Genomic DNA, 114203 nt, shown 5'->3' on the forward strand with positions numbered 1-114203 from the left:
AGGAAGGCGCCGATGCGCGGCTGGCCGAACGGATCGCCCTGTGGCGCCAGTTCTGCACCTATCACCAGCTCCCGGTGACGGTGGTGAACCTGCTCCAGCCTGCGAAGTACCTGTCCGGCACCGATGGCGGCGTGGCCGCGGCGGGCGCACGATGAGCGAGCCGGCCAAGGTCCAGTTCGCGCTGGTTTCACACACGAACAATGGCAAGACCACCCTCGCGCGCACCCTGGTGGGAATGGATGTCGGCGAAGTGCGCGATGCCGCCCACGTGACCACCTTCTCCGAAGCGCACCTGCTGCAATCCACCGAGCAGGGCGACAGCCTGCTCTTGTGGGACACGCCCGGCTTCGGCGATTCGGTGCGCCTGCTCAAGCGGCTCGCCATGTCGGGCAATCCGATCGGCTGGTTCCTGCGCGAGGTGTTCGACCGCTATCGCGACCGTCCGTTCTGGCTCAGCCAGCAGGCCTTGCGCGCCGCGCGCGACGAGGCCGACGTGGTGCTCTACCTGGTGAATTCGAGCGAACACCCGCGCGATGCCGGCTACCTGCCGGCCGAGATGCGTATCCTGGAGTGGCTCGGCAAGCCGGTCGTGGTCCTGCTCAACCAATTGGGTCCGCCGCGTCCCGCCGCCGAGGAGCAGGCTGAGCAGAGCTTGTGGAAGCAGCACCTCGACCAGTACCCCATCGTGCGCGACGTGCTCGCGCTCGACGCCTTCGCGCGCTGCTGGGTGCACGAACACGTCTTCTATGAAGCGGTCGGAAAACTGGTGCCGGAACCGAAACGCGCCGCTTATGCGCGCCTGCGCGCGGCCTGGGAAGCGAACAGCCTGGCGCGCTACCACGATTCCTTGCGCATCACCGCCGACCAGCTGGCTGCGGCGGCGCGCGACAGCGAAGCCATCCCCGAGGAAGGGGGCAGCTTCCTGCAGTCGGCGCTCAAGGCGGTCAAGCTGGGTAAATCCGATGCGCGTCGCCAGGAAGCGGCGATGGCGCGGCTGGTCGAACGGCTCGAGGGACGGATCGCGCAAGCCACCACGCGCCTGCTGACCCTGCACCGCCTGGACCCCGGCGACGCGGCCCGCATCAACGCCCGCGTGCGCGACAACTTCAAGGTCCGCGCGCCGCTCGACAAGACCCAGGCCGGCCTGCTCGGCGCGGTGGTCTCGGGCGCGGCGACGGGACTCTCCGCCGACCTGATGGCGGGTGGACTGACGCTGGGGGGCGGCGCGCTGCTGGGCGCGATCGTCGGTGCGCTGACGATGGCCGGCGCCGCCTGGGGATTCAATACGACCACCGACCGCAACCATCCGACCGTGCAGTTTGCGCCGCCTTTCCTGCGCACGCTAATGGTCAGCAGCATCCTGCGCTACCTGGCCGTCGCCCACTTCGGCCGCGGCCGTGGGAATTTCGTCGAAGGCGAGGCGCCGCCGTTCTGGCAGGCGGCGGTGGAGGCGGCGCTGCAGGCGCACTGTCCGGACCTCGAGCGCTTCTGGGAGGCGCTGCGCAGCCAGGACAACAAGGGCGCCGGACAGCTCTACGACCTGCTCACGGCAGTGGTCGACGACGTGTTCGGCCGTCTGTATCCCGATGTGCGCATCCCCGCCCGGCAGGACACCTAGAAGCGGTACTGCATGCTGGCGCCGATGACCCAGTTGCGGCCCGGCGCGGCTTCGTAATAGCGGCGGTTGCTGTCGCCAACGATCACCGAGCCGATGTAATTGCGGTCGAGCAGGTTGTTTACGCGCGCATACTCTTTCACCCGCCAGGCGCCGAGCTGCTGCTGGGCCTGCACGCGCAGGTTGGCGATCATGTAGCCCGGCGCCGGATTGGCCTGGTTGGCATCGTCCGGATACATCTTGGTGTTCGCGATCGTCTCGAGCGCCGCGCCGTAGCGGTCAGCCTCATCCTTCCAGCCAAGCTCGCCGTACAGGCTGGCGTTCGGCACGCCCGGCAGGCGGCTGCCCGCGAGGACGGCGCCGAAGCCTTCGTCGTAGACGGCGCGCAGGACGCTCAGGGCCAGCCTGCCGGTCCAGTTGCGCCGCCACGCGGCGTCGAGCGACAGTTCGCCGCCCTGACGCAGGGTCGCGCTGGCGTTGCGGTAGCTGGTGCGTCCGCCGGAAGCGCTGTCGACCACCAGCTCGTCGCTGGTCTTCACCTGGAACACGGCCGCATTGATGCGCACGCCGTCCATCGGCATGGCTTTCACGCCGGCCTCCAAATGCGTGCTCTTGGCCGGCGCCAGCGCGAAATTGAAGCCGCCGCCGACGCCCGAGTAGAACACCTCGTTCAGGGTCGGGGTCTCGAAGCCGCGCGCGGCGCTGGCGTAAACGTTCAGGCCGGGGTTCACCTTGTAGAGGACGCCGAGCAACGGCGTCGTGTGGTGGTAGCTGACGCTGCCGCTGTCGTTGCCGTTGGCGAGGTAGCGGTCCTCGACGTCGAAGTCGACCCGGCTGTGGCGCAGGCCGGCGCTCAGCACCCAGGGGCCGCGCTCCCATTCGAACTGGGCATACGGGTCGAGGTTGTTCACGTCGTCGTTCTCGTCGCGGCGCAGGCGGCCCTTGACGCCGAACTCGCTGCCCACGAAGTTTTCATACCCCTTGCGGTCGTCGTTCGAGGCCCCCGCCTCGATGCCGAAGGTCGAGCGCAGCGTGCCGTCGAGGAGGGGCCGCGACATGTTCCAGTTGGCGTCGATACCGTGGAAGTCGCGGTCGAAGTCGACCACGCCGCCCGAGTGGCTCGGCGGCGCCTGGAAGCCTTGCGAGAAAGCCTGGTACTGGATCACGCGGCGGTTGCCGACGTAGGCGGTGACGTGCAGCCGGTCGCTGCCGAAGCGCTGTTCCCAGGTCGCGCCCAGCTGCTGGTGGTCGATGCTCTTGCGGGTGTTGTAGCGCTCGGCGTAGGTGCGCTGCGGATTCTGCGGGTCGCTGGTGTCGATCTCGCCCGCGCGCGGGTCGCGCTGCCAGGTGGCCCAGGTGGCGCCGAGCGGGTCTTGCGTATCGTCCTGGCGCAGTCCGCCGGCGACGAGCACCAGGCGGCTGGTCGAACTCGGCGTGAAGCTGAGCTTGGCATAGGCCTGGTCGCGCCGGGCGGCGCTGTGGCTGCGGTAGCCGTCGGTGTCGAAACGGGACGCATCCAGCAGGTAGCCGACGCCGCCGGCGCTGCCGCTCGCGTTCAGGTCGGTCTTGTGGCTGCCGTAGCTGCCGGCGCTGACGTTCAGTTCGACCTCCTGCGCGCCCTTCGGATCGCGCGTAAACATCTGGATCACGCCGCCGGAGTGGTTGCCGTACAGGGCCGAGAAGGGGCCGCGCAGCACTTCGATGCGCTCGGCCAGGTCGAGGTCGAAGGTGGCGGCCTGGCCCTGGCCGTCGGGCATGGTGGCCGGAATGCCGTCGGCGATCAGGCGCACGCCGCGCACGCCGAAGGCCGAGCGGGCGCCGAAGCCGCGCGACGAGATCTGCAGATCCTGCGCATAGTTCTGGCGGTTCTGCACCACCAGCCCCGGCACCGCGGCCAGGGCTTCGGAGACGTTCACGCGCGGCTGGGCCGCGCCGATCTGCGCGGCGTTGACGACGTCGATCGAGGCCGGCAGGTCGAAGCTCAGGTGTTCGGCGCGGCTGCCCGTGACCACGACCACATTGGTCGGCGTGGTCGCGTCGTCGGCGGCGAAGACAAGGGATGCATTGGCGGCGGACAGCGCCGCGATGACGCTGGAAGCGAGTACGTGGTGTTTCATTTTTTCTCCGTGATCTCGGCACGCACTATACCTGCCGGGCAGGAAATCCGCTGCGCGCTTGCTCCATCGGCCTGTGTCAATCTGGAGCAGGTGTCCCGGAACAGGACGCATCGCCGGCCGGGGCGCCCGTGTCGTCCCTCGGGGCGATGCCGCGGCCGGGCTGGCACGGCGCTTGCGAGAGTGGGGCGGTGTCGCACACACCGGCCGGCAGGCCAACAACCAACGAGAAAAGAGGATGACATGAACCTGGCAGACATCAGCAAACTCGGCGTCGCAAACCCCTTCCGTCAGCGCTACGACAACTACATCGGCGGCCAGTTCGTTGCGCCGGTCAAGGGCGAGTATTTCGCCAACGTAACCCCGATCACCGGCCAGCCCTTCTGCGAAGTGGCGCGCTCGACCGCGGAAGACATCGACGCCGCGCTCGACGCTGCCCATGCCGCCAGGGAAGCCTGGGGCAAGACCTCGCCCACCGAGCGTGCCAACATCCTGAACAAGATCGCGGATCGCATGGAGCAGAACCTCAAGATGCTCGCGACCGCCGAAACCATCGACAACGGCAAGCCGATCCGCGAGACGATGGCGGCCGACCTGCCGCTGGCGATCGACCATTTCCGCTACTTCGCCGGCTGCATCCGCACCCAGGAAGGCGCGATCTCGACCATCGACCACGAGACCTACGCCTACCACTTCCATGAGCCGCTGGGCGTGGTCGGCCAGATCATCCCCTGGAATTTCCCGATCCTGATGGCGGTGTGGAAGCTGGCGCCCGCGCTCGCGGCCGGCAACTGCGTCGTGCTCAAGCCGGCCGAACAGACCCCGGCCTCGATCATGGTGCTGATCGAGCTGATCGGCGACCTGCTGCCGGCCGGCGTGATCAACATCGTCAACGGCTACGGCCTGGAAGCCGGCAAGCCGCTCGCTTCCAGCAAGCGCATCGCCAAGATCGCCTTCACCGGCGAGACCGGCACCGGCCGCCTGATCATGCAGTACGCGGCGCAGAACCTGATCCCGGTGACGCTGGAACTGGGCGGCAAGTCGCCGAATATCTTCTTCGCGGACGTGATGGATGCGGACGACGAGTTCTTCGACAAGTGCCTGGAAGGCTTCGCCATGTTCGCGCTGAACCAGGGCGAGGTCTGCACCTGCCCGTCGCGGGTGCTGGTGCAGGAATCGATCTACGAGAAGTTCATGGAGCGTGCGCTGGCGCGGGTCGCCCGGATCAAGGCCGGCAATCCGCTCGACGAGAGCACCATGATCGGCGCCCAGGCCTCGCAGGAGCAGCTCGAGAAGATCCTGTCCTACCTCGACATCGGCCGCCAGGAAGGCGCCGAGGTGCTGGCCGGCGGCGAGCGCGCCACCCACGAGGGCGACCTGTCCGGCGGCTACTACGTGCATCCGACCGTGTTCAAGGGCGATAACCGGATGCGCATCTTCCAGGAAGAGATCTTCGGCCCGGTGGTGTCGGTCACCACCTTCAAGGACGAAGCCGATGCCCTGCGCATCGCCAACGACACCCTGTACGGCCTGGGCGCCGGCCTGTGGACCCGCGACGGCAGCCGCGCCTTCCGCGTCGGCCGCGCGATCCAGGCGGGCCGGGTCTGGACCAACTGCTACCACCTGTACCCGGCGCATGCGGCCTTCGGCGGCTACAAGCAGTCGGGCATCGGGCGCGAGAACCACAAGATGATGCTCGATCACTACCAGCAGACCAAGAACCTGCTGGTGAGCTACAGCCCGAAGGCGCTCGGCTTCTTCTGACGCTTATGCCAACCGAAGCGATGGTGACGCCGATCGAGCGCGTGACCGCGACGCCTGCCGCGCTGGCCTTCCTCGGCGAGCTGCGGCAGCGTCACGGACCGCTGATGTTCTTCCAGTCCGGCGGCTGCTGCGACGGCAGCGCGCCGATGTGCTACCCGGCGGGCGAGTTCAACATCAGCGATACCGACGTCTGCCTGGGCAGCCTGGACGGGACGCCGTTCTACATGGGGCGGGAGCAGTTCGGCTATTGGGAGCACACCCAGCTGATCATCGACGTGGTGGCCGGTAACGGCGGCATGTTCTCGCTCGATAACGGCACCGGCCGGCGCTTCCTGACCCGCTCGCGGCTGTTCACGGACGAGGAGTGCGAGCGCTTGCGGGCACAGCCGGCTGGCTAGTCTTCGGCAGCTTGCGGTAGATCGTGTTGCGCGACACACCCAGGGCGCGCGCGGCGGCCGAGACATTGCCGTCGTGCGCGTCGAGGGTGCGCAGGATGGCGCTCAGCGCCAGGTCTTCGAGCCTGGCGCCGGGCTCGGCGCGTTCCGGTGGCGCTGCCGCTGACGAAGTAGCGAGCGCGGCATCGTCCAGGAAATCGTCGGGCAGGTGCCGCACGCCGATCTCGTCCTCGTCGCCGGCCATCAGGGCCGCGGTGCGCAGCAGGCTGGCGAGCTGGCGCAGGTTGCCGGGCCAGGCATGGCGCCTGAACAGGCGCAGCACGTCGTCGGCCACGCGCCGGCCTTCCCTGGACAGCATCTGCGCGACGATGGCGTCGAGGTCGCTGCGCTCGCGCAGCGGCGGCAGCTTCAGCACCAGGCCGTTCAGCCGGTAATACAGGTCTTCGCGGAACAGGCCCTCGGCGATGCGCTTGCGCAGGTCGTGGTTGGTTGCGCAGACCAGTTCGACGTCGACCGCGACCGGCCTGGCGCCGCCCAGCGGCACGACCTTGCGTTCCTCGAGCACGCGCAGCAGGCGCGCCTGCAGGGCGAGCGGCATGTCGCCGATCTCGTCGAGGAACAGGGTGCCGCCATGGGCCTGCGCGATCCTGCCGGCAGCGCCCTTCCTGCGCGCGCCGGTGAAGGCGCCTTCCTCGTAGCCGAACAGCTCGGATTCGATCAGGGCTTCCGGAATCGCGGCGCAGTTGACCGCGACGAAGGGGCCACGCGCACGCGGCGAATCCTGGTGGACGGCCTGGGCCAGCCATTCCTTGCCGGTGCCGGTCTCGCCGGTGATCAGGATCGGCACGCCGCGGCCGAGCACCTTGTCGATTTTGGCGATCGCCTGCGCGAGGCGGACGTCGCCGGTGTTCAGGGCTTGCAGCCGGGAGCGTGGCGGGACATCGGGCTCAGCCTGTGGCGGCACTGCCGGCGCGGGCAGGGCAGGTGCATCGTTCAGGGCATGTACGCCATGTGTCAGGCGCAGCTCGGCGCGGCCGCGCACGCGCACGCCGTTGTGCATGCAGAGGTCGAGCAGGCCCGGCGCCGCGTTGCGGTAGTGATCGTAGAGGCTGGACAGTGGCTGCCCGAACAGGGAGCTGAAGGTGTGCGCCTGCAGGGCCGGCGTGGACAGGCCGAGCTGGAACAGGCCATTGCGGTTCGCCGCCAGGAAGCGGCCGCCCGGCGTGAAGGAGGCGATGCCTTCCATGAGGGTGCCGATGAATTCCGGACGGGTGTGGAAGTGCAGGGTGATCGCGTTTTCGAAGGCGGCGGCGAACAGCTGGTTCTCGATCATCAGGGCCGACATCCGCACCAGGGCCATGGTGTGCTTGTGGAAGCTGCGCCGGTCGCCGCTGACGTCGAGCACACCGACCACCTTGCCGCAATGGTCGGTGATGGGCGCGGCGGAGCAGGTCAGGAAGTGGTTCGCCGTCAGGTAGTGCTGGTCCGCGTGCACCGTGGCCGGCGCCTGCTCGGCGATGGCGGTGCCGATCGCATTCGTGCCCTTGCTCTCCTCGGACCAGTCGACGCCGGGGGTGAGCGCGACGCGGCTGGCTTTTGCTAGGAAGTCGGCGTCGCCCAGCGAGTGCAGGATCACGCCGCGGGCATCGGTCAGCAAGACGGTATGGTGGGTATTGGCGATCTGCTGGTACAGGGTTTCCATCGCCGGCAGCGCGTGGCTGTAGAGCATGCGGTTCTGCTCGACCAGGGCAGAGAGGGCGGATCCGGACAGGGGATCGAAATCCGGGCGGAGGTCGGCGCGCAGACCGAAATGCTGGGAACGGCGATGCGAACTGGCGATAATCGCCGGCAATTGATAAGTCATCCCATGTCTCCTGGTTGGCCCTGGACTGCGGCTCTATCGGTGGAAGTCGACTATTGATTAATGTAGCACGCAACAGCCCCCTTGCATTCACTGGCCTCCATTTGCTATAGTTCGCGTCCTGCTTCTGCAGCGCACGAAAAGTTTAATGGAATCAACTATTTAAACTTGTTTAAACGGCCATGCCGAGTGCGCTACAGAAAAACGGAGGGGTTGACGAGTTAAGCGAAACACTGCATAATCTCATTCCTCTGCTGCTGACGAACAAAACGATTCGTCGCAATGGCAAGCAGATCAGAACACAGTTCTTTAACAATCAACAGTCGATAAGTGTGGGCGTTTGATGAAGTGCCAGCAACCGCGTAAGCGGTTGCTGAATGCTTAAATTATCAAATGTTCACACAAAAGAAATACGTTGCTCAGCAATGAGTAACGGTCAGTATTTTGAGTGAGCGACACGTTGTCTGCGAAAGCGGATGACAAAACAGAGATTAAACTGAAGAGTTTGATCCTGGCTCAGATTGAACGCTGGCGGCATGCTTTACACATGCAAGTCGAACGGCAGCGCGGGGCAACCTGGCGGCGAGTGGCGAACGGGTGAGTAATACATCGGAACGTACCCAGAAGTGGGGGATAACGTAGCGAAAGTTACGCTAATACCGCATACGTTCTACGGAAGAAAGTGGGGGATCTTCGGACCTCATGCTTTTGGAGCGGCCGATGTCTGATTAGCTAGTTGGTGAGGTAAAGGCTCACCAAGGCGACGATCAGTAGCTGGTCTGAGAGGACGACCAGCCACACTGGGACTGAGACACGGCCCAGACTCCTACGGGAGGCAGCAGTGGGGAATTTTGGACAATGGGCGCAAGCCTGATCCAGCAATGCCGCGTGAGTGAAGAAGGCCTTCGGGTTGTAAAGCTCTTTTGTCAGGGAAGAAACGGTTGGGGCTAATATCCCCGGCTAATGACGGTACCTGAAGAATAAGCACCGGCTAACTACGTGCCAGCAGCCGCGGTAATACGTAGGGTGCAAGCGTTAATCGGAATTACTGGGCGTAAAGCGTGCGCAGGCGGTTTTGTAAGTCTGACGTGAAATCCCCGGGCTCAACCTGGGAATTGCGTTGGAGACTGCAAGGCTGGAGTCTGGCAGAGGGGGGTAGAATTCCACGTGTAGCAGTGAAATGCGTAGAGATGTGGAGGAACACCGATGGCGAAGGCAGCCCCCTGGGTCAAGACTGACGCTCATGCACGAAAGCGTGGGGAGCAAACAGGATTAGATACCCTGGTAGTCCACGCCCTAAACGATGTCTACTAGTTGTCGGGTCTTAATTGACTTGGTAACGCAGCTAACGCGTGAAGTAGACCGCCTGGGGAGTACGGTCGCAAGATTAAAACTCAAAGGAATTGACGGGGACCCGCACAAGCGGTGGATGATGTGGATTAATTCGATGCAACGCGAAAAACCTTACCTACCCTTGACATGTCAGGAATCCTCGAGAGATCGGGGAGTGCCCGAAAGGGAGCCTGAACACAGGTGCTGCATGGCTGTCGTCAGCTCGTGTCGTGAGATGTTGGGTTAAGTCCCGCAACGAGCGCAACCCTTGTCATTAGTTGCTACATTCAGTTGAGCACTCTAATGAGACTGCCGGTGACAAACCGGAGGAAGGTGAGGATGACGTCAAGTCCTCATGGCCCTTATGGGTAGGGCTTCACACGTCATACAATGGTACATACAGAGGGCCGCCAACCCGCGAGGGGGAGCTAATCCCAGAAAGTGTATCGTAGTCCGGATCGCAGTCTGCAACTCGACTGCGTGAAGTTGGAATCGCTAGTAATCGCGGATCAGCATGTCGCGGTGAATACGTTCCCGGGTCTTGTACACACCGCCCGTCACACCATGGGAGCGGGTTTTACCAGAAGTAGGTAGCTTAACCGCAAGGAGGGCGCTTACCACGGTAGGATTCGTGACTGGGGTGAAGTCGTAACAAGGTAGCCGTATCGGAAGGTGCGGCTGGATCACCTCCTTTCTAGAGTGGCACTGGAGCGAAAGCTCAGCATCAAGCGCCTACGCTTATCGACTGTTCATGAAGTTAAACGAGAAGAGTTTTCGGGGCTGTAGCTCAGCTGGTTAGAGCACCGTGTTGATAACGCGGGGGTCGTTGGTTCGAGTCCAACCAGCCCTACCACGTTAGATGTATGTCGGGGGATTAGCTCAGCTGGGAGAGCACCTGCTTTGCAAGCAGGGGGTCGTCGGTTCGATCCCGTCATCCTCCACCACTCTTCATCACTGCATTTATCCAAGTTCAGAGCAAACTGAGTTTCGATAAGTGTAGTTCTCGTTCTTTAACAATCTGGAAGAAGTAAAGTTTTCTTTAAGCGTGTAATTGGTCTAACGACCGAATGCACACTTAGGGTAGTAATCTGTTGTATCAACAAACAAAGTAAGCTGTCATTTGCCTATGACGTTCTCTATTACTCATGTAGAGGCCAACGTTATAGGGACAAGTGAATAAGTGCACATGGTGGATGCCTTGGCGATTACAGGCGATGAAGGACGTAGTAGCTTGCGATAAGCTGCGGGGAGTGAGCAAACACACTTTGATCCGCAGATTTCCGAATGGGGAAACCCGGCCTTTTAGGTCATCACTCACTGAATACATAGGTGTGTGAAGCGAACGCGGCGAACTGAAACATCTAAGTAGCTGCAGGAAAAGAAATCAACCGAGATTCCCAAAGTAGTGGCGAGCGAAATGGGATGAGCCTTGTACGTGATAGTCGATCGGATAGTGGAACGCTCTGGAAATGGCGGCCATAGCGGGTGATAGCCCCGTACACGAAATCCGAACGGTGGTACTAAGCGTACGACAAGTAGGGCGGGACACGAGAAATCCTGTCTGAAGATGGGGGGACCATCCTCCAAGGCTAAATACTCGTAATCGACCGATAGTGAACCAGTACCGTGAGGGAAAGGCGAAAAGAACCCCGGGAGGGGAGTGAAATAGATCCTGAAACCGTGTGCATACAAACAGTCGGAGCCTCTTCGTGGGGTGACGGCGTACCTTTTGTATAATGGGTCAGCGACTTACATTCAGTGGCGAGGTTAACCAGATCGGGGAGCCGTAGAGAAATCGAGTCCGAACAGGGCGACAGTCGCTGGGTGTAGACCCGAAACCAGGTGATCTACCCATGGCCAGGATGAAGGTGCGGTAACACGCCCTGGAGGTCCGAACCCACTAATGTTGAAAAATTAGGGGATGAGCTGTGGGTAGGGGTGAAAGGCTAAACAAACCTGGAAATAGCTGGTTCTCTCCGAAAACTATTTAGGTAGTGCCTCAAGTATCACCACCGGGGGTAGAGCACTGTTATGGCTAGGGGGTCATTGCGACTTACCAAACCATTGCAAACTCCGAATACCGATGAGTGCGAGCTTGGGAGACAGACGTCGGGTGCTAACGTCCGGCGTCAAGAGGGAAACAACCCAGACCGCCAGCTAAGGTCCCAAAGATTGGCTAAGTGGAAAACGAAGTGGGAAGGCTAAAACAGTCAGGATGTTGGCTTAGAAGCAGCCATCATTTAAAGAAAGCGTAATAGCTCACTGATCGAGTCGTCCTGCGCGGAAGATGTAACGGGGCTAAGCCAGTCACCGAAGCTGCGGATATATTTCTCGTGATTTATCACTTGATCTATATGGTAGGAGAGCGTTCTGTAAGCCTGCGAAGGTGTCTTGTAAAGGATGCTGGAGGTATCAGAAGTGCGAATGCTGACATGAGTAGCGATAAAGGGGGTGAAAAGCCCCCTCGCCGAAAGCCCAAGGTTTCCTGTTCAACGTTCATCGGAGCAGGGTGAGTCGGCCCCTAAGGCGAGGCAGAGATGCGTAGCTGATGGGAAGCAGGTTAATATTCCTGCACCGTCGTATGATGCGATGGGGGGACGGATCGCGGAAGGTTGTCTGCCTGTTGGAATAGGCAGTTTCTGGTTCATAGAAGGCGCTTAGGCAAATCCGGGCGCGGAATTCAAGGGACTGGGACGAGCGGCTTCATGCTGCGAAGCAATCGGAAGTGGTTCCAAGAAAAGCCTCTAAGCTTCAGTCATACGAGACCGTACCGCAAACCGACACAGGTGGGCGAGATGAGTATTCTAAGGCGCTTGAGAGAACTCGGGAGAAGGAACTCGGCAAATTGGTACCGTAACTTCGGGATAAGGTACGCCCCGGTAGCTTGATTGGTTTACTCCATGAGGGTGAAAGGGTTGCAATAAACTGGTGGCTGCGACTGTTTAATAAAAACACAGCACTCTGCAAACACGAAAGTGGACGTATAGGGTGTGACGCCTGCCCGGTGCTGGAAGATTAAATGATGGGGTGCAAGCTCTTGATTGAAGTCCCAGTAAACGGCGGCCGTAACTATAACGGTCCTAAGGTAGCGAAATTCCTTGTCGGGTAAGTTCCGACCTGCACGAATGGCGTAACGATGGCCACACTGTCTCCTCCCGAGACTCAGCGAAGTTGAAATGTTTGTGATGATGCAATCTACCCGCGGCTAGACGGAAAGACCCCATGAACCTTTACTGTAGCTTTGCATTGGACTTTGAACCAATCTGTGTAGGATAGGTGGGAGGCTTTGAAGCGGGGACGCCAGTTCTCGTGGAGCCATCCTTGAAATACCACCCTGGTTTGTTTGAGGTTCTAACCTTGGTCCGTTATCCGGATCGGGGACAGTGCATGGTAGGCAGTTTGACTGGGGCGGTCTCCTCCTAAAGTGTAACGGAGGAGTTCGAAGGTACGCTAGGTACGGTCGGACATCGTGCTAATAGTGCAATGGCATAAGCGTGCTTAACTGCGAGACCGACAAGTCGAGCAGGTACGAAAGTAGGACATAGTGATCCGGTGGTTCTGTATGGAAGGGCCATCGCTCAACGGATAAAAGGTACTCTGGGGATAACAGGCTGATTCCTCCCAAGAGTTCATATCGACGGGGGAGTTTGGCACCTCGATGTCGGCTCATCACATCCTGGGGCTGTAGCCGGTCCCAAGGGTATGGCTGTTCGCCATTTAAAGTGGTACGTGAGCTGGGTTTAAAACGTCGTGAGACAGTTTGGTCCCTATCTGCCGTGGGCGTTGGAAATTTGAAGGGGGCTGCTCCTAGTACGAGAGGACCGGAGTGGACGAACCTCTGGTGTACCGGTTGTCACGCCAGTGGCATTGCCGGGTAGCTAAGTTCGGAAGAGATAACCGCTGAAAGCATCTAAGCGGGAAACTCGCCTTGAGATGAGATTTCCCGGAGCCTTGAGCTCCTTGAAGGGTCGTTCGAGACCAGGACGTTGATAGGTCGGGTGTGGAAGTGCAGTAATGCATTAAGCTAACCGATACTAATTGCCCGTACGGCTTGTCCCTATAACCTTGGCAGTCTTGCCGGGTTTTGACAGCTGCTTGTTGAGACAACAGATAAAACACTTCTTCCAGATTCAGCGTATCGCTTGCATCCCGAGCGGTCCGCGTACAAGTCATGCCTGATGACCATAGCAAGTCGGTACCACCCCTTCCCATCCCGAACAGGACCGTGAAACGACTTTGCGCCGATGATAGTGCTGCAACCAGTGTGAAAGTAGGTTATCGTCAGGCTAATTATTAAGCAAAGCCCACTGAGTAGATACTCAGTGGGCTTTTTGCTTTGGGTGGCCGCTTTTTCATCGGGGTTTGGCCAAATTTACATAGGCAAAAGCCCCACAAAATCGCATATCGAATAAATATTTGCTGGAGTCAACAGGCGGGCCTACGGTAGCATTCCGCTTTTGTTATTCCGACCTTCACCATGACCGCCACTAGCGACACCATCCCGCAAGCCAAGCGGCCCAGGCATCTCCGCCTTGCTGCATTGATGGTGTCGTTTTCCTGCCTGACCGTGGCGATCACGGTCCTGCTGCAACTGCTCCTCGCCGATTATTACGCCATCGAACACGCCTCCGAACAGGCAAGGCTGCGCCTGCAGCAACTGTCCTGGCAGATGCGCGATTCACTCGACCGCACCCTGGACCAGGCCGTGCGCGATGTCTACCTGCTGTCGACCCTGCCTCAGGTACAGCGTCCGGACGACCCGGCTGCCACGCGCCGGATCCTCGACAACGTGCAGCACCATTTCAGCGATTACGCCTGGATCGGCCTCGCCACCGCCGACGGCAAGGTCGTGGCTGCCACTGGCGGCCTGCTGGAACACCGCGACGTCAGCGCCCGGCCCTGGTTCCATACAGGCCAGCAGGGGCTCACGGCCAACGACTACCATCCGGCCGCCCTGTTAGGGCAACTGCTGCCGCGTACCCCCGATCCCTGGCGCTTCGTCGACGTCGCCGGACCGATCCGCAATGCCGACGGCAGCTTGAGCGGCGTGCTCGCCATCCACCTGAGCTGGGCTTGGGCGCGCAGCCTGGCCCGTGAGCTGCTGACGCCGGCGCAGCGCGATATCGGCGCCGAGATCATCGTCGTACGCAGCGACGGCATAGTCCTGCTCGGCCCCGCCGACATCCTTGAAAAGCGTATCTCGACCAGCAGCCTGACACTGGCCCAGCAGGGGCAGACCGGCGCCGTCACGGAGCGCTGGCCCGATGGCCGGGTGTATGTGACGGGCTACAGCAAGAGCGGACGCAGCCGTGAGGGTTCCGACCTGCACTGGGCGGTGCTGGTGCGGCAGACGGAACAGGCGGCGATGGCCTCGGCGCATCGCTTCGAACGCCGCGCATTGTGGTTCAGTCTGCTACTGGGAGTGATCCTGGCCGGCGTCGCGGCCCTGCTGGCGCGCCGCATCGTGGCGCCCCTGAAAGCGCTGAGCGGCGCCATCGAGAACATCGCCCAGGCGCCCGAGCAGGCGCATCCGGATGCGATTCCCCTGGCCGGCGGCTTTCACGAAGCCGGGGTCCTGTCGGATGCGCTGCGCGGCCTGATTCGCAGCGAACGCCGCCATCACGCCGAGCTCGAGGCAATGAACGCCCATCTGGAGGAAACCGTGGCGGCCCGGACCGCCGAGCTGCAGGGGCTGCTGATGCGCGATGTGCTGACCGGCCTGCCCAACCGGCGCGCGCTGATGCAGGCCTTGCCGGAAGCGATTGCCCGTGCGGGCCGGCTGGAACGTCCGTGCGCGGTGCTGTTCCTCGACATGGACGGCTTCAAGCAGATCAACGATACCCGCGGCCACGAAGAGGGCGACGAGCTGCTGCGCCAGTTCGGCGTCCGCATCGCGAATTGCATCCGCGAGACCGACATGGCGGCCCGGTTGGCAGGCGACGAATTCGTGGTGATCCTGGAGATGCTGAGCGATGCGGCCGACGCGGCGGCCAAGGCCGAGTACCTGCTGGGCCAGCTCTCCCGTCCGTTCATCCTGGGCAGCGGCAGCGTGCAGGTGGGGGCCAGCATCGGGGTGGCCCTGCAGATGCCGCATCAGCAGCCGGATCCGGCGCGTCTGCTGGCATGCGCCGACCAGGCAATGTACGAGGCCAAGCGCAAGGGCAAGAGCCGGGTCGCGATGGCGCCGGCGCAAGCCGAGTCTGCCGAGGCGCGTTAAGCACGCGCCGGCGCCTGAAGACGGTTCAGACGCCCCAGAGGACGTCGGTGCCCTGGTTGCGCGCGGCGCGCAGCATTTCCAGCAGCGGATAGGCGCGGGTCGAGAAGCTTACCGCTTCGGCCGGCTCGTGCTCGCCATCTTCGCCGTCGCCGGAATGGGCCTTGACGTCCTGTTCGACTTCGTCCGTCGCCTGGTGCTTGCGGCTTTCTTCGATTTCACGCTCGAGCAGTTGCACCGCCTTGTTGGCTTCTTCGGCGGTGATGACGCCGCGCTCGGGATCCTTGTGCAGCAGATCGAAGATGCGCTGGGCATGGTCCTGCACCATGAGGACGTTGGGATAGGCTTTGGATTTGAAGGTGATTAGCATAGCTGTCTCGTTCGATCATTCGTGACTAAACGATAACACGAGTAGCCGCAAGATGTCGGTGCGCAGCCACACGTTGGGTTCAGGACGGGCGCCGCCGCATCAGCCAGGCCAGCGCCAGCGCCAGCAGGGCCGCCGCCAGCAGGCCGGCCGCCATCAAGGCCGTCGAGCCCGCCGATGCGCCGCTCTCCGCCGCCAGCGATACCAGCAGCCAGCCGAGGCCGCCCCAGCAGAGCGTGTTGATACCCTCCATCACCACACACAGGAAGTTTTCCTTGCCGCGCATCTTGAAATCGCTGCGCTTGACCGGGCGGCCCAGCCAATTGACGATCAGGGCGGCGCTCAGCACGGCCCCCACCACCACGAAGCCGATCAGCAGCCCGGCCAGCGTCGCACGCACGAGTAGCCACAGCAGGGGCAGGGTGACCAGCAGCAGCGGCGGCATCACCGAAGCCGCCAGCTTGGCCAGCTTGACGATGCGGCCGGCCGCGGGCGACGATTGCAGCAGGTCCGGCGCATCCTCGGCGCCGACGATGATCCAGGTCAGCGAGCTGGTCAGCGAACTGCATAGGAGGGCGAGACCGGCGCCAATCGCCGGGCCCGGCGCATCGTTGTTTCGTAAAACCAGGAACAGCATTGGCACCAGGTAGACCAGTTGCAACAGCACCTGGGAGATCAGGTGCGGATCGCGCGCGATCAGCCGCCATTCCTTGACCACCACCGTATCGAACAGGCTGCGCCGGAACTGCAGGCGCACCGCCCCGGCCGGCCTGGCGGCCGCACGGACATTGCTGGCCGCCTGCTGCAGGCCATGCACGAAGAAGCGATGGGTGCGGCCCACCGTCAGCGCGAACGCGGCGATGCCCAGCAGGGCCATGCCCAGCGTCGGCAGCGGGTCGCCGAGCACGGCGCGGCCGGGCAGCCACAGCGGGCTGTCGGGCGCCAGCCAGGGCGATGCCGCCAGGCGGCGCAGCGTGCGTTCGGCGGCGCCGGCATCGGCGCCGTGCGAGAACATGGAGTAGGACTGCGACAGTAGGAACAGCAGGGCGCCCGCCACCGCACCCAGCACCTGGGCCAGCACGCGCGTGCGGCGCGCGCCCAGCAGGCGCACCAGCGCCAGCGTGAGCAGCATGCCGAGACAGCCCATCAGCGTGGCGGTGGTAATGATCGCCACGTACACGCCGACCCAGCGGACATGCCCCAGCGCCACGCCGACGTGGACCAGGGGCCCGAACAGGAACAGGTAGAGCGCCGCGCCGGCCAGGATCACGCCCAGCAGGCGCACCGTGAAGATGCTGCGCGACGACAAGGGCGAGGACAGCAGCAGGTCGAGGTCGCCGCGCTCGAACAAGGCCATTACACTGGCCCTGAGCGCGGACGCGAGCATCAAGGTAGCGATTGCCGCCAGCACCAGTGTCGCCAGGATCGCGAATCTGGGGTCCATGACGCCGCCGGACGGCAGCTTGCGCAGCACGACGAAGGCCAGCACGTGCAGCACCAACCAGGCGCCGATCCAGACGCCGATGCTGGCCCAGCTCATGCGTCGCCGTCCTCCCTTGTTGACGGCCGCGTTATACCAGGCCAGCCGCAGTTCGTGGCCCAGCAGCCAGCGGCTCGAGCCCGGCGCCGCCTTCACGCCTGCTCCGTCAGCTGCAGGAACACGTCTTCCAGGCTGTCGCCATGGGTGCGCTCGCGCAGCTCGGCCAGTGTGCCTTCCGCGATCAGGCGTCCCTGGCGGATGATGCCGATGCGCTGCGCCAGGCGCTCGGCCACCTCGAGGATGTGGGTGGTCAGGATCACGGTGCCGCCCTTCGCGACGTGCGACACCAGCAGGTCCTTGACCTGGCGCGCCGCGGCGGCGTCGAGGCCGGTCAGCGGCTCGTCCAGGATCAGCAGCTCGGGTTCGTGGATCAGGGCGCCCGCCAGGGCCAGCTTCTGCTTCATGCCGCGCGAAAAACCTTCGGTCAGCTCGTGCGCATGTTTCGTCAGGTCCAGCCAGTCGAGCAGGCGGCGTGCACGCGGTTCGGCGTCTTCCGCGGCAATGCCCCACAGGCCGGCGACGAATTCCAGGTACTCGGTCGGCTTGAGCTTGCCGTACAGGAGCGGGTCGTCCGGCAGATAAGCCATCTTCTGCTTGGCCGCGCCGGGATGGGCGGCGAGGTCGATGCCGAGCACCTCGACCTGGCCGGAATCCGGCGCCAGCAGGCCGGTGACCATGCGCAGCGTGGTGGTCTTGCCGGCGCCGTTCGGGCCGAGCAGCGCGTACAGCTCGCCGCGCCTGACGCTCAGGTCGATGCCGTCGACGGCCGGACGGCCGAACGCCTTGCGCAGGGCGCGCAATTGCAGTGCTGGGGTATCGTGGGTGTCGCTGTTCATGGCTTGAAGGAGGTGAGGAACTGCTCGACCTGCTCGGCCGGCATGGCATCGGCCTTGCCGAGCACAATGACCTGGTAGAAGCGCTTGCCGCGCGCTTCGAAATGGCCGACCAGGCGCACCGGCGCGCCCCTGGCGCTGCCGCTGGCCTCGACATCGCGGCTGGCCTTGCCGGGTGTGGCGGCGTCCTTCTGGCTGCTGACGGTGGCGCCGATATTGCGCACCAGCGCTTCCTGCATGGCCGCCAGCGCGGCCTGGGCGCGCGCCTCGTCCGGCGCCTCGGCCGAGCCGACCGCGAAGGTGGTGCCGTCGACGTCGGCCGCCGTCATCGTCATGCTGACCTGCATGCCGTCGAGGTCGATCGTGCGCGTAAAACTGGCAGGTTTGGCCGGGAACATGACCCGGTAGGGCGCGTCCGGACTGGCATAGTCGCGCCAGTTGTATTTGGGGCTGCAGGCGGCGAGCAGGAAGCTGGCCAGCAGGAGGGCAAACGCCGACGGGAGACGGATGTTCATGGAACGATGGTATCAGCGCCCCGCGCCGCCGGCCAGTACAACCGTTGATGTTTTGCAATTAATCTTCAGGCCTCGATGAGCCCGCGCCGGTATTGGATCGCCTCGGCCACGTGCGCCGATTGCACCCGCGTGGAATCCGCCAGGTCGGCGACCGTGCGCGCCACCTTCAGCACCCGGTGATAGGCGCGCGCCGACCAGTGCAGGTGGCGCATCGCGCCGCGCAGCAGCTGCTCGGCGTCGTCGTCGAGTTCGCAATGGCGGTCGATCTCGCGCGTCGACAGGCGCTGGTTGGCCTTGCCCTGGCGCGCCAGCTGGATCGCATGGGCCTGCGCCACGCGTCCGGCGATCGCGCTGCTGGCTTCGCCGTCGGCCTGGGCCGCCATCGATTCCGGCGCCATGCTGGACACCGGCACCTGCAGGTCGATGCGGTCGAGCAGGGGGCCGGAAATCTTGTCTTGGTAGCGCAGCACCGCGTCCTGGCTGCAGCGGCATTTGCCGGACGGGTGGCCCAGCCAGCCGCAGGGGCAGGGATTCATGGCCGCGATCAGTTGAAAACTGGCGGGGAAGTCGGCCTGGCGCGCCGCGCGCGAAATCGTGATGTGGCCGGATTCCAGCGGCTCGCGCAGCACTTCCAGCACGTGGCGGCTGAACTCGGGCAGTTCGTCGAGGAACAGGACCCCATGGTGGGCCAGCGAGATCTCGCCGGGACGCGGCACCCCGCCGCCGCCGACCAGGGCCATGCCCGAGCTGGTATGGTGCGGGCTGCGAAAAGGGCGGCGGCGCCAGCGTTCGATCGAAAAGCGCCCGGCCAGCGACTGGATCGCCGCCGACTCCAGCGCTTCTTCGTCGCTCAGCGGCGGCAGCAGGCCCGGAAAGCGCGAGGCCAGCATGCTCTTGCCGGCGCCGGGCGGGCCGACCAGCAAGACCGAATGCAGCCCGGCCGCCGCGATCTCGAGGGCGCGCTTGACGTGCTGCTGGCCCTTCACATCGGCAAAGTCGGGGTAGCTCGGCGGCGCCAGGGCAGATGGCGGACGGTGGCGCGCCAGCCGCGCCTCATTCGCCTCTTTACCGGCCTGGGCCGCGAAGTGCGCGCACACCTCCAGCAGGGTGCGCGCCGGATGGATGGCGGCATCGCTCACCAGCGCCGCCTCGTCGGCATTCGCCTGCGGCAGCACGAAGGCGCGTCTGGCGCCGTCCGGGCTGCGGTGCATGGCGAAGGTCATCGCCAGCGCGCCACGGATCGGGCGCAATTCTCCCGACAGCGAGAGTTCGCCGGCGAACTCGTAGCGGTCCAGCGCATCGCAGGGAATCTGTTCCGAGGCCGCCAGGATGCCGAGCGCGATCGGCAGGTCGAAGCGGCCCGATTCCTTCGGCAGGTCGGCTGGGGCGAGGTTGATGGTGATGCGCCGGTTCGGCAGTTCGAAGCCGGAATTCTGCAGCGCGGCGCGGACCCGGTCCTTCGATTCGCGCACCTCGGCATCCGCCAGGCCGACGATGGCCATGCCCGGCAGCCCGTTCGCAAGATGCACTTCGACGCTGACGGCGGGCGCGTCCATGCCGGCCAAGGCCCGGCTGCGCAGTACTGCAAGACTCATGGCGATCCTGTCGGAATGAAGACTTGCAGATGGTGAGGGCAGGCCGCCGCGCCATTGTTGAGAGCGGCCAAACGTGCGGCCGGCTCAGACGAGGCTGTATAGTGCCGGGATGCCGAAACTGATCCTGAGCTGCGCCGTGCTGGCGCTGTTGTTCTGCCTGCTGTGCGGGCCGGTGCTGTATGTGGCGCTGCGCTTCCGGCGGCGGGGGGATGTGGCGGCATTGCGGCCGCTGCGCTTCGTCTGGCTGGCGCAGCTGGCGCTGGCCGCGGTCCTCGTCTTCATGGCCGACGATGCCCGGCTGGGCAATCCCGTCGGCGTCATGCTGGGCATCGTCATCGGCGTGAGCCTGGGCGGTGCCGCCGTGTTTGGCCTGTGGCGCCTGGTGCGGCGCCTCGCCTTTCGCTGAGCCTATACCTTCTGTTCCGCCGCCAGCTTCGCTTCCAGTTCCGCCACGCGCCGTTCCAGTGCATCGAGCTTGGCACGGGTCTTGGCCAGCACCTGGGCCTGGATATCGAACTCTTCGCGCGTCACCAGGTCCAGTTTCGAAAAGCCCTGGGTCATCATGGCCTTGACGTTGCGCTCGATGTCCTTGGCCGGCGAATTCTCGATCGCCTGGTTGATCCTGCCCTGCAGGTCGTTGAAGAAGCTATTCATATCCATCTTTCCATAGTGAAGCCGCCGCGCACCTGCAGTGTGCACAGACAGTGCGCACCCTTTTCGTGCACCTGTCGCTGATTTAGTGCGTGCACCCGAACGGCGCACGCCTCGCGGCGTCGTTTGTCATTTTTTTGCATACCCAGAGTAAGGGCGAAGCCGCGAAATACAAGGCTGGCCGCGCCATTCCTGGGGGTGGCACGCATCCTGCTAAAGCAACCATACAACATACAAAACAGGAACGCGAAGTCTGGATTGTAAACCCATCAGGTTCAAAGTTCATTTACAAGGGAGTGTCGTATGAAGCGTCGAAACAGCAAATGGCAGCAGACCGTCATCGTGGCGGCAGGTTTGTGGAGCCTGACTACCGGACTGGCCGGCGCACAGGAGCAGGAGCAGAAACCTGAGCATGAAGTGAGCTACAACGCGGCGCTGACCAGCGACTACCGTTACCGCGGCATATCCCAGAGCCGCCTCGACCCGGCCCTGCAGGGCGGCGCCGACTACGTGCACAACCCGACCGGTTTGTACGTGGGCACCTGGCTGTCCACCATCAAGTGGACCAAGGACCTGGGCGGCAGCGGCGACGTCGAATGGGACATCTACGGCGGCAAGCGCGGCAACCTGAGCGCGGATGTCACCTACGACGTCGGCGGGCTGTACTACTTCTACCCGAATAACGGCCTGCATCCGAACGCCAATACCTTCGAGCTGTACGGCCAGCTCGGCTACGGTCCGGCCTACGTCAAGTACTCGCATTCGCTGACCAATCTGTTCGGCACCGCCGACAGCAAGGGCAGCGGCTACCTCGACGTCGGCGCCAACGTCGACGTCGGCAACGGCTTCGTGCTGAACCTGCACGCGGGGCGCCAGAACGTGCGCCACAACGGTTCGCTTTCCTACACCGACTACAAGCTCGGCGTCACCAAGGACCTGGGCGTCTGCTCGGTGTCGCTGGCGTACGTGAAGGCGAACACCAGCAGCTACCTGAGCCCGTCCGGAGAGAACCTCGGGAAGTCGGCGGCCCTGCTGTCTGTTTCAAAAACTTTCTGAAGAGGCATCGTATGAAAATGATCACCGCCATCATCAAACCTTTCAAGCTCGACGAGGTCCGCGAGGCCCTCTCCGAGATCAATGTCCAGGGTATTACGGTGACCGAAGTGAAAGGTTTCGGCCGCCAGAAAGGTCATACCGAGCTGTACCGTGGCGCCGAGTATGTGGTCGACTTCCTGCCGAAGACCAAGATCGAGGCGGCGGTCGACGACGCCATCGTCGACCAGGTCATCGACACCATCCAAAGCGCAGCCCGCACCGGCAAGATCGGTGACGGCAAAATTTTCGTCTCCAGTCTGGAGCAGGTCATCCGTATCCGTACCGGCGAGACCGGCAACGATGCGCTGTAAGGAGAACCCGATGATTCGCACAATCACAAAACTGATCGCAGGCTTCACCGTCGCCATGGCGCTGGGCAGTTCGCTGCCGGCCATGGCCCAGGATGCCGCCAAGCCCGCCGCCGCGGCCGCCGTCGCCGCCGATGCAGCCTCCGCACCGGCGGCCGCGCCTGCCGCACCGGCAGCCGCTGCAAGCGCTGCAGCCACCCCGGCCGCGGCGGCCGCCGCACCGGCCGCCGCGCCGACCCCGCAGAAGGGCGACACCGCCTGGATGTTCGTCGCCACCCTGCTGGTGATCATGATGACGATCCCGGGCCTGGCCCTGTTCTACGGTGGCCTGGTGCGCTCGAAGAACATGCTGTCGGTGCTGCTGCAGGTCTTCATGATCTTCGCCGTCATCATCGTGCTGTGGTGCATCTACGGCTACTCGCTGGCGTTCACGGAAAACAATGCCTTCATCGGCGGCTTCGACCGTCTCTTCCTGAACGGCATCTGGGATCCGGTCAAGGCCAGCTTCTCGACCGCCGCCACCTTCAGCAAGGGCGTGGTGATTCCCGAGTTCGTCTACGTCGCCTTCCAGGGCACCTTCGCCGCCATCACCTGCGGCCTGATCGTCGGCGCCTTTGCCGAGCGCGTCCGCTTCGCCGCGGTGCTGGCCTTCGTGGCGCTGTGGTTCACCTTCGGCTACCTGCCGATCGCCCACATGGTCTGGTTCTGGACCGGTCCGGACGCGATCACCAGCGCCACCCTGGCGACTGAAACCGCGAAGGGCGGCTGGCTGTGGCAGAAGGGCGCGCTCGACTTCGCGGGCGGCACCGTGGTGCACATCAATGCCGCCGTCGCCGGCCTGGTCGGCGCGATCATGATCGGCAAGCGCATCGGCTACGGCCGCGAACACATGGCGCCGCACTCGCTGACCATGACCATGATCGGCGCTTCGCTGCTGTGGGTGGGCTGGTTCGGCTTCAATGCCGGCTCGGCGCTGGAAGCGGGCGACGTCGCCGCGCTGGCCTTCATCAACACCCTGCTGGCGACCGCCGCGGCCACCGTGTCGTGGGTATTCGGCGAGTGGATCACCAAGGGCAAGCCGTCGATGCTGGGCGGCGCCTCGGGCGCGGTGGCCGGCCTGGTCGCCATCACCCCGGCCTGCGGTTTCGTCGGTCCGATGGGCGGCCTGATCATCGGCCTGCTGGCCGGCGTGGTCTGCCTGTGGGGCGTGAACGGCCTGAAGCGCCTGATCGGCGCCGACGACTCGCTGGACGTGTTCGGCGTGCACGGCGTGGGCGGCATCATGGGCGCGCTGCTGACCGGCGTGTTCGCCGCGCCGCAGCTGGGCGGGCAGGGCATCTTCGACTACACCACCAACAAGATGTCGGCCGATCCGTACTCGATCGCCAGCCAGGTGCTGATCCAGCTCGAAGCCGTCGGCACCACCATCCTGTGGTCGGCCGTGGTCTCGCTGATCGCGTATAAACTGGTCGATATCGTGATCGGGCTGCGCGTGCCGGAAGAGCAGGAACGCGAAGGCCTGGACATCACCAGCCACGGCGAATCGGCTTATCATTCCTGATCGCCGCCTGTGCCGCCAAAAGCGCCCTCCGGGGCGCTTTTTTGCTTTTCGGATAGGATGTCTCTTTAAAAACAGGACAATGCCCCTATATTGCATTTCCCACATCGCTAAGAAGCCCCAAGGACGTCACCATGGTTCCCCACCTTGCCACAGCCCTCAACGGTCCCCTGCTGGACCTGGAAAAGAAGATCCTCGAAGCCACCCCCGCCATCGAGCGCTGGTTCCGCCTCGAGTGGCAGGAGCATACGCCGCCGTTTTATTGCTCGGTGGATTTGCGTAACGCCGGCTACAAGCTGGCGCCGGTGGATACCAACCTGTTCCCTGGCGGCTTCAACAACCTCTCGACCGAGATGCTGCCGCTGACCGTGCAGGCGGCGATGGCGGCGATCGACAAGTATTGCCCGGACGCGCGCAACCTGCTGCTGATTCCGGAATCCCATACGCGCAACCCGTTCTACCTGCAGAACGTGCAGCGCCTGATGCAGATCTTCCGCCAGACCGGCCTGCACGTGCGCCTCGGTTCGCTGTCGCCGGAAGTGACCCAGCCGACCCCGTTGGCCCTGCCCGACGGCAACATGCTGGTGGTCGAGCCCCTGGTGCGCTCGCCCAACGGCCGCCGCGTCGGCCTGGCCGACTTCGACCCCTGCACGATCCTGCTGAACAACGATCTGTCGGCCGGCATCCCGAGCATTCTCGAAAACATCCACGAACAGTCGCTGCTGCCGCCGCTGCACGCCGGTTGGGCGATACGCCGCAAGAGCAACCACTTCAAGGCCTTCGACGAAGTCGCGAAGAAGTTCGGCAAGCTGATCGACATCGACCCCTGGCTGGTGAACCCGCTGCACAACAAGTGCGGCGAGGTGAACTTCCAGGAAGACGTGGGCATGGAGTGCCTGGCCGACAACGTCTCGGCCCTGCTGTCGAAGATCAAGAAGAAGTACAAGGAATACGGGATGAAGGACCAGAAGCCCTTCGTCATCGTCAAGCCGGACGCCGGCACGTACGGCATGGGCATCATGACCGTCAAGGATGCATCCGAGGTCAAGGACCTGAACCGCAAGCAGCGCAACAAGATGTCGGTCATCAAGGATGGCGTCACCGTCACCGACGTGCTGATCCAGGAAGGCGTGCCGACCTTCGAATCGATCAACGACGCGGTGGCCGAGCCGGTCGTGTACATGATCGACCGCTACGTGGTGGGCGGTTTCTACCGCGTCCACGCCGAACGCGGCATCGACCAGAACCTGAATGCGCCGGGCTCGCAGTACGTGCCGCTGGCGTTTTCTCAGCAGCATGCGGTGCCGGACCTGAAGGCCAAGCCGGGCACGGCGGCGCCGAACCGCTTCTACGTCTACGGCGTGGTGGCGCGGCTGGCGTTGCTGGCGGCTTCGCTGGAGATGGAGCGCACGGATCCGGATCCGGAGATCTACTGATCTTTCCGCGCCATGTAGATGAAATGGGAGCGCAATAGCGGCACCAGCGCTCCCAGCACTTCCGGCAGCAGCCAGGGCAGGCGCGACATTGCCCGGCCCAGCGGCGGCGCCAGTATCAGGGTGCGGTAATGCCGCTGCTCGGCCGGCCAGAAGCGCAGCAGTTCGACATCGGTGACCTTGCGCATGCCGGTGTTGCGCCCGCTGCCGTAGCGGGAATCGAAGATCATCGTCCAGCCGCCCGGCTTCAGGACCCGCCACATGTCCGCGGCCAGTGCGCGCCGCGCGTCTTCGTCGGGGAGCGTCGAGAACACGGCGTGGGCGCTGACCAGGTCCATGCTGTTGTCGGGAAAGGGCTCGAGCCGGCCCAGGTGCCAGCGAACGCCGGCCGCCGTGTGCAGGCGCGCGTACTCGAGGCGTTCCGGCTGAAGCTCGGCGCCGGCCAGGCAGGAAGGCGTGGCGCCCCAGTCGATCAGCCGGCGCAGGAAATCGCCGTGGCCGCAGCCGACGTCGAGCACGCGCACGGCCGACAGGTCGCGCCCGACGGTGCGCGCCAGCAGGCTGGACAGCACGCGCGCACGGGCCGCTTCCTGGCGCACGATGTCCGGCCGATGCCAGGCCGGGCGCGCCGATGCGGCGCCGCCTTGCCACTGGCGATACACATCGTTGATGCGTTCCTGCTCGGCCTGGTTGCTCATCGTTTACCTCCTAGGCCGACCATGATCCGCAAGCCCCCTGCGCGCACGCTTGAGAGCCCGCAAATGCAGCCCGAATAAATGCTTTTTTGCCAATAGGAATCGGCCGAGCAGGCGAGGCCGGCGCTTCTGGCCGGCTTTCCGCGAGAATCCGCGTTTCCGGCTAAAATCGATGCATTGTCCCGACTGGAACCAACATGAAAATCGCTTTTCTCGCCGACCCGCTGTCCGGATTCAAGATCTACAAGGACTCGACTTTCGCGATGATGCGGGAGGCGGCGCGCCGCGGCCACCAGATCTACGCCTTCGAACAGCGCCACATGGTGCTGGAGCAGGGCGTGGTGACTGCCGACGTGGTCGAGATCACGCTGACCGGCGATCCGGACGAGTGGTACATCGCGGGCGAGGCCAGCACCGTGCGCCTGTCCGAGTTCGACGCCGTCATCCAGCGCAAGGATCCGCCCTTCGACATGGAATACGTGTACGGCACCTACCTGCTGGAGCTGGCCGAGCGCCAGGGCGCGCGCGTGTTCAACAAGCCTTCGGCAATCCGCGACCACAACGAAAAGCTGACCATCGCCCAGTTCAGCGAGTTCACCTCGCCGACCCTGGTGTCCTCCTCGGCGACGCGCCTGCGCGCCTTCCACGCCGAGCACGACGACGTGATCTTCAAGCCGCTCGACGGCATGGGCGGCGCCGGCATCTTCCGCGTCAAGGACGACGGCCTGAACCTCGGCTCGATCATCGAGACCCTGACCGACAACGGCGCGCGCACCATCATGGCCCAGAAATACATCCCGGCCATCGTCAAGGGCGACAAGCGGGTGCTGGTCATCGACGGCAAGCCGGTGCCCTTCGTACTGGCGCGCATCCCGCAGGGCGGCGAAGTGCGCGGCAACCTGGCGGCCGGCGGCGTCGGCGTGGCCCAGCCGATTTCCGCGCGCGAGCGCGAGATCGCGGAAGCCCTCGGCCCCAAACTGGCCGAGCGTGGCCTGTTGCTGGTAGGATTGGATGTGATCGGCGATTTCCTGACCGAGGTGAATGTCACCAGCCCGACCTGCTTCCAGGAGATCACCGACCAGACCGGCTTCGACGTGCCTGCGATGTTCATCGACGCAGTCGAGCGCCGCGCTTCGAATACTTGACCCGCACATGAGCAGGCGACAGGAAAGGACATGGTAGGCATTCTTCTGATGACCCACGCACCGCTGGGCCAGGCATTCATCGCGGCGGTCGCGCACGTGTTTCGCGGCCCGACCGAGCGCTTCGAGGCGATCGACGTGACCGCGGACCAGGACACGAGCGAGGTCAACCGCCTTGCGACGGAAGCGATCCGGCGCCTGGACGACGGCGACGGCGTGCTGGTCATCACCGACATCAAGGGCGGCACGCCGTCCAACTGCTGCAATTCGCTGCACGATGCCGGCCATGTGGAAATCATCGCCGGCATCAGCCTGCCGATGCTGCTGCGCGCCATCACCTATCGGCGTGACACCCTCGACGTGGTGGTCGAGATGGCCCTGGCCGGCGCCCAGAACGGCGCGGTCCGGGTCGACAACCGGATCCGCGTCGGTACTTGAGTTGATACTTGAGTTTAATGAACGAGACTACAACGAGAACATGATTCAACAGGAACTTGAGATCATCAACAAGCTGGGCCTGCATGCCCGCGCTTCCGCCAAATTCACCCAGCTGGCGGCGAAATACAAGAGCGACGTCTGGCTGACCCGCAACGCGCGCCGCATCAACGCCAAGTCCATCATGGGCGTGATGATGCTGGCCGCCGGCAAGGGCGCCAAGGTGACGCTCGAAGCCGACGGCCCGGACGAACAGGAATGCATCGCGGCCCTCGCGGGCCTCATCAACGACAAGTTCGGCGAAGGCGAGTAATGCCGGACTCCCGAGGCGGCCGGTTCCAAGGACCATCGATGGCATCGTTCACACTGCATGGCATTCCGGTCTCGCGCGGGATCTCGATCGGGCGCGCGCACCTGCTCACGCCGGCCGCGCTCGACGTCAAGCACTACCTGGTGGCGGAAGAGCAGGTCGAGGCCGAGGTCAGGCGCCTGCAGCACGCGATCGCCGAGGTGCACCGCAGCCTGCAGGAGTTGTGGAACGAGCTGCCGAAGGATGCCCCGACCGAGCTGGGCGCCTTCATCGACGTGCACGTGCTGATCCTGTCGGACCCGATGATCTCGGAAGCGCCGCTCGACATCATCCGCAGCCGCCACTACAACGCCGAGTGGGCGCTGGTGACCCAGATCGACGAGCTGTCGGCGCAGTTCGACGAGATCGAGGACGAGTACCTCCGCGAACGCAAGCAGGACATCCAGCAGGTCGCCGAGCGCGTGCTGAAGGTCCTGATGGGCACCGCGCTGGCGGCGCCACCCGTGCGCGTCGCCGGCGAGGACGAGTTCCAGCCGCAGATGATCGTGGTCGCCCACGACATCTCGCCGGCCGACATGCTGGCCTTCCGCGACCGCTCCTTCGTCGGCTTCGTCACCGACGTCGGCGGCCAGAACTCGCACACCGCGATCGTCGCGCGCAGCCTGGACATCCCGGCGGCGGTCGGCATGAGCCAGGCTTCGCGCCTGATCGAGCAGGACGACTGGGTGATCGTCGACGGCGACGCCGGCGTCGTGATCTGCAATCCGAGCGCGCTGGTGATGGACCAGTACCGCGCCCGCCAGGCTTCGTTGATGAAAGCCCGCAAGCGCCTGCTGAAGCTGAAGAAGACCCCGGCGGTCACGAAGGACGGCACCCCGATCACGCTGCTGGCCAATATCGAGCTGCCGGACGATTGCGCGCCGGCGCTGGACGCGGGCGCGGTCGGCGTCGGCCTGTTCCGCTCCGAATTCCTGTTCATGGGCCGCGGCGCGCATGGTGTCCGGATGCCCGGCGAGGACGAGCAGTTCGAGCAGTACCGCAAGGCGGTGCTGGCGATGAAGGGCCGCCCGGTCACGATCCGCACGCTGGACGTCGGCGCCGACAAGCCGCTCGATCCCACCGAGCATACCGCGCTGAACCCGGCCCTGGGCCTGCGCGCGATCCGCTACTGCCTGGCCGAGCCGCAGCTGTTCCTGACCCAGCTGCGCGCGATCCTGCGTGCCTCCGCCTTCGGCAAGGTGCGGATCCTGATCCCGATGCTGGCGCATGCCTTCGAGATCGACCAGTCGCTCGGCATGATCGAGCAGGCCAAGCAGCAGCTGCGCGAACAGAACATCAAGTTCGATGACGGCATCGAGGTCGGCGCCATGATCGAGATCCCGGCCGCCGCGCTGGCGCTGCCGATGTTCGTCAAGCGCATGGATTTCCTGTCGATCGGCACGAACGACCTGATCCAGTACACGCTGGCGATCGACCGCGTCGACTACGAGGTGGCGCACCTGTACAATCCGCTCCACCCGGCGGTGCTGAACCTGATCGCGATGACGATCGACGCCGGCCGCAAGGCGGGCATCGACGTCGCCGTGTGCGGCGAGATGGCGGGCGACACCAAGCTGACCCGCCTGCTGCTGGGCATGGGCCTGCGCGAATTCTCGATGCATCCGGCCCAGCTGCTGGCGGTCAAGCAGGAAATCCTGAACAGCGACCTGGCCACCCTGACGCCGCGCACCCGCCGTATCCTGCGCGCGATGGAACCGGCGGCAATCGCCGAAGCCGTCGAGCAGCTGCAAACCCTGTAAAACAAGAAGCTCATGGGATCGATTGGAATAGTCTCACCGCAGGCGATGCATTTCGCCGAGCCGCTGCGCCTGCAAAGCGGCGCCACCATCGGCGACTACACGCTGATGTATGAAACCTATGGCACCCTGAACGCCGACAAGTCGAACGCGGTGCTGATCTGCCACGCGCTGAACGCCTCGCACCACGTCGCCGGCCATTACGAAGGCGAAGCCAAGAGCGCCGGCTGGTGGGACAACATGGTCGGTCCCGGCAAGCCGGTCGACACCGACCGCTTCTTCGTCATCGGCGTCAACAATCTCGGCTCCTGCTTCGGCTCGACCGGGCCGATGCACACGAATCCCGCCACCGGCAAGCCCTACGGCGCGGCCTTTCCCGTGGTGACGGTGGAAGACTGGGTTGCGGCCCAGGCGCGCCTGGCCGACCGTCTCGGCATCGAACAGTTCGCCGCCGTGATGGGCGGCTCGCTGGGCGGCATGCAGGCGCTGGCCTGGAGCATCATGTTCCCCGAGCGCCTGCGCCACTGCATCGTGATCGCCTCGACGCCGAAACTCTCGGCCCAGAACATCGCCTTCAACGACGTCGCGCGGCAGGCCATCCTGACCGACCCGGACTACCGCGGCGGCGACTTCTACGAGCACGGCGTGGTGCCGAAGAACGGCCTGAAAGTGGCGCGCATGGTCGGCCACATCACCTACCTGTCGGATGACGACATGGCGGAGAAGTTCGGCCGCAAGCTGCGCAACGCGGCCGAGAGCGACGACTACAAATTCGGCTTCGGCGTCGACTTCGAGATCGAGTCCTACCTGCGCTACCAGGGCGACAAGTTCTCGGAATACTTCGACGCCAATACCTACCTGCTCATCACCAAGGCGCTCGATTACTTCGATCCGGCGCGCGAGCATGGCGGCAGCCTGCCCAAGGCGCTGGAGAATACCCGGGCCCAGTACCTGATCGCCTCGTTCACCACCGACTGGCGCTTCGCGCCCGAGCGCAGCCGCGAGATCGTCGAGGCGCTGCTGGCCAACCGCCGCAAGGTCACCTATGCCGAGATCGACGCCCCGCACGGGCACGACGCCTTCCTGCTGGAGGACCCGAAGTACATGAATATCGTGCGCGCCTACTACGAGCGCATCTGGAAGGAGGCCGCATGAAGTTCGAAGACCTGAGCACGCTGCGCCCCGACCTGGCCTTCATCGCCCACTGGGTGCGGGAAGGCTCGCACGTGCTGGACGTGGGTTGCGGCGACGGCGCCATGCTGCGCTACCTGGAACGCAGCCGCGGCTGCACCGGCTATGGCGTCGAGATCGCCGACGACAAGGTGCTGGAAAGCACACAGCGCGGCATCAGCGTGATCCAGCACGATATGGAGCAGGGCCTGGACCTGTTCGGCGACAACGCCTTCGACGTGGTGCTGTGCCTGTCCTCGCTGCAGATGATGCAGCACGTGGAGGCGCGCCTGCGCGACATCGTGCGGGTCGGCCGCGAAGCCATCGTGTCCTTCCCCAACTTCGCCTACTGGCCGCACCGCATGTCGCTGATCCGGGGCCGCATGCCGGTCTCGCGTTCGCTGCCCTACCAATGGTTCGACACGCCCAACGTGCGCTACGCGACGATCCACGACTTCAAGGATCTGGCCGAGAAATGCGGCCTCGAAGTGCTGGATTACGTGGCGCTGGCCGAGGGCCGGGTGGTGTCCTTCCTGCCGAACCTGCGCGGCAGCCTGGCGGTGTTTCGCCTGCGCAAGAAAGATATGGTCGTCACTTAACGGTGCGCTTCTGTATGCTTGGGTATGATGCGCCGTATTGACAGCCATTGTGCAATGGAGACGACCATGAAAAAGTTGAAGCAGGCAGTGGCCGTACTGGCCTTGTGCGGCATTGTGCAGGTTGCGCCGGCGCAGGACCGTGGACAGCGCGGCCAGGTGGTGCAGGACGGGATCGCCGTCAAGCCGCTGAAAGGCGGCGCCCTGCGCGACCTGCTGGCGCCGGAAGGTGCGATGGACCAGCAGGCCGCCCAGCAATACACGGCGCTGATGAGCAAGGCGCAGGAGCAGGGGGCGCTGGTGCCGGCCGGCGATCCGCAGGTCAAGCGCCTGCGCGCCATCGCCGAGCGCATCATCCCGCATACCACCCGCTGGAACCAGGATGCCCAGCAGTGGAAATGGCAGGTCAACCTGCTGAAATCGGACCAGGTGAACGCCTTCTGCATGCCGGGCGGCCGCATCGCCTTCTTTACCGGCATCATCGACAAGCTCAAGCTCACGGACGACGAGATCGCCGCCGTGATGGGACACGAGATCGCCCACGCCCTGCGCGAGCACGGGCGCGACCGCCAGGCCAAGGCGACCACCACGGGCCTGGCCTCGTCCGCGCTCGGCGCCCTGTTTTCAGCCTGGTCGGGCTACGACGTGCGCGGCCTGGCCAACACGGCGGGCCAGCTGTACGTGCTGAAGTTCTCGCGCGACGAAGAGCGCGAAGCCGACCTGGTCGGCCTGGATATCGCGGCCCGCGCCGGCTACGATCCGCGCGCCGGCATCGCCCTGTGGAACAAGATGGCGGCCCTGAACCAGAGCGGCGCGCCGATCGACCTGCTGTCCACCCACCCGGGCGGCGCCAACCGCATCCAGCAGATCCAGGACCACATGAACGTGCTGCTGCCCCTGTACGCGCGCACCAAAGGCACCTCGGTGGACCGCCTGCCGCCGTATCGCAGTAATGTCGCGCTTCGTTAGGAAAGGCCACCAGGCCGAAGCCAATGCCCATGTGCCGCTGCCGGTGCGCGACGGCGTCGCGCCCAGCTATCTGTGGATCACGGAAACCCGGCCGGGCGGCATGCTGGCCTTTCTCGAAGAGCGTTTCCCGGACGTCGGCGGCCCGCCCTGGAGCGAGCGGCTGGCGCGCGGCGACGTGGTCGACGCCAAAGGCGAGCGCATGCAGGCCGGCAGCCCCGTGCGCCAGGGCATGCGCATCTGGTACTACCGGGAGCTGGAAGAAGAAACGCCGATTCCCTTCGAGGAGCGGATCCTGTTCCGGGACGAGCACCTGCTGGTGGTCGACAAGCCGCACTTCCTGCCGATGATCCCGACCGGGCGCTTCCTGCGCGAGACGCTGCTGGTGCGCCTGAAGCGCAGGCTCGAATTGCCGCACCTGACGCCGATCCACCGCCTCGACCGCGAGACGGCCGGCGTGGTGATCTTCTCGCACAACATCAAAACCCGCGGCACCTACCAGTCGATGTTCCAGAAGCGGGTTATAACCAAGACCTACGAGGCGCTGGCGCCGCTGCTGTCCGGCCGGGATTTTCCGTTCACCTACCGCAGCCGGATGGTCGACGGCGAAAAGTTCTTCGTCATGAAGGAAGAGCAGGGCGAGCCGAATTCGGAAACCCTGGTCGAGCTGATCGAGCGCCGCGGCGGCCTGGCGCGCTACCGCCTGCATCCGCACACCGGCCGCAAGCACCAGCTGCGCCTGCACATGGCCTCGCTGGGCGCGCCGATCCTGAACGATGCCTTTTATCCGGTGGCGCTGCCCTGCAAGGGCGACGATTTCTCGGCGCCGCTGCAGCTGCTGGCGCGCCGGATCGCCTTCGACGATCCGCTCACCGGCGAAGCGCGCAGCTTCGCCAGCGAGCGCGAGCTGGACTGGCCTTACAGTGCGTAGTCGATGATCAGGGGCGCGTGGTCCGAGAAGCGCTCGTCCTTGTAGATCGAGACGGCATGCGCCCTGGCGGCGATGCCCGGGGTGGCGACGTGGTAGTCGATGCGCCAGCCCACGTTCTTCGCATAGGCCTGGCCGCGGTTGCTCCACCAGGTGTAATCGGCGGCTTCCGGCGCCACCGCGCGGTGCACGTCCACCAGGCCCAGTTCGTCGAACAGACGGGTCATCCACGCGCGCTCCTCCGGCAGGAAGCCGGAGTTCTTCTGGTTGCTTTTCCAGTTCTTGAGGTCGATTTCCTTGTGCGCGATGTTCCAGTCGCCGCAGATGACGACTTCACGTCCCTCGGCCTTCAGTTCCTGCAGGTGCGGCAGGAACACGTCCATGAAGCGGAACTTGGCTTCCTGGCGCTCCGGCGAGGACGAGCCGGAAGGGCAGTAGACCGAGATCACGGTCAGGGCGCCGACGTCGCAGCGGGTGTAGCGGCCTTCATTGTCGAACTCGACGCAGCCGAAGCCGGTCCGGACCGCGTCCGGCTTGCTGCGGCTGTACACGCCGGTGCCGGAGTAGCCCTTCTTTTCGGCGTAGTGAAAATGGCCGTGGTAGCCGTGCGGCGCGAGGAACTCCTCGGTCATGTCGGCCTGCTGGGCTTTCAGCTCCTGCACGCAGATGAAGTCGGCGTTCTGGGTCGCCAGCCAGTTGAAGAAGCCTTTTTTGTGGGCGGAGCGGATACCGTTCAGGTTCGCGGAGATAATTCTTGGCATGGATGAAAGGAAGGGGCAGGACGAATTTCGAAGGATAAGAGTGTAACGCGTTTTGACCTATATCAACATGTTCCTCATCGACCGGCACCTGGTCAAGCCCGTCAATCCCGCCCCGGTGGTGCAGCTGGCGGCAACCGGCGGTTAGAATAGCGGCTTTACAGACCAGATCAGGGGTAGTTCCGTGGACAATCTGCGCCAGCAGTTCATTGCGTTTTCCGTCGAAGCCGAAGTGTTGAAGTTCGGCCAGTTCCTCACCAAGGCCGGCCGCCAGTCGCCGTATTTCTTCAACGCCGGCCTGTTCCACGACGGCGCCACGCTGGGCAAGCTGGCCCAGTTCTACGCCCAGACCCTGCTCGATTCGGGCATTGAATTCGACATGCTGTTCGGCCCGGCCTACAAGGGCATCACGCTGGCGTCCGCCACCGCGGTGGCGCTGGCGGCGAAGGGCCGCGACACCTCCTTCGCCTACAACCGCAAGGAAGCCAAGGACCACGGCGAGGGCGGCACCATTGTCGGCGCCCAGCTCAAGGGCAAGGTCGTGATCATCGACGACGTGATCTCGGCCGGCACCTCGGTGCGCGAATCGGTGCAGATGATCCGCGCCGCCGGCGCCGAGCCGGCCGCGGTGCTGATCGCGCTGGACCGCATGGAACGCGGCGGCAAGGACGGCGTGCTGTCGCCGCTGTCGGCGGTGCAGGAAGTCAGCCAGAACTACGGCATTCCGGTGATCTCGATCGCCAACCTGTCCGACCTGTTCGCCTACCTGTCGGCCGATCCTTCGATGGCGCAGCACAAGGATGCGGTGGCGGCGTATCGCGCGCAGTACGGGGTGGCGTGATCCGGCCGCGGCCGGCATGAAAAAACCGGGGACAAGCCCCGGTTTTTTGTTGGCGGCATTCGGCTTCAGGCCGCCAGTTTCTTCTTCAGCAGCTCCGTCACCTGGGCCGGATTGGCCTTGCCCTTCGAGGCCTTCATGCACTGGCCGATCAGGGCGTTGATCGCCGCTTCCTTGCCGGCGCGGTACTGCTCGACCGATTTCGCATTGTTGGCCAGGACCTCGTCCACGATCGCTTCGATCGCGCCGGTGTCCGAGATCTGCTTCAGGCCTTCGCGCTCGATGATGGCGTCGGCCAGGTGCTCGTCGCCCGATTTGGCTTCCCACATCAGGCTGAACACCTTCTTGCCGGCGTTGTTCGAAATCGTGCCGTCGGCGATGCGCTTGAGCAGCAGGGCCAGTTGCGAGGCCTCGACCGGCGAGTCGATGATGTCGACGCCTTCGCGGTTCAGGGCCGAGGACACGTCGCCCATCAGCCAGTTGGCGGCGGCCTTGGCGTTTTCCTTGCCGGCCTTGGCCACCACGGCTTCATAGTAGGTGGCCATGCCCTGCGAGCCGGTCAGGATCAGGGCGTCGTACTCCGGCAGGCCGTAGTCGCTGGTGAAGCGGTCGCGCATCGCGCCCGGCAGTTCCGGCATGTCGGCCTTGATGCGCTCGATCCAGTCCTGCGAGATCGTCAAGGGCGGCAGGTCCGGGTCCGGGAAGTAGCGGTAATCCTGCGCGTCTTCCTTGGTGCGCATCGAGCGGGTTTCTTTCTTGTCCGGGTCCCACAGGCGGGTCGCCTGGATCACCTTGCCGCCGTCTTCGATCAGCTCGATCTGGCGCCGCACTTCGTAGTGGATCGCCTCTTCCATGAAGCGGAAGGAGTTCAGGTTCTTGATCTCGCAGCGGGTGCCGAATTCCTTCTGGCCGACCGGGCGCACCGAGACGTTGACGTCGCAGCGGAAGGAGCCTTCCTGCATGTTGCCGTCGCAGACGCCCAGCCACATCACCAGCGAGTGCAGGGCCTTGGCGTAGGCCACCGCCTCATTCGCGCTGCGCATCTCCGGCTCGGAGACGATCTCGAGCAGCGGCGTGCCGGCGCGGTTCAGGTCGATGCCGCTCATGCCATGGTAATCCTCGTGCAGCGATTTGCCGGCATCCTCTTCCAGGTGGGCGCGGGTCAGGTTGATGGTGCTGGTGACCATCTTGCCGTCCTTCTCGTAGGCGAAGGTGAGGGTGCCGCCCTGGACCACCGGATCTTCGAACTGGCTGATCTGGTAGCCCTTCGGCAGGTCGGGGTAGAAGTAGTTCTTGCGCGCGAACACGGAGCGCGGCGCGATCTTCGCGCCGACCGCCAGGCCGAAGCGGATCGCGCGTTCGACCGCGCCGCGGTTCAGCACCGGCAGCACGCCCGGCAGCGCCAGGTCGACCGGGCTGGCCTGGGTGTTCGGCTCGGCGCCGAACTGGATCGAGCTGCCGCTGAAGATTTTCGAATTGGTCGTGAGCTGGACGTGGTTCTCAAGACCGATGACGACTTCCCATTGCATGTTCTGTTCTCCTTAGACGCCGTCGGGTGTGCGGGTGTGCCAGTCGGTGGCTTGCTGGTACTGGTGCGCGATGTTCAGCAGCCTGGCTTCGCTGAAATAGTTACCGATGATTTGCAGGCCGACCGGACGCTTGGCGTTTTTCTCGCCCTGGCCGAAACCGACCGGGATCGACATGCCGGGCAGGCCCGCCAGGCTGGTCGACAGGGTGAAGATGTCGGCCAGGTAATTGGCGACCGGGTCGTCCGATTTGGCGCCCAGGTCCCAGGCCACGGTCGGGGCCACCGGGCCCATGATGACGTCGCACTTGTCCTTGAACGCGGCCTGGAAGTCGTCGGCGATCAGGCGGCGGATCTTCTGCGCCTGCACGTAGTAGGCGTCGTAGTAGCCGTGGCACAGCACGTAGGTGCCGACCATGATGCGGCGCTGGACTTCCTTGCCGAAGCCTTCCGCACGCGTTTTCTTGTACATGTCCTGCAGGTCCTTGTACTCCTGCGTGCGGTAGCCGTAGCGGACGCCGTCGAAGCGCGACAGGTTGCTCGATGCCTCCGCGGGGGCAATGATGTAGTAGACCGGGATCGACAGCGAGGTCTTCGGCAGCGAGATCTCGACCAGGGTCGCGCCCAGCTTGACGAACTGGTCCAGCGCGGCGCGCACGGCCTGCTCGACGTCCGCGGCCAGGCCTTCGCCGAAGTACTCTTTCGGTACGCCGATCCGCAGTCCATTCAAGGGCTGGTTCAACTGGCGGGTAAAGTCCTCGCGCGCATTGCCCTGTTCGGCGGTGAGGCTGGTCGAGTCGCGCTCGTCGAAGCCCACCATCTCGTTCAACAGCAGGGCGCAGTCCTCGGCGGTGCGCGCCATCGGGCCGCCCTGGTCGAGCGAGGAGGCGAAGGCGATCATGCCGAAGCGCGACACGCGGCCGTAGGTCGGCTTGATGCCGGTGATGCCGCAGAAGGCGGCCGGCTGGCGGATCGAGCCGCCGGTGTCGGTGCCGGTCGCGGCCGGCGCCAGGCGCGCGGCGATCGCGGCGGCCGAGCCGCCCGAGGAGCCGCCCGGCACCGCCAGGGTATCCCAGGGATTCTGGACCGCGCCGAAGCTCGAGTTCTCGTTGGCCGAGCCCATCGCGAACTCGTCGCAGTTCAGCTTGCCCAGCGTGACCATGCCGGCATCCAGAAACTTCGTGACCACGGTCGCATCGAACGGGCTGACGTAGTTACCCAGCATCTTCGAAGCGGCGGTCGAGCGCCAGCCTTTGGTGACGAAGATGTCCTTGTGCGCGATCGGGATGCCGGTCAGCGGGCCGGCCGAACCTTCGGCGAAGCGCGCGTCGGCGGCCTGGGCCTGGGCCAGCGACAGCTCGGCGTCGACGTGCAGGAAGGCGTTGTGCTGGCTCGCGGCGATGCGGTCCAGGTAGTGGCGGGTCAGCTCGGTCGCCGAGATCTGTTTCGAATGCAGGAGCGTCGACAGTTCTTTGATGGTTTTGTTGTGCATAATTTTACTCCCCAAATGGGCTTGAAGAACCGTAGCGAGCATCGCAAACCGAAAATGCAACGCGCAGCAGGTTATTCGATGCCCAGTTTATTCGATGACTTTCGGGACCAGGTAAAGGCCGTCCTGGGTTTTCGGCGCCGGCGCCTGGTAGTCGGCGCGGCGGTTTTCCTCGGTCACCACGTCCTCGCGCAAGCGCAGCGGCAGGGCGAGCACGGCCGCCAGCGGCTGCGACAGCGGCTCGACGCCGGTGGTGTCGACGGCCTGCATCTGCTCCGCCAGGGCGAAGATGCCGTTCAGTTCATTCAGGGCGATCTCGGCATGGGCTTCGTCCATGTCGAGCTGGGCCAGGTTGGCAATCCGTTTTACGTCTGAGAGAGTCAGGGACATGGCTTGTAGCGCGGATCAGGCCGCGAGCAAAGATGGTTGTGCGAATAATGAAATTTGGTTAACGGCTTGCTATAGCTGATAAATGCTTGCTAATGCCGTCGATCTCGCAGGCTGATATAGGTGTGTTTCCACCCGTTTTTCAGCGTTTAAACGACAAATTATAAGGTAGAATGGCGGGCTAATGCGTTCTTCGGCGCCGAAAGCAGGCGGACCGCGCATGAAAGCCCGCGGTGCGGATTCATCAATCGCGGCGAGGATTCCCCGATTAATGTTTGGGATCCCGGTCACCGGGGTCCGCTTTAGGCGCACTACGATGCGCATCAGGACACACATGTTTGGTTTTGTTACGCAGTTATTTTCGAACGATCTGGCGATCGACCTGGGTACCGCAAATACCCTGATCTACGTCCGCGGCCAGGGCATCGTCCTGGATGAGCCGTCGGTGGTCGCGATCCGCCAGGAAGGCGGGCCGAACGGCAAGAAGACGATCCAGGCGGTCGGCAAGGAAGCGAAGCAGATGCTGGGCAAGGTGCCGGGCAACATCGAAGCGATCCGTCCGATGAAGGATGGCGTGATCGCCGACTTCACCGTCACCGAGCAGATGCTGAAGCAGTTCATCCGCATGGTGCACGACTCGAAATTCCTGCGCCCGTCGCCGCGCATCATCATCTGCGTTCCCTGCGGTTCGACCCAGGTCGAGCGCCGTGCGATCCGTGAATCCGCGCTGGGCGCCGGCGCCCGCCAGGTCTACCTGATCGAAGAGCCGATGGCGGCCGCGATCGGCGCCGGCCTGCCGGTATCGGAAGCGACCGGTTCGATGGTCGTCGACATCGGCGGCGGCACCACCGAAGTCGGCATCATCTCGCTGGGCGGCATGGTCTACAAGGGCTCGGTGCGCGTGGGCGGCGACAAGTTCGACGAGGCGATCGTCAACTACATCCGCCGCAACTACGGCATGCTGATCGGCGAGCAGACCGCCGAGTCGATCAAGAAAGCCATCGGTTCGGCCTTCCCGGGTTCCGAAGTCAAGGAAATGGAAGTCAAGGGCCGCAACCTGTCGGAAGGCATTCCGCGTTCCTTCACGATCTCGAGCAACGAGATCCTGGAAGCCCTGACCGACCCGCTGAACAACATCGTCTCGGCCGTCAAGAACGCGCTCGAGATGGCCCCGCCCGAGCTGGGCGCCGACATCGCCGAGAAGGGCATGATGCTGACCGGCGGCGGCGCGCTGCTGCGCGACCTCGACCGCCTGTTGATGGAAGAAACCGGCCTGCCGGTGCTGGTCGCGGAAGACCCGCTGACCTGCGTGGTGCGCGGTTCGGGCATGGCGCTCGAGCGCATGGACAAGCTGGGCTCGATCTTCTCCTACGAATGATCGGCTCCTGACGCGGACAGGCGACGCGCTTGCGCGTGGCCTGTCCGCGTTTTCTGCATTCGTCATGGTAGTGTGTCTTCACGTCGGCGCCCGGCCTCTCTGACGGCCGCCCTCATTATTGGAAGTCATGGAATACAGTCCTCCGCCGCTCTTCAAGCAAGGCGCTCCCGCCAGGGTCAAGGTGACGGTGTTCGCTCTCGTCTCGATCGCACTGCTTGTCGTCGACGCGCGGTTTCATGCGCTCACCGCGGTGCGCCAGGTCGCGGCCACGGTCCTTTATCCTTTCCAGATGGTCGCCCTGATGCCGCGCGATGCGATGAGCAACATGGGCAGCTATTTCTCCTCGATCTCCGCCTTGCAGAAGGAAGTCCGCGACCTGAAGAGCCAGCAGGTGGCAATGGCCCAGGCCATGCAGCAGGCCCAGCTCCAGATGGCCGAGAACGGGCACCTGCGCAAGCTGATGGATGCGCGCGAACATCTGCCGGTGCGTTCGATGATGAGCGAGATCCTGTACGATGCGCGCGACCCGTCGACCCGCCGCGTGGTGCTCGACCGCGGCATGCGCAGCGGCGTCAAGCTCGGCCTGCCCGTGATCGATAACGCCGGCGTGGTCGGCCAGGTCACGCGCGTGTTCCCGTTCACCGCCGAAGTCACGCTGCTGACCGACAAGGAGCAGGCGATTCCGGTGCAGGTGCTGAGGAACGGCCTGCGCAGCGTCGCCTATGGCCGCGGCCAGTCCGGCATGCTGGACCTGCGCTTCGTGGCGCCGAACGCCGACATCCAGGTCGGCGACGTGCTGGTCACCTCCGGCCTGGACGGCATGTACCCGGCCGGCCTGGCGGTGGCCAAGGTCGTCCAGGTGGAAAGCGTGGCCCAGGGCGCCTTCGGACGCGTGGTGTGCCAGCCGCTGGCCGGCATCGACCGCCACCGCCAGCTGCTGATCGTGATGTCCGACGAGCCGGCGCAGCCGCGCCCGCCGGCGGAAGCCCCGAAGAGCAACGGCAACAACACCTCGCGCCGCAACCTGCCGAAGATGGAACCGATCCCGCTGCCGCCGCTGGCGCCGCAACCGCTGCCGCCGGCCCAGCAGCCGGCCGCCGCCGCCAACGGCGTCCCGGCAGCCGCCGGCACGCAGCCGGCCACGACACCGGCTACGACACCGGCTGCAGCGCCGGCAACTGCCGCGCCGGCTCCGAACCGTAAGGCCGCGCCGGCGCGCGCCACGCCGCCCACGACCACGACCGGCGCCGCGCCGGCCGCCCCGCGTAACCCGGCCGCCGGGGCGCCCGCCGCCGCACGTCAGCCGGCTGCGGCCCGGACCGGGGAGGGCGCATAATGCCGAACCGTCCGCACTACATCCTGCTGCCGGTCAGCCCGCTGTTCATCGCCTTCAGCCTGATCTGCGCCTTCATGCTCAACCTGATGCCCTGGGGACGCTGGGTCGGCGCGCCGGATTTCGTGGCGCTGGTGTTGGTCTTCTGGGGTATCCACCAGCCGCGCAAGGTCGGCATCGGCATCGCCTTCTCGATGGGCCTGCTGATGGACGTGCACGACGCCACGCTGCTCGGCGAGAACGCGCTGGCCTACACGCTGCTGTCCTACCTGGCGATCATGATTCACCGCCGCGTGCTGTGGTTCCCGCTGGTGACGCAGGCGATGCACGTGTTCCCGCTGCTCTTGATGACGCAGGCGATCCAGGTGATGGTGCGCTTCGCCGTCACCGGACGCTTCCCGGGCTGGCTGCACTTCATCGAGAGCGTGATCGCGGTGGCCCTGTGGCCGGCCATCACCTGGCTGCTGCTGGCGCCGCAACGGCGTGCGGTCGACAAGGACCATACCCGTCCAATCTGATGAGGACCTCGCAAACCTGCTGTGCGTTGCAGATTCGGCCTGCGATGCTCCGCTACGGCGGACCGGCCGTACCGTAAATACGGCTGCGCTTCTCGGCCGAATCTGCGGCCGCTCGCGACGGTTTTCGAGGCCCCCGATACGTTTCGTATGAATCATTTTTGAATGACAGAGATTAAAGACAACGATCGCGAGATCCACCATTTCCGCATGCGCCTCTCGGCGCTGGTGGTGCTGGTGTTCATCTGCTTCGGCCTGCTGGTGGCCCGCTTCGTGTGGCTGCAGGTGGTCAAGCACAACCAGTACATGGCGCAGGCCGAGGACAACCGCATCGCCCTGGTGCCGATCGTGCCCAACCGCGGCCTGATCCTCGACCGCAACGGCGTGGTCCTGGCCAGCAACTACTCGGCCTACACGCTCGAGATCACGCCCTCCAAGCTGGAAGCCAACCTCGACTCCGTGATCGACGAGCTGGCCAAGCTGGTGACGATCGAGCCCAAGGATCGCAAGCGCTTCAAGCGCCTGCTGGAAGAGTCGAAGAACTTCGCCAGCGTGCCGATCCGCACCCGCCTGACCGACGACGAGGTCGCGCGCTTCACCGCGCAGCGCTTCCGCTTCCCCGGCGTCGAGGTGCAGGCGCGCCTGTTCCGCCAGTACCCGCTGGGCGAGATCGCCTCGCACGTGCTGGGCTTCATCGGCCGCATCAACCAGCGCGAAGCCAAGGCGATCGAGGACAGCGAGGATGCCGCCAACTACAATGGCACCGACCACATCGGCAAGGAAGGCCTGGAGAAGAGCTACGAACACCAGCTGCATGGCCAGACCGGCTATGAGGAAGTCGAGCGCTCGGCCGGCGGCCGCGCGATCCGCACGCTGTCGCGTACGGCGCCGGTGCCGGGCTCGAACCTGATCCTGTCGATCGACATCGAGCTGCAGAAGGTGATCGAGGAAGCCTTCGGCGACTTCCGCGGCGCACTGGTCGCGATCGAACCCGAGACCGGCGACGTGCTGGCCTACGTGTCGCGGCCGGGCTTCGACCCCAACCTGTTCGTCGACGGCATCGACAGCCAGAGCTGGAACGAACTGAATACCTCGCTCGACCGCCCGCTGATGAACCGTCCGCTGTCCGGCACCTATCCGCCCGGCTCGACCTTCAAGCCCTTCATGGCCCTGGCGGCGCTGGAGATGGGCAAGCGCCGTCCGGAGCAGGGCATCAGCGATCCGGGCTTCTTCATGCTCGGCGGCCACCGCTTCAACGACGACAAGCCCGGCGGCCACGGCTACATCGACATGTACCGTTCGATCGTGATGTCCTGCGACACCTATTACTACCAGCTCGGCAACGACATGGGCATCGATGCGATCAGCGGCTTCATGAAGCAGTTCGGTTTCGGCTCGCCGACCGGAATCGACCTCGAGCACGAAAAAGCGGGTGTGCTGCCTTCGCAGGAATGGAAGCGCGAGCGCTTCAAGCGCAACCGCGCAGCCCAGAAATGGGTCGGCGGCGACACGATCTCGATCAGCATCGGCCAGGGCTTCAACAGCTACACCATGCTGCAGCTGGCGCATGCGGTGGCGACCCTGGCGAACAACGGCGTGATCATGAAGCCGCACCTGGTCAAGATCCTGGAGGACGGCGGTACCAAGCAGCGCACCCTGACCGTGCCGAAGGAATCCGGCCGCATCCCGCTGAAGCAGGAAAACATCGAGATCATCAAGCACGCCATGGTGGGCGTGACGCAGGACCAGAGCGGCACCGGCTTCCGGGCCTTCCAGAACGCCGGCTACATCGCCGGCGGCAAGACCGGCACCGCCCAGGTGGTCGGCCTGAAGGGCGCCAAGTACAACCATAACGTCACGCCGGAACGCCTGCGCGACAACGCGCTGTTCACGGCCTTCGCGCCGGCCGACAAGCCGCGGATCGCGATCGCGATGGTGGTCGAGAACGCCGGCTTCGGCGCCAGCTATGCCGCGCCGATCGCGCGCAAGGCGCTCGACTACTACCTGCTGGGCAAGCGTCCGGGCGACAAGGCCAAGCCGGCGGTACCGAAGGAAGACCTGGCGGTTCCCGAAGAATCCTTCGGCCCTAACGCCGGCCTGCCCAAGCCGCCGGGCGGTGAAACCCCTGGCAACAAGGAGTAAGCGATGCCAGCACATATTCCCGAGCGGCGCTCGCTGAGCCGGCGCCTCAAACCCTATCTCCTGGTGTTCGACGGCCCGCTGGCCTTGATCCTGTTCCTGCTGTTCTCGGTCGGCACACTGACCATGAGCTCGGCCGGCCACGACTTCCCGGGCCGCATGGAAGGGCAGATGCGCAACATCCTGCTGTCCTTCACCGTGATGTGGATCGCCGCCAATATTCCGCCGCAGATGCTGCTGCGGCTGGCCGTGCCGATCTATACCTTCGGCGTCACGCTGCTGGTCGCGGTGGCGCTGTTCGGCACCATCAAGAAGGGCGCGCGGCGCTGGCTGCACGTGGGCGTCGACATCCAGCCGTCCGAGATCCTCAAGATCGCCACGCCGCTGATGCTGGCCTGGTATTTCCAGAGCCGCGCCGGCTTCATGCGATGGCAGAACTTCATCGTCGCCGCGGTCCTGCTGCTGGTCCCCTTCGGCCTGATCGCCAAGCAGCCCGACCTCGGCACCGCGCTGCTGGTGGGCGCTTCCGGCTTCTATGTGATCTTCCTGGCCGGCCTGTCGTGGAAGGCCCTGCTGGCCCTGTTCGCGAGCGGTTGCGCGGCCCTGCCGGTGGCATGGTCGATGATGCACGACTACCAGCGCGATCGCGTGATGACACTGATCGATCCGACCTCGGACCCGCTGGGCAAGGGCTTCCACATCATCCAGTCGACCATCGCGATCGGTTCCGGCGGCGTGAGCGGCAAGGGCTACATGCACGGCACCCAGGCCTATCTCGAATTCATCCCCGAACGCACCACCGACTTCATCTTTTCGGTGTATTCGGAAGAATTCGGCCTGATCGGTAACTTGGTGTTACTGTTCTTGTATCTTCTGCTCATCGGGCGCAGCATGATGATCGCTGCGAATGCCCCGAATCTGTTCACACGCCTGCTGGCGGGCGCGGTCTCGATGATGTTCTTTACTTATTGTTTCATTAACATGGGTATGGTCAGCGGGATCCTTCCCGTGGTCGGAGTTCCACTTCCTTTCATGAGCTATGGCGGAACTGCGTTGACTACTTTGGGGCTCTGCAGTGGTATATTGATGAGTATTCAAAGACACCGCAAACTGGTGCAGACCTGACATGAAAGAGAACGCAACGACCGTTCGCGCAGTACGAGGCCGGTGTTTGCCAGCGGTCATTGCGTTAGCATCTGCAACGCTGATCACCGGCTGCAGTACGACCGAGAATGGCGAACACAAGAGCCTGATTCCGCTGCCCTGGAAACACAAGGTGGCAACCCGGAACGGCAAGATCGATACCGACCTCCCCAGGTTGCCCGCAGCCGGTTCCGGCCGCGGGGGCTATTACCAGGACGACGGCCCCGGCGACAATCCGCCGGCCGGCTTGCGCGACATGCCCGATGCGGTCGTCAAGTACGAACCGTACGCCAAGTTCGCCAACAAGCCATACTCGGTATTCGGCCAGACCTACGTCCCGCTGATCAACGACGAACCCTTCAGCCAGCGCGGCGTGGCCAGCTGGTATGGCGTGAAGTTCCACGGCCAGCGCACCTCGTCGGGCGAGCCCTACGACATGTACAAGATGACGGCCGCGCATCCGACGCTGCCGATCCCGTCCTATGCCCGCATCACCAGCATGGAAACCGGCAAGTCGGTGGTGGTGCGCATCAACGACCGTGGTCCCTTCCATTCGGACCGCATCGTCGACGTCTCGTACACGGCGGCGCTGAAGCTCGGCTTGCTGGGCAAGGGCAGCCACCAGGTCGAGGTCGAGCGCCTGTTCCCGGACGACCCGACCCGCGTCGCGACCGTGCGCCGCGCCGCCACCTCGGCCGCGCAGGCCGCGCCGGCGCCGGCCGAGATCGCGGCCCTGATGCTGGAAGACCGGGTTGCGATGGACAGCGCCGCCGTGGCGCGTCCCGAATCGCCATCGCGGGCGGACGGGAGCACAAGCCTCAAGTCCGGCTACTACCTGCAATTGGGCGCCTACGGCCGCGAGGGCAAGGCGGAAGAGATGAGCGAGGCGCTGAAGAAGTCCGGCGTGTCGCAGGCAATCGACGTGGTGCGCTCGGGATCCGTCAACCGCCTCTACAGCGGTCCTTTCGAGACCCGCGCGATGGCGCAGGAAGCGGCGCGTTCCTTGCCGAAGTCGCTGGGGCTGAAACCGATCGTCGTGCGCCGCTGACGAAGCGTGGGCACCACGTGCCCACGCGTGACGCCGGCACATCGTTAGCCGCTTACCGGCAGTTCTTCGTCTCCGCATCCGACACCGCATCCGCCGCCGCCACGACCCGCTCGCGCGTATCCGCTTCGATATCGCGGAAGCGGTAGACGTAGCGTGTAGCTTGCGGTCCACGCGGCGTGATGCGGGCGGTGTGCACGCCCTGCTTGTTCAGCTGCGCCAGCAGGGTCTGGGCCCCGCTCTCGGTCTTGAACACGCCCAGCGAGATCGCCCACTTCAGCGGCGACTCCCCCTGCATGATGAAGAAATTGGTGAGGCCCAGGTTGCGTAGTTCGCCGGCCTTGCGGTCGGCCGCTTCCTTGCTGCCTTGCGGCGGAATATTCACCAGGTAGCTGGTCACGTCCTGGGCTTGCACGGCCTGGCGGGATTGCCGCTCGCCCAGGTCGAGCGCGGCCAGGCGCGACTCGAAGCGCTTCGCCTCGCCGGCGCTGAAGGTGCCGACATCGATGCAAAGCAGCGGCTTCGCCGGCGCGGCCGCCGGCACCGCCGCTGCGCTTGCCTGTCCGGACGCCGCGGCCGGCGCGCTGGCCGGTTCGGCCGCAGCCGCAGGCGTCGCTACCGCCTTCGCGGCTTCGGCCTGCTCGTTGGTCAGCAGGGTCAGTCTGGCGGCTTCCAGTTGCGGCTTGATGCGCGCGCGCTCTTCTTCGCTCCCCTTGCTGGCGCCGAGGAAGACCTGGGCATAGGCGAACAGGGCGGCGTTCAGGAACAGCAGCGACCAGAAGACGAATCTCAACACGGCGTTTTCCTATGGTGTGGTGGACGCGATGGCGGCCGCATGCAGGCCGACCAGCACGATATTATCCTGCATCCGGTACGGCACCGACAAAGCCGGCGCCACATGGCCGGCCGCACCGCCCGAGACGATGCACAGCTCCGCCGGCAGGCTTGCTACGGCGCGCTCGATGGCGCCCGCCTGGGCCGAGATGCAGCCGGAGCGGATCGCATCCAGCGTGTTGTCGGCGAAGGCCGGGGGCAGGACTGCTTCCGCGCTGGCGGCGGGCAACTGGGCGGTGCCGCGCGCGAGCGACTCCAGCATCAGGCCCAGGCCGGGCAGGATCATCCCGCCCAGGAATTCGCCCTCGCCCGACACGGCGTCCACGGTGGTCGCGGTGCCGCAGGTGGCGACCACCAGGGCCTTGCCGGGCGCCAGCGCGCGTGCGCCCAGTGCGGCGGCGAAGCGGTCCGCGCCCAGCTGGGTCGGGTTGCGGTAGCGGTTGCGCAGCCCGGCCAGCTCGGCCTGGGCCCTGAACCATTCGAGTTTCGCGATCCGCAACCGTAACAGCAGCCGCGCCAGGCGCTCGTGCATGGCGGCGCCGGCCACGTTCGAGACGATCGCGCGCGTGACGCCGTGGCCGGCCCAGGCGGACCGCAGGCTGTCGACTTTGTCATGCAGCACGGCGCCGTGGGCGAGCCAGTCGCCCGGCGCCGCGCCGTCCTGCGCGAGGGCCCACTTGATCCGGGTATTGCCTGCATCGACCAGCAGCATCGTCATGCGCCCACCTCAGCCCTTGATGCGCAGCGAGACGTCGCCGGCGACGATGGCGATGCGGCCGCCTTCCGTATCCAGCAGCAGGCGGCCGGCGTCGTCGACCCCGGCGGCCAGGCCTTCGTGCAGGATCTCGCCGCGGTCGAGGATGGTGACCAGCTGGCCCTGCCAGCCATGCAGCAGGTTCCAGCGCGCGCTGAAGGCGCCGAAGCCGGCCTGGTCGAACAGGCGCAGGGCGTCGGCCAGGCCGTCCAGCAGCGCGGCCAGCAGGGTGTCGCGCTCCATGCGCGCCAGCCAGGGCACGGCGGCCACCGAGCGGCCGATCTGCTGTTCCAGTTCGTCCGGCATGACCAGGTTCAGGCCGATGCCGATCACGGTCCACACGCCGCCGTCAGCGGCGGACGCCGTCTCCACGAGGATGCCGGCCAGCTTGTCGCCATCCTTCAGCACGTCGTTCGGCCACTTCAGCTGTACCGGCTGGCCGAGCCGGCCCAGGGTTTCGGCCAGCGCGGCGCCGACCGCCAGCGGCAGGCCGGTCAGCTTTTGCAGGCCGCCGCCGAATTTCCAGGCCAGCGAAAAGGTGAGGGAGTGGCCGGGGCTCGAAAGCCAGCTGCGTCCGGCGCGCCCGCGTCCCGCGGTCTGGTGCTCGGCGGCCAGCAGCACCGGCGCCGCCAGCGCGGGCGCGCGGGCCAGCAGGTCGGCATTGGTCGAGCCGGTTTCAGGCACCACTTCGACGGCAATGCCGGAAGACGACAGCGACATGATGTGCCCGGCGTTCATGCAGCCTCCTTTCTGGCCTTCTGCGGCGCACGCGCGAATAGCGCATCGAAGACGAAGTTCGGCAGTACGCGCAGCAGGCCGGCGACGAGGCCCATCTGCCAGGGGATCACGCGGAAGCTCGCGCCGGCGCCGATGGCGTCGACGGCGCGGGCCGCGAAGCGCTCGGCCGGCATCAGGAAGGGCATGGGAAATCGGTTATTGCTGGTCATGGGTGTATCGATATAGCCGGGCGCGATGGTCACGACCCGGATGCCGTAGGGGCGCATCTCCAGGCGCAGCGATTCGCAATAGCTGTGCACCGCCGCCTTCGAGGCGCAATAGGCGCCGGCGCCTTTCATGCCCCGGATACCGGCCACGCTGCCGATCGCCACCAGGCGCCGCGCCCCGGGCTGCGCTTTCATCGCGCCGATGAAGGGCGCGAAGGTGGCGATGACGGCGTTCACGTTGGTGGCGAACACGGCGTCGAACAGGGGCAGGTCTTCGGGGCGCTCGGTCAGGGTGCCGTGCGAGATGCCGGCCGAGGCGATCACGACGTCGGCGCCGCCGTTCGCATCGATGAAGTCGCGCGCCGCATCCGCCAGCGCGGCGTGGTCGGTAAGGTCCAGCGCGTAGACACGGTGGCGTTCGGAATGGGGGAGGGTTGCGACCAGGGCCTCGAGCAGGTCGCGCCGGCGCGCCAGAAGGCCGAGCACGGCGCCCCTGGCCGCATACTCGCGCGCCAGTGCGGCGCCGATGCCGCTGGACGCGCCGGTGATGAATACGCGCAGCGGCTGCGCCATGGATCAGCGCTGGTTGCGCACGATGGCGACGTCGACGCCGCTGTCGAGCAGCTTGGCGCGCGCCTTGTTCATCGATTCGACATGGTTGTACGGGCCGATGCGCACGCGGTGCAGCACGCCGCTGTCGCTGGTGCGGTCGCTGATCGCGGCCTCGAAGCCGAGCAGGGCCAGCTTGGCGCGGGTGGCCTCGGCGTCCGACATGTCGCGGAAGGCGCCGGCCTGCAGGTAATAGATGTACTCGCCCGCGGCGGCGGCCGGCGCGGCCGGGCTTGCGGCAGGCGCCGCGGCAGGCACGGCAGCGGCCGTCGCCAGCGGATGGCTGTCACGCGCCGCAGGCGGCTTGGCGGCCGGCTTGGCTTCCATGCTGGCGATCGCCTGGCCCAGCGGATCCGCCGATGCGGCCGGTGCGGCCGGCGCAGCAGGGGCGGCGGCGGGGTCGGCCGGCTTGGCGCTGCGCGCCGCCGCCTTTTCCGTCACTTCCTTGTTCGCTTCGCGCGCGGCGTCGCGGTTGGCGTACATCGGCTTGTTCGGATCCATCGCCTGGCCTGGTGCCGGATCGGCCGGGCGGCCGGACTTGGCGACCTTGTCGGTAAACGGCGAGGCGCCCTTGGTGATCGTCAGGGCCACCGCGACGGCGATGCCGAGGCCGACGATCAGCCCGATGATCAGGCCGGTGAGCGTGCTGCCGCGCTGGCGCGCGACGGCACGGATGGTACGGGAACGGAAAGCGGTCATTGCTTGCTGGGGCGCGTGGTTGAATGAAAGGGTTACATCTTCTCGGGCGCCGAGACGCCGATCAGGGCCAGGCCGTTGCGCAGCACCTGGCGGGTCGCGGTGGCCAGGGCCAGGCGCGCGCGCTTCAGCGCTTCGTCGTCGTCGAGCAGCCATTTGTGCGCGAAGTAGTAGCTGTGCAGCTCGCCGGCCAGTTCGCGCAGGTAGAACGCGACCTGGTGCGGCCCGAGCTCCTGCTGGGCGCGCTGCAGCATCTCCGGATAGGCGGCCAGCTTGGCCAGCAGGCTCGCTTCGTGCGGCTGGGTCAGCGGCGACAGGTCGGCGTCGACGAGATCGGCTTCGTTGCCGCCCCAGTTGGCCAGGGCCGAGCAGATGCGGGCGTGGGCGTACTGCACGTAGTAGACCGGGTTCTCGTCGTTGGTGGCCAGGGCGACGTCGACGTCGAACACGAACTCGGTGTCGGCCTTGCGCGAGATGAGGAAGAAGCGCACGGCGTCGCGGCCGCGCGTGACGTCGCCGTTGCCCGACCATTCGATCAGGTCGCGCACGGTCACGTAGGAGCCGGCGCGCTTGGAGATCTTGACCTCCTCGCCGTTCTTCATCACGGTGACCATCTTGTGCAGCACATAATCAGGATAACCGCGCGGGATACCGATATTTACCGCCTGCAGGCCGGCGCGCACGCGCGCGATGGTGCCGTGGTGGTCGCTGCCCTGGACGTTGATGGCCTGGTCGAAACCGCGCTTGAACTTCTGGATGTGGTAGGCGACGTCCGGCACGAAATAGGTGTAGGTGCCGTCGGACTTGCGCATCACGCGGTCCTTGTCGTCGCCGTAGTCGGTGGTCTTCAGCCACAGGGCGCCGTCCTGCTCGTAGGTGACGCCGGCGTCGACCAGGGCCTGCACCGCGGCTTCGACCTTGCCCTCGGTGTAGAGCGAGGATTCGAGGTAGTAGTTGTCGAACTTGACCCCGAAGGCCTGCAGGTCCTGGTCCTGCTCGTTGCGCAGGTAGGTGACTGCGAAGCGGCGGATCGATTCGATGTCGTTCACGTCGCCGGAGGCGGTGGCCGGCTGGCCGTCGCTGGCCGACACGGTCTTCTTCGCCAGGAAGTCGTCGGCGATGTCCTGGATGTAGTCGCCGTTGTAGGCCGACTCGGGCCACTCGGCGTCGCCCGGCTTGAAGCCGCGCGCGCGCGCCTGCACCGAGGTCGCCAGGGTGGCGATCTGCACGCCGGCGTCGTTGTAGTAGAACTCGCGGGTGACCTTGTGGCCTTGGGCTTCGAACAGCGCGGACATGGAATCGCCCAGCGCGGCCTGGCGGCCGTGGCCGACGTGCAGCGGGCCGGTCGGGTTGGCGGAGACGAATTCGATGATCACATGGTGGCCGTTGCCGGCATCGCTGCGGCCGTAGGCTGCGCCCTGCTGCAGGATGGTGCGCGCCACCGACTGCTTGGCGGCGTCGGCCAGGCGCAGGTTGATGAAGCCGGGACCCGCGATGTCGGCGGCGGCGATCAGGCCTTGCGCCTTCGGATCGGCCTGCAGGGCGGCGACCAGGCGGGTGGCCAGCTCGCGCGGATTGGTCTTCAGCGGCTTGGCCAGCTGCATGGCGATATTGCAGGCGATGTCGCCATGGGTCGGGTCGCGCGGACGCTCCAGCGCGATGTTCGGCGTCAAATCGGTGCCTTCCACGATGGGAGCCAGTGCAGCCTGGAACAGGGCAACGATTTCTTGTTTTTGTTGGGCGAGCATGAATGTGGTCGAAAATGAAATGGTTGGGGCCTGGATGCAGGCAAACATCGGTCATTATACTGGTTTGACGCAACGCGGAATACGTTCCCGGCCATTGCCCCAAAGCTTCGTTTAAGCCTGCGCAACGCTTAACCGCTACAATGTGCGTCTTTATGCATTGACCGATTCGCCATGACTGAAAAGCGCCCGACGCTCACCCTCAAACCCAAGGCCAAGGCCAAGGCCAAGGCCAAGGCCACCCCTGGGGCCGCGCGTCCGGGACAGAACAAGTCCGGCCCCGCACGGCCGCAGGCCAAGGGCGGCCAGGGCAAGGGCGCGCACGACAGCCCGCGCGCCGCGCGCGGTCCGGCGCCGCAGGAACGCCCGGCGCCGGCTTCGATCCCGCAGAGCAGGGCGCCATCGAGCGTCGACGAAGCCCCGCGCCTGCGCCAGAGCCATGAGCTCAAGGTCCCGGCCCAGCTCGATTACCGGCCGGCGCTGAAAACCGATTCGCTCGCCTTTGCGCTGCTCGGCGCGGCCAGCAGCCTGGCCCGCGTGTGGAACGGGACCGCGCTGCCGCAGGCCCTGGCCGAGGTGGTCCAGGCGTATGAGGCGACGCCGCAGGCGCGCGGCGCGATGCAGGACATCGCCTACCGCACGATGCGCCAGCTGGGCCGCAGCGAGACCCTGCTGGCCATGATGACGAGCAAACCGCCGGAACCGCCGATGCTGGCCGCCCTGTTGTGCGCCGCGCTGGCCCTGCTCGATCCGCCGGAAGGCAGCCAGCCGCCTTATGAAGCCTTTACCGTGGTCGACCAGGCGGTCGGCGCGGCCGCCGCGCATCCGGATTTCGCACACGCCAAGGCGATGGTGAACGCGGTGCTGCGCCGCTTCCTGCGCGAGAAGGACGGCCTGCTCGGCGAGGCGCTGGCGCAGCCGCTGGCGCGCTGGAATTATCCGCAGTGGTGGATCGACGCCGTGCGCACCGCCTATCCGCAGCAGTGGCAAGCCATCCTCCAGGCCGGCAACCGCCAGCCGCCGCTGACCCTGCGCGTCAACCTGCGCAAGACCAGCGTCGACGCCTACATGGACACCCTGGCCGCGGCCGGCATCGACGCCTCGCGGGTCGGGCCAAGCGCGCTGCGCCTGGCCCAGGCCATGAACGTGATGCAGATCCCCGGCTTCGAGCAGGGCCTGGCGTCGGTGCAGGACGCCGGCGCCCAGCTGGCCGCACCGCTGCTCGACCTGCGTGACGGCATGCGCGTGCTGGATGCCTGCGCCGCCCCCGGCGGCAAGAGCGGCCACATCCTCGAAACCGCCGACGTCGACCTGACCGCGCTGGACGTCGACAGCCGCCGCCTGGCGCGGGTCGACCAGAACCTGCAGCGCCTGGGCCTGCAGGCGACCGTCAAGACGGGCGCGGCCGAACACGCCGACTGGTGGGACGGCCGCCAGTACGACCGCATCCTGGCCGACGTGCCCTGCACGGCCTCCGGCATCGTGCGGCGCCATCCGGACATCCGCTGGTTGCGCCGCAAGAGCGATACCCACCAACTTGCAACACTTTCTACCAAAATACTCGACAATCTTTGGCAGATGCTGCGGCCCGATGGTAAATTGCTGTTCGTGACATGTTCGCTCTGGCCGCAGGAATCGGAAGCGCAGGCCGCCGCCTTCGCGGCGCGCCATGGTGCGGTCCGTCTCGATGCGCCGGGCCAGCTTCTTCCAACGAGCGGTGCCGGGCAGGATCATGATGGTCTGTTCTATGCCCTGTTCCAGAAGGCCGGGGCGTGAGACTTCCCGATAACACGCTTTTTTAAGGCCTGGCCCTAGTGATTGCTCGATTTTTCCGTCTGCTCGTTTGCCAGCTGCTGCTGGTCTTCGCATGCGGCGGCGCCCATGCGGCCGAGGGGATCGAGATCACCAGCGCCGGCATCGAAGCCTCCGACGACGGCTACCGCCTGCGGGCCAATTATTCCTTCGACCTGACGCCCGGCCTCGAACAGGCCGTGATGCATGGCGTGCCCCTGTATTTCACCACCGAGATCGAGCTGACCCGGCCGCGCTGGTGGTGGACCGACGACAAGGCCGTTTCCAAGCGCCGCACGGTGCGCCTGCATTACGACCTGCTGACCCGCCAGTACACGGTGATGGTGGTCGGCAGTCTCCAGCAAAGCTACCCGACGCTGGAAGAGGCGCTGTTCCTGATCCGGCGTCCGAACCGCTGGCTGATCGCCTCGCGCGGCGATCTCAAGCCCGGCGAAACCTACAACGTGACCCTGCGCATGTTCATGGACCGCGAATACCTGCAGAAGCCGCTCCAGGTCGATGCCTTCAACAATGCCGACCTGCGCCTGGCTTCGCACAAGAAGACCTTCACCTACCGGGCGGAGTAAGCGGTGACCCAGGTCCTGCGCTACGCACTCGTGATCGGCAGCGCGATCGGCTCGATCCTGCTGTTCCTGCTCGCCTCGGCGTCCGACAACTCGGGCTTCTTCGACCGTAATTACTCCTGGCTGCTGGGGCTGAACGCCGCGGTCGCCGGCGCGCTCCTGATCCTGGTGATCGTCGCCCTGACGCGCCTGTACGCGCGCCACAAGGCCGGCAAGTTCGGCTCGCGCCTGATGACCCGCCTGATGCTGCTGTTCGCCGGCATCGGCATCCTGCCCGGACTGGTGATCTTCATGGTCTCGGTGCAGTTCGTGTCGCACTCGATCGAGTCCTGGTTCGACGTCAAGATCGAGGCCGCGCTCGACTCCGGCCTGAACCTGGGCCGGGCCGCGCTCGACGAATCGCTGTCCGAGCTGGGCGCGAGCGCCAACACCACCGCCGCGACCCTGGCCGGGCAGGACCCGGTCAGCGCGCGCGTGATCCTCACGCGCCTGGTCAGCGAAGAGACCGGCATGCAGAGCGCGCTGCTGCTGTCGGCCGAGGGCCATGTGCTGGCTTCCGCGGCCGAAGACCCGCAGGTCGACCTGGCGCCTGACCTGCCGACCCCGCAGATGCTCAAGCGGGCAGGGTTGCCGGGCGGGTATGCGCAGTCCGAAGGCAGCGCCGAGCGCGAGTTCCGCGACTTCCAAGGCGCCGGCGCGTCGAGCGGCCTGGACATGGCGACCGGCCTGCGCCAGCGCGTGGTAGTGGCGGTGCCCGAGCCGCCCGGCACGGCGCCGCGCTACCTGCAGCTGATGCAGTCGGTGCCGATCAACCTGGCCTCCAACGCCCAGGTGCTGCAGGACGCCTACAGCACCTACCAGAACCGCGCCTTCGCCCGCACCGGGCTGCGCAAGATGTACATCGAGACCCTCACGCTGACCCTGCTGCTGGCGATCTTCTCCGCGATCGGCAGCGCCTTCCTCATCGCCGGCAACCTGGCGCAGCCGCTGCTGGTGCTGGCCGAGGGCACGCGCGCGGTGGCCGAAGGCGACCTGTCGCCACGTCCGATCGTCGAGACCAACGACGAACTCGGCACCCTGACCCAGTCCTTCAACGCCATGACCGGCCAGCTGTTCGAGGCCCGCTCCGCGGTCGAGCGCAACCGCGCCGCGCTGGAAAGCGCCAAGGCCCACCTCGAATCGGTGCTGGCGAACATGTCGGCGGGCGTGATCGTGATGGATGCCGACGGCGTGGTGGTCAACTCGAACGACGCCGTGCATCGCATCCTGCAGATCGACGCGAACGCGCTGGCGGGCCGTCCGCTGGACGCGATCGAGGGCCTGGAATCGTTTGCCGGCGCGGTCACGCGCGCCTTCTCGACCCAGAGCGCGGCCCAGAGCGCGCACTCGGCCGGAAAGCATGGCCGCCGGCATGGCGACCAGCGCGCCCACTGGCAGCAGCAGATCGAGGTGCCGCGCCGTCCCGGCACCAGCGACGATCACGACCTGACCCTGCTGGCGCGCGGCTCGCGCCTGCCGGTGGGGGTGGGCAGCGGCTTCATCGTGGTGTTCGACGACATCTCGGACGTGATCTCGGCCCAGCGCTCGGTAGCCTGGGGCGAGGTCGCGCGGCGCCTGGCGCACGAGATCAAGAACCCGCTGACGCCGATCCAGCTGTCGGCCGAGCGCCTGCAGATGAAGCTGTCGGACAGCCTGGATCCGCAGAGCGCTGCATTGCTGAAGAAGGGCACCGACACCATCGTCAACCAGGTCGACGCCATGAAGCGCATGGTCGACGACTTCCGCGACTATGCCAAGGCGCCGCCGGCGGTGCTCGAGCCGCTCGACCTGAATGACCTGATCACGCAGATCCTCAACCTGTACCTGGCCGAGGACGAGTCGGACGTCATCCATGCGGTCCTGGCGCCGAACCTGCCGCGCGTGATGGGCGACGCCACCCAGTTGCGCCAGGTGATCCACAACCTGCTGCAGAATGCCCAGGACGCGCTGGCCGACGCGCCGCCGGCCGACGAGCCGGCGCGGGTAGACGTCGTCACCGAGGCCATTCACTTCGAAGGCGCGGACGGCGCCGCCGGCACCGCGGTGCGCCTGGCGATCGTCGACAACGGTCCCGGCTTCGCCCCGAAAATCCTGTCGCGCGCCTTCGAACCCTATGTCACGTCGAAGGCGCGCGGTACCGGCCTCGGCCTGCCGATGGTCAAAAAGATCGTCGATGAACACGGTGGCCGCATCGATGTCGGCAACCGCGCGGATGGATCTGGCGCTTCGGTATCGATTTTGCTGTTAAAGTTAGCGCCAAAGGCGAACTTGGCCGAAGTGTAAATCGCGCTTAGAATCTGGGCTGTGAGGGTCAGACAGGAAGGCAATACAAGATGGCGAACATACTCGTAGTTGACGATGAAATGGGAATTCGCGAGCTGCTCTCGGAGATCCTCGGCGACGAGGGCCACGTGGTGCAGCTGGCCGAGAACGCCCAGCAGGCCCGGACGGCACGCCAGCAGGGCGCGCCCGACCTGGTCCTGCTCGACATCTGGATGCCGGATACCGACGGCGTTACCCTGCTCAAGGAGTGGCAGCGCGATGGCCTGCTCAGCATGCCGGTGATCATGATGTCGGGCCATGCCACCATCGATACGGCGGTCGAGGCGACCCGCATCGGCGCCCTGAATTTCCTCGAAAAGCCGATCGCCCTGCAGAAGCTGCTGAAGGCGGTGCAACAGGGCCTGACCCGGGCCCAGGAAGTGGCGCGCGCCCCGGCCATCGCGCCGCGCCCGGCCGTCGCCAGCAGCCCCATGCCCGAGCCGAACAGCATGCCGAGCGCGCCGATGTACGCGCCCCAGCCGCCGCAGAACGGCGCGATCGGCATCGCCCGCCCGGTCAGCAACGGCGAAGCCCATGCGCATGGCTACACCCTGTCCTTCGACCTGCCGCTGCGCGAGGCGCGCGACGCCTTCGAGCGCATGTATTTCGAGCACCACCTGGGCCGTGAAGGCGGTTCCATGACCCGCGTGGCCGAGAAGACCGGCCTCGAGCGCACCCACCTGTACCGCAAGCTCAAGCAGCTTGGCGTCGAGCCCGGCAAGCTGGGCAAGAAGAACGCCAGCCAATGACGGCGGCGCCCCCCGGCCGCGTGACCACGACCCTGGTCACGGGCGCCTCGGCGGGCGCACGCGAGCAGGCCATCCACGACGCATTGATGTTGCCGGGATTGCAGCAGGATGGTGCAAAATCCGCTGTGATCCTGGAAGGCCTCGCGTCTGGTACTTCCCCTCTCGATAATCTCCCTGAACACATCCTGTTCGCGCGCATTGCCCCCGGTTGCCTGTGCTGCGACGGCAACCTGGTTTTGCGTGTAACATTGAATCGCATGCTGCGCCAACGACCCGAGCGCCTCTTCATCGGCGTCGCCCGCAGTGAGCACCTTGATCAGTTGCGATCGTGGCTGCAGGCCGAGCCATACGATCAGCTGCTTTGGCTGACCCCCAACCTGATCTCGTCGTCTGGTAACTGAGTTCGCTCATAGGATAGCGCCTACAGTTTCTCAGGCATTTCCGGATACTTGAAATCGGTTGAGACAGCCCCACCTCAGCATTGAAGTGGACCGCAAGTCATCATTGGCTGCCCGCCGCCGGGCACCAAGCTTCGCCAATCTGATCGAGTGAAGGAGTCATCATGAACATGATCTATAACAGCGAGCAGTACAGCGTCGTCGAATTTGGCGTCGATCACAACCTCGAAGCCCTGCGCTTCGGCGGTTACGAGATCGTCGACAAGTCCGGTCGCCGCGAAGCATTCATCGGCGGCAAACTGGCTCAGGCATTCCGGCGTGACGTGAACAATCTGATCGCAAGCGAGCCGACGATGGAAGAGATCGACGAGTTCCTGGGGTCCTACGATACCTTGATGAGCCAGCCGGTCGTCCTGCACTGAACGCACCGTCCGGGCCCGTCGTCTTTACCAAGACCGGCCCGGCAGTCAAGCCATGGTAAGCTTGATGCATGTGTCAATTACTTGCCATGAATTGCAATGTCCCGACTGACATTGTCTTCAGCTTCACCGGTTTCGCCCACCGCGGCGGCCGCACCGATACCCACCATGACGGCTGGGGCATCGCTTTCTTCGAGGGCGCCGGCGTTCGCCATTTCGTCGATCACCAGGCCGCCATCGCTTCCCCGATCGCCGAACTGATCAAGCAGTACCCGATCAAGTCGCTGAACGTCATCGCCCACATCCGCAAGGCCACGCAAGGCCAGGTTGCGCTGGAAAACTGCCATCCTTTCGTGCGCGAGCTCTGGGGCCGCTACTGGGTCTTCGCCCACAACGGCGACCTGAAGGCCTTCAAGCCGACCCTCGACGGCGCCTTCCACCCGGTCGGCAACACCGACAGCGAACATGCCTTCTGCTTCCTGCTGCAGGAACTGCGCGCACGCTTCGGCGACCGCGCACCGGCCATGCCGGCCCTGCGCGCGGCGATCCGCGACCTGGTCCATGTGATCGCCCGCCACGGCACCTTCAACATGATGCTGTCCGACGGCACGGCCCTGTTCGCGCATTGTTCGACCAAGCTGTGCTACGTGATCCGCCAGTACCCCTTCGACAAGGCCTGCCTCGCCGATGAGGACCTGTCGGTCGATTTTTCCCAGGTCACCACGCCAAACGACCGGGTCGCCATCATCGTCACCACGCCGCTGACGACCAACGAAACCTGGACCGAATTCGCGCCGGGCGAGCTGAAGGTCTTCGTCGACGGCTTGCCGCAGCCGGAATAGCGCCAGCGTGATCGGAAGGGCACGTTTTTTTGTTGAAAATAGTGCCTAAAAGCCACTAGATGGGCGGAATGGGGTAAAGTACTTTGGTGTACAAGCCGCCGAAGAGTCTGCGATGACCGAAACCCCGAGACAGGAACAAGCCGACCACCCCTTGCGGGTGCGTGACTTTTACCTCGGCCGCCAGCCCGTGCTGGACCGTAACCAGTCCCTGTTCGGCTACGAGCTGCTGTTCCGCAGTGCGCCGCTCGGCCAGGCGAACATCGGACAGGGAACGATGGTGGCCGGCGCACCGGCCGCCACGGCGCCGTCGCCCGGCCTGAACGCCACCGCCGCCGTCATCGCCCACGCCGCCCAGCTCGGCCTGGCGCGTGCGATCGGCGATGCGCACTGCTTCCTGAACGTCGATACCGACGTGCTGGGCAGCGACATCTTCGCCTTCCTGCCCCGCGAGCGCACCGTGCTCGAACTGGCCGCCTCGGTGGCGCCGGACGAGGCCATGCTGGCGCGCCTGGCCGAGCTGGCCGGGCACGGCTTCCAGTTCGCACTGGACGGCATCGGCAGCAGTACCGCTGCGGCGGATTCGGACAATGCGGGGCGCCTGCAGAAACTGCTGCCGCTGGCGCGCTTCGTCAAGCTCGACCTGCGTACCACCGCGCAGCCGACGCTGGCCGCCCTCGTGGCGCGCCTGCACGGCATGGGCAAGACCGTGGTGGCGGACAAGGTCGAGACCCGCGAGGAATACCAGGCCTGCCTCGAGCTCGGCATCGATTACTTCCAGGGCTATTATTTCGCCCACCCTTCGGTGCTGGGCGGGCGCAAGTTGTCGCCCTCGCAGCTGGCGGTGATGAACCTGATGAACCTGATCATCTCGGACGTCGACAACGCCGACATCGAGCGCGCCGTGAAGCGCGACGTGACCGTGGCGATGAATCTGCTGCGCCTGGTGAACACGCCGGCCGTCGGCGCGCGCCAGCGCATCGACTCGGTGTCCCAGGCGCTGCTGGTGCTGGGACGGCGCCAGCTGCAGCGCTGGCTGCAGATCATGCTGTATGCCGAACCGGGCACGCGCGGCCACAACCAGACTCCGCTGCTGATGCTGGCCACGACCCGCGGCCGCCTGATGGAACTGCTGGCCCAGCGCCTGCGTCCGGGCCAGCGCTACCTGTCCGAGATCGCCTTCACGGTCGGCATCATGTCGCTGATGGATGTCCTGTTCGGCATCCCGATGGCGGACATCGTCGAGCAGATCCCGGTCAGCGACGAGATCAGGAACGCGCTGCTGCGCCGCGGCGGCTTCTTCGGCGAGCTGCTCAAGCTGGCCGAATGCATCGAGCAGCCCGACCAGCAGGACGAGGGCGCGCTGCCGGCGCTGCGCGGGCTGGCGATTTCGGGCGACGACATGGTGGAGCTGGAGATGTCCGCTTTCCAGTGGTCCGACAGTGTCGTGAGGTACGCGATCTGAATGCGCCTTGAGCAAGCTGCTGCGCGTTGCAGATTCGGCCTGCGATGCTCGCTACGCTTGCTCAAGGCGTCGACACGCTAACAATAGGACGGGAAAATATGGCCTCTGTACTGCTAAGCGTTCATAACCTGGTCAAAACCTATGGTGCACGGCGCGCGGTGGACGGCGTCTCGTTCCGCGTGCTGGCCGGCCAGACAGTTGGCCTGCTGGGCCCGAACGGCGCCGGCAAGTCGACCGTGGTCGGCATGCTGTGCGGCCTCCTGAACCCGGACGCCGGCGAGATCTTCCTGGGCGGCGAACGCGTCGGGCCGGGCGCCGCTTCGGTCAAGCGCAGGATCGGCGTGGTGCCGCAGGACCTGGCGCTGTACGAGGACCTGTCCGCGCTCGAGAACCTGCGCCTGTTCGGGGCGCTCTACGGCTTGCGCGGCAAGCTGCTGGCCGAGCGGATCGATATCGTGCTTGGCCAGGTCAACCTGCTCGACCGCGCGCGCGACAAGCCGGCCACGTTTTCCGGCGGGATGAAACGGCGCCTGAACATCGCCGCCGCCCTGATGCACGATCCGCAGCTCCTGATCCTCGACGAGCCGACCGTCGGCGTCGATCCGCAGAGCCGTAACGCCATCTTCGACACCCTGGAAGCCCTGCAGGCCCAGGGCAAGTCCCTGATCTACACCAGCCACTACATGGAAGAGGTGGAGCGCCTGGCCGACCACATCGTCATCATCGACCATGGCAAGGTCCTGGCCGACGAGAGCCCGGCCTCGCTGCACAGCCGCCTGGCGGCCCAGGCCGCGCTGCGGGTCGAACTCGCCGAGCCGGCCCATGCCGGCCTGCTGGATGGCCTGCGCGCGCATCGCGGCGTGATCTCGCTGGCGTGCTGCGAACTGGCCAGCAAGGGCGCCGCACTGGACATCGGGCTGGCGCAGGCGACCGATGCCTTGCCCGTGATGGGCTGGCTGCAGCAGGCCGGTTGCCGACCGCTGCATTTCGCCACCGCCCGCACCAGCCTCGAAGATATTTTCCTGAACCTGACCGGGCGCAGCCTGCGCGACTGAGATGAGCGCCTTTTTAGCCATGGTCCGCAAGGACCTGATCCTGTTCCTCTCGGACCGCCGCGCGCTCATCATGACGCTGGTGCTGCCGATCGTGATCGCGGCCTTCTTCGGCTCCCTGTTCGGCGGCGGCGGCAAGGGCAGCGCGATCGAGGTCGCGCTGGTGCAGCAGGACGGCAGCGAGGTCGGCGCGAAGATCGCCGCCGGCCTGAAAGGCGACCCGAACCTGCGCATCACCCCGATGACGATGGCGGATGCGGAGAAGGCCGTGCGCAAGGGCGAGCAGAAGGTGGCGATCGTGCTGCCGGCCGGCTTCGGCGAAGCGGCCGGCGCGGCGCTGTTCGGCGGCGGCGAAAAACCGGTCATCCCGCTGCTGTACGACCCCTCGCAGCCGGCCGTGCTGGGCATGGTGAAGGGCATGCTGACCCAGCAGGTGATGTCGGCCGTGAGCGCCGAGATGTTCAGCGGGAAGATGGGCCAGGAGCTGACCGAGCGCAGCCTGCGCCAGCTCGACCGGCGCGCACAGGACGACCCGGACAGCCGCGCATTGCGCGACATGCTGGCCAGCGTGCAGAAGTTCCAGGCGCTGCCGCAGAAGCCCGGCGCGCAGGGCGGACAGGGTGCGAAGGGCCTGAGCATGCCTTTCGCCACGGCGGACAGGCAGCTTTCCAGCGGCGCGGCGGAGCAGGGCTACAACCCGTATGCGCATGCCTTCGCCGGCATGGGCGTGCAGTTCATCCTGTTCATGGGCATCGACATGGGCATCGGCATCCTGCTGGCGCAGCGCAGCGGCGTGTGGAACCGCCTGCTGGCCGCCCCGGTGAGCCTGACCCAGGTGCTGCTGGCGCGCGCGGCTTCCGGCGCCGTCATCGCCTTTGTCCTGCTGTGCATCGTGTTCGCGGTGGCGGCGGGCGTGTTTGGCGTGCGCATCGCCAGCCTGCCGGGCTTCATCGGGATGGCGCTGTGTTTCGCCATGCTGACCGCCAGCCTGGGCTTGCTCATCGCGGCCTTCGGCAAGACCCCGGAAGCGGCGCGCCGCATCGCGATGTTCGCGGTCCTGATCATGGTGATGCTGGGCGGGGCCTGGATGCCGTCCTTCCTGTTCCCTGAATGGATGCAGAAGCTGACGATGGCGGTGCCGACCCGCTGGGCGGTGGATGGCCTGGACGCCATCACCTGGCGCGGCATGGATGCGCTGGCGGTGGCGCCGGCGATGGCGGTGCAGCTGGGGTTTGCGCTGGTGTTCGGGGCGCTGGCGGTGTGGAAGTTCGGGCGCGCGCAGCGATAAAAAAACGGGCCGTGCTGAACTGACCCCGTAAAGTTGGACGGTTAGTTTATTAAGCGGCCAAGGCCTGAGTCCTGTACTGAACAGGACTCAGGCCTTTTAGTTTGAGCTTGATACGGTCGTGATTGTAATAGCGGATGTAGCGGGTCAGTTCAACCTGCAGGACGTCGATGTTGGCGAATTTGTTCAGGTAGAAGCACTCGGACTTGAGCACGGCGAAGAAGCTTTCCATGGTCGCGTTGTCGAGGCAGTTCCCTTTGCGTGACATGCTCTGCACGAGCCCGCGTTCCCGAAGAATGCGTTGGTAGGCTGGCATACGATACTGCCATCCCTGGTCGGAGTGCAGCATGGGTTTATCCTGTGACGAAAGCTTGCGCAATGCCTTCTTGAGCATCGAACTCACCAGGTCGAATGCAGGGCGCCGGGATGTTTCGAAGGCCACGATTTCACCGTTGTATAGGTCCAGGATTGGCGAAAGGTACAGTTTCTCGCCAGCGACGTTGAACTCGGTAACGTCCGTCACCCACTTCTGGTTTGGACCTGCAGCTGTGAATTTGCGTTGTAACTCGTGAGGTGCAGCGTGACCTATCTCTCCTTTGAACGAGCGATATCTCTTGGGGCGCACCAATGACTTCAATCCCAGCACCGTCATCAATCGCTGTACGGTCTTATGGTTGACGAGCGTTCCTGTCTGACGAATGGCTGCGGTGACACGCCGATAACCGTAACGACCCTTGTGACGGGCGAAAACGGATCGGATCATGGTCTTGAGCTGCTGATGTTTATCGCTCGCTTGCCGCGTCTTGAGTTGGTAGTAGAACGTGCTGCGAGCCAGCCCGGCGAACGCAAGCAAACCCGCAAGCGGATACTGCTGCCTTAGTTCCTGCACTATTTGCGCTTTGTCGGCGGCGTCGCCTTCTGCTTGGCTTGAACTAAGGCTCGCAACTTTTTTAGGTACGCATTCTCCATGCGCAGCTGATTCAACTCGGCCAACAACTCGTCGCGAGTACACTTTTCATCGTCGGGCGACGGCTCTGGTTTTGTTGTTGGAGCAGACATCTGCTTGGGCCTTCCTCGTGGGCGTGCTATCAGTGCGTCGAAACCGCCTTCTCGATAACTGCGCTCCCATATGCCTACCGCTGCGTGATTGCGGATATTGAAAGCAGCTGCTGTTTGGCCGAATGACAGCTCATTGTCCCACATGTGCTGCAGCACCGACAGCTTGAACTCCGCACTATACGAGCTGTGCTTCTTCTTGAGTCCGTCCTTGCCATGCACACGATACAAGCTGACCCAGTGCTCTACAGATGAACGTTGACAACCGTACTTCCTCGCTAAGGTCTTGCTGCCCCTTCGCTTGACCAAGTATTCCTGGACAATCTTGAGCTTGAACCGCTCATCGTACTTCGTCATGAAAAAACCCCAAAAGTTGGTGTCCAACTTTTGGGGTTCAGTTCAGTGCGGCCCGTCTTTCACATCACGACAGATTCGGCGCCAGCCAGCGCTCGAGATCCTCTTTCGCCACCCCGCGGCGCGCCGCCATGTCGTTCAGCTGGTCCTGCCCGATCTTCCCGACCACGAAGTACTTCGACTCCGGGTGCGAGAAGTAGAAGCCCGACACCGCCGCGCCCGGGTACATGGCGAACGATTCGGTCAGTTCCATCCCGATCTCCTCGGCCTGCAGGGTCTTGAACAGCTCGGCCTTGACCGTGTGTTCCGGGCAGGCCGGGTAGCCCGGGGCCGGGCGGATGCCGACATAGGCTTCCTTGATCAGCTGCTCCTTGCTGAGGCTCTCCAGCGGCTCGTAGCCCCACAGGTCGGTACGCACGCGCTCGTGCATGTACTCGGCGAAGGCTTCGGCCAGGCGGTCGGCCAGGGCTTTCACCATGATCGACGAGTAGTCGTCACCCTCGGCTTCGAAACGCTTCTCGATCTTTTCGGCGCCCAGGCCGGAGGTCACCGCGAACATGCCGATGTAGTCGGCTACGCCGGAGGATTTCGGCGCGATGAAGTCGGACAGGCACTGGTTCGGACGCTGCACGCCATCGACCACCGGCTTCACGCCCTGCTGGCGCAGGCCGTACCAGGTGAAGGCGACTTCGCTGCGGCTGTCGTCGGTGTAGATCTCGATGTCGTCGTCGTTGACGCTGTTGGCCGGCAGCAGGGCGACCGCGCCGTTCGCCGTCAGCCAGCGTCCGTCGACGATCTTCTTCAGCATCGCCTGGCCTTCCTCGAATACCTTGCTGGCGGCTTCGCCGACGACCTCGTCGCTCAGGATCGCAGGGTAAGGGCCGGCCAGGTCCCAGGTCTGGAAGAAGGGACCCCAGTCGATGTAGTGGGCCAGCGTGGACAGCTCGACATTCTTGAAGACGCGGCGGCCGATGAACTTCGGCTTCACCGGCGCATAGTCGAGCTTTGCCTTGTTGGCGCGCGCCTGCTCCAGGCTCACCATCGGCAGCGCCTTCTTGTTGGCGTGCTGCTCGCGGATGCGCGCGTAGTCCTCGGCCAGTTCGGCCACGTAGGCGTCGCGGGTATCCGCCGTGACGAGGGCCTGGCCCACCGACACCGAACGGGAGGCGTCCGGCACGTACACCACCGGGCCTTCGTAGTGCGGCGCGATCTTGACGGCCGTGTGGGCGCGGCTGGTGGTGGCGCCGCCGATCAGCAGCGGCACCTGGCGCTCGCGGAAGTAGGGATCGCGCTGCATCTCGCGCGCCACATAGGCCATCTCTTCGAGCGAAGGCGTGATCAGGCCCGACAGGCCGATGATGTCCGCGTTCTCTTCCTTGGCCTTGGCCAGGATCTCGGCGGCGGGCACCATCACGCCCATGTTGACGATCTCGAAGTTATTGCATTGCAGGACCACCGAGACGATGTTCTTGCCGATGTCGTGCACGTCGCCCTTCACGGTCGCGATCACCATCTTGCCCTTCGGCTTGGCGACGATGCCGGTGCGGCGCTCTTCCGCCGCCTTTTCCTCTTCGATGAAGGGGATCAGGTGGGCCACGGCCTGCTTCATCACGCGCGCCGATTTCACGACCTGGGGCAGGAACATCTTGCCCTGGCCGAACAGGTCGCCGACGATGTTCATGCCGTCCATCAGCGGGCCTTCGATCACCTGGATCGGACGGCCGCCTTCGTTGGCGATCTGCTGGCGGGCTTCCTCGGTGTCCTCGACGATCCACTGCGTGATGCCGTGCACCAACGCGTGCGCGAGGCGCTTGCCGACAGGCGCCTCGCGCCACTCCAGGTTCGCTTCCTGCCGGTTGCCGCCGGCCTTCAGGGTGCCGGCGAATTCGATCATGCGCTCGGTGGCGTCCTTGCGGCGGTTCAGCACCACGTCCTCGACGCGCTCGCGCAGCTCCGGCGCCAGGTCGTCGTAGACGCCGATCATGCCGGCGTTGACGATACCCATGGTCATGCCGGCCTTGATCGCGTGGTACAGGAACACGGTGTGGATCGCTTCGCGCGCCGGGTCGTTGCCGCGGAAGGAGAAGGACACGTTCGAGACGCCGCCCGATACCTTCGCATGCGGCAGGTTCTCGCGGATCCAGCGGGTCGCGTTGATGAAGTCGACGGCGTAGTTGTCGTGCTCCTCGATGCCGGTGGCGATCGCGAAGATGTTCGGGTCGAAGATGATGTCTTCCGGCGGGAAGCCGACCTTCTGCGTCAGGACGTCGTAGGCGCGCTTGCAGATCTCGGTCTTGCGCTCGAAGGTGTCGGCCTGGCCCTTTTCGTCGAAGGCCATCACGATCACGGCGGCGCCGTAGCGGCGGCACAGCTTGGCCTGGCGCAGGAATTCTTCCTCGCCTTCCTTCATCGAGATCGAGTTGACGATGGCCTTGCCCTGCACGCACTTCAGGCCGGCTTCGATCACGCTCCACTTCGAGGAGTCGATCATGATCGGCACGCGCGAGATGTCCGGTTCGGACGCGATCAGGTTCAGGAAGCGCGTCATGGCCGCCTGCGAATCCAGCATCGCCTCGTCCATGTTGATGTCGATGACCTGGGCGCCGTTCTCGACCTGCTGGCGCGCCACCGACAGCGCCTCGTCGAACTGCTCGTTCAGGATCATGCGTGCGAAGGCTTTCGAGCCGGTCACGTTGGTGCGCTCGCCGACGTTCACGAACAGCGAGCTGTCGTCGACGGTGAACGGCTCCAGGCCCGACAGGCGCAGCGCGGTCGGCACCTCCGGCACGGCGCGCGGCGTGGACCTGGCCATGACGTCGGCGATGGCCTTGATGTGTTCCGGCGTGGTGCCGCAGCAGCCGCCGGCCACGTTGATGAAGCCGGCTTCGGCAAATTCCTTCAGCAGGTTCGAGGTGTCCGCCGGCAGCTCGTCGAAACCGGTGTCGCTCATCGGGTTGGGCAGGCCGGCGTTCGGGTAGATGCAGACGAAGGTATCGGCGATCTGCGACAGTTCCTGTGCATACGGGCGCATCAGGGCCGCGCCCAGCGCGCAGTTCAGGCCGATGGTCAGCGGCTTCGCATGGCGCACCGAATTCCAGAAGGCCGGCACGGTCTGGCCGGACAGGATGCGGCCCGAGGCGTCGGTGACGGTCCCGGAAATCATCAGCGGCAGGCGCGGCGTGTCGGGATGCTCATCAAAATACTGGTCGATCGCGAACAGGGCGGCCTTGCAGTTCAGGGTGTCGAAGATGGTCTCGACCAGCAGCAGGTCGACGCCGCCATCGACCAGGCCGCGCAGCTGTTCATAATAGGAAACGACCAACTGATCGAAGCTGACGTTGCGCGCCGCCGGGTCGTTCACGTCCGGCGAGATCGAGGCGGTCTTCGGGGTCGGGCCGAGGGCGCCGGCGGCGAAGCGCGGCTTGTCCGGCGTCGAGTATTTGGCGCAGGCGGCGCGCGCCAGCCTGGCGGCCTCGACGTTCATCTCGTAGACCAGGTGCGCCATGTGGTAGTCGTCCTGGGCGATGCCGGTGGCGCCGAAGGTATTCGTCTCGATGATGTCGGCGCCGGCCGCGAGGTAGCGCTCGTGGATCTCCTGGATCACCTGCGGCTGGGTCAGGTTCAGCAGTTCGTTGTTACCCTTGACGAACAGCTCGCGCGCGCCGCTGCCTTCCGGCGCACTGAAGCTGGCGAAGCGTTCGCCGCGGTAGGCTTGTTCGTCGAGTTTGTACTGCTGGATGATCGTGCCCATGGCGCCATCGAGAATCATGATGCGGCGGGCGAGAATCTCGCGCAGCTGGGCGTCGACGGGAGAGGTGGCGAGGGCGGTGGTAGTCATCGTTGGTCTTTCCAGGGCAGATCTACAGAGGCGGGTCTGAAATTATACCTTCACTAGCAGAGTTAGTCCCGATGTCAAGCGGCAGCGCACAAAACGGGGCCGAACACGGCCTCGAATCGCCCCGGTGTAAAGACGTATGTAACGTTATGTATCAAAAGCCGCATTGTTACAGTGCGATACAAAACGAGCGGTATTAGCAATTTCCCCGATACATACAGAGACGACAATTAATTCCATGGGGCCGCCGCTGGCGCGGCCCTCGTCCAAATCGAACGGAATGTGCGGACCCGTCGTCCGCCGCCTCAATGGGAAGAATTGCAATGAACAAAGAATACGTGCCTGAGTGGGACCAGCCGGCAACCCGCACTGAAGAAAGCACTGTGAACAAGAACGCCGTCAGCGGCGTGAAGCAGATCGTGACGATCCGCCTGGACGTCGACATGCTGGAGTGGTTCAAATCGGCAGGCCCGGGCTACCAGACCCGCATCAACCAGGTCCTGCGCGAGTACATGGAAGCCAATCGCGTGCGTGCTCAAGGCGAGCAGCACTAAAGCGAAAAAAAAGGGGGCAGGCGCCCCCTTCGTTGTTTACGCGGCCTGTTATTCGAAGGACACGCCGTCGAACGAAAATCCCTTCAGGAATTCTCCCGCCGCCAGGCGCTTGCCGCCCGGTTTCTGCAGTTCCGTCAGGCGCAACGCGCCTTCCCCGCACGCCACCACGATACCCTGGGCATCGGCCGACAGGACCTGGCCCGGCTGTCCCTTGCCGTCGATCGCCTGCGCATTCCAGATCTTGATGGTGACGCCGCCGGCCTGGGCATGGGCGCCCGGGAAGGGATTGAAGGCCCGCACCTTGCGCGCCAGCGCCAGGGCGGGGGCGCCCAGGTCCAGCTTCGCCTCTTCCTTGCTGATCTTGGCGGCGTAGGTCACGCCTTCTTCCGGCTGGGGCACGGCGTCCAGCCCGCCCGCCGCCATCCTGTTCAGGGCCTCGACGATCATGCGGCCGCCCAGCGCGGCCAGCTTGTCGTGCAGGGTGCCGGTGGTGTCGCTGTCCAGGATGGGCAGGCGTTCCATCGACAGCATCGGGCCGGTGTCCAGGCCTTCTTCCATTTCCATGATGGTGACGCCGGTTTCAGGATCGCCGGACTCGATCGCACGGTGGATCGGCGCCGCCCCGCGCCAGCGCGGCAGCAGCGAGCCGTGGATATTGATGCAGGGCTTGATGTCGAGGGTGGCGCGCGGCAGGATCAGGCCATACGCCGCGACCACCATCACATCGTACTCCGTCGCCAGCAGGCGCGCGTGGGCGGCCTGGGCTTCTTCCGCACGCTGCGGGTCCCTGCTATCCATGCGTAATGAGAGCGGCTGCAGCACCTCGATGCCGTGGGCAAGCGCGACCTGCTTGACCGCGGACGCCTGCAGTTGCATGCCGCGCCCGGCCGGGCGGTCCGGCTGGGTCAGCACCAGGGGAATCTCGAAGCCGGCCTCGATCAGGGCGCGCAGGGCCACGGCGGCGAACTCGGGCGTGCCCGCGAAAACGACTTTCATGCGCGCCGCCATCAACGATGGCCGGCGGCCCTGGGCCCGCTGTTCTGCTGGGCGCGCTCTTCCTTCATCAGCTTGGTCTTGATACGGTTGCGCTTGAGCGGCGACAGGTATTCGACGAAGACCTTGCCCATCAGGTGGTCCATCTCGTGCTGGATGCAGACTGCCAGCAGGCCGTCGCATTCCATCTCGAAAGGCTTGTTGTACTGGTCGACCGCCTTGACCTTGACGCGCGCCGGGCGCTCGACGCCGTCGTAGATGCCGGGCACCGACAGGCAACCTTCGTCGTACACCTGCTTTTCCGGGCTCGACCAGGTGATTTCCGGATTGACGAAGACGATCAGCTGGTCGTGGGTCTCGGTCACGTCGATCACGACCACGCGCTCGTGCACGTCGACCTGGGTCGCGGCCAGGCCCACGCCCGGGGCCTCGTACATGGTCTCGGCCATGTCCGCGACCAGTTTATGCAGGCGCTCGTCGAATTCGGTGACCGGTTTGGCCACCTTGTGCAGGCGCGGGTCGGGATAGCGGAGGATGTTCAGTAATGCCATGGCGGTCGTATCGATTCAGTCAGTGATGCGTAGATGGGGTGTCCGTCGTGCAGGTTCAAGCCGGCGAAATTGTTTCCGCACAGACATAAAAGCAACACGCCGCGCCGGTGGCTGGCTGCGCTTGTCTTGCTAGTTCATGGATTTGTGGCAGAATTTGATTCAGTTCGGCAACCCTTTTGGATCCGCGGTGCGGTCAGGGAGTCGTCTGCTGTTTTTTATGCCGCACGTTACGGACTCTTAATGAAAAATTTTAGCACAGGCGTCGGCCGACCGCTCGCCGCCCACACCGCAGCTTCAGCCCTGGCTGCCGCCCTGCTGGCGCTGGCCGCCAGCCCGGCCCAGGCCGCTCCCGCTGCCGCCGGGCCGCACTGCAGCTTCCGGCCCAATGCGCCCGACCAGCACCTCGTGGTCAAGCGCGATACCCTGTGGGACATTTCCGGCGCCTTCCTCGAGCACCCCTGGTGCTGGCCCGAGGTCTGGGGCATGAACCGCGAGGAGATCCGCAATCCGCACTGGATCTATCCGGGCCAGATCATCTATTTCGACCGCGCCCATGGCCGCCTGACGCTGCGCAAGCCGGGTTCCGGCGATGGCGACGCCGGCCTGCCGCCGGTCACGAGACTGTCGCCGCAGATCCGCACCGAGGAGCTGGAGCGCGACGCGATCTACTCGATCCCGTCGAGCGAGATCGAGCCCTTCCTGACCCAGCCGCTGGTGGTCGAGCCGCACGCGCTGGACGCCGCGCCGCGCATCGCCGCCACGCCGGAAACCCGGGTCTACCTGGCCGAAGGCGACCGCATCTACGTGCGCGGGCCGCTGAACGGCGCCGCGAATTTCCAGGTCTTCCGTCCGGGCAAGGCGCTGGTCGATCCCGACACCGGCAAGGTCGTCGCCCACGAAGCCGCCTATGTCGGCACCGCGAAACTGGTGCGCGAAGCAGGGCCGGGCGTGGACGTGCACACCTTCGCGGTCACCAGCTCGGTCCAGGAAATGGGCGTCGGCGACCGCCTGTTGCCGACTCCGCCGATGCCGGCGCGGAACTACGTGCCGCATGCGCCGGCCACGCCGGTCGCGGGCCGCATCATGGCCATGGCCACCGAATCGAATTACGCATCCCAGCATCAGGTCGTGACTGTCAACCGGGGCGCGCTTGACGGACTCGATGTCGGCTCCGTCCTGCAGCTCTATCATCTCGGGAAGACGATCCAGGACCCGGGCGGCAGCAAAGGCTTCCTCGGCTTCGGCGCGTCGACCATGCGGATGCCGGACGAGCAGTATGGCGAACTGTTCATTTTCCGGGTGTTCGGCCATGTCTCGTATGGACTGGTCATGCAAGTGACGTTGCCGGTGCAGATCGGCGACGTGGCGAAATCACCGGAGTAATCCCGCCGTGCAGGACACGGACTTTCAACAAGCTAAAGCGGCCGCTGCAGTCAATCCAGCGGCCGCTGCGTTTTTGGACGACGCCCGGCTGGCGGCCTGGCTGCGCCTGGAGCGCGCCGCCGGCATCGGGCCGCGCACCGGTCTCAAGCTGCTGGACGCCTTTGGCGGCATCGAGGGCATCTTTGCGGCGGGCGCAGAACAGCTCGCCGCCCACCTCGGTCCGGCCCAGGCGCGGGCCTTGCGCGCGCCGCCGTCGGGCGAGCTGGCGCGGCTGCTCGACGCCACGCTGCGCTGGCGCGAACGGCCCGGCCACCACGTGCTGGCGCTGGGCGAACCCGGCTATCCTGAATTGCTGGCGCATATCCCCGATCCGCCGCTGCTGCTCTATATAAAAGGGCATGTGGAATTGCTGGCCTCGCCCATGCTGGCGATGGTCGGCAGCCGCAACGCCAGCGTCCAGGGCAAGGCGAATGCGGCGGCCTTCGCGGAAAGCCTGTCCGGCGCCGGCCTGTGCATCGTGTCCGGCCTGGCCCTGGGCATCGATGCCGCCGCCCACGCGGGCGCCCTGAAAGGCATCGGTTCGACCGTCGCCGTGGTTGGCACCGGCCCGGATCTGGTCTATCCGGCCCGCAACCGCAGCCTGTGCGAGCGCATCGGCATCGAGGGCTGCATCGTCAGCGAGTACCCGCTCGGGACGCCGCCGCTGCCCGGCAATTTTCCGAAGCGCAACCGGATCATCAGCGGACTGGCGGCCGGGGTGCTGGTGGTCGAGGCGGCGGCCCAGTCCGGCTCGCTGATCACGGCGCGCCAGGCGGCCGAGCAGGGCAGGGAGGTGTTCGCGATTCCCGGTTCGATCCATGCTTCGCTGGCCAAGGGCTGCCACCTCCTGATCCGCGAGGGCGCGAAACTGGTCGACACGGCGGCCGATGTGCTCGAAGCGATGGCGATGTCGCCGCTGGCGCGCGGCGCTGCCGCGCACAGCCCGGCATCCGCGCCGGCCGCAGCCATTCCCGACGGCGCCGCCGGCCTGCTGGATGCGCTCGGCCACGACCCGGTCGAGCCTGATATCCTGCTGGCATCGCTGGGCCTGAGCCCCGCCTTGTTGAGCAGCCAATTGCTTGCGCTCGAGCTCGCCGGATTGCTCGAACGCAGGCCCGGTGGCAGGGTGCAAAGAGTGGTGAAGTGAGTAGAGAAGCGAATAAGGCCGATAAACAACGGTGATGTTTCTGGACGGCAGTGGACCTTGTGACGCACTTGTGCCGGGGCGAACTTAGCTGCTACAGTAGCGTCACCATGTTCGACATTCTAGTCTATCTCTACGAGACGTATTACCGTCCCGATGCCTGCCCGGAGCCGGCTGCTTTGGCGCGCAAGCTGTCCGCCGTCGGTTTCGACGATGTCGAAATTACCGAAGCGCTGGACTGGCTGAACGGCCTGACCGAAATGGCTGGCACTACCAATCCTGCCCTTGAATCCAGTGGCACCCGTTTTTATATTGCGCAGGAAACCGACACCCTCGGCAGCGCCGCCGTCGGCTTCATCCAGTTCCTCGAACTGGCTGGCCTGCTCACCGCCTCGCAGCGCGAGATCGTCATCGAACGCGCGCTGGCGCTGGACGAATCGCCGGTCACGCTGGGCAAACTGAAGATCATCGTCCTGATGCTGCTGTGGAGCCAGGGCAAGGAGCCGGACGCACTGATGTTCGACGACCTGTTCGGGGCCGACGACGAGGACGCCGAACCGCGACTTCTGCACTAGGATTTCACAAATGTCATGACAAAAACGGGGCTGCGGCCCCGTTTTTTCTTGCGCTGTAGCAAGATCAAGCGTAAGTTGCCTCTGCGTACTACAGGCACAGTCTACTTGCGGAGTGCGCGGCAACCCGCTTATCATTTGCCGCAATTCGCCAATTGTTACCAACTAGCTATCGACGGACAGGGATCCCGGGAAGGGATCGTGAGCCGTGCGGCCGCCGTCATGTATGATGCGCGAGCCGCGACTACCGAATACACAGAGAAACCATATGACCAAAGCCCTCATCATTGCCGAGAAGCCCTCCGTGGCGAACGACATCGCCAAGGCGCTCGGTGGCTTTACCAAGCACGATGAGTATTTCGAATCCGACGAATACGTCCTCTCGTCCGCGGTGGGCCACCTGCTCGAGATCGCAGTGCCCGAGGAGTACGACGTCAAGCGCGGCAAGTGGAGCTTCACCCACCTGCCGATGATCCCGCCGTACTTCGCACTGAACCCGATCGCCAAGACCGAATCGCGCCTCAAGGTGCTGAACAAGCTGATCAAGCGCAAGGACGTCACCACCCTGATCAACGCATGCGACGCGGGCCGCGAAGGAGAACTGATCTTCCGCCTCATCGCCCAGAACGCCAAGGCCAAGCAGTCGGTCAAGCGCCTGTGGCTGCAGTCGATGACGCCGACCGCGATCCGCGACGGCTTCGCCCACCTGCGCAGCGACGAAGAGATGCTGCCGCTGGCCGATGCCGCGCGCTGCCGTTCCGAGGCCGACTGGCTGATCGGCATCAACGGCACCCGCGCCATGACCGCCTTCAACTCGAAGGAGGGCGGCTTCTTTCTCACCACCGTGGGCCGGGTCCAGACCCCGACCCTGTCGATCGTGGTCGAGCGCGAGGAAAAGATCCGCAAGTTCGTGCCGCGCGACTACTGGGAAGTGCGCGCCGAGTTCGTCTGCGCCGCCGGCGTCTACGAAGGCCGCTGGCTGGACACGAAATTCAAGAAGGACGAGAACGATCCGGAAAAACGTCCGGAACGCCTGTGGAGCAAGGCCGCCGCCGAATCCATCGTCGTGGCCTGCCACGGCAAGCAGGGTGTGGTCACCGAGGAATCGAAGCCGACCACCTCGATGGCTCCGGCCCTGTTCGACCTGACCTCGCTGCAGCGCGAAGCCAACGGCCGCTTCGGCTTCTCGGCCAAGAACACGCTGGGCCTGGCCCAGGCGCTGTACGAAAAGCACAAGGTGCTGACCTACCCGCGTACCGATGCGCGCGCCCTGCCGGAAGACTATATCGGCACGGTCAAGTCGACCCTCGAAGTCCTGAAGGAAAACGCGAACTACCACCAGTTCGCCAAGCAGATCCTGGACAAGGGCTGGGTCAAGCCGAACAAGCGCATCTTCGACAACAGCAAGATCTCGGACCACTTCGCGATCATCCCGACCGGCGTGGTGCCGAAGAACCTGTCCGAGCCGGAACAGAAACTGTACGACCTGGTCACGCGCCGCTTCATGGCCGTGTTCTTCCCGGCCGCCGAGTTCCTGGTCACGACCCGCTTCACGGAAGTGTCGGGCCACCAGTTCAAGACCGAAGGCAAGGTCATGACCAACCCCGGTTGGCTGGCCGTGTACGGCAAGGAAGCCGCCAGCGGCGACGACAAGGACGGCGCGACCCTGGTGCCGGTCGCCAAGGGCGAGAAGGTGTTGGCCGACAAGGTCACGCCGAACGGCCTGGTGACGAAACCGCCCGCACGCTACAACGAAGCGACCCTGCTGTCGGCCATGGAAGGCGCGGGCAAGCTGGTCGATTCCGACGAACTGCGCGACGCCATGGCCGGCAAGGGCCTGGGCACGCCGGCCACGCGCGCCGCCATCATCGAGGGGCTGCTGACCGAGAAATACCTGCTGCGCGAAGGTCGCGACATGATCCCGACCGCGAAGGCGTTCCAGCTCATGACGCTGCTGCGCGGCCTGGGCGTGAACGAGCTGACGGCGCCGGAACTGACCGGCGAATGGGAATACAAGCTGTCGCAGATGGAAAAAGGCAACATCACGCGTGAGGAATTCATGCGCGAAATCGCCCAGATGACCCAGATCATCGTCAAGCGCGCCAAGGAATACGACAACGACACGATCCCGGGCGAGTACGCGACCCTGAAGACGCCGTGCCCGAACTGCGCCGGCGTGGTCAAGGAAAACTACCGCCGCTTCGCCTGCACCAAGTGCGATTTCTCGATGAGCAAGGTGCCGGGCGGCCGCCAGTTCGAGATCGAGGAAGTCGAGGAACTCCTGCAGAAGCGCACCATCGGCCCGCTGCAGGGCTTCCGCTCGAAGATGGGACGTCCGTTCGCGGCCATCCTGCGCATCGTGCGCGACGAGGACATCCACAACTACAAGCTGGAGTTCGACTTCGGCCAGGACCAGGAAGAGGGCGAAGAAGGCGAAGGCGTCGACTTCACCGGCCAGACCCCGCTCGGCCCCTGCCCGAAGTGCAATGGCGGCGTCTACGAGATGGGCCTGGCCTATGTGTGCGAACACCAGGTCGCCAAACCCAAGACCTGCGACTTCCGCAGCAGCCGCATCATCCTGCAGCAGGAGATCCTGCCGGAGCAGATGGCCAAGCTGCTGAACGAAGGCAAAACCGATCTGCTGCCGGGCTTCATCTCGCAGCGCACCCGCCGGCCATTCAAGGCCTTCCTGGTGCGCGGCAAGGACGGCAAGATCAGCTTCGAGTTCGAGGAACGCAAGGCCAAGCCGGGCGCCAAACCCAAGGCTGGCGCCGACGAGGGCGAGGGCGGCGAAGCCGTCGCCGTGGCGGCCAAGACCACGGCGCGCAAGGCGCCGGCCAAGTCTGCGGCGAAGACGGTTGCGGCCAAGAAGCCTGCCGCCAAGGCGGCTGCGAAAAAAGCGCCGGCCAAGCGCACGGCCAGTACGGCGAAGAAGGTCACGGCCGGAGAGTAAACCTCAGTCTGCCGGCAAGGCCGGCGTCGTTGCACAGAACCCAAAGCCGGATGCCGGCTTTGGGTTTTTTATTTGTGTCTCAAAAAATTAACGAAATTGCGGCATGGCATCATAATCTGACACGAATTCGTGTATATTTCCAGGTGGAAATTCTTTGAATTACTCAATTCCCAACACTGAAATGAGACTCTCCGACCTGAAAATTGCCACCCGCCTGCACCTCGGCTTTGGCGTGGTGCTGGCCCTCCTGATCTGGCTGGTGAGCCAGTCCTACTTCAATTTCGCGCGTCTGGGCGACGCCAATGGCATGAACCTCCACACCTACCAGGTGCTGGGCGAGGTCGACGCCGCCCTGGCCGCCCTGGTGGATACCGAGACCGGCGAGCGCGGCTTCGCCCTGACCGGCAAGGACGCCTCGCTCGAGCCCTATAAGGCCGGCAAGGAAGCATTCCGCCAGCATCTGGAAGCCGCGCGCAAGCTGACCGCGGACAACCCGCGCCAGCAGGAGCGCCTGCAGAAACTTGGCGCGGAACAGCAGAAGTGGCTCGACAGCGCCATCGAACCGACCATCCAGCTGCGCCGTAGCGCGCAGGACGCCGACATGGCCGCGGTCGTGGCCGCCGAGCAGGAGGGTAAAGGCAAGCAGGGCATGGATACGATGCGCAAGCTGGTGGCCGACATCAAGGCCGAGGAATCCGGCCTGATGGAAGAGCGCTCGCAGGCCGCCGCAGCGCTGTCGGCGACCATGTCGCGCACCCTGATCGGCGGCGGTTTGATCGCTGTCGTGCTGGGCGTGGCGGTCGCGATCTGGCTGGCGCGCAACATCACGGCGCCGCTCGGCTACGCGGTGCGCATTGCCAGGCAGGTCGCCGAGGGCGACCTGACCGCGCGCGTCGACGTGCGCTCGAAGGACGAGACCGGTCAACTGATGACCGCGCTCAAGGAGATGAATACCTCGCTGCTGGACATCGTGACCCGCGTGCGCGCCGGCACCGACACCATCGCCACCGCCTCCACCGAGATCAATGCCGGTAACCAGGACCTCTCTTCGCGCACCGAGCAGCAGGCCGGTTCGCTGGAAGAGACCGCGTCCTCGATGGAAGAGCTGACCTCGACCGTGAAGCAGAATGCCGACAATGCGCGCCAGGCCAACCAGCTGGCGGCGACGGCGTCCGAGAACGCCGTGCGCGGCGGCGAGGTGGTGGCCCGGGTGGTCAGCACGATGGGCTCGATCAACGAGTCGGCCCGCCGTATTGCGGACATCATCGGCGTGATCGACGGCATCGCCTTCCAGACCAACATCCTGGCGCTGAACGCGGCCGTCGAAGCGGCCCGCGCGGGCGAGCAGGGCCGCGGCTTCGCGGTGGTGGCCGGGGAGGTGCGCAACCTGGCCCAGCGTTCCGCCGCGGCCGCCAAGGAAATCAAGGACCTGATCGGCGATTCGGTCGAGAAGGTCGAGACCGGCTCGCGCCTGGTCGACCAGGCCGGCGCCACGATGGAAGAGGTGGTCGGCAGCGTCAAGCGCGTGTCCGACATCATCAGCGAGATCGCCGCCGCCAGCGACGAGCAGCGCGCCGGCATCGAGCAGGTGAACCAGGCAATCACCCAGATGGACCAGGTGACCCAGCAGAATGCGGCGCTGGTGGAGCAAGCGGCTGCGGCCGCCGAGGCGATGCAGGACCAGGCGGCCGGGCTGGCCGGGCTGGTGGGCACCTTCCGTACCGGCGTCGAAGGGCAGCAGGCTGCCGCGCCGGCCCGTTTGGCCCGTCCGGCCAGCGCCTCGCGCGCGGTGACGCCGGTGCGTGCGGCGCGGCCGGTTTCGCGTTCGAAAGCGGCGGCGATGGCGGCCGGAGATGAGTGGGAGAACTTCTAGATCAACATGGTCGAGAAGCTTTGCCGATGAATGAGCTCGGCTGCGAAATAAAAAACCGCGAAGCGATTCGCGGTTTTTTTATGCTCAAGACCTGTCATTGCTTGCGCATGCAATTTGCCGACACGATACAATCCCAGGCCTACTCATCGGCTTTTTTAAATCTAGAGCATGTTCAACCAACTTCACGCTTGGCTGGATCGGCGGCATCCGCTGCCGGCACGTTTTGAAGCCAGTCCGCCGGCTGATACGCTGGGGCAGAACTGGCTCACGTTCCTGAGTATCGAAGAAGAAATTCCTTTCCACAAAATTGCAGTGGCGGGTTGGAAAAGCATTTCCGAGACTGCCGATGCTACCAAGCGGTATCTGGCAGGCGTACGTCACACCTTGGGTGGCACGCTCGAGATAGAAGATAAGGACGACAAGGCCGCAGTCTTGTTGCACAACGGCCCGCCGCCTCTGAATGCCTTGCCGATCTACCTGGTATCTCTTCGTTTGGCGGGACACCACGAACGCGTGGTTTATGTGGGAAAAACAAAGGCAGCTTCCCGCTTCGGCGGCGGACACGCCGTGGCGATCAAACTACTCGATCCGAAATACAGGGATTACGAAAAGATCGTTTATCGTTGTTCCGTGACAATCTCTACGAATGAATGGATATTACTGGAATGGATTAATCCGGCATCGACGGGAGAAAAAATGCTCGACGATGTGGAATCCCAGTTGATCTATAATTCCAGCCCATCTTTAATACGCAGAAGAAAAAAAGAAGTTGCGCTAAAAAGCCAACTGTCATTCACATCCAGAATGCGATAGACGCTGCGGGTTTCTTACACGATCATATAATTGAGGAAAATACTCCGCCGGAGAGCCCGCTGTTCAAGTCGATCCGTGGTGTTCCGATGGCTGCCACGGGCCGTTAAACGAAGCTGATCAATCACACGGCAGGCTGTCGCCAGACGTAAAAAAACCGCGAATCCTTCGCGGTTTTCACGGCCGGTGCAATCAGTAGCGGCAACGGGTGAAATTTTTACTCCCGCCAGTCTTCCTGCAAGGCGCGGATCGCCGCCTCGCCATTGCGGATCGCCTTCACGCGGCGCACGATTTCGTTACGCCAGACTTCGTCGGCGTCCTGCTCCGCTTCGTCGCTATCGGTCAGCAGCAATTGCATGAGTTCATGCTTTTCCGATGCGGAAAGTTGCTGGATCTGTGCGGCCAGTTCGGCGACGGTGGACATCCTTTTACTCCTAGCAGGAAATTATGACCAGATAATAACTTGAAGTTTAATGCATGTCGACAGCCATCATATTATCCGTTGGTTTCCTGTCGATCAGCTTGTTGTCGGGGTCGATCCCGGCGCGCGCCGGGCGGCCGTCGACCACCAGCGTGACCGTCTGGGCGGGGCGTTCGACCAGGCGGCGCTCACGGGCCAGGGGATTGCCGTTCTCGTCGTCGGCGCCGAACTCGATCCAGTCCTTCAGCGGCACTTCGCGTTCTTCTCCCAGCTCGCCGGCGCGCACCTTGGCGGCGGTGGCCCGGATCGTCACTTCGTACTTGCCGTCCGGACGGCGGCGCGCGACGGCGCTGTCGACCCGGTTCCCGTACAGGACGATGGAGTCGAACAGGTCGTCGATCAGGTAGGCCTTGTCCGGGGGCGCGATCGCGCGCAGCTTCCCGACCAGGGCAGCGACGGTCGGGTAGGGCGGCCCGCGGAAGGCATGCTCGGCGAGGAACTGGCGCAGCACGCCGTTCACGGCATCCTCGCCGAGCAGGTCCTGCAGCAGGTACATCGCCAGGCTGCCCTTGCGGTAGTGGATATAGGGCTGGTCCTCGTTCTCCGCCAGCGGCAGCTCCTTCCTGGTCTCCAGGGCGCGGCCCATCAGGTATTCCTCGAGGTCGTAGCGCAGGAAGCGCCGCATCTTGCTGGAGCCGACCGTGCGCTTCATCGTCATCAGCGCCGTGTACTCGGCCAGGCTTTCGGACAGCACGGTGGCGCCGCGGCTGTCGGCGCCGACCAGCTGGTGCGCCCACCATTGGTGCCCGACCTCGTGCGCCGTGACGTAGAAGGGGTAGTCGATGTCCTTGCGCGACTCCGGATCGACCTTGGCGATGAAGCCGGCGCTCTCGGAAAACGCGATCACGCCCGGCGCCGCCTGCGCATAGCTGGCATAGCGCGGGAACTCGGCGATGCGCAGCTCGCGGTGCTGGTAGGGGCCGAACTGCTTCGAACCGTATTCGAGGGCGGCCTTGGCGCCGCCGATCATGCGGTCGACGTTGAAGTCGTGGCCCGGCTGGTAGTAGACGTCGATCGTCACGTCCTGCCAGCGGTCGTGCCGCACTTCATAGCGCGCCGACTGGAAGGTGGTGAAGTTCAGGATCGGCCTGTCCATCCGGTAGTGGAAGTAGTGGCGGCCCTTGGCCATCCATTCGCTGTCGAGGGTGCCGGGCGCCACCGCGATCTGGTCCAGCGAGGTGCTGACCACGGCGTCGAAGCGGATCCAGTCGGCGTCGCTGCCGAGGTAGTTGTTGGCGCGCGCGGCCTCGTCATCGCGCGCCGCCATGCGCTCCTTCGGCGCCAGGCCGTGGCGCTTGCGGTCGCGGTCGTCCTTCAGCTCGAAGCTGTGCTGGTAACCGACGTGGGGCAGGATGGCGTTGCTGAAGAAGGTGCCGTTGGCCACCACCGCCGTCTCGCGGCCCAGGCCGAGCACGCCGCCGGGGGCATCCTCGAGTTCGAATTCGAGGGCGATGCGCGCGCCCGGCGCGATCGGCGTCACCAAGGCATAGCGATAGAAGCCGCGTTGCGTGTCGGCCGCCAGCAGGCGCACCGCTTGCGAGAAGCGCGGACGCAGGGCCGGGCCGGGCTGCTGGGTCAGGAACAGCTCCGCGATCGGCGCGCCGCTGCGGTTCTCGAGCTGGTAGGCCCCCTTCACCTTCAGGGTGCGGCTGGCGGGCATGATGTCGACCCGCAGGTCGACGTTCGTGATGCGCGGCTGCGGCAGCTTCGCATAGCGGCGGTAGCGCAGTTCGTATTCGGCGTGCAGGCGGTCCCTGGTCCAGGCGGACTGGTAGGCGCCCAGGTGCTCGAGGTTGTACCAGAGCAGCAGCCCGCTGCCGGCGAACAGCAGCGCGCCCAGGCCGAAGGCGCCCAGTACGCCCGGCGTCAGGCGCTGGCGCGCGAGCTGCAGGCGGTCCCTGAAGCGGTCGGCCACGCCGCGCGGCCACAGCACCAGCGCGGCCGTCAGCAGCACCAGCGCGGCGCCGCCCCAGTACACCAGCAGCGCGCGCTGCAGCGCCAGGTAGTGGCCGAAGCCGTTCATCGCCGAATAGGTCACGTCCGGCAGCGCGCCGTACAGCAGCATCGGATGGTCCAGGCCGAGCGAGCCGAGGGTGATGCTGGCGATGTAGTAGAGCACCAGCACGAAGTAGCCGAGGTATTTGTGGTCGAGGATGGCCTGCACCGCGATCGCCAGCACCGCGATCAGCACATATTTGGGCAGCAGCACGCCGAACAGCGTGAACAGGTACAGGCCCGGCTCCAGCGCCACATAGCCGCGGAACAGCTGGATCAGCATCCCGCACACCATCGCCACCAGCAGCAGCACGGCCTGCAGGCCGACCAGGGCCAGGGTCTTGGCGGCCAGCGGCAGCCAGCTCGGCACCGGCAGCGCGTCCAGCATCAGGGCCATGCGCGCTTCGCGCTCGCGCCAGACCATCTCGCCGGCATAGAAGGTGGTGACGATCAGCAGGAACAGCGCGAACACGTCGCGGATCAGGTCCAGCACCATGTAGGTGACCGGATAGGTGGTGGTGCCGTAGATTGCGCCCAGGTCGAAGGAGCTGACCACCAGCACCAGCACGCCGGCCAGCGCGATCACGGCGAAGTAGATGTTCTTGACCGATTCTCGCAGGTCGAGCCAGGCCGACTTCAGGAGCAGCAGGCCGAGGTTGCGGGCGGCGAAGTCGGGTTCTTCGCGGGTGTCGGCGGCCGGCTGGGCGGCGGCCGCGGTTTCGCCCTCGCCGCGCGCGGCCGCGCGCCGGGTGGCGGCGGTGGACATGAAGCTGAAGCGCCAGTAGCCGAGCAGCAGCACCACCAGCGAGAAGGCCGACCAGATCAGGCGGTTCGCCAGGTAGACGCCTTCGAACGGTACCAGGCGCGCATTGCGCTCGGCGACGGACCAGTATTCGGTCAGGCGGATCAGGGCGGTGGTGCCAAAGGGATCGATCAGCGCCGCCAGCGTCTTGTAGTCGAGGTCGCGCGCCAGCGAAGGCGCCACCAGGTAGCCGATCATCATCACCACGCCGGCCACGTACACCGGCAGCATGCGCCGCGTGAGGGCGGCCAGCACGAAGAAGATGGCGCCGAAGATGAACAGGTTGGGCAGCAGGGTCAGGAAGTAGGGCGCCAGGTAGGCCAGGGCCTTGAATGGCCCGACGCGCGAGGGGTCGACCCCCGGCAGCAGCGCGCCCAGCAGGTTGCCCAGCACGATCGAGGAGTACACCACGGCCATCGTCGCCAGCGCGCCCAGGAAGCGCCCGAACACGTAGGCGTATTTCGGGATCGGCGCGCTGAAGAAGAAGTGATGGGTCTCGTATTCGAAATCCTGCTGCACCGAGCGGCCCATCATGGCGGCCGCCACCACGATGCCGAAGCAGCCCAGGAAGGCGGCGGACAGCGCCACCTGGCGCGGGCCGTTGACCAGCACCCGGCCGCCGAAGGAGATCGTGATGTCCTTGAAGGCGCCGCCGGCGGCCGCCACCCAGAACATCGCCAGCGCCAGGAAGGAGAAAAAATAAATCCAGGTCGAGAGCAGCTTCAGGCGCTGCCGGGCTTCGAACAGCGCGATGGCGTAGAGCGCGCGCATGAACTCAGCAGTTCCCCGCGGCCGCGTTGTGGCGGCCGGCGATGGTGGCGAAATAGACGTCTTCGAGGGTCGGGTGGATCGGCTCGAAGTCGTCGCCCGGATAGCGCTCGGCATACACGTGGATCATCGGGCGCCCGCTCAAGAGGCGGGTCGAGATGACCGTGTGGCGCTTCTGGAAGGCGACCAGCTCGGGCTTGCTGACGAAGCGCGCCCAGATCCGGCCTTCGATGCCTTCGATGAGCTTCGCCGGTTCGCCGCACAGCAGCACGTGGCCCTTGTTGATGATCGCCATATTGGCGCACAGGTCGGCGACGTCGGACACGATGTGGGTGGACAGGATCACGGTCTTGTCCTGGCCGATGTCGGACAGCAGGTTGTGGAAGCGCACCCGTTCCTGCGGGTCGAGGCCGGCGGTCGGCTCGTCGACGATGATCAGCTGCGGGTCGCCCAGCAGGGCCTGGGCGATGCCGAAGCGCTGCTTCATGCCGCCCGAGAAGGTGCCGAGGCGCTGGTCGCGCACCTCGAACAGATTGGTCTGTTGCAGGAGGCCGTCGACCACTTCGCGGCGCCGCGCACGGTTCGCCAGGCCCTTCAGCTGGGCGAAATGATCGAGTAATTCATAAGCGCTCACTTTCGGGTAGACCCCGAAATCCTGCGGCAGGTAGCCGAGCAGGCGGCGCACTTCATCCTTGTCGTCGAGGACATCGATATCGTCCAGGAACACGGAACCGGAATCGCATTCCTGCAGGGTCGCCAGGATCCGCATCAGGGTCGACTTGCCGGCGCCGTTCGGGCCGAGCAGGCCGAACATCCCGGGCGGAATGCTCAGCGTGACCCCGTCCAGCGCTACCACGCCATTGGCGTAGGTCTTGGACAGGTTGCGGATTTCTAGTTCCATAGTGAGAATCTGCGTATTTTGACGACTATTGCATTGTATTAAAAATGTGCGGCAGAGGCAGCGCCCTTGCGACACACGGCAGTTTCACCGTCCCAGAGTGCAAAATTGAGGGACAGGGCGCAATGGAAACAGCGCTCCAGCATACGGCAGGGGAAAATTTCTGTCCACTTTGGCAACTTCCTCTTCCGGCCCGGATGGGGGCATAATGGACTCATGGATACGATCATCGAGGACAAGATCCTGGCCGTCACGCGTCAGGGCCGCACCCGCGCCGAGGCAACCGACTGGTTCCGCGTCGCCACCGGCCTGTACTACCTTGCCGGACTGATGACCAAGGAGGCGATCGACTTCGCCGTGGTCGACCGCGACTACAACCGCTTCATCTACCGCAGCATCGGCGGCGGCCACACCATCACCAGCGTCCTGCAGTTCATGAGCGGCGAGAAAGTGCTGCCGACCCTGCAGTCGGCGCGCTTCATGGCGGTGTTCGGCGCGACCTGCACCGAGGTGCCGGCGGACTCGATCCCGTTCCTGCTGGAGCTCAATCTGGGGGTGGCGAAGGACATCTCGAAGCTGGCGGTGGCCGGCCCGGTGCACGACTGGCTGCAGCGGCGGAAGGCTACGGACGGGCAGGGCATATAATGGCGCTTTCAAGCATGTCGACTATGCAATTCAAGCCATGGATAATCTGACCCGTTCGATCAACCCTCTCGATAACCTGATCGCCGGCTTCGACCGCGCCCTGCGCGTGGTCGGCGGCGTCGCCAAGGCCTCGCGCCCGAATCCGGGCGCCACCGCCCACGACTGCGAACTGAATGCCCAGGAGGCGCGCCATAGCGCCGGCCTGATGCGCGTAAACCACGTCGGCGAAGTCTGCGCCCAGGCGCTGTACGACGCGCAGGCGCGCCATGCCGGCAGCGCGGCGATGCGCGCGCAGTTCGTGCAGGCCGGCCGCGAAGAGGAAGACCACCTGGCATGGACGGCCGAGCGCCTGTCCGAGCTGGGTTCCCAGCCCAGCCTCCTGAATCCGCTGTGGTATGCCGGCGCCTATGCGCTGGGGACGGCGGCCGCGCGCATGGGCGACGCCCAGAGCCTGGGCTTCGTGGTCGAGACCGAGCGCCAGGTCGAGGCCCACCTGAACAGCCACCTCGACCAGCTGCCGCCGCAGGACAACAAGTCGCGCGCCATCGTCGACCAGATGCGCGTCGACGAGATCGAGCACGGCAGCAAGGCGCAGGCGATGGGCGCGGCCGAGATGCCGCTGCCGCTGCGCATGGCGATGCGGGCGATGGCCAAGGTGATGACCACCACCGCGTATTACATCTGACGAGATCTCACGCTTCGATAATTTCGAACGAATGCGTGATCTCGGCGGTCTTGGCCAGCATGATCGACGCCGAGCAGTACTTGTCGTGCGACAGGTTGACGGCCCGCTCGACCGCCGCCGGCTTCAGGTTGCGGCCGCTGACGATGAAGTGGAAGTGGATCTTCGTGAAGACCTTCGGATCGGTGTCGGCGCGCTCGGCCTTCAGGGTGACGTCGCAGCCGCGCACGTCTTCGCGGCCGCGCTTCAGGATCAGCACCACGTCATAGGCGGTGCAGCCGCCGGTCCCCAGTAGCACCATTTCCATCGGACGCGGCGCCAGGTTGTGGCCGCCGCCCTCCGGCGCGCCATCCATGCTGACCATGTGGCCCGAGCCGGTTTCGGCCCGGAAGCTCATTCCGGACGGGCCGTTCCAGCTGACTTTGACTTCCATCGAGTTCTCCGTGCGTGCGTTACGTAAAGGCGTCTATTCTACGGCTTACACGGACAACACGTAGCGTTCGCTCTTCATGCGCCAGCTGGCGAAGCCGATCGCCAGCAAGGCGCCCAGCGCCGAGCAGGCGAAGGTCAGCAGGAAGGGCAGGGCGCCGACCTCGCCGCCCTTGGCCATTTCGCGCAGCAGGGTCTGGTTCGACAGCATCGGCACCATGTACATCCAGGTCGCCGTCTTGATCTCCATCATCGACACCACCACCCCGGGAATCAGCGGCACCAGCATCACGAAGCTGAGGATGCTCTGCGCTTCCTTGAAGGACCTGGCGTTCATCGCCAGCGCCACCTGCAGGCCGGCGGCGAACAGGCACAGCGGCAAGGAGGCGATGCAGATCAGCGCCAGGTCGGCCCAGTTCAGGCTCCAGGACATGCCGATCTCTTCCAGCGGCAGCCAGGACAGGATCGCGTGCGCCAGCGTCAGTTCGAGGGTGACGCCGACGATCGCCAGGGAGGCCGCGCACAGCCACTTGCCGACCACCAGCTCCCAGGCGCGGATCGGCTGCGCCATCAGCACTTCCATCGAGCGGCGTTCGCGCTCGCCGGCGGTGCTGTCGACGGCGGTCGACATGCCGCAGATGAAGACCGGCAGGAACAGCACGCCGAGGATGCTGCCGATCAGGACCGCCGAGCGCGAGGCATTGGTGCCGGTATCGAAGCGCTGCAGCTGGATCGGCGACAGCGTCGCCGGCGAGACCCCGTGCGCCAGCAGGCGCGCGCTGGCGACGTTGGCGCCGTAAGCCTCGAGCAGGTCTTCGATGTCCTTGCGCTGCTTGCCGTTTTCGTCGGCCGAGTCGTACCACAGCTCGATGCGGGCCGGGCGCATCGCCGCGTAGTTCTCGGTGAATTTGTCGGACAGGCGCAGCACCGCCGGATAGGCGCGCGTCTGCAGCAGCGCGGCGATGCCGGCCTCGTCGAGCGGCCCCGGATCCTTGACGTTGACGTTGCGCTGCTTGAGCTGGGCCATCAGCGTGGGCGCCTGGCTGGCGCCGATCACGGCGATCTCGACGCCGTCGCGCTCCGGCTTGGTGGCGCGCTTGATTTCGTGGTCCAGCAGGTAGCCGAGCATCAACGGGTACATCAGGGTGAACAGCGCCAGCAGGCCGAGGGTGCGCTTTTCGCGCAGGGTCTCGCGCAGCTCTTTGAGGTAGACGATCAGGAACTTCGGCTTCATGCGGAGATTCCTTCTTCGGTGCCGACCAGGCTGACGAAGGCGTCTTCCAGGTTGGCGATGCCGGTGCGGCGGCACAGTTCATCGGGCGCGCCCTGGGCCACGGTATGGCCTTTGGCAATGACGATCACGTCGTCGCAGAGCTGGGTCACTTCCTGCATCACGTGGGTCGCCATGATCACGCAGCAGCCGTCGGCGCGCAGCGCAGCCAGGGCCTGGCGCAGGGCCCGGGTACTCATCACGTCGAGCCCGCGGCTCGGTTCGTCCAGAAGCAGGTGGCGCGGGCGGTGCAGCAGGGTGCGCGCCAGCGCGACCTTGATGCGCTGGCCCTGCGAGAAGCCTTTCGCGCGGCGCTCCAGGATGTCGTCCATCTGCAGCAGCGCGGACACTTCCTCGATGCGTCGGCGCAGGGTCGGCCCGTCCATGCCGTTCAGCTCACCGAAATAGCTCAGGTATTCGCGTGTGCTGAGACGCTCGTACAGCCCGAACTGGTCGGTCAGGAAGCCGATGTTCCGGCGCACCGTCAGCGGATCCTTTTCCGGATCGACGCCGTCGACGGCGATCCTGCCGTGGTCGCGCCTGAGCAGCCCGACCAGGGTGCGCAGGAGGGTGGTCTTGCCGGCGCCGTTAGGGCCGAGCAGGGCGGTGATGTGGCCGTCGCGCGCGGTGAAACTGACGCCGCCGAGCGCCTGCACGGCGCCGAACTGCTTGCGTACTTCGTGGACTTCGATCATGGCAGGCTCGATTCAGGGTTGCGGCCCGGCGCTGCCGAGCTGGAAGGTCGGGGCCGGAATCTCGGCCAGGCACTTGCCGTCGAGCGGGCTGGCCGGGCGGTCGAGGAACTCGCGCAGCAGGCGCGGCGCGCAGCCCAGCTGCGAGACGCCGTGGCCGGCGTTCGCCACCACCAGCTGCTGCGCATGGGCCATGTGGCGGGCGGCGCTTTGGGCGCGGCGCGGCGGCGTCACCGGATCGAGGGCCCCGGACAGCAGCAGCGCCGGGGCCTGGATCGTCGTCGGCTCGGTGGCCGGCACGGCCGGCACGGAAAGCGTCTTGCACAGGGTCGGGATGCGGTCGGCCAGTGGCCGCGTGAGCAGCGAGCTCTCCTCCTTCATCAGCGCCGGCGTCATGCGCGGCACGTCCTCGGCGCAGACCACGGCCAGGTGCAGCAGGACCGCGCTGGAAGCGTCGCTGGAAAAGTCGTCGGCGATGTTATGGCGGGCGATGAAGGGCTCCCACCGTCCCTGGTAGGCGCTGTGGATCAGGAAAGGCAGGCGGCGGGCGTCGGCCGGCGAGTACAGGATGTTGTGCACGGTGCCGAGGAAGCGCGGGCTGGTCATCGTGAAGCTCACCGGCTGGGCGGTGCGGGGATCGGCTATCGACAGCTTCAGGCCGGCCCCGGCGCGCGCGGCCAGGGTCTCGAATTCGCTGCGCAGGTTCGGGTAGGCCTTGTGGCAGGCGGCATCGCGCTCGCACTGGGCGAACAGCTTGTCGAGCGCAGCCTGGCCGTCGCGGCCGCCGGCCGGAATCACCTGGTCCGGCGCGGCCACGCCGTCCAGCACCAGGCTGCGTACCTGGTCCGGGAAGGCGCGCGCATAGGCCTGGCCGAGGCGGGTGCCGTAGGATCCGCCCCAAACATTGATCTTGCCGTAGCCGAGCGCGCGGCGCACCTGGTCGATGTCGCGCGCGGCGGCGGCGGTGGTGTAGGCGGCAAAGGGAACGCGTTTGGCGCCGATGCAGCGGCGCAGCTCGGCTTCGAGCTCGGCGTCGCTCATGGTCTCTTCGTTGGGCGGGCTGTCGCAATCGAGCTTGCCCGACAGGCCGGTGCCGCGCTGGTCGATGAAGACGATGTCGCGGGTGGCGCGCACGCGCTTGAACGCGGCCGACAGCAGCGGCAGCACGTCGCTGCCGGCCTGGCCGGGGCCGCCGGCCAGCACGAACAGCGGATCGGGCCGGGCCGACTCGCGGAAGGCCTGCGCCACGGTCACGTGCAGCTTCAGGCTGCCGGCGCCGGCGTTGGCGTAGTCGAGCGGGACTGGAACGGACAGGCAGCGCAGCGTTTCCTCGGCGCCGGGCAGGTGGCAGTTGCGGGCCACGGGTTTGCCGGCTGGCGCGGCGTCGGGAGCAGCGCCAGCGCCGGACGCTGTTGCCGAGCACAGCAGGGCAAACAGGGCGGACAGGATCGGACGGGTTTTCACGGTGTCTCCTCTTCGATGCTGACCATAGTAGTTTGTCATTCTTTTGGCGGTCAACAAATAGTTGCAAATATGCATTAACTCTTGAATCAGGGTGGGCTTGATTGAAGCGGGTTTGCGTTGCCTCTAGCGGGAATTTGTGTGGATATGCGCCCAGGCTGACTTGACTGGAGCTGCCTGGATCAGCTATGATCGTGGGCTTTCCATTTGCTCAGGAAAAGACAATAAGGCAGAGTCCGCAGTTGGCAGCATCGGCGAGCGGAACCACCATTTGAGCATTTACACCTAGATATAGGAAGTCAACATGAAAACTTTTTCCGCTAAGGGCCATGAAGTCCAGCGCGATTGGTACGTGATTGACGCGACGGACAAAGTCCTCGGACGTGTTGCCAGCGAAGTGGCACGCCGACTGCGCGGCAAACACAAGCCAGAATTTACTCCGCACGTCGACACCGGTGACTTTATCGTCGTCGTCAACGCAGGCAAGCTGCGCGTGACCGGCACCAAGGCCACCCAGAAGACCTACTACCGTCACTCGGGCTACCCGGGCGGTATCTACGAAACCAACTTCCTGAAAATGCAACAGCGTTTCCCGGGCCGCGCCCTGGAAAAGGCCGTCAAGGGCATGCTGCCGAAGGGCCCGCTGGGCTACGCCATGATCAAGAAGCTGAAGGTCTACGCGGAAGCTACCCACCCGCACGCAGCCCAGCAACCGCAAGCACTCGAATTCTAAGGAACTGACATGATCGGTAACTACAACTACGGCACCGGCCGTCGCAAGAGTGCAGTCGCCCGCGTCTTCATCAAGGCAGGCACCGGCCAAATCATCGTGAACGGCAAACCGGCCGCCGAGTACTTCTCGCGCGAAACCGGCCTGATGGTCATCCGTCAGCCGCTGGAACTGACCGGCAACGTCGAGCGTTTCGACATCAAGGTCAACGTGCATGGCGGCGGCGAGTCCGGCCAGGCAGGTGCAGTGCGCCACGGCATCACCCGTGCACTGATCGACTACGACGCAGGCCTGAAGGGCGACCTGGCACGTGCCGGTTTCGTCACCCGTGACGCCCGTGAAGTCGAGCGTAAGAAAGTTGGTCTGCGCAAAGCACGTCGCGCAAAGCAATTCTCGAAGCGTTAATCGATACAGCAGCGCCTCTGCGCTGCTGTCGAAAAGAAGCCGCCCGCTGCAAAGCCGGCGGCTTTTTTGTTTCCTAAAACCGGGGTCAGACTCCGATTTTTGGCAAAAGCCATCGGGCTATTTCCAAAAACGGGAGTCTGACCCCGGTTTGATTTTGCGCAGGTGGGGCAGGGTCGCGGTGACGCTGCTAAAATTGCAGGCTCGTGCTCGCAGGGGCTATTTTTACTAAGGAAAGAACATGATCAAAGTTGGCATCGTTGGTGGTACCGGTTACACGGGCGTGGAACTGCTGCGTCTGTTGTCAGCCCATCCCGAGGTGCAGCTGACCGCCATCACCTCGCGCAAGGAAGACGGCCTGCCGGTGGCGGACATGTTCCCGTCGTTGCGCGGCCACGTCGACCTGGCCTTCTCGAGCCCCGACAAGGCCGACCTGAGCCAGTGCGACGTGGTGTTCTTCGCCACCCCGCACGGTGTCGCCATGGCCCAGGCCCCGGCCCTGCTGGCCGCCGGCGTCAAGGTCATCGACCTGGCCGCCGACTTCCGCCTGAAGGACCGCGCCGCCTTCGAAAAATGGTACAAGATGGAACACACCGCGCCCGAGCTGATCGAGGAAGCGGTGTATGGCCTGCCGGAACTGAACCGCGAAGACATCAAGAAGGCGCGCCTGATCGCCAATCCGGGTTGCTACCCGACCACCATGCAGCTCGGCTTCGCCCCGCTGCTGAAGGCCGGCCTGATCGATGCCGGCAACCTGATCGCCGACAGCAAATCGGGCGTCTCCGGCGCCGGCCGCAAGGCCGAGATCGGCACCCTGTTCTCGGAATCCAGCGACAACTTCAAGGCCTATGGCGTGGCCGGCCACCGCCATACCCCGGAGACCTCGGCCCAGCTGCAGCGCTACACCGACCAGAAAGTCGGCCTGATCTTCACGCCCCACCTGGTGCCGATGATCCGCGGCATGCACTCGACCCTGTACGCGCGCCTGACGAAGGAAATCGACAACGCCGCCCTGCAGGCCCTGTTCGAAGATGCCTACCGCGACGACGAGTTCGTCGACGTCATGCCTTTCGGCTCGCACCCGGAAACCCGCTCGACGCGCGGCTCGAACATGCTGCGCATCGCGCTGCACCGCCCGGACGGCGGCGACACCGTGGTGATCCTGGTGGTGCAGGACAATCTGGTCAAGGGCGCCGCCGGCCAGGCCGTGCAGTGCATGAACCTGATGTTCGGCGTGCCGGAAAACATGGGCCTGAAGCAGATCGCCCTGCTGCCCTGAGGCCGAGCGCGCCCTTCGCGCAAGGGTTGTCGACAAGATGCAGATCAAGGCAGGCAGTGTTGAGCACGGTAAATTGACTGTTGCACTACTGCACTTGGCGACATGCCACTACGCGAGGGGACTACCATGTTCGGTCGTAATGCAAAAAGCGAAATCGACAGCCTGATCGGCATTTCTGCGCGCATCGAGGGCGACCTGGTATTCACCGGCGGCCTGCGCATCGACGGCGAGATCCACGGCAACGTGATCGCCGGCGACGCCGCCGCCGACAGCGTCCTGATCGTCTCCGAGCACGCGCGCATCGAGGGCGAGGTGCGCTGCGCCAACCTGGTGGTCAACGGCTATATTGCCGGTACCGTCCGTTCGACGGAGCTGCTTGAATTACAGCCGAAAGGCCGCATACATGGGGATGTCCATTACCGTCTGCTGGAAATGCACGGCGGCGCCCTGGTGACGGGCAAGCTGACCCACGAAGCGGCCCCGGCGCCGGCTGCCGAGCCGGTGTTTCATTTAGGCGTGGCGGCGGAAGGGGCGTCAGCATGACTGCCGCCAACCGTCTATAATGGACGAAATCCGAATTCAATCAGGAGTTTATCCATGACCGCAGTCGCCGAATTGCATCGCTCGCAAGAGCAGGACACCATGCCATCGCCTATCAACTTCACCGACAGCGCGGCGCAGAAGGTCGCCCAGCTGATCGAGGAAGAGGGCAATCCCGACCTGAAACTGCGCGTGTTCGTGCAGGGCGGCGGTTGCTCGGGCTTCCAGTACGGCTTCACCTTCGACGAGATCATGAACGACGACGATACCGCGATGGAAAAGAACGGCGTCACCCTGCTGATCGACTCGATGAGCTACCAGTACCTGGTCGGCGCCGAAATCGACTACAAGGACGACCTCGAAGGCGCCCAGTTCGTGATCAAGAACCCGAACGCCACCTCGACCTGCGGCTGCGGTTCGTCGTTCTCGGCGTAATCGTCCGCTCCAGGCATGAAAAAAGCCGCCTCGGCATTGCCAGGCGGCTTTTTTGTTTTCGCAAAGAGCTCAGTTCACCTCGGTGACGAACTGCTCGAGCGGGCGGCGTACCTTCGGCAGGTTGACCAGCCAGTCCTGCTCGGCCTTGCGGTAGCCCAGCGGCAGCATCACCACGCTGCGCAGGTGGCGCTCACGCAGCTTCAGAATGCCGTCGACGGCGGCCGGGTCGAAGCCTTCCATCGGGGTCGCGTCGACGCCCTCGAACGCGGCCGCGATGACGGCCGCGCCGAAGCCGATATAGGCCTGGCGCGCCGCGTGCTCGAAGTTCACCTGCTCGCCGCGGCCCGGATAGGTCGACAGCAGCTGCTGGCGATACGCTTCCCAGCCCTCGTTGCGGAAACCACGCACTTCATTGGTCAGGTCGAACATGTGGTTGATCCGTTCCGCCGTGTAGTCGTCCCAGGCGGCGAATACCAGCAGGTGCGAGGCGTCCGTGACCTGGGCCTGGTTCCACGCCACTTCACGGATCTGCGCGCGCAGCGCCGGATTCTTGACGACCAGGATTTCGTAGGGCTGCAGGCCGGAAGAGGTCGGCGCCAGGCGGGCGGCCTCGATGATGCGGTCGATCTTGTCCTGCGCGACCGGGAGGGTCGGGTCCATCGCCTTGGTGGCGTAGCGCCATTGCAGTTTATTCAGTAATTCCATTGGTGATCTCTTTAATCATGGGGCAGGCATTGTATTTGATCTTCAGCAGGCAATAAACTAGGCGCCCAGCAAATGATTTGTTCGTGAGAGGTGAGAATGGCGCGCAGGTTTGATCACTTGTCCGATGTCGAAGTCTTGCTCAGCGTGGTCGAGCATGGCTCGTTCAGCGCTGCCGCTGTCGTGCTGTCGACGACGGCGTCGGTATTGAGCCGTGCGGTGTCGCGGCTGGAGAGCCGCCTGGGTGCCCAGTTGCTGCGCCGTACAACGCGCAGTCTGAGCCTGACCGATGCCGGTCAGCGCTATGCTGACGAAATGCGCGTTGCCTTTGCCCGCATCGAACAGGCCGAGCAGGCGATCCGCAGCACGACGGAGCAATTGAGTGGCAAGGTAAGGATGAGCGTGCCCACCAGTTATGGCAAGCAACGTCTTCCCGCGCTGCTGGCTGCCTATGCGCGCGCCTATCCGCTGGTCGCGCTCGAGGTGGACATCAGCAACCGCAACGTCGACCTGGTGGCGGAAGGCTTCGACCTGGCCATCCGTTCGGGCCCGATCCCGAGCAGCAGCATGGTGGCGCGCACGCTCGAAGTATCGCCCTTGTGCCTGGTTGCGTCGCCGGACTACCTGGAGGCGTGCGCGCCCCTGTGCGGCCTGGCGGACCTGGCGCGCCAGCGCTGCATCGCCTTCATCCGCCCCAGTACCGGCCGTGTGATTCCCTGGCACCTGCGCGACGACGGGCGCGACATCGACTGGGTGCCGCCGGCCGCCGTCACCGTGTCGACCGATGCCATGGGTATCGTGTGGCTGGCGGAGCAGGGGATGGGGATTGCGCTGTGTCCGCGCATCTTCGCCGAAGACAGTCTGGCCGCCGGCCGCCTGGTCGAGGTGCTGCCCGGCCTTGGCGGACGCATGCGCACCTTTTCCGTGATCTACCCGGCCCACCGCGGGCTGTCGGCGGCCTCGCGTGCATTGATCGAGATGCTGGTGGCGAGCCACGCGCAGGCAATCGCCGCCTGACGGACTGCGCTTGCTGGCTGTAATCAGGCCGGGTACAGCGCCCCCAGCACCCGCAGCCCGCCCGCCCCCGTCACCGCCGGCAGATTGCCCGGCTGGCGCCGCATGAAGCGGTAGCCCAGCCAGGCGAAGGCCAGGGCTTCGACCCGGTTCGGCGCCACACCCAGCTCCTCGGTCGACTTGACCGGGATCCCGCCGCCGAGCGCTTCTTCGATGTCCCGCAGCAGCACGCCGTTATAGGCGCCGCCGCCGCACACGTACACGGCCTGGGCGGGCTGGCCGGCGGTCGATTCCTGGATCGCGTGCGCGATCGAGACCGCCGTCAGCCGCGTCAGGGTCGCCTGAACATCGGCCGGCGCCAGGCCGGGGCGTTGCGCCAGCTTCGCATCCAGCCATTCCGCATGGAACAGGTCGCGGCCCGTGCTCTTGGGCGGCGGCTGGCGGAAATAGGGCTCGTCCAGCAGGGTCCCCAGCAGTTCCCGGTCGACTTTGCCGGAAGCCGCGAAGGCGCCATCTTCGTCGTAGGGCTTGCCGGTGTGGCGCGCAACCCACAGATCCATCAGCACATTGCCGGGGCCGGTATCGTAGCCGCTCACCCGGCCGTCGCCGTGCAGCACGCTGATGTTGCCGATGCCACCGATATTCACCACCACCCGCACCGTCTTCGGCTTGCCGAACCGCGCCTCATGAAAAGCCGGCACCAGCGGCGCGCCCTGGCCGCCGGCGGCGATGTCGCGCGTGCGGAAGTCGGCGATCACGTCGAGGCCCGTCAGTTCCGCCAGCAGGGCCGGATTATTGGTCTGGCGCGTGAAGCCCAGCTCCGGGCGGTGGCGGATCGTCTGGCCATGCACGGCCACCGCGCGCACCGGACCCGGCGCCTGGGCCAGCAACTGCTGCACGCAGTCCGCATAGCAGCGCGCCAGGGCATTGGCGGCCAGCGCTTCGCGCTCCAGTTCGTTGGGACTGGCGGCCTGCAGCGCCATCAGTTCGACGCGCAGATCGGCGGGGAAGGGAGTGAACGCGGCCTGCAGGGTGCGGATACCGCGGCCGCCGAAGTCGGCCAGCACGCCGTCGACGCCGTCCAGGCTGGTGCCGGACATCAGGCCGATGTAGAGGGAAGAAGCGGGCATGATCTGTGTATGATTAGATGGGGTCAGAGCCCACCCGAGAAAACCGGGATCTGACCCCCGAAGTTGCCGAAAGAAAAACGCCTTGCACTGTGCAGTGCAAGGCGTTTCATTCTATCTGCGAATCGGCTGAGGACGCTTAGCGGGCAGCCATTGCGTTGCCGGCCGGGTTCAGCAGCGAGAAGCGGTGCGACATCTCGGTGGCGGCCATGCGGAAGCGCGACAGTTCGCCGCTGTTCAGCGGCTGCGCCTGCAGGTTCTTCAGCTTCATCGGATCGGTTGCTTCGCCGCCGATACGGAATTCGTAGTGCAGGTGCGGGCCGGTGGCCCAGCCGGTCGCGCCGACGTAGCCGATCACATCGCCCTGGTGCACCTTCTCGCCGCGGCGCAGGCCGCTGGCGAAGCGGCTCATGTGGCCGTAGGCGGTGCTGTAGTTCGACCAGTGCTTGAGCACGACCATGTTGCCGTAGCCGTTCGAGACGCCGGCGAAGTCGACGGTGCCGTCGCCGGCAGCGCGGATCGGGGTGCCCATCGGGGCCGCCATGTCGATACCCTTGTGCTGCTTCCAGACATTGAACACCGGATGCACGCGCATCGAGAAGCCCGAGGAGATGCGGGTGAAGGCGACCGGCGACTTCAGGAAGGCTTTCTTCAGCGACTGGCCGTCCAGGCCGTAGTAGCCGCCCTGGTGCGACTGCGGGTCTTCGTACCAGACCGACTGGTAGGCCACGCCGCGGTTGATGAATTCGCCGGCCAGCACGCGGCCGGTGCGGACCATTTCGCCATCCTGCCAGAAGGTTTCGTAGACGACGTTGAAACGGTCGCCGCGCTTCAGGTCGGAGCGGAAGTCGATATTGGTCGAGAACATCTCGATGATCTGGTTGACCACCGTATCCGGGATCTGGCCGCCGTCGACGTTGGCGTCGGTGGCGGCATACAGCGAGGTGCTGATTTCACGCGAACGCATTTCGATGCGGCGCTCGAGTTCGGCCGGGGCCTTGGTGACGACGAACTTGTCGCCCTTGCGGCTCACGGTAACGGTATTGAACTGGTCCTTGTCGACGGCGATCGTGGCGCGCAGCGACAGCAGCAGGCCGTTCTCGTCGGTCTCGGCCTGGATGCGCTTGCCGGTCTTGAGGGAGAGGATGCTGCGCGCCAGCTTGTCGCTGCGAACGAAAGCAGCTGCCTGCTGGTCGTCGATGCCAAGGCGGGTGAAGATGGAGCCCAGGGAATCGCCCGGACGGATGCGCTCTTCGTGGATGAATTCCTGCTGGTCCTGCTGCAGCGCGGCGATCTGGTCGGCCAGGTTCGGCAGCTGCAGGTCTTGTGCGATGGACTTGACAGGGATGTCGGAGGCGTCCGGTGCGATCGGGGCAACTGCAGTCGCGCCGAAAGCACAGAGGGCCAGGGCAGCGGCGCCACCCGCGATGATGCGGGTTTTACGGCTGGTCTCTGCGAGACCGAACCAGCGCTTACCGGTGATTTTCTGTATTGGGTTCATGCAATCAGTTAAAATTTACCGCTTCACCGTCCCACGACCACGACTTTTTCTTTTTGTTTTATTACTTGTTGTCTGTGAAACTTTTCATGCGGCAAGATTGACGGGATCGCGAATTATATCAAAATACGGGGTCCTACAACCGTTTTAGCTATACTCCTACAAGAATTTATGACTTCTGCTGAGCTTTCTGGTAATGCCAAAACTGCAACTTCCGCCGGGGCCGCGGCTCTTCCCTTGAGCGATGCCGTCCAGGAAGCCCTTGCGATCACCAAGCGCGGTGTCGACGAACTGCTGATCGAGAGCGAATTCGCCCAGAAACTGGCGCGCTCCGAGCAAAGCGGCACGCCGCTGCGCATCAAGCTTGGCCTCGATCCGACCGCGCCCGACCTGCACCTGGGCCATACCGTGGTGCTGAACAAGCTGCGCCAGCTGCAGGACCTGGGCCACCAGGTGATCTTCCTGATCGGCGACTTCACCTCGATGATCGGCGACCCGTCGGGCCGCAACGTGACCCGCCCGCCGCTGACCCGCGAGCAGATCGAGACCAATGCGCAGACCTATTTCAAGCAGGCCTCGCTGGTGCTCGACCCTGCGCGCACCGAAATCCGCTACAACTCCGAGTGGTGCGACCCGCTGGGCGCGCGCGGCATGATCCAGCTGGCCTCGCGCTACACCGTGGCGCGCATGATGGAGCGCGACGACTTCACCAAGCGCTACAAGAGTGGGACTCCGATCTCGGTGCATGAGTTCCTGTATCCGCTCATGCAAGGCTATGATTCGGTCGCTTTGAAAGCAGACCTTGAGCTAGGTGGAACGGATCAGAAATTCAACCTCCTCGTCGGTCGTGAGTTGCAAAAAGACTACGGCCAGGAGCCGCAGTGCATCCTGACCATGCCGCTGCTCGAAGGCCTGGACGGCGTCGAGAAGATGTCGAAGTCCAAGAACAACTACATCGGCATCACCGAGCCGGCCAACACCATGTTCGGCAAGCTGATGAGCATCTCGGACGTCATGATGTGGAAGTACTACGAGCTGCTGTCCTTCCGCTCGATCCAGGACCTGGCGCTTCTACGCGCCGAGGTCGAGGGCGGGCGCAACCCGCGCGACGCCAAGGTCGCGCTGGCCCAGGAGATCGTGACCCGCTTCCACTCGGCCAAGGCGGCCGAGGACGCGCTGGCCGACTTCGTCAACCGCTCGAAGGGCGGGATCCCGGACGACGTCCCCGAAGTGAGCCTCGGCGGCGCCCCGCTGGGCCTGCCCCAGCTGCTGCGCCAGGCCGGCCTGTGCGCCTCCAGCTCGGAAGCGATGCGCATGATCGACCAGGGCGGCGTGCGCATCGACGGCACGGTCGTGTCCGACAAGGCGCTGCAGGTCGAGGCCGGCACCTTCGTGCTGCAGGTCGGCAAGCGCAAGTTCGCGCGCGTGACCCTGGCCGCCGCATGATGCGGCTTGCAATGATCGGCTTGCAATGATCGGCTTGCTACAGCGGGTCACCCAGGCCAGCGTCGCCGTCGACGGCGAAACCATCGGCGCCATCCGGCATGGGCTGGTGGTGCTGGTCTGCGCGGAGAAGGGCGACACCGAGCGCGAAGCCGACGCCCTGCTGGCGAAGCTGCTGGGCTACCGCGTCTTTTCCGACGCCGCCGGCAAGATGAACCGCAGCGTCACCGACGTCGAAGGCGGCCTGCTGCTGGTGCCGCAGTTCACGCTGGCGGCCGACACCCGCTCCGGCACCCGGCCCTCGTTCTCGCCGGCGGCCGCGCCGGACGTCGGGCGCCGGCTGTTCGACCATGTCGTGCGCCAGGCGCGCGAGCGTCACGGTAATGTCGGGACCGGCAGATTCGGCGCCGATATGCAGGTGTCGCTGACCAATGACGGTCCAGTGACTTTCTGGCTTCGTATTGATCCACCCAAGGTTTCTGATTGAAACCGTTGCGGGCGGCGTCGGTCAATCTTACAGGTGCGAATGGAGGGTAGGGCGATGAACATCTGGAGCGATTCCTTTACCGAGGGCGGTCCGATCCCGCCGCGCTGCGCGTTCGCCGAGATCGATCCCGGCCGCCATGTCAAGCTGTCGAGCAACCGCAGCCCGCACATCGCCTGGGACGACGTGCCGGCCGGCGCCGAGTCGCTGGTGCTGCTGTGCCACGACCTCGACGTGCCGACCGACGGCGCCGACGTCAACAAGGAAGGCAGGACGGTGCCGGATGCCTTGCCGCGCACCGACTTCTATCACTGGTCGCTGGTCGACATCCCGGTCGTCCTGGACTCCTTCGCCGAGGGCCTGTTCTCGGACATGGTGACCCCGGGCGGCAAGAGCGGGCCGCTGGTGCCGTTCACGATCAAGAACGGCACCGAGCACCAGCTCCGCCACGGCATCAACGACTACACCAGCTGGTTCGCGAACGATCCCGACATGGTCGGCGAGTACTACGGCTACGACGGCCCCTGTCCACCCTGGAACGACGAACGGGTGCATACTTACGTGTTCACGCTGTATGCGCTCGACATCCCGCGCCTGCCGCTGACCGGGCGCTTCACCGGCCGGGAAGCGCGCCTGGCCATTACCGGCCATATCCTCGACGAGGCCCGGATCTACGGCGTGTATTCGCTGAATCCGGACATCGCCGCCACCATCATCGACAAGTAATAATTGAACAAGATTATCCTGATTCGCCATGGCGAAACCGCCTGGAACGCGGAACGCCGCCTGCAGGGCCACCTCGACATCCCCCTGAACGACGAAGGCGAGCGCCAGGCCCGGCTGCTGGCCGAGGCGCTGGCGCCCGAAGCGATCGACCTGCTGGTGTCGAGCGACCTGCAACGCGCCCGCCAGACGGCCCAGGCCGTGGCCACGCTGCGCGGCATGCCGCTGCTGGTCGAACCCGGCCTGCGCGAGCGCTGCTACGGCGGTTTCGAAGGCCTGCTGTACAGCGAGATCGAACAGCGCTTCCCCAGTGAGTTCGCCGCCTGGCAGGCGCGCGACATCGATGCAGTTTTGCCAAGTGGTAAAAATTGCGGCGAATCCTTCCGCCAGTTCTACGCCCGCGCCACCGAAGCCATCCTGGGCCTGGCCAGCGCGCATCCCGGCCGCACCCTGGCGCTGGTGGCCCACGGCGGGGTGCTCGAGTGCGCGTACCGGATGGCCGGTAATCTGCCGCTGGAAACGCCGCGCGACTTCAAGGTCTACAACGCCAGCATCAACCGTTTCCGCGTCGACGGCGGCAGGCTGGTTCTGGAGAGCTGGGGCGAGGTATCCCACCTGCGTCCGGCCCTGCTGGACGAGTTGGCCTGAGCTCAACCAGAAGAAATATGCCAAATTCGCAACACACGAAAAAAAGTGTGCTGATAAATTGAGCAGCGCTTCGGGTAAAATAGCGAGTTCCCGATTTTTCTTCTGGTTTTTCTTCCGTGCAAATTGGTCCTTATACGCTGCGCAATAATGTTTTCGTCGCCCCGATGGCCGGGGTGACCGACCGTCCGTTCCGCCAGCTGTGCAAGAAGCTCGGCGCCGGCTATGCGGTGTCGGAGATGGCGGCCTCGAATCCGCGCCTGTGGGCCAGCGAAAAATCCTCGCGCCGCATCGACCATGCGGGGGAAATGGAGCCGAAGGCGGTGCAGATCGCCGGCGCGGTGCCGGAAGAACTGGCCGACTGCGCCAGGTTCAACGTCGACCGCGGCGCCCAGATCATCGACATCAATATGGGCTGCCCGGTCAAGAAGGTCTGCAACAACTGGTGCGGTTCGGCCCTGCTGCAGCACGAAGACCTGGTCCAGCGCATCCTGGAAGCGGTGGTGAAGGCGGTGGACGTCCCGGTGACGCTCAAGTTCCGCACCGGCTGGGATCGCCAGAACAAGAACGCCCTGAACATCGCGCGCATGGCCGAGCAGGCCGGCATCGCCATGCTGACCCTGCATGGCCGCACCCGCGCCGACGGCTACAAGGGCGATGCCGAATACGACACCATCGCTGCGGTGAAGGCGGCGGTGTCGATTCCGGTGGTGGCCAACGGCGATATCACGACGCCGGAAAAGGCCAGGTTCGTGCTCGACCATACGGGCGCCGATGCCGTCATGATCGGGCGCGCGGCCCAGGGCCGTCCCTGGATCTGCCGCGAGATCGATCACTACCTGCGCACCGGCGCGCACCTGCCGGCGCCGCTGGTCGAGGAAGTGCGCGAACTGATGAACGAACACCTGCCGGCCCACTACGCTTTCTACGGCGAATACCTGGGCGTGCGCACGGCCCGTAAGCACATCGGCTGGTATGTACAAGACCTGCCCGGCGGTGAGGAATTCCGCCAGCGCATGAACTTGCTGGAATCGACCGCCGAGCAGCTGGCGGCCGTCGACGAATTTTTCAAATCGCAACAGCGCTATGGCGAGCGGTTACAATACCGGCCCGCGCTTTCCGAACACATCGCGATCGCAGCATAAAAATAGTAGTAGAAAAACAAAAATAATCGGAGACAGGGCTGCCAAAAGCGGCACCATTAACCAAGGTGAAGTAGCACATGAGCAAAGAGAGTATCCAGGAAGTCGTTCAGAAAAGCCTCGAAGATTATTTCAACGACCTGGGCGAGCAAAAACCGACGAATATCTACGACATGATGCTCCTGACCGTCGAAAAACCGATCCTGCAAGTCGTGATGACGCGCGCTGAAGGCAATCAGTCGCATGCCGCGCAGATGCTGGGCATCAATCGCAACACCTTGCGCAAGAAATTGCAGGAGCACGGGCTGCTGTAAACGCCGGCGGGAAGGCCGGCGTGCGAACGTGCGCCGGCCTTGCCCGGCGTGGTTAATATGCATGCCCGCACCGATTTTTATCAACAGGCCTTCCCATGATCAAACAAGCCCTCATCTCCGTTTCCGATAAAACCGGCGTGCTCGATTTCGCACGCGCGCTGTCCGCGCTCGGCGTGAACATCCTGTCGACCGGCGGCACCGCCAAGCTGCTGCAAGACAATGGCGTGCCCGTCACCGAAGTCGCCGACTACACGGGTTTCCCGGAAATGCTCGATGGCCGCGTCAAGACCCTGCACCCGAAAGTGCACGGCGGCATCCTGGCGCGGCGCGACCTGCCGGAACACGTCGCCAAGCTCGAAGAGCACGGCATCCCGCAGATCGACATGGTGGTGGTGAACCTCTACCCCTTCCAGGCGACCGTCGCCAAGGAGCAGTGCTCGCTGGAAGACGCGATCGAGAACATCGACATCGGCGGCCCGACCATGTTGCGCTCGGCGGCCAAGAACCACCGCGACGTCGTCGTGATCGTCGACCCGGCCGACTATGGCGTCGTGCTGGCGGAAATGAAGGGCACGGGTACGCAAGCGGGCGATGTCGGCTACGACACCAAATTCCGCCTGGCGACGAAGGTGTTCGCCCACACCGCGCAGTACGACAGCGCGATCACGAATTACCTGACCAGCCTGGGCGAAGACAAGCAGCACGCCACCCGCGCGACTTACCCGCAGACCCTGAACCTGCACTTCGAAAAGGTCCAGGACATGCGCTACGGCGAAAACCCGCACCAGAGCGCCGCCTTCTACCGCGACCTGGCCCCGGCCGCCGGCAGCCTGGCCAACTACCATCAGCTGCAGGGCAAGGAACTGTCGTACAACAATATCGCCGACGCCGACGCCGCCTGGGAATGCGTCAAGTCGCTGGGTGGCTTCGACCAGCCGGCTGGCTGCGTGATCATCAAGCACGCCAACCCCTGCGGCGTGGCAATCGGCGCCGACGCCCTGGACGCCTACCAGCGTGCGCTGAAGACCGACCCGACCTCGGCCTTCGGCGGCATCATCGCCTTCAACGTGCCGGTCGACGGCCGTGCCGCGGAAGCGATCTCGAAACTGTTCGTCGAAGTCGTGATCGCCCCGGTGTTCACGCCGGAAGCGCGCCAGCTCATGGCGGCCAAGCAGAACGTCCGTCTGCTGGAAATCGCGCTCGGCGACGGCCAGAACCCCTTCGACGTCAAGCGCGTCGGCGGCGGCCTGCTGGTGCAGTCGCCGGATGCGAAGAATGTGCTGCCGGCCGACCTGCGGGTGGTGTCCAAGAAGCAGCCGACCCCACAGCAGCTGCAGGACCTGATGTTCGCCTGGCGCGTCGCCAAGTTCGTGAAATCGAACGCGATCGTGTTCTGCGCCAACGGCATGACCCTGGGCGTGGGCGCCGGCCAGATGAGCCGCATCGACTCGGCCCGCATCGCCTCGATCAAGGCCCAGAATGCCGGCCTGTCGCTGGTCGGTTCGGCGGTGGCGTCGGACGCCTTCTTCCCGTTCCGCGACGGCCTGGACGTGGTGGTCGACGCCGGCGCGAGCTGCGTGATCCATCCGGGCGGCTCGATGCGCGACCAGGAAGTGATCGACGCGGCGGACGAGCGTGGGGTGGTGATGCTCTATACTGGTACGCGTCACTTCCGTCACTGATCGGGCGTCACGCGTGGGCACATGGTGCCCACCCTACGGTCGTGGTGACAAACGCACCACGACCTGTGTTTTTGCACAGTATTTTTCCCACGAAATACGCCAGCCGGTATAACATTCGATAATGATTATTCTCGGCATCGACCCGGGCCTGCGCACGACGGGGTTCGGGGTCATCGAAAAACACGGGCACCGGCTGCGCTACATCGCTTCCGGCACCATCAAGACCGGCACGGAAGGCGCCTTGCCGCCGCGCCTGAAGATCATCCTGTCCGGCGTCACCGAAGTCGTCGCCACCTACAAGCCGGCGTGCGCGGCCATCGAACGCGTCTTCGTCAACGTGAATCCGCAGTCGACCCTGCTGCTCGGCGCGGCGCGCGGCGCCGCCATCGCGGCCCTGGTCGGCGCCGACCTCGACGTCGGGGAATACACGCCGTCCGAGGTCAAGCAGGCCGTGGTCGGTTCCGGCAAGGCCGTCAAGGCCCAGGTCCAGGAAATGGTGGCGCGCCTGTTGAAGTTGCCGGGCCTGCCCGGCTCGGATGCCGCCGACGCCCTCGGCATCGCGATCTGTCACGCCCACGGCATGGATGCGCTGGCGCTGATCGGTGCGCTGGCGCCGGAAAAGCAGGCCCTGCACATGCGGCGCGGCCGCCTTGTTTAACCACCAACCATTGAAAGTTCAGCGATGATCGGTCGTCTCTCCGGCGTACTGCTGGAAAAGAATCCCCCGCAAGTGCTCGTGGATTGCCAGGGCGTCGGCTACGAGGTCGACGTGCCGATGGGCACTTTCTACAACCTGCCGCACACGGGCGAGAAGGTGGTCCTGTTCACGCACTATGTGGTGCGGGAAGATGCGCACCTGCTGTTCGGCTTCGGCTCGGCCAACGAGCGCGCCGTGTTCCGCCAGCTGATCAAGATCACCGGCGTCGGCGCGCGCACCGCGCTGGCCATCCTGTCCGGCATGTCGGTGGCCGACCTGGCCCAGGCCGTGACCCTGCAGGAAGCCGGGCGCCTGGTCAAGGTCCCCGGCATCGGCAAGAAGACCGCCGAGCGCCTGCTGCTGGAACTGAAGGGCAAGCTGGGCGCCGATATCGGCGCGGTCGGCGGCGCCGTGCAGGACGACGCCCAGGCAGACGTGCTCAATGCGCTGCTGGCCTTGGGGTATTCTGACAAGGAAGCGCTGGCCGCCATCAAGAATATGCCGGCCGGGACCAGCGTTTCCGAGGGTATTAAACTGGCGCTGAAATCGCTGTCCAAAGCATAATCCGTCGCCCCGCCTGCGCGGGGAGTCGTTTCCGGCAATGCCGGGAACGACAATCATTTGACTGACACATATGAGCATCCAGACCGACAACTTCACCGAGCAGCGCATCATCGATGCCGCGCCGGCCTCGCCGAACGAAGAGGCGATCGAGCGCGCGTTGCGGCCCAAGCACCTCGACGAATACGTCGGCCAGTCGAAGATCCGCGACCAGCTCGAGATCTTCATCTCGGCGGCCCGCAAGCGCCGCGAAGCGCTCGACCACACCCTGCTGTTCGGCCCGCCGGGCCTGGGCAAGACCACGCTGGCCCACATCATCGCGCGCGAGATGGGCGTGAACCTGCGCCAGACCTCCGGTCCGGTGCTGGAGCGTCCCGGCGACCTGGCCGCGCTGCTGACCAATCTCGAAGCGAACGACGTGCTGTTCATCGACGAGATCCACCGTTTGTCGCCGGTGGTCGAGGAGATCCTGTATCCCGCGCTCGAGGACTACCAGATCGACATCATGATCGGCGAGGGTCCGGCCGCGCGTTCCGTGAAGCTCGACCTCCAGCCGTTCACGCTGGTCGGCGCCACCACCCGCGCCGGCATGCTGACCAATCCGCTGCGCGACCGCTTCGGCATCGTCGCCCGCCTGGAGTTCTACAACGTCGACGAGCTCACCAAGATCGTGACCCGCAGCGCCGCCCTGCTGGAGGCGCCGATCAACGAAGAGGGCGCGCGCGAAGTCGCCAAGCGCGCGCGCGGCACGCCGCGTATCGCCAACCGCCTGCTGCGCCGCGTGCGCGACTATGCGGAAGTGAAGGGCACCGGCGAGATCACCAAGGACATGGCCGACCGCGCGCTCAAGATGCTCGACGTCGACACCGTCGGCTTCGACGTGATGGACCGCAAGCTGCTGGAGGCGGTGCTGTTCAAGTTCGCCGGCGGCCCGGTCGGCATCGGCAACCTGGCGGCGGCGATCGGCGAGGCTGCCGATACCATCGAGGACGTGCTGGAACCCTACCTGATCCAGCAGGGCTACCTGCAGCGCACCCCGCGCGGCCGCATCGCCACGCCGCTGGCGTACAAGCATTTCGGTGTCGCCGCGCCGCGCATCAGCCCCACCGGCGACCTGTGGGACAACCTGCAAGGTTCAACCTGAACTGCAGCCTGAGCCGGAGCAGCATACTGTTATGGAAATCTGGGTCGATGCCGATGCCTGTCCGGGCGTGATCAAGGACATCCTGTTCCGCGTGGCCGAGCGCCTGCAACTGCAGGTGACGCTGATCGCCAACCAGCTGATCCGGGTGCCGGGCTCGCGCTTCATCCGCGCGATCCAGGTGCCGAGCGGCGCGGACGTGGCCGATACCGAGATCGTCGAGCGCCTGGCGCCGGGCGACCTGGTCGTCACCGGCGACATCCCGCTGGCGGCGCGCGTGCTGGAGAAGGGCGGCGACGCGCTGAATCCGCGCGGCGAGTTCTACACCAGGGACAATATCGCCCAGCAGCTGACGATGCGGGCCTTCATGGAAGAGTTGCGCAGCGGCGGTGTCGACACCGGCGGCCCGAGCGCCTTCAGCCAGGCCGACCGCCAGCAGTTTGCCAACGCTTTGGACCGCTATCTGGCACGGCGCCGCTAGATGGGCGACCGGGGCTATCCGGTCGACGAATGGATCAGCGCCAGCACCGGTTCACGGCGCTCGCGACGGCGCAACGGGCGGTGGCGGCGGTGGAGTCCGGCCGGGTAGACGACGCTGAGGAACAGCAGCATGGTGAGGCACAGCAGGATCCCGCTGCCCCACAGCAGCGTAGGGTCGCTCCGCGTGGCCAGCATGGCGACGCTGGCGGCGGCGGGAACCAGCAGCAGCAGACCGCCGAGGGTGCGCGCCGGGCCGGAGTGGCGCATGCGCTTGCCGAACATGCCGATATACAGGAAGCTGAACGACACCAGCGCCAGCCCGGCCAGGCCGCCGACGGCGCTCCAGGCCGGCATGCTGCCGGTCTGTTCGGATTGCGCCCCCACCAGTGGCGGTACGATGAAGACGAGTCCGCTCGCGCACAGGGCCAGCAAGCGCAGGACGATCATGACGATCCCCCTTCAGGATGGAAGTGGTGGTGTCGATTCACAAGGTTCATTCGGAAAGCGTGAAAGATGAATGTGCGGAGATTAACATTAAGATAATTCTCGCGGCGCGCGCCTGAAGGCGCGGGCGGCGAAGTCGGCGCGCAGCCAGGGCATGGTGCCGCCGGCGAGCCAGGCGCCGATCGTCGTTCCCGGCACGGCTTTCGAAAACAGGTAGCCCTGGCCGTAATCGCAGCCGGCCTGCTTGAGCAGCTCGAGCTGTTCGGGCGTTTCGATGCCCTCGGCGATGACCTTCATGCCGAGCTTGTGGGCCATGGTGACGATCGTTTCGCACAGGGCGTAGTCGGTGGTGCCGGCTTCGAGGTGCATCACGAAGGAGCGGTCGATCTTCAGGAACTGGAAGCGGAATTTCTTCAGGTAGGACAGGGACGAGTATCCGGTGCCGAAATCGTCCAGTGCCAGGTCCATGCCGTGCTCGGCGATCTGGCGCAGCTGCTGGGCCACGAGCGGATTATTGTCGAGCAGCATGCCCTCGGTGACCTCGACCACGAGCGTGTGCGCCGGCAGCCTGGCGTTGCTGGCCATCTGAAAACAGCGTTCGCAGGCTTCGCGCCCGGCCAGCAGCTGGACCGGGGAAACGTTGATGCCCACTTGCAGGATAGCGCCATGCTGTTGCTTCCAGGCGACGACGTCGCGCACTACCGTCTCGAAGATCTGCTCGCCCAACTCCACGATCAGGCCGTTTTCCTCGCACAGCGGAATGAATTCGGCCGGGCCGATCATGCCGCGCTGCGAATGCGTCCAGCGCACCAGCGACTCGGCCTTCTTCAGTGCGCCGGTGTCCAGGTCGACGATGGGCTGGTAGTGGACGTCCAGGCTGTGTTCGTCCATCGCGCTGCGCAAGTCCTTGATCAGCTGCCGGCGCGCCTGGGCGCGCTCCTGCATCACATGCGAGAAATAGGTGTAGCGGTTGCGGCCCTGCTGCTTGGCCACGTACATCGCCTGGTCGGCATGCTTGATCAGGCTTTCCATGTCGGCGGCGTCGCGCGGGTAATGCGTGATCCCGATGCTCGCCGACAGGTGCAGGGTCTCGTCGCCCATGGTGAAGGGACGGGCCATGGCCTGGATGATGGATTGCGCGGTGCGGTCGACCGCGAAGGCCTCGTCATCCCGATGGTTGCGGCGTGATGCCAGCAGCACCGTGAATTCGTCGCCGCCGAGGCGCGCCACGGTGTCGCCGTCGCGCGTGCAGTCGAGCAGGCGCTGGGCCGCTTCGCGCAGGATCTCGTCGCCGGCCGAGTGGCCCAGGGTTTCGTTGACGTCCTTGAAGCGGTCGAGGTCGATCACCAGCAGGGTGAAGCGGCCGTCTTCGCGGTCGGCGCGGTGGATGGCCTGGGCCACGCGCTCCATGAACATCTGGCGGTTCGGCAAGCCCGTCAGGGTATCGTAGTTGCCCTGGCGCCAGGCCAGCTCTTCGGCGCGCTTGGTCTCGGTGATGTCGGTGCCGATCTCGATGTAGTTGCGCACCCGCCTGTCCGGGCCGTAGGCGGCGGTGATGGTGCGGTACTCGGCGATGACGTGGCCGTCCTTGTGGCGGCTCCACAGCTCGCCCTGCCATTGGCCGGTGGCGTGCAACCGCTCCCACAGGCGCGCGTCGAAGTCGATGTCGTCCAGGCCGGCGTTGTACACGCGCGGGGCCTTGCCGGCGATGTCGTCCAGGGTAAAGCCGCGCATCGCGGTGAAGGCCGGGTTCACGGTCTCGATGCGGCCCTCGGCATCGAGCACGGCGATCGCTTCGTGGCTGTTCTGGAACAGCAGGGAACCGAGTTCCAGCCGGTGCCGGTTGCGCACGAGTTCAGTGACGTCGTGCACGACGCCCATCAGCAGGCGGCAGGCGCCGTCCGCGTCGATCACGGGCGAGACGGTGACATCGCCCGTCCTGGTGCCGATCGGGTAGGTCGAGACCTCCTGCCAGCGCACCACCTGGCGGGTGGCGATGGCCTCACGGTATTTCGACTTCACCAGCGCCAGCGAGGCGGGCGGGATGATCTCGTCGACTTCCTTGCCCACCACCGCGGAAACAGGCAGGCCGGTGGCGAGGGTGAAGCGCTCGTTGACCGCGGAAAAGCGGTAACGGTCGCCGTCCAGCACCTCGAGAAAGAAGATGACGTCGGCGACGTGCTCGAACAGGTAGGTCAGGTAATGCAGCGGCACCGGCGGCGCATCGGCAGCCAGGTAGCGCGAGACCTGGCTCGACGCAGGGGGCGAATCCGCTGGAACCGGCGGGCCGCCGGACGGGTTTGCCATCGCTGTCTGTCTCCCTCCACATGGTTGAAGGAAGTGTAGCGCAGATCACGCATGGCCCGGCGCAGGGTTCTGATGCACCGGGCCGGTGCGTTCGCCCCCGTCAGCGGCTTACTCCTGGCGCAGCCAGACCTGCGAGCGGCCGAACATCGGCACGCCGATATAGCCGCGCACCTCGACCTTCTTGCCGCCTTCGCGCACCATCAGCTTGCTCTTGTAGACCTTGCCGTTCTTCGGATCGAGGATCTCGCCGCCGGTGTACTCGTCGCCGGTCTTCTTCAGGCCGGAGACGATGGTCATGCCGACGATCGGCTGGTCCTTGCGCGCATCGGTGCACAGCACGCATTTCGGATTCTGCTCTTCATCCGCCGTGCGGAACAGCTTCTCGATCTTGCCCTGCAGCTCGCCGTGGTTATCGGTGATGCGGATCAGCGCGGTCGGCTTGCCCGAGCTGTCGTCGATGGTCTTCCACAGCCCGACCGGCGAACCGTCCTGCGCCCATGCGAGCGGGGCGGCAAGAACGGCGGCAATCAGTGAAGCCTTGATGAGGGTGCGCATGGTGTCTCCGGTGTTGTTGGAATAGTGATAGGCAGCTGGAGTGTAGCAAACAGTACGGTCGTTCGGTAAACAGCCTGACGGAAATTCTTGCAGATGACATTTGTCACCTGAAACTGATGGCAGCCGCGCCTGTCGCGGCAGGCGCCGTTTCCCGATACTGGCGGCATACCAACCAACGACAAGGGAAGAAAAATGAAAACGACCATCCTGGCTTCGCTGCTTCTGTCCGCCGGCCTGGCCAGTTCCGCCGCCGTCGCCGGCACCACCCTAGTGCAGGACGTACGCATGTTCGACGGCAAGAGCGCGCACGAGCACCGCTCGGTGCTGGTGCGCGACGGCCTCATCGTGGACGCCGACTACCGTGGCGCGCTGCCCTCCGGCGCCCGCGTGGTGGACGGCAAGGGCCGCACCCTGCTGCCGGGCCTGATCGACGCCCACGTCCACACCTGGCAGCACTTCGAGCTGCCGCTGGTATTCGGCGTGACCACGCAGGTCGACATGTTCACCGGCGTGCCGGTCATGCAGCGGATCAGGAAGGCGATGGCGGAAGGCCGCAACCAGGGGGAGGCCGACGTGTTCTCGGCAGGCACCCTGGTCACCGCGCCGGGCGGCCATGGCACCGAGTACCCGGTGCCGATCCCGACGCTGGAAAACGGCGGCGACGCCCAGGCCTTCGTCGACGCCCGCATCGCCGAGGGCTCGCACTTCATCAAGGTCGTGATGGAAGACGGCTTCGGCGACCACCACTTCAACAGCCTCGACCTTCCCACCGTGAAAGCCGTGATCGGCGCCGCCCACAAGCGCGGCAAGCTGGCCGTGGTCCATATCAGCACCCTGGACAATGCGCGCGCCGCGCTGGAGGCCGGGGCCGACGGCCTGGCCCACCTGTTCGTCGCTGCGAAGCTGTCGCAGGAACAGGCGGACAGCCTGGCGCGGCTGGCCCAGGCCAGGGGCGCCTTCGTGGTGCCGACCTTCTCGGTCCTGGAAAGCATCGCCGGCGTGAAGCCGCGCGACCTGCTCGACGATCCGCAGGTGGCGGACCTGCTCGACCGCGAAGAGCGCGGCGCCCTGCAGACCGGCTACGGCCCGGCGCCGCGTCCCGCCATCCTGGCCGCGCCGAAGATGGTGACGGCGGCGCTGCGCCGCGCCGGCGTGCCCATCCTGGCCGGTACCGATGCCGGCAATGCGGGCACCCAGTACGGCGCCAGCCTGCACCACGAGCTGGCGGCGCTGGTCGACGCCGGCCTGAGCCCGCGCGAAGCGCTGGTGGCGGCCACCAGCGCGCCGGCGCGCGCCTTCGGCCTGGGCAAGCGCGGCCGGATCGCCGCCGGCTACAAGGCCGACCTGGTGCTGGTCGAGGGCAATCCGCTGCAGGACATCGGCGCGACCCGCCGCATCGTCGAGGTGTGGAAGGACGGCGAGAGCACGGCACCGATCCGCGAAGCCCAGCGCCGCCACGTGGCGCAGGAGAACGCCGCGAAGGGCACGCAGCCGCTCGCGCTGCCGCCCGATGGCAGGATCACCCTGCTGAAGGACGGCAAGCTGGCCAGCCCCTTCGGCACCGGCTGGTTCCCGTCCACCGACAAGTTCGCCGGCGGCGTCTCGACCGTCAGCCTGGATGCGCAGGCGGCCGGCGAAGGCGGCGCGGCGGTGGCCATCGACGCCCACGTCAAGCCCGGCTTCGCCTATCCCTGGGCCGGCGCGGCCTTCATGCCCGGCGACCAGCCGATGCTGGGGGCGGACCTGAGCGCGGCGAAGGTGATCCGCTTCCGCGTGCGCGGCGACGGCCGCAAGTACATGCTGACGCTGGCCTCGACCGGCATGACGATTCCGCGCAGCGTGCCCTTCGACACCGGCGCCGAGTGGCAGGAAGTGGCGATCCCCTTCAGCGCCTTCGCCGGGGTCGATCCGGCGGCGGTGACCATGATAGGATTCAATGCTGGACCGCAGCCTGGCGACTACCGCTTCGAGATCGCCGACGTTCGCCTGGTCGACCGCTGATAACGATTACAAAGACGACGAGCGATGCAGACTCTCAAGCGCGTACTGGCCGGGCCCTGGGTGCCGCCGGACATGGGCAAGCTGCCCTACCTGTGGGCGACGTCCCTGGCCTTCCTGCTGTTTAAGTACTTCTACAGCGCGGTCAGCGCCTTCGAGCTGGCCATGCTGGGCATCAGCGTGCTGCTGTTCCTGCCGCTCTACCTGTTCAGCTTCTGGGCCGGCGGCCGCAGCGCGGTCCTGTGCATCCTGGCGGCCTGCCTGTTCGGGATCCTGTGGGCGCCGCACAACTCGGGCGCCGGCACCTTCTTCATCTTTGCCGCCGGCATGTGCGGACGCCTGGCGCCGGGGCGCAACGCGCCGCGCATGCTGGCCCTGGTGCTGGCGCTGGCCACGGCCACCGGCTACCTGTTGGCGCAGAACGGCATCGCCTTCCTGCTGGCGCCCTGGGCGGTCGGCCTGTCGGTCGGCGTGGCCTCGATCATGGAAGGCGGCCTGCGGGCTTCGCGCCGCCAGTTGCTGCGCAAGCAGGAAGAGGTCGAGCACATCGCCCGCATCGCCGAGCGCGAACGCATCTCGCGCGACCTGCACGACCTGCTTGGCCACTCGCTGTCGCTGATCGCCCTGAAGGCCGAGCTGGCAAACAAGCTGGCCGGGCGCGACCTCGATGCCTGCCGGCGCGAGATCGCCGACATCGAATCGACCGCGCGCCGCGCCCTGGCCGAAGTGAGGACGGCGGTGACCGGCTACCGCGACAGCGGCCTGCCGGGCGCCCTGGCCAGCGCCCGCGCCAGCCTGGCCGCAGCCGGCGTCGCCTTGCGCGAGGAGGTGCAGCCGCAGTTCCATCAGGGCGTGCTGGCGCCGGCCATCGAACACGTGCTGGCGCTGGCGCTGCGCGAAGCGGTGACGAATGTGGTGCGCCACGCCGGCGCGACCCGCTGCACGGTCAGGCTGGCGCTGGAAGAGGGCAGTGCGGTGCTGGGCGTATGCGATGACGGCCGCCGCCTGCGCGCCGGCGACGAGGTCCGCGTGGGGAATGGTCTCACGGGCATGCGCGAACGCGCGGCGGGCGCCGGCGGCGAACTGTCGATCGGCGTGGACGAGGGCCTGCGCCTGGAGCTGCGCCTGCCGATCAAGGAAACCGAAGGAGAGACTGCATGATTCGCATCGTTATCGCGGAAGACCAGGCCCTGGTGCTGGGCGCGCTGGCGGCCCTGCTCGGGCTCGAGGACGACCTCGAGGTGGTGGGCGCGGCCGGCAACGGCAAGGAAGCGCTGGCGCTGTGCCGCGAGCTGCGGCCCGACATCGTGCTGACCGACGTCGAGATGCCGCAGATGACCGGCCTGGAACTGGCGGCGCAGCTGGCGGGACTCGGCCTGCCCGGCAGGGTCGTGATCGTGACGACCTTCGCGCGCAGCGGCTACCTGCGGCGTGCGCTGGAGGCCGGGGTGCGCGGCTACCTGCTGAAGGATGCGCCGGCCGAGAACCTGGCGGCGGCGATCCGCGTCGTCCACGGCGGCGGGCGGGCGATCGCGCCCGAGCTGGCGCTGGAGAGCTGGAGCGCGGGCCAGGACCCGCTGTCCGACCGCGAGCGCCAGGTATTGCGCCTGGCCGGCGAGGGCAAGACCAGCGGCGAGATCGCGAAGCTGGTGCACTTGTCCGAGGGCACGGTGCGCAACTACCTGTCCGAGGCGATCAGCAAGCTGAACGCCGGGAACCGTATCGAGGCCTACCGGATGGCGCGCAACGCGGGCTGGCTCTAGCGAGCGCACATGCGGCGTGCATCAATATCGACGCCGCCGCCGTCCGTATGCTGCACATGGCAGACCGAAGCCCGGTCCGCGTCCCACACGACACGATTCCCTAGGACATGCCATGAACCGGAACAGCCCGATCAAACAATTCGCAGCCGCAATACTGTGCGCCGCCAGCCTGTCGGCCGGCGCACAGACGCTCACCTTCACCGGGATCGGCGATCTCGGCCCCTATCCCGAGTCCTGGACCGAAAGCGGCTTCATCATCACCTCGCTGGCGCCGCCGCCGGCTGGGCCGCACCTGCACGCGGGCGACGACAATCTGCTGCTGCACAGCCAGGAAGGGTCCTCGCCCTACCAGATCCGGCGCCTGGACGGCGGCGCTTTCGACTTCCTGGGCTTCGACTACAGCGGCGGCGACTCCGTGTTCGTCACCGACACCGGCGCCAGCTTCACGATCCCCGGCGACCAGCCCATGGCCCACTTCACGATGTCCGCGGCCTTCCAGAACGTCAGCTACGTGAACTGGATCATGAACACGCCGGGCGACGAGGGACCGTTCTTCGAGCAGTGGGGGACGATCGACAACGTCGTCCTCAGCGTGCCGGAACCTTCGCAAACGGCGATGCTGGGGCTGGGGCTGTGCGGCCTGCTGCTGCGCGCCCGGCGGAGCCGCCGCCTGAGCCGCAAATAAAAAGCCGCGCCGGGCTGGGCCCTGGCGCGGCTTTTTCATGCGCGGCCGACGATCAGGCGGCCGGCAGCTTAGCCAGTTGCTCCTGCATCTTGGCCAGCGTGGCGCTGAAGTTCTCCACGCGCTCGCGTTCCTGGGCCACCACGGCGGCCGGGGCGCGGGCGACGAAGCTCTCGCTGGACAGCTTGCCGTTGGCCTTGGCGATCTCGCCCTGGACGCGCGCGATCTCCTTCGACAGGCGTTCGCGCTCGGCGGCGACGTCGATCTCGACCTTCAGCATCAGCTTGGTGGTGCCGACGATAGCCACCGCCGCCGGCGAATCCGGCAGGGTGTCGGCGATCTGCACTTCCGACAGCTTGCCCAGCAGCGCCAGATAGGGCGCGAAGCCCTGCGCGGCGGCGCGGTCGGCCTCGTTCCCCGGCTCGACGATCAGCGGCACGCGCACCGACGGCGACAGCTTCATCTCGCCGCGCAGGTTGCGGGTGGCGTCGGTCAGCTTCTTGAACTGCTCCATCCAGGCTTCGGCGCCTTCGTCGATCAGCGACTCGTCGGCGATCGGGTAGGGCTGCAGCATGATGGTGTCGCCCGTCTTGCCGGCCAGCGGCGCGACCGCGTGCCACAGCTGCTCGGTCACGAAGGGAATGATCGGATGCGCCAGGCGCAGGATCACTTCCAGCACGCGCAGCAGGGTGTGGCGGGTGGCGCGCTGCTGCGCTTCGGTGCCCTGCTGGACCTGGACCTTGGCCAGTTCCAGGTACCAGTCGCAGTACTCGTCCCACACGAACTTGTAGATGCTCGACGCGATGTTGTCGAAGCGGTAGTCGGCGAAGCCCTTGGCCACGTCCAGCTCGACGCGGTTCATCAGCGAGATG

General features: G+C 65.3%; 102 protein-coding genes, 2 tRNA genes and 3 rRNA genes (2 of these 107 cut by a window edge). 70 read left to right on the plus strand and 37 right to left on the minus strand.

Annotated features, from left to right (window positions below; translation table 11 throughout):
* Both AM586_RS18790 and AM586_RS18795 read left to right on the plus strand, forming a co-directional pair.
* Positions 1 to 155, plus strand: partial view of a DUF2868 domain-containing protein gene (locus AM586_RS18790; RefSeq protein WP_047826815.1) — the end only. It extends 1330 nt beyond the left edge of the window; 155 of the gene's 1485 nt are visible here — the last part of the coding sequence; its start codon lies off the left edge, out of view; the stop codon is at positions 153 to 155.
* Positions 152 to 1618, plus strand: coding sequence for a GTPase domain-containing protein (locus AM586_RS18795; RefSeq protein WP_047826816.1), 1467 nt, complete (start codon positions 152 to 154; stop codon positions 1616 to 1618). Before AM586_RS18790 ends, AM586_RS18795 begins: the two co-directional genes overlap by 4 nt.
* Here AM586_RS18795 and AM586_RS18800 read toward each other — a convergent pair.
* Positions 1615 to 3732, minus strand: a complete 2118-nt coding sequence (locus AM586_RS18800; RefSeq protein ID WP_047826817.1) for a TonB-dependent receptor — start codon at positions 3730 to 3732, stop codon at positions 1615 to 1617. The two genes, AM586_RS18795 and AM586_RS18800, sit on opposite strands and share 4 nt — an antisense overlap.
* Positions 3733 to 3972: 240 nt before the next feature.
* Here AM586_RS18800 and adh point away from each other — a divergent pair, with 240 nt between their 5' ends.
* Together adh and AM586_RS18810 are read left to right on the plus strand one after the other, a co-directional pair.
* Entirely contained in the window at positions 3973 to 5493 is a 1521-nt protein-coding gene (gene adh, locus AM586_RS18805; protein WP_047826818.1) for an aldehyde dehydrogenase, read from the plus strand.
* A gap of 5 nt (positions 5494 to 5498) precedes the next feature.
* Positions 5499 to 5891, plus strand: coding sequence for a DUF779 domain-containing protein (locus tag AM586_RS18810; protein WP_373887959.1), 393 nt, complete (start codon positions 5499 to 5501; stop codon positions 5889 to 5891).
* Here AM586_RS18810 and AM586_RS18815 read toward each other — a convergent pair.
* Complete coding sequence (locus tag AM586_RS18815; RefSeq protein ID WP_082439401.1) at positions 5845 to 7752, minus strand: sigma-54-dependent Fis family transcriptional regulator; 1908 nt, start codon at positions 7750 to 7752, stop codon at positions 5845 to 5847. The genes AM586_RS18810 and AM586_RS18815 overlap by 47 nt on opposite strands.
* Before the next feature lie 490 nt (positions 7753 to 8242).
* Between AM586_RS18815 and AM586_RS18820 the strand changes: the two genes are divergently transcribed.
* The 6 genes from AM586_RS18820 to AM586_RS18845 all read left to right on the plus strand — a co-directional run bounded on the left by AM586_RS18820 (position 8243) and on the right by AM586_RS18845 (position 15298).
* Positions 8243 to 9775 (plus strand): 16S ribosomal RNA (locus AM586_RS18820).
* Positions 9776 to 9857: 82 nt separating this feature from the next.
* Positions 9858 to 9934: transfer RNA gene (locus AM586_RS18825), tRNA-Ile, on the plus strand.
* 15 nt (positions 9935 to 9949) lie between these two features.
* Positions 9950 to 10025, plus strand: a tRNA-Ala gene (locus AM586_RS18830).
* Positions 10026 to 10247: 222 nt separating this feature from the next.
* Positions 10248 to 13140 (plus strand): 23S ribosomal RNA (locus AM586_RS18835).
* A gap of 115 nt (positions 13141 to 13255) precedes the next feature.
* Positions 13256 to 13368, plus strand: a 5S ribosomal RNA gene (rrf, locus tag AM586_RS18840).
* The 16S, 23S and 5S rRNA genes sit together here with 2 tRNA genes alongside, the layout of an rRNA operon.
* Before the next feature lie 190 nt (positions 13369 to 13558).
* On the plus strand, positions 13559 to 15298 hold the full coding sequence (locus tag AM586_RS18845) for a sensor domain-containing diguanylate cyclase (RefSeq protein WP_047827000.1): 1740 nt from the start codon (positions 13559 to 13561) through the stop codon (positions 15296 to 15298).
* 25 nt (positions 15299 to 15323) lie between these two features.
* On the opposite strand, the gene AM586_RS18850 is transcribed toward AM586_RS18845, so the two are convergent.
* The 5 genes from AM586_RS18850 to AM586_RS18870 form a co-directional block, all read right to left on the minus strand.
* Positions 15324 to 15665, minus strand: a complete 342-nt coding sequence (locus AM586_RS18850) for a DUF1840 domain-containing protein (protein WP_047827001.1) — start codon at positions 15663 to 15665, stop codon at positions 15324 to 15326.
* A gap of 79 nt (positions 15666 to 15744) precedes the next feature.
* Entirely contained in the window at positions 15745 to 17298 is a 1554-nt protein-coding gene (locus AM586_RS18855; protein ID WP_047827002.1) for a hypothetical protein, read from the minus strand.
* Positions 17295 to 18038 (minus strand): ABC transporter ATP-binding protein, encoded by a 744-nt coding sequence (locus tag AM586_RS18860; RefSeq protein ID WP_047827003.1) that lies wholly within the window; start codon positions 18036 to 18038, stop codon positions 17295 to 17297. The genes AM586_RS18855 and AM586_RS18860 overlap by 4 nt, the downstream gene beginning before the upstream one ends.
* Positions 18035 to 18550, minus strand: a complete 516-nt coding sequence (locus tag AM586_RS18865; RefSeq protein WP_047827004.1) for a hypothetical protein — start codon at positions 18548 to 18550, stop codon at positions 18035 to 18037. The genes AM586_RS18860 and AM586_RS18865 overlap by 4 nt, the downstream gene beginning before the upstream one ends.
* Positions 18551 to 18615: 65 nt before the next feature.
* Positions 18616 to 20145, minus strand: a complete 1530-nt coding sequence (locus AM586_RS18870) for a YifB family Mg chelatase-like AAA ATPase (RefSeq protein WP_047827005.1) — start codon at positions 20143 to 20145, stop codon at positions 18616 to 18618.
* A 109-nt stretch (positions 20146 to 20254) separates the two neighbouring features.
* Here AM586_RS18870 and AM586_RS18875 point away from each other — a divergent pair, with 109 nt between their 5' ends.
* Positions 20255 to 20551 (plus strand): hypothetical protein, encoded by a 297-nt coding sequence (locus AM586_RS18875; protein ID WP_047827006.1) that lies wholly within the window; start codon positions 20255 to 20257, stop codon positions 20549 to 20551.
* 2 nt (positions 20552 to 20553) lie between these two features.
* Here the strand turns inward: AM586_RS18875 and AM586_RS18880 are convergent, their stop codons facing one another.
* Entirely contained in the window at positions 20554 to 20805 is a 252-nt protein-coding gene (locus tag AM586_RS18880) for an accessory factor UbiK family protein (RefSeq protein ID WP_047827007.1), read from the minus strand.
* Positions 20806 to 21099: 294 nt separating this feature from the next.
* Between AM586_RS18880 and AM586_RS18885 the strand changes: the two genes are divergently transcribed.
* From AM586_RS18885 to gshA, 4 genes are all read left to right on the plus strand, one after another.
* Entirely contained in the window at positions 21100 to 21852 is a 753-nt protein-coding gene (locus AM586_RS18885; protein ID WP_047827008.1) for a TorF family putative porin, read from the plus strand.
* A gap of 11 nt (positions 21853 to 21863) precedes the next feature.
* Positions 21864 to 22202 (plus strand): P-II family nitrogen regulator, encoded by a 339-nt coding sequence (locus AM586_RS18890; RefSeq protein ID WP_047827009.1) that lies wholly within the window; start codon positions 21864 to 21866, stop codon positions 22200 to 22202.
* Between the two features lie 10 nt (positions 22203 to 22212).
* A complete protein-coding gene (locus AM586_RS18895; protein ID WP_047827010.1) occupies positions 22213 to 23760 on the plus strand; it encodes an ammonium transporter in 1548 nt (515 codons plus the stop codon).
* A gap of 131 nt (positions 23761 to 23891) precedes the next feature.
* Entirely contained in the window at positions 23892 to 25193 is a 1302-nt protein-coding gene (gene gshA, locus AM586_RS18900) for a glutamate--cysteine ligase (protein WP_047827011.1), read from the plus strand.
* On the opposite strand, the gene AM586_RS18905 is transcribed toward gshA, so the two are convergent.
* Positions 25187 to 25888: a class I SAM-dependent methyltransferase gene (locus AM586_RS18905; protein ID WP_047827012.1), complete on the minus strand. Its 702-nt coding sequence runs from the start codon at positions 25886 to 25888 to the stop codon at positions 25187 to 25189. The two genes, gshA and AM586_RS18905, sit on opposite strands and share 7 nt — an antisense overlap.
* A 194-nt stretch (positions 25889 to 26082) precedes the next feature.
* On the opposite strand from AM586_RS18905, the gene gshB reads away from it, so the two are divergent.
* The 8 genes from gshB to AM586_RS18945 all read left to right on the plus strand — a co-directional run bounded on the left by gshB (position 26083) and on the right by AM586_RS18945 (position 33231).
* A complete protein-coding gene (gene gshB / locus AM586_RS18910) occupies positions 26083 to 27030 on the plus strand; it encodes a glutathione synthase (RefSeq protein ID WP_047827013.1) in 948 nt (315 codons plus the stop codon).
* 30 nt (positions 27031 to 27060) lie between these two features.
* On the plus strand, positions 27061 to 27465 hold the full coding sequence (locus tag AM586_RS18915; RefSeq protein ID WP_047827014.1) for a PTS sugar transporter subunit IIA: 405 nt from the start codon (positions 27061 to 27063) through the stop codon (positions 27463 to 27465).
* Positions 27466 to 27505: 40 nt separating this feature from the next.
* The gene (locus tag AM586_RS18920; protein ID WP_047827015.1) at positions 27506 to 27775 is read left to right on the plus strand and encodes an HPr family phosphocarrier protein; all 270 of its coding nucleotides are present in this window, start codon (positions 27506 to 27508) and stop codon (positions 27773 to 27775) included.
* A gap of 38 nt (positions 27776 to 27813) precedes the next feature.
* Positions 27814 to 29571 carry a phosphoenolpyruvate--protein phosphotransferase gene (ptsP, locus tag AM586_RS18925; RefSeq protein ID WP_047827016.1) on the plus strand — a complete coding sequence of 586 codons (1758 nt, stop codon included), beginning with the start codon at positions 27814 to 27816 and terminating at the stop codon, positions 29569 to 29571.
* Positions 29572 to 29583: 12 nt separating this feature from the next.
* Positions 29584 to 30723: a homoserine O-acetyltransferase gene (locus AM586_RS18930; RefSeq protein WP_082439402.1), complete on the plus strand. Its 1140-nt coding sequence runs from the start codon at positions 29584 to 29586 to the stop codon at positions 30721 to 30723.
* Positions 30720 to 31337: a methionine biosynthesis protein MetW gene (metW, locus tag AM586_RS18935; protein ID WP_047827018.1), complete on the plus strand. Its 618-nt coding sequence runs from the start codon at positions 30720 to 30722 to the stop codon at positions 31335 to 31337. Before AM586_RS18930 ends, metW begins: the two co-directional genes overlap by 4 nt.
* A 66-nt stretch (positions 31338 to 31403) precedes the next feature.
* Positions 31404 to 32303 (plus strand): M48 family metallopeptidase, encoded by a 900-nt coding sequence (locus AM586_RS18940; RefSeq protein WP_047827043.1) that lies wholly within the window; start codon positions 31404 to 31406, stop codon positions 32301 to 32303.
* Positions 32287 to 33231: an RluA family pseudouridine synthase gene (locus AM586_RS18945; protein ID WP_047827019.1), complete on the plus strand. Its 945-nt coding sequence runs from the start codon at positions 32287 to 32289 to the stop codon at positions 33229 to 33231. The genes AM586_RS18940 and AM586_RS18945 overlap by 17 nt, the downstream gene beginning before the upstream one ends.
* On the opposite strand, the gene AM586_RS18950 is transcribed toward AM586_RS18945, so the two are convergent.
* Entirely contained in the window at positions 33219 to 33989 is a 771-nt protein-coding gene (locus AM586_RS18950; RefSeq protein WP_047827020.1) for an exodeoxyribonuclease III, read from the minus strand. The two genes, AM586_RS18945 and AM586_RS18950, sit on opposite strands and share 13 nt — an antisense overlap.
* Positions 33990 to 34170: 181 nt before the next feature.
* On the opposite strand from AM586_RS18950, the gene pyrE reads away from it, so the two are divergent.
* Complete coding sequence (pyrE, locus tag AM586_RS18955) at positions 34171 to 34827, plus strand: orotate phosphoribosyltransferase (protein WP_047827021.1); 657 nt, start codon at positions 34171 to 34173, stop codon at positions 34825 to 34827.
* 65 nt (positions 34828 to 34892) lie between these two features.
* Here the strand turns inward: pyrE and gatB are convergent, their stop codons facing one another.
* The 3 genes from gatB to gatC all read right to left on the minus strand — a co-directional run bounded on the left by gatB (position 34893) and on the right by gatC (position 38228).
* Complete coding sequence (gene gatB, locus AM586_RS18960; RefSeq protein WP_047827022.1) at positions 34893 to 36353, minus strand: Asp-tRNA(Asn)/Glu-tRNA(Gln) amidotransferase subunit GatB; 1461 nt, start codon at positions 36351 to 36353, stop codon at positions 34893 to 34895.
* Between the two features lie 12 nt (positions 36354 to 36365).
* Positions 36366 to 37841, minus strand: a complete 1476-nt coding sequence (gene gatA / locus AM586_RS18965) for an Asp-tRNA(Asn)/Glu-tRNA(Gln) amidotransferase subunit GatA (RefSeq protein WP_047827023.1) — start codon at positions 37839 to 37841, stop codon at positions 36366 to 36368.
* A gap of 87 nt (positions 37842 to 37928) precedes the next feature.
* On the minus strand, positions 37929 to 38228 hold the full coding sequence (gene gatC, locus AM586_RS18970; RefSeq protein WP_047827024.1) for an Asp-tRNA(Asn)/Glu-tRNA(Gln) amidotransferase subunit GatC: 300 nt from the start codon (positions 38226 to 38228) through the stop codon (positions 37929 to 37931).
* A 331-nt stretch (positions 38229 to 38559) separates the two neighbouring features.
* Between gatC and AM586_RS18975 the strand changes: the two genes are divergently transcribed.
* The 6 genes from AM586_RS18975 to AM586_RS19000 all read left to right on the plus strand — a co-directional run bounded on the left by AM586_RS18975 (position 38560) and on the right by AM586_RS19000 (position 45781).
* Positions 38560 to 39603, plus strand: coding sequence for a rod shape-determining protein (locus AM586_RS18975; protein ID WP_047827025.1), 1044 nt, complete (start codon positions 38560 to 38562; stop codon positions 39601 to 39603).
* Between the two features lie 127 nt (positions 39604 to 39730).
* Positions 39731 to 40939 (plus strand): rod shape-determining protein MreC, encoded by a 1209-nt coding sequence (mreC, locus tag AM586_RS18980; protein WP_060566690.1) that lies wholly within the window; start codon positions 39731 to 39733, stop codon positions 40937 to 40939.
* Positions 40939 to 41454: a rod shape-determining protein MreD gene (mreD, locus tag AM586_RS18985; RefSeq protein WP_047827027.1), complete on the plus strand. Its 516-nt coding sequence runs from the start codon at positions 40939 to 40941 to the stop codon at positions 41452 to 41454. Before mreC ends, mreD begins: the two co-directional genes overlap by 1 nt.
* 162 nt (positions 41455 to 41616) lie before the next feature.
* Positions 41617 to 43593, plus strand: coding sequence for a penicillin-binding protein 2 (gene mrdA, locus AM586_RS18990; RefSeq protein ID WP_047827028.1), 1977 nt, complete (start codon positions 41617 to 41619; stop codon positions 43591 to 43593).
* A gap of 3 nt (positions 43594 to 43596) precedes the next feature.
* Entirely contained in the window at positions 43597 to 44715 is a 1119-nt protein-coding gene (gene rodA / locus AM586_RS18995) for a rod shape-determining protein RodA (protein ID WP_047827029.1), read from the plus strand.
* A gap of 151 nt (positions 44716 to 44866) precedes the next feature.
* Complete coding sequence (locus tag AM586_RS19000) at positions 44867 to 45781, plus strand: septal ring lytic transglycosylase RlpA family protein (RefSeq protein ID WP_229411301.1); 915 nt, start codon at positions 44867 to 44869, stop codon at positions 45779 to 45781.
* Positions 45782 to 45833: 52 nt separating this feature from the next.
* On the opposite strand, the gene AM586_RS19005 is transcribed toward AM586_RS19000, so the two are convergent.
* From AM586_RS19005 to argS, 6 genes are read right to left on the minus strand one after another with little or no spacing between them, the layout of a single operon-like run.
* Positions 45834 to 46574 carry an SPOR domain-containing protein gene (locus AM586_RS19005; RefSeq protein ID WP_047827031.1) on the minus strand — a complete coding sequence of 247 codons (741 nt, stop codon included), beginning with the start codon at positions 46572 to 46574 and terminating at the stop codon, positions 45834 to 45836.
* 9 nt (positions 46575 to 46583) lie between these two features.
* Entirely contained in the window at positions 46584 to 47324 is a 741-nt protein-coding gene (locus AM586_RS19010; protein WP_047827044.1) for a type III pantothenate kinase, read from the minus strand.
* 15 nt (positions 47325 to 47339) lie between these two features.
* Entirely contained in the window at positions 47340 to 48104 is a 765-nt protein-coding gene (locus AM586_RS19015; protein WP_047827032.1) for a biotin--[acetyl-CoA-carboxylase] ligase, read from the minus strand.
* Positions 48101 to 48883, minus strand: a complete 783-nt coding sequence (locus tag AM586_RS19020; RefSeq protein WP_047827033.1) for an SDR family oxidoreductase — start codon at positions 48881 to 48883, stop codon at positions 48101 to 48103. Before AM586_RS19020 ends, AM586_RS19015 begins: the two co-directional genes overlap by 4 nt.
* Before the next feature lie 3 nt (positions 48884 to 48886).
* Complete coding sequence (locus AM586_RS19025) at positions 48887 to 49618, minus strand: SPOR domain-containing protein (RefSeq protein WP_047827034.1); 732 nt, start codon at positions 49616 to 49618, stop codon at positions 48887 to 48889.
* Positions 49619 to 49650: 32 nt separating this feature from the next.
* Positions 49651 to 51363: an arginine--tRNA ligase gene (gene argS, locus AM586_RS19030; protein WP_047827045.1), complete on the minus strand. Its 1713-nt coding sequence runs from the start codon at positions 51361 to 51363 to the stop codon at positions 49651 to 49653.
* 171 nt (positions 51364 to 51534) lie between these two features.
* Here argS and rsmB point away from each other — a divergent pair, with 171 nt between their 5' ends.
* The 10 genes from rsmB to AM586_RS19080 all read left to right on the plus strand — a co-directional run bounded on the left by rsmB (position 51535) and on the right by AM586_RS19080 (position 62306).
* Complete coding sequence (rsmB, locus tag AM586_RS19035) at positions 51535 to 53136, plus strand: 16S rRNA (cytosine(967)-C(5))-methyltransferase RsmB (protein ID WP_082439403.1); 1602 nt, start codon at positions 51535 to 51537, stop codon at positions 53134 to 53136.
* Positions 53137 to 53174: 38 nt separating this feature from the next.
* Positions 53175 to 53738 carry a DUF4390 domain-containing protein gene (locus tag AM586_RS19040; protein ID WP_109370488.1) on the plus strand — a complete coding sequence of 188 codons (564 nt, stop codon included), beginning with the start codon at positions 53175 to 53177 and terminating at the stop codon, positions 53736 to 53738.
* A gap of 3 nt (positions 53739 to 53741) precedes the next feature.
* Positions 53742 to 56057, plus strand: a complete 2316-nt coding sequence (locus AM586_RS19045) for a PAS domain-containing sensor histidine kinase (RefSeq protein WP_047827036.1) — start codon at positions 53742 to 53744, stop codon at positions 56055 to 56057.
* 50 nt (positions 56058 to 56107) lie between these two features.
* On the plus strand, positions 56108 to 56845 hold the full coding sequence (locus AM586_RS19050) for a response regulator (RefSeq protein WP_047827037.1): 738 nt from the start codon (positions 56108 to 56110) through the stop codon (positions 56843 to 56845).
* A 20-nt stretch (positions 56846 to 56865) separates the two neighbouring features.
* Positions 56866 to 57246, plus strand: a complete 381-nt coding sequence (locus AM586_RS19055; protein ID WP_307165765.1) for a GTPase — start codon at positions 56866 to 56868, stop codon at positions 57244 to 57246.
* A gap of 161 nt (positions 57247 to 57407) precedes the next feature.
* Entirely contained in the window at positions 57408 to 57665 is a 258-nt protein-coding gene (locus AM586_RS19060) for a DUF3567 domain-containing protein (RefSeq protein ID WP_047827039.1), read from the plus strand.
* Between the two features lie 68 nt (positions 57666 to 57733).
* The gene (locus AM586_RS19065; RefSeq protein ID WP_047827040.1) at positions 57734 to 58504 is read left to right on the plus strand and encodes a class II glutamine amidotransferase; all 771 of its coding nucleotides are present in this window, start codon (positions 57734 to 57736) and stop codon (positions 58502 to 58504) included.
* A 112-nt stretch (positions 58505 to 58616) separates the two neighbouring features.
* Complete coding sequence (locus AM586_RS19070; protein ID WP_047827041.1) at positions 58617 to 59966, plus strand: EAL and HDOD domain-containing protein; 1350 nt, start codon at positions 58617 to 58619, stop codon at positions 59964 to 59966.
* A 98-nt stretch (positions 59967 to 60064) separates the two neighbouring features.
* Positions 60065 to 61021, plus strand: coding sequence for an ABC transporter ATP-binding protein (locus AM586_RS19075; protein WP_052234517.1), 957 nt, complete (start codon positions 60065 to 60067; stop codon positions 61019 to 61021).
* Between the two features lies 1 nt (position 61022).
* The gene (locus AM586_RS19080) at positions 61023 to 62306 is read left to right on the plus strand and encodes an ABC transporter permease (RefSeq protein WP_047827042.1); all 1284 of its coding nucleotides are present in this window, start codon (positions 61023 to 61025) and stop codon (positions 62304 to 62306) included.
* Positions 62307 to 62355: 49 nt separating this feature from the next.
* Here AM586_RS19080 and AM586_RS19085 read toward each other — a convergent pair.
* Positions 62356 to 63716, minus strand: a protein-coding gene (locus tag AM586_RS19085) for an IS3 family transposase (RefSeq protein ID WP_109370586.1) whose coding sequence is annotated in 2 segments (ribosomal slippage) — positions 62356 to 63234 and positions 63237 to 63716 — 1359 coding nt in all. Because the reading frame shifts where the segments join, the coding sequence is not laid out codon by codon here.
* 64 nt (positions 63717 to 63780) lie between these two features.
* A complete protein-coding gene (gene metH, locus AM586_RS19090; protein ID WP_052233633.1) occupies positions 63781 to 67551 on the minus strand; it encodes a methionine synthase in 3771 nt (1256 codons plus the stop codon).
* 320 nt (positions 67552 to 67871) lie between these two features.
* Here metH and AM586_RS19095 point away from each other — a divergent pair, with 320 nt between their 5' ends.
* Positions 67872 to 68102, plus strand: coding sequence for a BrnA antitoxin family protein (locus AM586_RS19095; RefSeq protein WP_052233632.1), 231 nt, complete (start codon positions 67872 to 67874; stop codon positions 68100 to 68102).
* Positions 68103 to 68150: 48 nt separating this feature from the next.
* Here the strand turns inward: AM586_RS19095 and fmt are convergent, their stop codons facing one another.
* On the minus strand, positions 68151 to 69098 hold the full coding sequence (gene fmt, locus AM586_RS19100) for a methionyl-tRNA formyltransferase (RefSeq protein ID WP_052233658.1): 948 nt from the start codon (positions 69096 to 69098) through the stop codon (positions 68151 to 68153).
* An 11-nt stretch (positions 69099 to 69109) separates the two neighbouring features.
* On the minus strand, positions 69110 to 69646 hold the full coding sequence (gene def, locus AM586_RS19105; protein ID WP_052233631.1) for a peptide deformylase: 537 nt from the start codon (positions 69644 to 69646) through the stop codon (positions 69110 to 69112).
* A gap of 240 nt (positions 69647 to 69886) precedes the next feature.
* On the opposite strand from def, the gene AM586_RS19110 reads away from it, so the two are divergent.
* From AM586_RS19110 to AM586_RS28265, 6 genes are all read left to right on the plus strand, one after another.
* Entirely contained in the window at positions 69887 to 71029 is a 1143-nt protein-coding gene (locus AM586_RS19110) for a LysM peptidoglycan-binding domain-containing protein (protein ID WP_052233630.1), read from the plus strand.
* Between the two features lie 73 nt (positions 71030 to 71102).
* Entirely contained in the window at positions 71103 to 72215 is a 1113-nt protein-coding gene (gene dprA / locus AM586_RS19115; protein ID WP_052233629.1) for a DNA-processing protein DprA, read from the plus strand.
* 107 nt (positions 72216 to 72322) lie between these two features.
* Complete coding sequence (locus AM586_RS19120; protein ID WP_052233628.1) at positions 72323 to 72787, plus strand: DUF494 family protein; 465 nt, start codon at positions 72323 to 72325, stop codon at positions 72785 to 72787.
* A 265-nt stretch (positions 72788 to 73052) separates the two neighbouring features.
* The gene (locus AM586_RS19125; RefSeq protein ID WP_052233627.1) at positions 73053 to 75737 is read left to right on the plus strand and encodes a DNA topoisomerase III; all 2685 of its coding nucleotides are present in this window, start codon (positions 73053 to 73055) and stop codon (positions 75735 to 75737) included.
* A gap of 181 nt (positions 75738 to 75918) precedes the next feature.
* Positions 75919 to 77610 carry a methyl-accepting chemotaxis protein gene (locus AM586_RS19130; protein WP_060566693.1) on the plus strand — a complete coding sequence of 564 codons (1692 nt, stop codon included), beginning with the start codon at positions 75919 to 75921 and terminating at the stop codon, positions 77608 to 77610.
* 168 nt (positions 77611 to 77778) lie between these two features.
* Positions 77779 to 78423: a hypothetical protein gene (locus AM586_RS28265; protein ID WP_162600563.1), complete on the plus strand. Its 645-nt coding sequence runs from the start codon at positions 77779 to 77781 to the stop codon at positions 78421 to 78423.
* A gap of 214 nt (positions 78424 to 78637) precedes the next feature.
* On the opposite strand, the gene AM586_RS19135 is transcribed toward AM586_RS28265, so the two are convergent.
* Genes AM586_RS19135 through AM586_RS19145 form a run of 3 tightly spaced genes read right to left on the minus strand, consistent with a single transcriptional unit; the run spans position 78638 to position 83367 of the window.
* Positions 78638 to 78844 carry an addiction module protein gene (locus tag AM586_RS19135; RefSeq protein WP_052233624.1) on the minus strand — a complete coding sequence of 69 codons (207 nt, stop codon included), beginning with the start codon at positions 78842 to 78844 and terminating at the stop codon, positions 78638 to 78640.
* A gap of 46 nt (positions 78845 to 78890) precedes the next feature.
* Positions 78891 to 82469: a M1 family aminopeptidase gene (locus AM586_RS19140; protein WP_052233623.1), complete on the minus strand. Its 3579-nt coding sequence runs from the start codon at positions 82467 to 82469 to the stop codon at positions 78891 to 78893.
* Positions 82470 to 82473: 4 nt separating this feature from the next.
* Positions 82474 to 83367, minus strand: a complete 894-nt coding sequence (locus AM586_RS19145; protein WP_052233622.1) for an ABC transporter ATP-binding protein — start codon at positions 83365 to 83367, stop codon at positions 82474 to 82476.
* 213 nt (positions 83368 to 83580) lie between these two features.
* Between AM586_RS19145 and AM586_RS19150 the strand changes: the two genes are divergently transcribed.
* Both AM586_RS19150 and coq7 read left to right on the plus strand, forming a co-directional pair.
* Positions 83581 to 84009, plus strand: coding sequence for a hypothetical protein (locus tag AM586_RS19150; RefSeq protein ID WP_052233621.1), 429 nt, complete (start codon positions 83581 to 83583; stop codon positions 84007 to 84009).
* 37 nt (positions 84010 to 84046) lie between these two features.
* On the plus strand, positions 84047 to 84694 hold the full coding sequence (gene coq7 / locus AM586_RS19155; protein WP_052233620.1) for a 2-polyprenyl-3-methyl-6-methoxy-1,4-benzoquinone monooxygenase: 648 nt from the start codon (positions 84047 to 84049) through the stop codon (positions 84692 to 84694).
* Between the two features lie 7 nt (positions 84695 to 84701).
* On the opposite strand, the gene AM586_RS19160 is transcribed toward coq7, so the two are convergent.
* The 4 genes from AM586_RS19160 to AM586_RS19175 are packed head-to-tail and all read right to left on the minus strand — an operon-like array spanning position 84702 to position 88546.
* Positions 84702 to 85124, minus strand: coding sequence for an OsmC family protein (locus AM586_RS19160; protein ID WP_052233619.1), 423 nt, complete (start codon positions 85122 to 85124; stop codon positions 84702 to 84704).
* A gap of 45 nt (positions 85125 to 85169) precedes the next feature.
* Positions 85170 to 86354, minus strand: coding sequence for an ABC transporter permease (locus AM586_RS19165; RefSeq protein WP_052233618.1), 1185 nt, complete (start codon positions 86352 to 86354; stop codon positions 85170 to 85172).
* On the minus strand, positions 86351 to 87085 hold the full coding sequence (locus tag AM586_RS19170) for an ATP-binding cassette domain-containing protein (protein WP_052233617.1): 735 nt from the start codon (positions 87083 to 87085) through the stop codon (positions 86351 to 86353). Before AM586_RS19170 ends, AM586_RS19165 begins: the two co-directional genes overlap by 4 nt.
* Positions 87086 to 87097: 12 nt before the next feature.
* Positions 87098 to 88546: an alpha/beta fold hydrolase gene (locus AM586_RS19175; RefSeq protein WP_052233616.1), complete on the minus strand. Its 1449-nt coding sequence runs from the start codon at positions 88544 to 88546 to the stop codon at positions 87098 to 87100.
* Positions 88547 to 88847: 301 nt separating this feature from the next.
* Between AM586_RS19175 and rplM the strand changes: the two genes are divergently transcribed.
* The 5 genes from rplM to erpA all read left to right on the plus strand — a co-directional run bounded on the left by rplM (position 88848) and on the right by erpA (position 91929).
* Positions 88848 to 89276, plus strand: coding sequence for a 50S ribosomal protein L13 (gene rplM / locus AM586_RS19180; protein ID WP_052233615.1), 429 nt, complete (start codon positions 88848 to 88850; stop codon positions 89274 to 89276).
* A gap of 9 nt (positions 89277 to 89285) precedes the next feature.
* A complete protein-coding gene (rpsI, locus tag AM586_RS19185; protein WP_028102305.1) occupies positions 89286 to 89678 on the plus strand; it encodes a 30S ribosomal protein S9 in 393 nt (130 codons plus the stop codon).
* A 238-nt stretch (positions 89679 to 89916) separates the two neighbouring features.
* Positions 89917 to 90954, plus strand: a complete 1038-nt coding sequence (argC, locus tag AM586_RS19190) for an N-acetyl-gamma-glutamyl-phosphate reductase (protein ID WP_052233614.1) — start codon at positions 89917 to 89919, stop codon at positions 90952 to 90954.
* Positions 90955 to 91080: 126 nt separating this feature from the next.
* On the plus strand, positions 91081 to 91497 hold the full coding sequence (locus tag AM586_RS19195; protein ID WP_052233613.1) for a polymer-forming cytoskeletal protein: 417 nt from the start codon (positions 91081 to 91083) through the stop codon (positions 91495 to 91497).
* A 54-nt stretch (positions 91498 to 91551) separates the two neighbouring features.
* On the plus strand, positions 91552 to 91929 hold the full coding sequence (gene erpA, locus AM586_RS19200) for an iron-sulfur cluster insertion protein ErpA (protein ID WP_052233612.1): 378 nt from the start codon (positions 91552 to 91554) through the stop codon (positions 91927 to 91929).
* 69 nt (positions 91930 to 91998) lie between these two features.
* Here erpA and AM586_RS19205 read toward each other — a convergent pair whose 3' ends face one another.
* Positions 91999 to 92634, minus strand: coding sequence for an NAD(P)H-dependent oxidoreductase (locus AM586_RS19205; protein ID WP_052233611.1), 636 nt, complete (start codon positions 92632 to 92634; stop codon positions 91999 to 92001).
* 117 nt (positions 92635 to 92751) lie between these two features.
* On the opposite strand from AM586_RS19205, the gene AM586_RS19210 reads away from it, so the two are divergent.
* Entirely contained in the window at positions 92752 to 93648 is an 897-nt protein-coding gene (locus tag AM586_RS19210; RefSeq protein ID WP_307163861.1) for a LysR family transcriptional regulator, read from the plus strand.
* Between the two features lie 23 nt (positions 93649 to 93671).
* Here AM586_RS19210 and AM586_RS19215 read toward each other — a convergent pair whose 3' ends face one another.
* Together AM586_RS19215 and AM586_RS19220 are read right to left on the minus strand one after the other, a co-directional pair.
* Positions 93672 to 94775, minus strand: a complete 1104-nt coding sequence (locus AM586_RS19215; RefSeq protein ID WP_052233609.1) for an anhydro-N-acetylmuramic acid kinase — start codon at positions 94773 to 94775, stop codon at positions 93672 to 93674.
* A 136-nt stretch (positions 94776 to 94911) separates the two neighbouring features.
* Positions 94912 to 96273: a peptidoglycan DD-metalloendopeptidase family protein gene (locus AM586_RS19220; RefSeq protein WP_052233608.1), complete on the minus strand. Its 1362-nt coding sequence runs from the start codon at positions 96271 to 96273 to the stop codon at positions 94912 to 94914.
* A gap of 168 nt (positions 96274 to 96441) precedes the next feature.
* On the opposite strand from AM586_RS19220, the gene tyrS reads away from it, so the two are divergent.
* The 11 genes from tyrS (at position 96442) to AM586_RS19275 (ending at position 105583) form a co-directional block, all read left to right on the plus strand.
* Positions 96442 to 97716: a tyrosine--tRNA ligase gene (tyrS, locus tag AM586_RS19225; RefSeq protein ID WP_052233607.1), complete on the plus strand. Its 1275-nt coding sequence runs from the start codon at positions 96442 to 96444 to the stop codon at positions 97714 to 97716.
* Between the two features lie 25 nt (positions 97717 to 97741).
* Complete coding sequence (dtd, locus tag AM586_RS19230; protein ID WP_052233606.1) at positions 97742 to 98200, plus strand: D-aminoacyl-tRNA deacylase; 459 nt, start codon at positions 97742 to 97744, stop codon at positions 98198 to 98200.
* Positions 98201 to 98254: 54 nt separating this feature from the next.
* On the plus strand, positions 98255 to 98923 hold the full coding sequence (locus tag AM586_RS19235) for a YbhB/YbcL family Raf kinase inhibitor-like protein (RefSeq protein ID WP_052233605.1): 669 nt from the start codon (positions 98255 to 98257) through the stop codon (positions 98921 to 98923).
* Positions 98924 to 98926: 3 nt separating this feature from the next.
* A complete protein-coding gene (locus AM586_RS19240; RefSeq protein WP_052233604.1) occupies positions 98927 to 99568 on the plus strand; it encodes a histidine phosphatase family protein in 642 nt (213 codons plus the stop codon).
* A gap of 116 nt (positions 99569 to 99684) precedes the next feature.
* Positions 99685 to 100710 carry a tRNA dihydrouridine synthase DusB gene (gene dusB, locus AM586_RS19245; protein ID WP_082439406.1) on the plus strand — a complete coding sequence of 342 codons (1026 nt, stop codon included), beginning with the start codon at positions 99685 to 99687 and terminating at the stop codon, positions 100708 to 100710.
* A 77-nt stretch (positions 100711 to 100787) separates the two neighbouring features.
* Positions 100788 to 101021 carry a helix-turn-helix domain-containing protein gene (locus tag AM586_RS19250; RefSeq protein ID WP_036235444.1) on the plus strand — a complete coding sequence of 78 codons (234 nt, stop codon included), beginning with the start codon at positions 100788 to 100790 and terminating at the stop codon, positions 101019 to 101021.
* A gap of 95 nt (positions 101022 to 101116) precedes the next feature.
* The gene (gene purH, locus AM586_RS19255) at positions 101117 to 102703 is read left to right on the plus strand and encodes a bifunctional phosphoribosylaminoimidazolecarboxamide formyltransferase/IMP cyclohydrolase (protein WP_052233602.1); all 1587 of its coding nucleotides are present in this window, start codon (positions 101117 to 101119) and stop codon (positions 102701 to 102703) included.
* Between the two features lie 121 nt (positions 102704 to 102824).
* Positions 102825 to 103361 carry a crossover junction endodeoxyribonuclease RuvC gene (ruvC, locus tag AM586_RS19260; protein ID WP_052233601.1) on the plus strand — a complete coding sequence of 179 codons (537 nt, stop codon included), beginning with the start codon at positions 102825 to 102827 and terminating at the stop codon, positions 103359 to 103361.
* 24 nt (positions 103362 to 103385) lie between these two features.
* Complete coding sequence (ruvA, locus tag AM586_RS19265) at positions 103386 to 103964, plus strand: Holliday junction branch migration protein RuvA (RefSeq protein ID WP_052233600.1); 579 nt, start codon at positions 103386 to 103388, stop codon at positions 103962 to 103964.
* Positions 103965 to 104034: 70 nt separating this feature from the next.
* Positions 104035 to 105105: a Holliday junction branch migration DNA helicase RuvB gene (gene ruvB / locus AM586_RS19270; protein WP_052233599.1), complete on the plus strand. Its 1071-nt coding sequence runs from the start codon at positions 104035 to 104037 to the stop codon at positions 105103 to 105105.
* A 31-nt stretch (positions 105106 to 105136) separates the two neighbouring features.
* The gene (locus AM586_RS19275) at positions 105137 to 105583 is read left to right on the plus strand and encodes a YaiI/YqxD family protein (protein ID WP_052233598.1); all 447 of its coding nucleotides are present in this window, start codon (positions 105137 to 105139) and stop codon (positions 105581 to 105583) included.
* A gap of 14 nt (positions 105584 to 105597) precedes the next feature.
* Here AM586_RS19275 and AM586_RS19280 read toward each other — a convergent pair whose 3' ends face one another.
* The 3 genes from AM586_RS19280 to AM586_RS19290 form a co-directional block, all read right to left on the minus strand.
* Positions 105598 to 106029, minus strand: coding sequence for a hypothetical protein (locus AM586_RS19280; protein WP_052233597.1), 432 nt, complete (start codon positions 106027 to 106029; stop codon positions 105598 to 105600).
* A gap of 87 nt (positions 106030 to 106116) precedes the next feature.
* Positions 106117 to 108333 carry a bifunctional diguanylate cyclase/phosphodiesterase gene (locus AM586_RS19285; protein ID WP_052233596.1) on the minus strand — a complete coding sequence of 739 codons (2217 nt, stop codon included), beginning with the start codon at positions 108331 to 108333 and terminating at the stop codon, positions 106117 to 106119.
* 108 nt (positions 108334 to 108441) lie between these two features.
* Positions 108442 to 108888: a DUF2147 domain-containing protein gene (locus tag AM586_RS19290; protein ID WP_052233595.1), complete on the minus strand. Its 447-nt coding sequence runs from the start codon at positions 108886 to 108888 to the stop codon at positions 108442 to 108444.
* Positions 108889 to 109080: 192 nt separating this feature from the next.
* Between AM586_RS19290 and AM586_RS19295 the strand changes: the two genes are divergently transcribed.
* The 4 genes from AM586_RS19295 (at position 109081) to AM586_RS19310 (ending at position 113334) form a co-directional block, all read left to right on the plus strand.
* A complete protein-coding gene (locus AM586_RS19295) occupies positions 109081 to 110889 on the plus strand; it encodes a CIA30 family protein (protein ID WP_052233594.1) in 1809 nt (602 codons plus the stop codon).
* Positions 110890 to 110913: 24 nt separating this feature from the next.
* On the plus strand, positions 110914 to 112047 hold the full coding sequence (locus AM586_RS19300; protein WP_052233593.1) for a sensor histidine kinase: 1134 nt from the start codon (positions 110914 to 110916) through the stop codon (positions 112045 to 112047).
* Positions 112044 to 112649, plus strand: coding sequence for a DNA-binding response regulator (locus AM586_RS19305; RefSeq protein ID WP_052233592.1), 606 nt, complete (start codon positions 112044 to 112046; stop codon positions 112647 to 112649). Before AM586_RS19300 ends, AM586_RS19305 begins: the two co-directional genes overlap by 4 nt.
* Before the next feature lie 112 nt (positions 112650 to 112761).
* Entirely contained in the window at positions 112762 to 113334 is a 573-nt protein-coding gene (locus tag AM586_RS19310; protein ID WP_052233591.1) for a PEP-CTERM sorting domain-containing protein, read from the plus strand.
* Between the two features lie 52 nt (positions 113335 to 113386).
* Here AM586_RS19310 and AM586_RS19315 read toward each other — a convergent pair whose 3' ends face one another.
* Positions 113387 to 114203, minus strand: the 3' end of a protein-coding gene (locus AM586_RS19315) for a valine--tRNA ligase (protein WP_052233590.1). It continues 1997 nt past the right edge of the window; only the last 817 of its 2814 coding nucleotides appear in the window; its start codon lies off the right edge, out of view; its stop codon occupies positions 113387 to 113389.

The organism is Massilia sp. WG5 (genome assembly GCF_001412595.2).
Taxonomy (GTDB): domain Bacteria; phylum Pseudomonadota; class Gammaproteobacteria; order Burkholderiales; family Burkholderiaceae_D; genus Telluria.

Coding starts and splice junctions, on each gene's coding strand:
- gatA (WP_047827023.1), bottom strand. CDS start 37,841: ATGCACAACAAAACCATCAAAGAACTGTCGACGCTCCTGCATTCGAAA.
- AM586_RS19025 (WP_047827034.1), bottom strand. CDS start 49,618: ATGACCGCTTTCCGTTCCCGTACCATCCGTGCCGTCGCGCGCCAGCGC.
- mreD (WP_047827027.1), top strand. CDS start 40,939: ATGCCGAACCGTCCGCACTACATCCTGCTGCCGGTCAGCCCGCTGTTC.
- AM586_RS18905 (WP_047827012.1), bottom strand. CDS start 25,888: ATGAGCAACCAGGCCGAGCAGGAACGCATCAACGATGTGTATCGCCAG.
- AM586_RS19080 (WP_047827042.1), top strand. CDS start 61,023: ATGAGCGCCTTTTTAGCCATGGTCCGCAAGGACCTGATCCTGTTCCTC.
- gatB (WP_047827022.1), bottom strand. CDS start 36,353: ATGCAATGGGAAGTCGTCATCGGTCTTGAGAACCACGTCCAGCTCACG.
- AM586_RS18795 (WP_047826816.1), top strand. CDS start 152: ATGAGCGAGCCGGCCAAGGTCCAGTTCGCGCTGGTTTCACACACGAAC.
- AM586_RS18885 (WP_047827008.1), top strand. CDS start 21,100: ATGAAGCGTCGAAACAGCAAATGGCAGCAGACCGTCATCGTGGCGGCA.
- AM586_RS19250 (WP_036235444.1), top strand. CDS start 100,788: ATGAGCAAAGAGAGTATCCAGGAAGTCGTTCAGAAAAGCCTCGAAGAT.
- AM586_RS19215 (WP_052233609.1), bottom strand. CDS start 94,775: ATGCCCGCTTCTTCCCTCTACATCGGCCTGATGTCCGGCACCAGCCTG.
- gatC (WP_047827024.1), bottom strand. CDS start 38,228: ATGTCCCTGACTCTCTCAGACGTAAAACGGATTGCCAACCTGGCCCAG.
- AM586_RS19135 (WP_052233624.1), bottom strand. CDS start 78,844: ATGTCCACCGTCGCCGAACTGGCCGCACAGATCCAGCAACTTTCCGCA.
- AM586_RS19295 (WP_052233594.1), top strand. CDS start 109,081: ATGAAAACGACCATCCTGGCTTCGCTGCTTCTGTCCGCCGGCCTGGCC.
- AM586_RS18920 (WP_047827015.1), top strand. CDS start 27,506: ATGATTCAACAGGAACTTGAGATCATCAACAAGCTGGGCCTGCATGCC.
- AM586_RS19235 (WP_052233605.1), top strand. CDS start 98,255: ATGAACATCTGGAGCGATTCCTTTACCGAGGGCGGTCCGATCCCGCCG.
- AM586_RS18890 (WP_047827009.1), top strand. CDS start 21,864: ATGAAAATGATCACCGCCATCATCAAACCTTTCAAGCTCGACGAGGTC.
- rsmB (WP_082439403.1), top strand. CDS start 51,535: ATGACTGAAAAGCGCCCGACGCTCACCCTCAAACCCAAGGCCAAGGCC.
- gshB (WP_047827013.1), top strand. CDS start 26,083: ATGAAAATCGCTTTTCTCGCCGACCCGCTGTCCGGATTCAAGATCTAC.
- AM586_RS19285 (WP_052233596.1), bottom strand. CDS start 108,333: ATGGCAAACCCGTCCGGCGGCCCGCCGGTTCCAGCGGATTCGCCCCCT.
- fmt (WP_052233658.1), bottom strand. CDS start 69,098: ATGAAAGTCGTTTTCGCGGGCACGCCCGAGTTCGCCGCCGTGGCCCTG.
- AM586_RS19015 (WP_047827032.1), bottom strand. CDS start 48,104: ATGAACGCCGGGCACATCATGTCGCTGTCGTCTTCCGGCATTGCCGTC.
- AM586_RS18915 (WP_047827014.1), top strand. CDS start 27,061: ATGGTAGGCATTCTTCTGATGACCCACGCACCGCTGGGCCAGGCATTC.
- purH (WP_052233602.1), top strand. CDS start 101,117: ATGATCAAACAAGCCCTCATCTCCGTTTCCGATAAAACCGGCGTGCTC.
- AM586_RS19125 (WP_052233627.1), top strand. CDS start 73,053: ATGACCAAAGCCCTCATCATTGCCGAGAAGCCCTCCGTGGCGAACGAC.
- AM586_RS19170 (WP_052233617.1), bottom strand. CDS start 87,085: ATGATCGAAGTCCACGAAGTACGCAAGCAGTTCGGCGCCGTGCAGGCG.
- ruvC (WP_052233601.1), top strand. CDS start 102,825: ATGATTATTCTCGGCATCGACCCGGGCCTGCGCACGACGGGGTTCGGG.
- AM586_RS19165 (WP_052233618.1), bottom strand. CDS start 86,354: ATGAAGCCGAAGTTCCTGATCGTCTACCTCAAAGAGCTGCGCGAGACC.
- metH (WP_052233633.1), bottom strand. CDS start 67,551: ATGACTACCACCGCCCTCGCCACCTCTCCCGTCGACGCCCAGCTGCGC.
- AM586_RS18865 (WP_047827004.1), bottom strand. CDS start 18,550: ATGAACATCCGTCTCCCGTCGGCGTTTGCCCTCCTGCTGGCCAGCTTC.
- AM586_RS19130 (WP_060566693.1), top strand. CDS start 75,919: ATGAGACTCTCCGACCTGAAAATTGCCACCCGCCTGCACCTCGGCTTT.
- ptsP (WP_047827016.1), top strand. CDS start 27,814: ATGGCATCGTTCACACTGCATGGCATTCCGGTCTCGCGCGGGATCTCG.
- AM586_RS19140 (WP_052233623.1), bottom strand. CDS start 82,469: ATGCGCGCGCTCTACGCCATCGCGCTGTTCGAAGCCCGGCAGCGCCTG.
- AM586_RS28265 (WP_162600563.1), top strand. CDS start 77,779: ATGTTCAACCAACTTCACGCTTGGCTGGATCGGCGGCATCCGCTGCCG.
- AM586_RS19195 (WP_052233613.1), top strand. CDS start 91,081: ATGTTCGGTCGTAATGCAAAAAGCGAAATCGACAGCCTGATCGGCATT.
- AM586_RS18870 (WP_047827005.1), bottom strand. CDS start 20,145: ATGAGTCTTGCAGTACTGCGCAGCCGGGCCTTGGCCGGCATGGACGCG.
- AM586_RS19305 (WP_052233592.1), top strand. CDS start 112,044: ATGATTCGCATCGTTATCGCGGAAGACCAGGCCCTGGTGCTGGGCGCG.
- rplM (WP_052233615.1), top strand. CDS start 88,848: ATGAAAACTTTTTCCGCTAAGGGCCATGAAGTCCAGCGCGATTGGTAC.
- ruvB (WP_052233599.1), top strand. CDS start 104,035: ATGAGCATCCAGACCGACAACTTCACCGAGCAGCGCATCATCGATGCC.
- AM586_RS19220 (WP_052233608.1), bottom strand. CDS start 96,273: ATGAACCCAATACAGAAAATCACCGGTAAGCGCTGGTTCGGTCTCGCA.
- AM586_RS19280 (WP_052233597.1), bottom strand. CDS start 106,029: ATGATCGTCCTGCGCTTGCTGGCCCTGTGCGCGAGCGGACTCGTCTTC.
- AM586_RS19095 (WP_052233632.1), top strand. CDS start 67,872: ATGAACAAAGAATACGTGCCTGAGTGGGACCAGCCGGCAACCCGCACT.
- AM586_RS18810 (WP_373887959.1), top strand. CDS start 5,499: ATGCCAACCGAAGCGATGGTGACGCCGATCGAGCGCGTGACCGCGACG.
- AM586_RS18950 (WP_047827020.1), bottom strand. CDS start 33,989: ATGCCAAGAATTATCTCCGCGAACCTGAACGGTATCCGCTCCGCCCAC.
- AM586_RS19205 (WP_052233611.1), bottom strand. CDS start 92,634: ATGGAATTACTGAATAAACTGCAATGGCGCTACGCCACCAAGGCGATG.
- rpsI (WP_028102305.1), top strand. CDS start 89,286: ATGATCGGTAACTACAACTACGGCACCGGCCGTCGCAAGAGTGCAGTC.
- AM586_RS19300 (WP_052233593.1), top strand. CDS start 110,914: ATGCAGACTCTCAAGCGCGTACTGGCCGGGCCCTGGGTGCCGCCGGAC.
- AM586_RS19070 (WP_047827041.1), top strand. CDS start 58,617: ATGACCGAAACCCCGAGACAGGAACAAGCCGACCACCCCTTGCGGGTG.
- AM586_RS19075 (WP_052234517.1), top strand. CDS start 60,065: ATGGCCTCTGTACTGCTAAGCGTTCATAACCTGGTCAAAACCTATGGT.
- argC (WP_052233614.1), top strand. CDS start 89,917: ATGATCAAAGTTGGCATCGTTGGTGGTACCGGTTACACGGGCGTGGAA.
- AM586_RS19160 (WP_052233619.1), bottom strand. CDS start 85,124: ATGGAAGTCAAAGTCAGCTGGAACGGCCCGTCCGGAATGAGCTTCCGG.
- metW (WP_047827018.1), top strand. CDS start 30,720: ATGAAGTTCGAAGACCTGAGCACGCTGCGCCCCGACCTGGCCTTCATC.
- AM586_RS19060 (WP_047827039.1), top strand. CDS start 57,408: ATGAACATGATCTATAACAGCGAGCAGTACAGCGTCGTCGAATTTGGC.
- rodA (WP_047827029.1), top strand. CDS start 43,597: ATGCCAGCACATATTCCCGAGCGGCGCTCGCTGAGCCGGCGCCTCAAA.
- dtd (WP_052233606.1), top strand. CDS start 97,742: ATGATCGGCTTGCTACAGCGGGTCACCCAGGCCAGCGTCGCCGTCGAC.
- AM586_RS19050 (WP_047827037.1), top strand. CDS start 56,108: ATGGCGAACATACTCGTAGTTGACGATGAAATGGGAATTCGCGAGCTG.
- AM586_RS19150 (WP_052233621.1), top strand. CDS start 83,581: ATGGATACGATCATCGAGGACAAGATCCTGGCCGTCACGCGTCAGGGC.
- gshA (WP_047827011.1), top strand. CDS start 23,892: ATGGTTCCCCACCTTGCCACAGCCCTCAACGGTCCCCTGCTGGACCTG.
- AM586_RS18945 (WP_047827019.1), top strand. CDS start 32,287: ATGTCGCGCTTCGTTAGGAAAGGCCACCAGGCCGAAGCCAATGCCCAT.
- AM586_RS19020 (WP_047827033.1), bottom strand. CDS start 48,883: ATGGCGCAGCCGCTGCGCGTATTCATCACCGGCGCGTCCAGCGGCATC.
- argS (WP_047827045.1), bottom strand. CDS start 51,363: ATGCTCGCCCAACAAAAACAAGAAATCGTTGCCCTGTTCCAGGCTGCA.
- AM586_RS19145 (WP_052233622.1), bottom strand. CDS start 83,367: ATGGAACTAGAAATCCGCAACCTGTCCAAGACCTACGCCAATGGCGTG.
- mreC (WP_060566690.1), top strand. CDS start 39,731: ATGGAATACAGTCCTCCGCCGCTCTTCAAGCAAGGCGCTCCCGCCAGG.
- AM586_RS18940 (WP_047827043.1), top strand. CDS start 31,404: ATGAAAAAGTTGAAGCAGGCAGTGGCCGTACTGGCCTTGTGCGGCATT.
- erpA (WP_052233612.1), top strand. CDS start 91,552: ATGACCGCAGTCGCCGAATTGCATCGCTCGCAAGAGCAGGACACCATG.
- AM586_RS19310 (WP_052233591.1), top strand. CDS start 112,762: ATGAACCGGAACAGCCCGATCAAACAATTCGCAGCCGCAATACTGTGC.
- AM586_RS18875 (WP_047827006.1), top strand. CDS start 20,255: ATGCCGAAACTGATCCTGAGCTGCGCCGTGCTGGCGCTGTTGTTCTGC.
- AM586_RS19275 (WP_052233598.1), top strand. CDS start 105,137: ATGGAAATCTGGGTCGATGCCGATGCCTGTCCGGGCGTGATCAAGGAC.
- AM586_RS18880 (WP_047827007.1), bottom strand. CDS start 20,805: ATGGATATGAATAGCTTCTTCAACGACCTGCAGGGCAGGATCAACCAG.
- adh (WP_047826818.1), top strand. CDS start 3,973: ATGAACCTGGCAGACATCAGCAAACTCGGCGTCGCAAACCCCTTCCGT.
- AM586_RS18815 (WP_082439401.1), bottom strand. CDS start 7,752: ATGACTTATCAATTGCCGGCGATTATCGCCAGTTCGCATCGCCGTTCC.
- def (WP_052233631.1), bottom strand. CDS start 69,646: ATGGCATTACTGAACATCCTCCGCTATCCCGACCCGCGCCTGCACAAG.
- AM586_RS18860 (WP_047827003.1), bottom strand. CDS start 18,038: ATGAACAGCGACACCCACGATACCCCAGCACTGCAATTGCGCGCCCTG.
- AM586_RS18800 (WP_047826817.1), bottom strand. CDS start 3,732: ATGAAACACCACGTACTCGCTTCCAGCGTCATCGCGGCGCTGTCCGCC.
- tyrS (WP_052233607.1), top strand. CDS start 96,442: ATGACTTCTGCTGAGCTTTCTGGTAATGCCAAAACTGCAACTTCCGCC.
- AM586_RS18845 (WP_047827000.1), top strand. CDS start 13,559: ATGACCGCCACTAGCGACACCATCCCGCAAGCCAAGCGGCCCAGGCAT.
- coq7 (WP_052233620.1), top strand. CDS start 84,047: ATGGATAATCTGACCCGTTCGATCAACCCTCTCGATAACCTGATCGCC.
- AM586_RS19290 (WP_052233595.1), bottom strand. CDS start 108,888: ATGCGCACCCTCATCAAGGCTTCACTGATTGCCGCCGTTCTTGCCGCC.
- AM586_RS19120 (WP_052233628.1), top strand. CDS start 72,323: ATGTTCGACATTCTAGTCTATCTCTACGAGACGTATTACCGTCCCGAT.
- AM586_RS18895 (WP_047827010.1), top strand. CDS start 22,213: ATGATTCGCACAATCACAAAACTGATCGCAGGCTTCACCGTCGCCATG.
- AM586_RS18975 (WP_047827025.1), top strand. CDS start 38,560: ATGTTTGGTTTTGTTACGCAGTTATTTTCGAACGATCTGGCGATCGAC.
- AM586_RS19010 (WP_047827044.1), bottom strand. CDS start 47,324: ATGCTGCTGGTCGATGCAGGCAATACCCGGATCAAGTGGGCCCTCGCG.
- ruvA (WP_052233600.1), top strand. CDS start 103,386: ATGATCGGTCGTCTCTCCGGCGTACTGCTGGAAAAGAATCCCCCGCAA.
- AM586_RS18930 (WP_082439402.1), top strand. CDS start 29,584: ATGGGATCGATTGGAATAGTCTCACCGCAGGCGATGCATTTCGCCGAG.
- mrdA (WP_047827028.1), top strand. CDS start 41,617: ATGACAGAGATTAAAGACAACGATCGCGAGATCCACCATTTCCGCATG.
- AM586_RS18850 (WP_047827001.1), bottom strand. CDS start 15,665: ATGCTAATCACCTTCAAATCCAAAGCCTATCCCAACGTCCTCATGGTG.
- AM586_RS19065 (WP_047827040.1), top strand. CDS start 57,734: ATGTGTCAATTACTTGCCATGAATTGCAATGTCCCGACTGACATTGTC.
- AM586_RS19110 (WP_052233630.1), top strand. CDS start 69,887: ATGAAAAATTTTAGCACAGGCGTCGGCCGACCGCTCGCCGCCCACACC.